This is a genomic window from Virgibacillus carmonensis (assembly GCF_057836705.1).
On the sequence record NZ_JBYQFJ010000012.1, the window covers coordinates 1 to 104533 of the forward strand.

At 37.9% G+C, this 104533-nt stretch carries 88 protein-coding genes; 20 read left to right on the forward strand and 68 right to left on the reverse strand.

Annotation, left to right across the window (positions count from 1 at the left end; translation table 11 throughout):
* Window positions 1–655: 655 nt before the first annotated feature.
* The gene (locus AC3G7N_RS11135) at window positions 656–1255 is read right to left on the reverse strand and encodes a pyroglutamyl-peptidase I (protein WP_489422226.1); all 600 of its coding nucleotides are present in this window, start codon (window positions 1253–1255) and stop codon (window positions 656–658) included.
* Between the two features lie 342 nt (window positions 1256–1597).
* Between AC3G7N_RS11135 and AC3G7N_RS11140 the strand changes: the two genes are divergently transcribed.
* Window positions 1598–1768, forward strand: coding sequence for a hypothetical protein (locus AC3G7N_RS11140; protein WP_489422227.1), 171 nt, complete (start codon window positions 1598–1600; stop codon window positions 1766–1768).
* Between the two features lie 216 nt (window positions 1769–1984).
* Here the strand turns inward: AC3G7N_RS11140 and sspO are convergent, their stop codons facing one another.
* From sspO to AC3G7N_RS11160, 4 genes are all read right to left on the reverse strand, one after another.
* A complete protein-coding gene (sspO, locus tag AC3G7N_RS11145; RefSeq protein WP_489422228.1) occupies window positions 1985–2140 on the reverse strand; it encodes a small acid-soluble spore protein SspO in 156 nt (51 codons plus the stop codon).
* A 112-nt stretch (window positions 2141–2252) separates the two neighbouring features.
* Entirely contained in the window at window positions 2253–2657 is a 405-nt protein-coding gene (locus AC3G7N_RS11150) for an acyl-CoA thioesterase (protein ID WP_489422229.1), read from the reverse strand.
* A 16-nt stretch (window positions 2658–2673) separates the two neighbouring features.
* Entirely contained in the window at window positions 2674–3846 is a 1173-nt protein-coding gene (locus AC3G7N_RS11155; protein ID WP_489422230.1) for an iron-containing alcohol dehydrogenase, read from the reverse strand.
* A gap of 123 nt (window positions 3847–3969) precedes the next feature.
* Window positions 3970–4935: a bile acid:sodium symporter family protein gene (locus tag AC3G7N_RS11160; RefSeq protein WP_489422231.1), complete on the reverse strand. Its 966-nt coding sequence runs from the start codon at window positions 4933–4935 to the stop codon at window positions 3970–3972.
* A gap of 300 nt (window positions 4936–5235) precedes the next feature.
* Here AC3G7N_RS11160 and AC3G7N_RS11165 point away from each other — a divergent pair, with 300 nt between their 5' ends.
* Together AC3G7N_RS11165 and AC3G7N_RS11170 are read left to right on the forward strand one after the other, a co-directional pair.
* Window positions 5236–6273, forward strand: coding sequence for a TIGR00341 family protein (locus AC3G7N_RS11165; protein ID WP_489422232.1), 1038 nt, complete (start codon window positions 5236–5238; stop codon window positions 6271–6273).
* Window positions 6274–6491: 218 nt separating this feature from the next.
* On the forward strand, window positions 6492–6992 hold the full coding sequence (locus tag AC3G7N_RS11170; RefSeq protein ID WP_489422309.1) for a GNAT family N-acetyltransferase: 501 nt from the start codon (window positions 6492–6494) through the stop codon (window positions 6990–6992).
* 153 nt (window positions 6993–7145) lie between these two features.
* Here the strand turns inward: AC3G7N_RS11170 and AC3G7N_RS11175 are convergent, their stop codons facing one another.
* Both AC3G7N_RS11175 and AC3G7N_RS11180 read right to left on the reverse strand, forming a co-directional pair.
* A complete protein-coding gene (locus AC3G7N_RS11175) occupies window positions 7146–7460 on the reverse strand; it encodes a glycine betaine ABC transporter substrate-binding protein (protein ID WP_489422233.1) in 315 nt (104 codons plus the stop codon).
* A 53-nt stretch (window positions 7461–7513) separates the two neighbouring features.
* Window positions 7514–9001 carry a DHA2 family efflux MFS transporter permease subunit gene (locus tag AC3G7N_RS11180; protein ID WP_489422310.1) on the reverse strand — a complete coding sequence of 496 codons (1488 nt, stop codon included), beginning with the start codon at window positions 8999–9001 and terminating at the stop codon, window positions 7514–7516.
* Window positions 9002–9206: 205 nt separating this feature from the next.
* On the opposite strand from AC3G7N_RS11180, the gene AC3G7N_RS11185 reads away from it, so the two are divergent.
* Window positions 9207–10070: a TetR/AcrR family transcriptional regulator gene (locus AC3G7N_RS11185; RefSeq protein ID WP_489422234.1), complete on the forward strand. Its 864-nt coding sequence runs from the start codon at window positions 9207–9209 to the stop codon at window positions 10068–10070.
* 74 nt (window positions 10071–10144) lie between these two features.
* Here AC3G7N_RS11185 and AC3G7N_RS11190 read toward each other — a convergent pair whose 3' ends face one another.
* On the reverse strand, window positions 10145–11380 hold the full coding sequence (locus tag AC3G7N_RS11190) for a S8 family peptidase (RefSeq protein ID WP_489422235.1): 1236 nt from the start codon (window positions 11378–11380) through the stop codon (window positions 10145–10147).
* Between the two features lie 434 nt (window positions 11381–11814).
* Here AC3G7N_RS11190 and AC3G7N_RS11195 point away from each other — a divergent pair, with 434 nt between their 5' ends.
* Together AC3G7N_RS11195 and AC3G7N_RS11200 are read left to right on the forward strand one after the other, a co-directional pair.
* Entirely contained in the window at window positions 11815–13035 is a 1221-nt protein-coding gene (locus AC3G7N_RS11195; RefSeq protein WP_489422236.1) for a tetratricopeptide repeat protein, read from the forward strand.
* A complete protein-coding gene (locus AC3G7N_RS11200; RefSeq protein ID WP_489422237.1) occupies window positions 13032–13172 on the forward strand; it encodes a hypothetical protein in 141 nt (46 codons plus the stop codon). Before AC3G7N_RS11195 ends, AC3G7N_RS11200 begins: the two co-directional genes overlap by 4 nt.
* Before the next feature lie 80 nt (window positions 13173–13252).
* Here the strand turns inward: AC3G7N_RS11200 and AC3G7N_RS11205 are convergent, their stop codons facing one another.
* The 5 genes from AC3G7N_RS11205 to AC3G7N_RS11225 form a co-directional block, all read right to left on the reverse strand.
* Complete coding sequence (locus AC3G7N_RS11205; protein ID WP_489422238.1) at window positions 13253–13735, reverse strand: GNAT family N-acetyltransferase; 483 nt, start codon at window positions 13733–13735, stop codon at window positions 13253–13255.
* Window positions 13736–13751: 16 nt separating this feature from the next.
* Entirely contained in the window at window positions 13752–14873 is a 1122-nt protein-coding gene (locus AC3G7N_RS11210; RefSeq protein ID WP_489422239.1) for an aminopeptidase, read from the reverse strand.
* Window positions 14874–15366: 493 nt separating this feature from the next.
* Entirely contained in the window at window positions 15367–17211 is a 1845-nt protein-coding gene (locus AC3G7N_RS11215) for a LysM peptidoglycan-binding domain-containing protein (RefSeq protein WP_489422240.1), read from the reverse strand.
* A 158-nt stretch (window positions 17212–17369) separates the two neighbouring features.
* The gene (locus AC3G7N_RS11220; protein WP_489422241.1) at window positions 17370–18812 is read right to left on the reverse strand and encodes an aldehyde dehydrogenase family protein; all 1443 of its coding nucleotides are present in this window, start codon (window positions 18810–18812) and stop codon (window positions 17370–17372) included.
* Between the two features lie 14 nt (window positions 18813–18826).
* The gene (locus AC3G7N_RS11225; protein WP_489422242.1) at window positions 18827–20458 is read right to left on the reverse strand and encodes an acetolactate synthase large subunit; all 1632 of its coding nucleotides are present in this window, start codon (window positions 20456–20458) and stop codon (window positions 18827–18829) included.
* 330 nt (window positions 20459–20788) lie between these two features.
* Here AC3G7N_RS11225 and AC3G7N_RS11230 point away from each other — a divergent pair, with 330 nt between their 5' ends.
* Window positions 20789–21022 (forward strand): SPOR domain-containing protein, encoded by a 234-nt coding sequence (locus AC3G7N_RS11230; RefSeq protein WP_489422243.1) that lies wholly within the window; start codon window positions 20789–20791, stop codon window positions 21020–21022.
* 184 nt (window positions 21023–21206) lie between these two features.
* On the opposite strand, the gene AC3G7N_RS11235 is transcribed toward AC3G7N_RS11230, so the two are convergent.
* The 7 genes from AC3G7N_RS11235 to AC3G7N_RS11265 all read right to left on the reverse strand — a co-directional run bounded on the left by AC3G7N_RS11235 (window position 21207) and on the right by AC3G7N_RS11265 (window position 31202).
* A complete protein-coding gene (locus AC3G7N_RS11235; protein WP_489422244.1) occupies window positions 21207–22253 on the reverse strand; it encodes a flavin-containing monooxygenase in 1047 nt (348 codons plus the stop codon).
* 164 nt (window positions 22254–22417) lie between these two features.
* Window positions 22418–23248: a nuclease-related domain-containing protein gene (locus tag AC3G7N_RS11240; RefSeq protein WP_489422245.1), complete on the reverse strand. Its 831-nt coding sequence runs from the start codon at window positions 23246–23248 to the stop codon at window positions 22418–22420.
* A 289-nt stretch (window positions 23249–23537) separates the two neighbouring features.
* On the reverse strand, window positions 23538–24563 hold the full coding sequence (locus AC3G7N_RS11245) for a LacI family DNA-binding transcriptional regulator (RefSeq protein WP_489422246.1): 1026 nt from the start codon (window positions 24561–24563) through the stop codon (window positions 23538–23540).
* Between the two features lie 146 nt (window positions 24564–24709).
* On the reverse strand, window positions 24710–27409 hold the full coding sequence (locus AC3G7N_RS11250; protein ID WP_489422311.1) for a pullulanase: 2700 nt from the start codon (window positions 27407–27409) through the stop codon (window positions 24710–24712).
* A 321-nt stretch (window positions 27410–27730) separates the two neighbouring features.
* The gene (locus tag AC3G7N_RS11255; protein WP_489422247.1) at window positions 27731–28429 is read right to left on the reverse strand and encodes a FadR/GntR family transcriptional regulator; all 699 of its coding nucleotides are present in this window, start codon (window positions 28427–28429) and stop codon (window positions 27731–27733) included.
* Window positions 28430–28537: 108 nt separating this feature from the next.
* Complete coding sequence (locus tag AC3G7N_RS11260) at window positions 28538–30094, reverse strand: Na+/H+ antiporter NhaC family protein (protein ID WP_489422248.1); 1557 nt, start codon at window positions 30092–30094, stop codon at window positions 28538–28540.
* A gap of 241 nt (window positions 30095–30335) precedes the next feature.
* On the reverse strand, window positions 30336–31202 hold the full coding sequence (locus AC3G7N_RS11265) for a fumarylacetoacetate hydrolase family protein (protein WP_489422249.1): 867 nt from the start codon (window positions 31200–31202) through the stop codon (window positions 30336–30338).
* Window positions 31203–31449: 247 nt separating this feature from the next.
* Here AC3G7N_RS11265 and AC3G7N_RS11270 point away from each other — a divergent pair, with 247 nt between their 5' ends.
* Window positions 31450–32136: an RraA family protein gene (locus AC3G7N_RS11270; protein WP_489422250.1), complete on the forward strand. Its 687-nt coding sequence runs from the start codon at window positions 31450–31452 to the stop codon at window positions 32134–32136.
* Between the two features lie 91 nt (window positions 32137–32227).
* Window positions 32228–33472: a site-2 protease family protein gene (locus AC3G7N_RS11275; RefSeq protein WP_489422251.1), complete on the forward strand. Its 1245-nt coding sequence runs from the start codon at window positions 32228–32230 to the stop codon at window positions 33470–33472.
* 140 nt (window positions 33473–33612) lie between these two features.
* On the opposite strand, the gene AC3G7N_RS11280 is transcribed toward AC3G7N_RS11275, so the two are convergent.
* The 9 genes from AC3G7N_RS11280 to AC3G7N_RS11320 all read right to left on the reverse strand — a co-directional run bounded on the left by AC3G7N_RS11280 (window position 33613) and on the right by AC3G7N_RS11320 (window position 40945).
* A complete protein-coding gene (locus AC3G7N_RS11280; protein WP_489422252.1) occupies window positions 33613–33885 on the reverse strand; it encodes a hypothetical protein in 273 nt (90 codons plus the stop codon).
* Window positions 33886–33900: 15 nt separating this feature from the next.
* Window positions 33901–34032 (reverse strand): hypothetical protein, encoded by a 132-nt coding sequence (locus AC3G7N_RS11285; protein WP_489422253.1) that lies wholly within the window; start codon window positions 34030–34032, stop codon window positions 33901–33903.
* Between the two features lie 150 nt (window positions 34033–34182).
* Complete coding sequence (locus AC3G7N_RS11290; protein WP_489422254.1) at window positions 34183–34893, reverse strand: IucA/IucC family C-terminal-domain containing protein; 711 nt, start codon at window positions 34891–34893, stop codon at window positions 34183–34185.
* Between the two features lie 13 nt (window positions 34894–34906).
* Window positions 34907–35944 (reverse strand): FecCD family ABC transporter permease, encoded by a 1038-nt coding sequence (locus AC3G7N_RS11295; RefSeq protein WP_489422255.1) that lies wholly within the window; start codon window positions 35942–35944, stop codon window positions 34907–34909.
* Entirely contained in the window at window positions 35941–36954 is a 1014-nt protein-coding gene (locus tag AC3G7N_RS11300) for a FecCD family ABC transporter permease (protein ID WP_489422256.1), read from the reverse strand. The genes AC3G7N_RS11295 and AC3G7N_RS11300 overlap by 4 nt, the downstream gene beginning before the upstream one ends.
* A 212-nt stretch (window positions 36955–37166) precedes the next feature.
* Window positions 37167–38195: an ABC transporter substrate-binding protein gene (locus AC3G7N_RS11305; protein WP_489422257.1), complete on the reverse strand. Its 1029-nt coding sequence runs from the start codon at window positions 38193–38195 to the stop codon at window positions 37167–37169.
* Window positions 38196–38633: 438 nt separating this feature from the next.
* Window positions 38634–39638, reverse strand: coding sequence for a helix-turn-helix domain-containing protein (locus AC3G7N_RS11310; RefSeq protein ID WP_489422312.1), 1005 nt, complete (start codon window positions 39636–39638; stop codon window positions 38634–38636).
* 361 nt (window positions 39639–39999) lie between these two features.
* Complete coding sequence (locus AC3G7N_RS11315) at window positions 40000–40497, reverse strand: metallophosphoesterase family protein (protein ID WP_489422258.1); 498 nt, start codon at window positions 40495–40497, stop codon at window positions 40000–40002.
* 40 nt (window positions 40498–40537) lie between these two features.
* Window positions 40538–40945 (reverse strand): hypothetical protein, encoded by a 408-nt coding sequence (locus AC3G7N_RS11320; RefSeq protein ID WP_489422259.1) that lies wholly within the window; start codon window positions 40943–40945, stop codon window positions 40538–40540.
* Between the two features lie 203 nt (window positions 40946–41148).
* Between AC3G7N_RS11320 and AC3G7N_RS11325 the strand changes: the two genes are divergently transcribed.
* Complete coding sequence (locus AC3G7N_RS11325; RefSeq protein ID WP_489422260.1) at window positions 41149–42024, forward strand: ATP-binding protein; 876 nt, start codon at window positions 41149–41151, stop codon at window positions 42022–42024.
* 159 nt (window positions 42025–42183) lie between these two features.
* A complete protein-coding gene (locus tag AC3G7N_RS11330) occupies window positions 42184–44103 on the forward strand; it encodes a vWA domain-containing protein (protein WP_489422261.1) in 1920 nt (639 codons plus the stop codon).
* Window positions 44104–44163: 60 nt separating this feature from the next.
* On the opposite strand, the gene AC3G7N_RS11335 is transcribed toward AC3G7N_RS11330, so the two are convergent.
* Complete coding sequence (locus tag AC3G7N_RS11335; protein WP_489422262.1) at window positions 44164–45672, reverse strand: flotillin family protein; 1509 nt, start codon at window positions 45670–45672, stop codon at window positions 44164–44166.
* A 244-nt stretch (window positions 45673–45916) separates the two neighbouring features.
* Between AC3G7N_RS11335 and AC3G7N_RS11340 the strand changes: the two genes are divergently transcribed.
* Window positions 45917–46102: a hypothetical protein gene (locus AC3G7N_RS11340; protein ID WP_489422263.1), complete on the forward strand. Its 186-nt coding sequence runs from the start codon at window positions 45917–45919 to the stop codon at window positions 46100–46102.
* A gap of 136 nt (window positions 46103–46238) precedes the next feature.
* The gene (locus AC3G7N_RS11345; protein ID WP_489422264.1) at window positions 46239–46424 is read left to right on the forward strand and encodes a hypothetical protein; all 186 of its coding nucleotides are present in this window, start codon (window positions 46239–46241) and stop codon (window positions 46422–46424) included.
* Between the two features lie 212 nt (window positions 46425–46636).
* Here AC3G7N_RS11345 and dapG read toward each other — a convergent pair whose 3' ends face one another.
* From dapG to AC3G7N_RS11380, 7 genes are read right to left on the reverse strand one after another with little or no spacing between them, the layout of a single operon-like run.
* Window positions 46637–47863: an aspartate kinase gene (dapG, locus tag AC3G7N_RS11350; RefSeq protein WP_489422265.1), complete on the reverse strand. Its 1227-nt coding sequence runs from the start codon at window positions 47861–47863 to the stop codon at window positions 46637–46639.
* A 51-nt stretch (window positions 47864–47914) separates the two neighbouring features.
* The gene (locus AC3G7N_RS11355; RefSeq protein ID WP_489422266.1) at window positions 47915–49720 is read right to left on the reverse strand and encodes an IucA/IucC family protein; all 1806 of its coding nucleotides are present in this window, start codon (window positions 49718–49720) and stop codon (window positions 47915–47917) included.
* A gap of 23 nt (window positions 49721–49743) precedes the next feature.
* The gene (locus AC3G7N_RS11360; protein WP_489422267.1) at window positions 49744–51036 is read right to left on the reverse strand and encodes a lysine N(6)-hydroxylase/L-ornithine N(5)-oxygenase family protein; all 1293 of its coding nucleotides are present in this window, start codon (window positions 51034–51036) and stop codon (window positions 49744–49746) included.
* Complete coding sequence (locus AC3G7N_RS11365) at window positions 51015–51617, reverse strand: GNAT family N-acetyltransferase (protein WP_489422268.1); 603 nt, start codon at window positions 51615–51617, stop codon at window positions 51015–51017. The genes AC3G7N_RS11360 and AC3G7N_RS11365 overlap by 22 nt, the downstream gene beginning before the upstream one ends.
* Entirely contained in the window at window positions 51610–53406 is a 1797-nt protein-coding gene (locus AC3G7N_RS11370; protein WP_489422269.1) for an IucA/IucC family protein, read from the reverse strand. The genes AC3G7N_RS11365 and AC3G7N_RS11370 overlap by 8 nt, the downstream gene beginning before the upstream one ends.
* On the reverse strand, window positions 53384–54904 hold the full coding sequence (locus AC3G7N_RS11375) for a pyridoxal phosphate-dependent decarboxylase family protein (RefSeq protein ID WP_489422270.1): 1521 nt from the start codon (window positions 54902–54904) through the stop codon (window positions 53384–53386). Before AC3G7N_RS11375 ends, AC3G7N_RS11370 begins: the two co-directional genes overlap by 23 nt.
* A 13-nt stretch (window positions 54905–54917) precedes the next feature.
* The gene (locus AC3G7N_RS11380) at window positions 54918–56282 is read right to left on the reverse strand and encodes an aspartate aminotransferase family protein (RefSeq protein ID WP_489422271.1); all 1365 of its coding nucleotides are present in this window, start codon (window positions 56280–56282) and stop codon (window positions 54918–54920) included.
* A 540-nt stretch (window positions 56283–56822) separates the two neighbouring features.
* On the opposite strand from AC3G7N_RS11380, the gene AC3G7N_RS11385 reads away from it, so the two are divergent.
* Entirely contained in the window at window positions 56823–57506 is a 684-nt protein-coding gene (locus AC3G7N_RS11385) for a peptidylprolyl isomerase (RefSeq protein WP_489422272.1), read from the forward strand.
* 107 nt (window positions 57507–57613) lie between these two features.
* Here the strand turns inward: AC3G7N_RS11385 and AC3G7N_RS11390 are convergent, their stop codons facing one another.
* From AC3G7N_RS11390 to AC3G7N_RS11430, 9 genes are all read right to left on the reverse strand, one after another.
* A complete protein-coding gene (locus AC3G7N_RS11390; protein WP_489422273.1) occupies window positions 57614–58747 on the reverse strand; it encodes a M24 family metallopeptidase in 1134 nt (377 codons plus the stop codon).
* A 28-nt stretch (window positions 58748–58775) separates the two neighbouring features.
* Window positions 58776–60155 carry a sodium:solute symporter family protein gene (locus AC3G7N_RS11395; protein WP_489422274.1) on the reverse strand — a complete coding sequence of 460 codons (1380 nt, stop codon included), beginning with the start codon at window positions 60153–60155 and terminating at the stop codon, window positions 58776–58778.
* 450 nt (window positions 60156–60605) lie between these two features.
* Complete coding sequence (locus tag AC3G7N_RS11400) at window positions 60606–62225, reverse strand: long-chain fatty acid--CoA ligase (RefSeq protein WP_489422275.1); 1620 nt, start codon at window positions 62223–62225, stop codon at window positions 60606–60608.
* 47 nt (window positions 62226–62272) lie between these two features.
* A complete protein-coding gene (locus tag AC3G7N_RS11405) occupies window positions 62273–63409 on the reverse strand; it encodes a CaiB/BaiF CoA transferase family protein (protein WP_489422276.1) in 1137 nt (378 codons plus the stop codon).
* 44 nt (window positions 63410–63453) lie between these two features.
* Window positions 63454–64605 (reverse strand): thiolase family protein, encoded by a 1152-nt coding sequence (locus AC3G7N_RS11410; RefSeq protein WP_489422277.1) that lies wholly within the window; start codon window positions 64603–64605, stop codon window positions 63454–63456.
* A gap of 46 nt (window positions 64606–64651) precedes the next feature.
* The gene (locus AC3G7N_RS11415) at window positions 64652–65056 is read right to left on the reverse strand and encodes a MaoC/PaaZ C-terminal domain-containing protein (RefSeq protein WP_489422278.1); all 405 of its coding nucleotides are present in this window, start codon (window positions 65054–65056) and stop codon (window positions 64652–64654) included.
* 444 nt (window positions 65057–65500) lie between these two features.
* Window positions 65501–66646, reverse strand: a complete 1146-nt coding sequence (locus tag AC3G7N_RS11420) for an acyl-CoA dehydrogenase family protein (RefSeq protein WP_489422279.1) — start codon at window positions 66644–66646, stop codon at window positions 65501–65503.
* Between the two features lie 20 nt (window positions 66647–66666).
* Window positions 66667–67434: a 3-hydroxyacyl-CoA dehydrogenase gene (locus tag AC3G7N_RS11425; RefSeq protein WP_489422280.1), complete on the reverse strand. Its 768-nt coding sequence runs from the start codon at window positions 67432–67434 to the stop codon at window positions 66667–66669.
* A gap of 23 nt (window positions 67435–67457) precedes the next feature.
* The gene (locus AC3G7N_RS11430; RefSeq protein WP_489422281.1) at window positions 67458–68048 is read right to left on the reverse strand and encodes a TetR/AcrR family transcriptional regulator; all 591 of its coding nucleotides are present in this window, start codon (window positions 68046–68048) and stop codon (window positions 67458–67460) included.
* 230 nt (window positions 68049–68278) lie between these two features.
* On the opposite strand from AC3G7N_RS11430, the gene AC3G7N_RS11435 reads away from it, so the two are divergent.
* A complete protein-coding gene (locus tag AC3G7N_RS11435) occupies window positions 68279–68467 on the forward strand; it encodes a vWA domain-containing protein (RefSeq protein WP_489422282.1) in 189 nt (62 codons plus the stop codon).
* 389 nt (window positions 68468–68856) lie between these two features.
* On the opposite strand, the gene nfsA is transcribed toward AC3G7N_RS11435, so the two are convergent.
* The 4 genes from nfsA to rraA form a co-directional block, all read right to left on the reverse strand.
* The gene (nfsA, locus tag AC3G7N_RS11440; RefSeq protein ID WP_489422283.1) at window positions 68857–69633 is read right to left on the reverse strand and encodes an oxygen-insensitive NADPH nitroreductase; all 777 of its coding nucleotides are present in this window, start codon (window positions 69631–69633) and stop codon (window positions 68857–68859) included.
* A 58-nt stretch (window positions 69634–69691) separates the two neighbouring features.
* Window positions 69692–71161: an aldehyde dehydrogenase gene (locus AC3G7N_RS11445; RefSeq protein WP_489422284.1), complete on the reverse strand. Its 1470-nt coding sequence runs from the start codon at window positions 71159–71161 to the stop codon at window positions 69692–69694.
* Between the two features lie 52 nt (window positions 71162–71213).
* Window positions 71214–72836, reverse strand: coding sequence for a thiamine pyrophosphate-binding protein (locus tag AC3G7N_RS11450; protein ID WP_489422285.1), 1623 nt, complete (start codon window positions 72834–72836; stop codon window positions 71214–71216).
* Window positions 72837–72979: 143 nt separating this feature from the next.
* Window positions 72980–73465 carry a ribonuclease E activity regulator RraA gene (gene rraA / locus AC3G7N_RS11455; RefSeq protein ID WP_489422286.1) on the reverse strand — a complete coding sequence of 162 codons (486 nt, stop codon included), beginning with the start codon at window positions 73463–73465 and terminating at the stop codon, window positions 72980–72982.
* 301 nt (window positions 73466–73766) lie between these two features.
* Here rraA and AC3G7N_RS11460 point away from each other — a divergent pair, with 301 nt between their 5' ends.
* Window positions 73767–74624, forward strand: a complete 858-nt coding sequence (locus AC3G7N_RS11460) for a LysR family transcriptional regulator (RefSeq protein WP_489422287.1) — start codon at window positions 73767–73769, stop codon at window positions 74622–74624.
* A 520-nt stretch (window positions 74625–75144) separates the two neighbouring features.
* Here AC3G7N_RS11460 and AC3G7N_RS11465 read toward each other — a convergent pair.
* From AC3G7N_RS11465 to tcuA, 12 genes are all read right to left on the reverse strand, one after another.
* Entirely contained in the window at window positions 75145–76314 is a 1170-nt protein-coding gene (locus tag AC3G7N_RS11465; protein ID WP_489422288.1) for an MFS transporter, read from the reverse strand.
* 25 nt (window positions 76315–76339) lie between these two features.
* Window positions 76340–77116 carry an enoyl-CoA hydratase/isomerase family protein gene (locus AC3G7N_RS11470; protein WP_489422289.1) on the reverse strand — a complete coding sequence of 259 codons (777 nt, stop codon included), beginning with the start codon at window positions 77114–77116 and terminating at the stop codon, window positions 76340–76342.
* Window positions 77117–77216: 100 nt separating this feature from the next.
* Window positions 77217–78374, reverse strand: coding sequence for an acyl-CoA dehydrogenase family protein (locus tag AC3G7N_RS11475; RefSeq protein ID WP_489422290.1), 1158 nt, complete (start codon window positions 78372–78374; stop codon window positions 77217–77219).
* Window positions 78375–78419: 45 nt separating this feature from the next.
* Window positions 78420–79280: a succinate--CoA ligase subunit alpha gene (sucD, locus tag AC3G7N_RS11480; protein ID WP_489422313.1), complete on the reverse strand. Its 861-nt coding sequence runs from the start codon at window positions 79278–79280 to the stop codon at window positions 78420–78422.
* The gene (locus AC3G7N_RS11485; RefSeq protein ID WP_489422291.1) at window positions 79270–80436 is read right to left on the reverse strand and encodes an ATP-grasp domain-containing protein; all 1167 of its coding nucleotides are present in this window, start codon (window positions 80434–80436) and stop codon (window positions 79270–79272) included. The genes sucD and AC3G7N_RS11485 overlap by 11 nt, the downstream gene beginning before the upstream one ends.
* A 60-nt stretch (window positions 80437–80496) precedes the next feature.
* A complete protein-coding gene (locus tag AC3G7N_RS11490; RefSeq protein ID WP_489422292.1) occupies window positions 80497–81300 on the reverse strand; it encodes an HpcH/HpaI aldolase family protein in 804 nt (267 codons plus the stop codon).
* A 137-nt stretch (window positions 81301–81437) separates the two neighbouring features.
* The gene (locus AC3G7N_RS11495; RefSeq protein WP_489422293.1) at window positions 81438–82493 is read right to left on the reverse strand and encodes an Ldh family oxidoreductase; all 1056 of its coding nucleotides are present in this window, start codon (window positions 82491–82493) and stop codon (window positions 81438–81440) included.
* A 67-nt stretch (window positions 82494–82560) separates the two neighbouring features.
* Window positions 82561–84045: a tripartite tricarboxylate transporter permease gene (locus AC3G7N_RS11500; RefSeq protein WP_489422294.1), complete on the reverse strand. Its 1485-nt coding sequence runs from the start codon at window positions 84043–84045 to the stop codon at window positions 82561–82563.
* A gap of 19 nt (window positions 84046–84064) precedes the next feature.
* Complete coding sequence (locus tag AC3G7N_RS11505) at window positions 84065–84511, reverse strand: tripartite tricarboxylate transporter TctB family protein (protein ID WP_489422295.1); 447 nt, start codon at window positions 84509–84511, stop codon at window positions 84065–84067.
* Window positions 84512–84592: 81 nt separating this feature from the next.
* A complete protein-coding gene (locus AC3G7N_RS11510; RefSeq protein WP_489422296.1) occupies window positions 84593–85588 on the reverse strand; it encodes a Bug family tripartite tricarboxylate transporter substrate binding protein in 996 nt (331 codons plus the stop codon).
* A 176-nt stretch (window positions 85589–85764) separates the two neighbouring features.
* Window positions 85765–86760: a 2-hydroxyacid dehydrogenase gene (locus AC3G7N_RS11515; RefSeq protein ID WP_489422297.1), complete on the reverse strand. Its 996-nt coding sequence runs from the start codon at window positions 86758–86760 to the stop codon at window positions 85765–85767.
* 201 nt (window positions 86761–86961) lie between these two features.
* Window positions 86962–88479: an FAD-dependent tricarballylate dehydrogenase TcuA gene (tcuA, locus tag AC3G7N_RS11520; RefSeq protein ID WP_489422298.1), complete on the reverse strand. Its 1518-nt coding sequence runs from the start codon at window positions 88477–88479 to the stop codon at window positions 86962–86964.
* 884 nt (window positions 88480–89363) lie between these two features.
* Between tcuA and AC3G7N_RS11525 the strand changes: the two genes are divergently transcribed.
* From AC3G7N_RS11525 to AC3G7N_RS11535, 3 genes are all read left to right on the forward strand, one after another.
* Window positions 89364–90116 carry a glycerophosphodiester phosphodiesterase gene (locus AC3G7N_RS11525; protein WP_489422299.1) on the forward strand — a complete coding sequence of 251 codons (753 nt, stop codon included), beginning with the start codon at window positions 89364–89366 and terminating at the stop codon, window positions 90114–90116.
* A gap of 333 nt (window positions 90117–90449) precedes the next feature.
* Entirely contained in the window at window positions 90450–91499 is a 1050-nt protein-coding gene (locus AC3G7N_RS11530) for a glycosyltransferase family 4 protein (protein WP_489422300.1), read from the forward strand.
* Window positions 91500–91594: 95 nt separating this feature from the next.
* Window positions 91595–92767, forward strand: a complete 1173-nt coding sequence (locus AC3G7N_RS11535; protein WP_489422301.1) for an acyltransferase — start codon at window positions 91595–91597, stop codon at window positions 92765–92767.
* A gap of 280 nt (window positions 92768–93047) precedes the next feature.
* Here the strand turns inward: AC3G7N_RS11535 and csaB are convergent, their stop codons facing one another.
* From csaB to AC3G7N_RS11560, 5 genes are all read right to left on the reverse strand, one after another.
* On the reverse strand, window positions 93048–94127 hold the full coding sequence (gene csaB / locus AC3G7N_RS11540; RefSeq protein ID WP_489422302.1) for a polysaccharide pyruvyl transferase CsaB: 1080 nt from the start codon (window positions 94125–94127) through the stop codon (window positions 93048–93050).
* Complete coding sequence (locus tag AC3G7N_RS11545; protein WP_489422303.1) at window positions 94127–96040, reverse strand: DUF5693 family protein; 1914 nt, start codon at window positions 96038–96040, stop codon at window positions 94127–94129. The genes csaB and AC3G7N_RS11545 overlap by 1 nt, the downstream gene beginning before the upstream one ends.
* A 30-nt stretch (window positions 96041–96070) precedes the next feature.
* A complete protein-coding gene (locus AC3G7N_RS11550; protein WP_489422304.1) occupies window positions 96071–97636 on the reverse strand; it encodes a putative polysaccharide biosynthesis protein in 1566 nt (521 codons plus the stop codon).
* Complete coding sequence (locus AC3G7N_RS11555) at window positions 97633–98364, reverse strand: WecB/TagA/CpsF family glycosyltransferase (protein ID WP_489422305.1); 732 nt, start codon at window positions 98362–98364, stop codon at window positions 97633–97635. Before AC3G7N_RS11555 ends, AC3G7N_RS11550 begins: the two co-directional genes overlap by 4 nt.
* A 317-nt stretch (window positions 98365–98681) precedes the next feature.
* Window positions 98682–102083, reverse strand: a complete 3402-nt coding sequence (locus tag AC3G7N_RS11560) for a phosphodiester glycosidase family protein (protein ID WP_489422306.1) — start codon at window positions 102081–102083, stop codon at window positions 98682–98684.
* 438 nt (window positions 102084–102521) lie between these two features.
* Here AC3G7N_RS11560 and AC3G7N_RS11565 point away from each other — a divergent pair, with 438 nt between their 5' ends.
* Window positions 102522–103571: an FUSC family protein gene (locus AC3G7N_RS11565; RefSeq protein ID WP_489422307.1), complete on the forward strand. Its 1050-nt coding sequence runs from the start codon at window positions 102522–102524 to the stop codon at window positions 103569–103571.
* 522 nt (window positions 103572–104093) lie between these two features.
* Here the strand turns inward: AC3G7N_RS11565 and AC3G7N_RS11570 are convergent.
* Window positions 104094–104402 carry a DUF3892 domain-containing protein gene (locus AC3G7N_RS11570; protein WP_489422308.1) on the reverse strand — a complete coding sequence of 103 codons (309 nt, stop codon included), beginning with the start codon at window positions 104400–104402 and terminating at the stop codon, window positions 104094–104096.
* Window positions 104403–104533: the final 131 nt, after the last annotated feature.

The following is a 104533-nucleotide window of genomic DNA, read 5'->3' on the forward strand; positions in this document are numbered from 1 at the left end:
GCTTTGTTTCGTTACTTACATACTTGGTTGTTTTGTTCAGTTTTCAAGGAGCAAATTTCAGTACGCTTTTCAAAAAAGCGACTTTACTAATATACCATATTACTATTGTTGATGTCAACAGAAAGTTTCTTGATTACTAGTGTTAATGTAAAAGGTAAGTTTCTCACTGTTTTTTCGACAACCTATTAACTATAACATTTCCCATACCGATTGTCTACTATAAAATTATATTTCTATAAATCTGGAAAACAACTTCTTTCTGTTTTCTCTTTCACTACCAGCGCTGGCAATCAGCACTGTTTTTTAGCAGCAAAAATAATATTACTACTTCTAAGACGTGAAGTCAATACTATTTATAAATTTATTGAATAAGCCGGTTATAGATTAGTCAGGTTAAGGATCTCTCGTACTATTCTATCCAGCTGAGTGAACCAAACGAAAAGGAGCAGACTGCGTATGAACAGCAGCTACTCGAAAATACAAGCTGTTCCTTCTATGTATTTCCCCCCTCTCACCTTTTACCAAACCTCAGAAAAGTAACATCAGTTCAATTGTATCTAGTAAACCTGGCAACTTGGCGGAATGGGTATGATGCGAATCAGAACTAACGGCTATCCTATACGGAAATGAGTTGAGACACTCGATCAAAGTTTTATCACACGCACTCGATGCAAGTTCGAACCGCCTTCATCAAATCATCATTGGACCAGCTAGGAATACCTTTATGTTTTAAAGCGAGTTCGTGTGAGGCTGGAATATGGATAAAACCTGATGGAACGAAGAGATTCTCTTTTTGGAAATGATATAAGCCGTGATACATAACATTATTACATAGGTACGTTCCAGCTGTATTTGATATCTTTGCTGGCAAGCCTGACTCCACTAATCTTCCCACCATTTTGTCTACCGGCAGCGTGGAGAATAAACCATCCTGTCCATCCTCAAAAATCGCTTCTCCGTTTGGCACATGACCTGTATTGTCTGATTCCCCATCATTACAGTTAATAGCAATCCTTTCGGGTGTGACTTTATAGCGACCACCCGCTAACCCTAAAGAAATCAAGGCATCTGGCTGCACACTCTTTATATCATCAAGCAGTTGCTTCCCACTTTTTGAAAAATCAACGGTTAATACCTTACTCACGATTTCATAACCGTTTAGCGTAGAACCATCTAATTCTTCTACTATTTTTGCTGTGGGATTCACTGGAAAATCTAAAAACGGTTCGAATCCTGTTAATAATAATTTTTTCAAGCCTCTCACCCTCTTTTAATTATTCTGCAGACAAACCTGAATAAATAGAGAAAACCCGATCTTAGCCCAGTAAGGGTTACCCTTCTATTAAAGAGCCTCTTAACTCAGGCTGAATAGTGCAGCTGGCACTACTCAAATTATATTATTTTACTACTTTCTACTATAGTATATCGAATTCTCATCATGTGTTAAACCGCTGACCCTATGTACAAAAAAGAATTCCGACATTTTTTGATTTAATTTCATAAAAATGAACAAGATAATAGGAGTGAGTTTAACTTCTAGCAATTACAAAGGGAAGGAAGTTAAGTTTCACCTATAAAAGTGTAGGAGGGTCTTTTAATGTCAGAGGAAAATAAGAATCGCAATAAAGATAAGGGCAAACAGAACAATAGGACCAGACATAATAAGCAAGCAGCAGATGTTGAATTTGCTAATGAAAATGAAAATAATAGCGAATTTCTTAATTTAGACAACAAACAAAATAAAAGAAACCGCGATCAAAACAAATAGTAGCTTAACCAACAGTGAAAAGGTTGTGCCAGAGATTGATTTGGGACAACCTTTTTCGCTGATGCGTTGCATATGTATCTGTTGAAGAAAGTACTCATTTGAACCATTACTGCCGGTCACCGCGATAGAAAATTAGCCATAACATACAAAATTGGAAACTTGTATGTTATAGCAATCATTATTTCTTATTCTACTTATTAGTAACTCGCATGCTTCTTACTGTCGTTTTTTTGTTTTTTTATTATTAAACTTTTCGGCTGGTGTTAGTGGTTCATTAGCAAATTCATGATCAAACTCTTTTGACAGGTTACCCCTTACAGCTTGTTCATCACTTACTCCACCATTTATTTTATTCTTCTTATTTTTGCTCATCTACAACACCTCCATAAGTTATTTTGTCTTAATCAGCATTCATTATCCGTATATTTAGGATTTACAATGCTTGAAAATTAAACCACTTCATGGATTAATCTCTTCATTCATCTTATTTATCTTCCCCTTGATAAAAATGGGATTCCAATTCCTTTCTGATCGAATTAGGAATTGGTTCAGACTTCTGATCCTTCAAATTAAAATTCACATATGTGACAGTCCCTTTTGCACATAGGCGCTCTTCCTGCCAAATTTCCTCATATAACTGTAAACTTGAATTCCCTAATTTTTTCACCCATGTGTAAAAAGATACATTAATTCCGAAATAAATCTGGCCAACGTAGTCAACATTCATATTTAGAATAATCATTTTCCAATTAGCAAACGAATGATCAGGGGTAAATAATGTAAATAGTTCATTCCGTGCTGCTTCAAACCAAACCGGAATAGTCGTATTGTTAATATGACCAACCCCATCCGTTTCCGAGACCCTCGGCACTATAATTGTCTTATACATTTCCTTCTCATCCTTACTACGAATTTTGCAATATGCCTTCATATGCATTTGTGTAAATCTGCTTTACAGCTTTTTCATCTAATGCCTTAGGACTTCTACTAAGTAGTCTTTTTTGTTTTATTCCGTTTTTAGTTAATACTTCTATGTCTGCTGACTGAATATTGTAGGCTCGTATTGTGGTTGGCAATCCAACATCATTAATTAAATCAAATAAACTCCTTACCACCAGTTGAGCAATTTCCCGATCAGTCTTCCCCTCTGTTGGTAATGAAAAAGCCTCAGCCACATTTTTCATTTTGTCGATACAAGCCATCCATATATGATCATAAACATATGGTAAGAGAACTGCATTCGATTCACCATGTGATAATTTGAATAATCCACCCAGAGGATAAGCCAGGCCATGCACACCTGCAACTCCAGCATTATAAAAGCTTAAACCAGCTATCAAGCTGCCGAGTGCCATTTGTTCTCTTGCATTTTTATCCTTACCATTCCACACGGCCGTTCGAATGTTTCCTACTATTCGTTTCATTGCATCAAGTGCAAGCGAATCGGTTAAATGTGTTGCATTCACGGATGTATAAGCCTCAATCGCATGTGTCAGTGCATCTATTCCACTGGCAGCTGTTACTTTGGGAGGTAAGGTATATGTTAAGGTAGGGTCGACGATAGCATAATCAGCGAGTAGGTATTCATGTGTAATAACGTCCTTTGTATTTTCGAGTGAAAACACTGCTATATCAGTAACTTCTGCACCAGTTCCAGCTGTTGTCGGGATTAATACCTTTGGTAACCCCTTATGTAAAAACTTATTTGTCCCACTCAAATTCAGGTAATCCTCTACTCTTCCGTCATTTCCAGCTAATACTGCAGCAGCCTTTGCCAGATCAAGTGCACTTCCACCACCTACTCCAATAACCAAATCCGGTTGTTTTTCTCGAACCGCGTCAACTACTTGATTCCCAATTTCTGCAGGCGGTTCCGGTACTACGTTGGTAACCAAGTCAACTGTCACATTGTATTTTTCTACTATTTCCAGAATAGGATCAATCACACCAAGTTTTTTCAGCATAGGATCTGTTAAGATAAAAATCTTTTTGACCGCTAAGTCATTCAAAATATCCGCTAACTTGGTAAGCGATCCTTCCCCATGATAAATCTTTTTTGGCGATACAAATTGATCCATACTACACAACTCCCTCATCAATTGATTTTTAACATCTGTAATGCTCTAATAATTATGTATTTTATCAGGCATCGGTTACCTGTTAACAGGAAAAAGCCACTCAAGTTGAGTAGCCCTTATTCGTTAAGCAGTTTTCTTCCCTTTATCTACTGGTGGTTCTGTATGCTCACTGTTTTTCCCCCACCAAGTTGCCAAAATTGGTCCAGAAATATTATGCCAAACACTAAATATAGCGCTTGGTACTGCGGCTATCGGCGAAAAGTAGGCAAGTGCTAATGTAGCCCCGAGACCTGAATTTTGCATTCCTACTTCAATCGAAACGGCTTTCTGATCATGAAAGTCTAATTTAAATAGTTTTGCGATTGCGAAACCAATAACAAGCCCCAGCACATTATGTAAAACAACAACAGCGAAAATTAATAGGCCTTCCTTGACAATATTGTCCGTATTAACCGCTACTACTGCAGATGCTACAGCCACAATTCCAATCACGGAAACAAGTGGTAATGCCGCAACACTTTTTTCTACTTGCTTAGGGAATAATAAACGAATTACAATCCCCAGAACAATCGGGACCAAAACAATTTGTACGATTGACAGGAACATACTTCCAACCGATACAGGTAACCACTTACTCGCCAAAAGCAAGGTTAATACCGGTGTTAGAATCGGCGCTAGCAATGTGGATACGGCAGTTACCGATACAGATAGCGCAGTGTTTCCTTTCGCTAAGAAAGTCATAACATTTGAGGCAGTACCACCAGGACAGCATCCTACTAAAATAACCCCCACCGCAATGGCTGCAGGCAGCTGAAAAACGGTTGCAAGTCCAAAAGCAAGCAACGGCATAATAGTAAACTGAGCTAACACGGTAATTAGTACACTTTTTGGCGCTTGAAAAACAGCTTTAAAATCACTTAAGGAGAGCGTAAGCCCCATTCCAAACATAATGACTCCAAGGAGAAGCGCTATGTGTGGCGCAATCCACGTAAAACCTCCAGGTAAAAAGAAACTTAAAACAGCAAATAAGATAACCCATAATGCAAATGTATTGCTAGCAAAATTACTGATTCTCCCCAACGTCTTCAATGTACACCCTCCTACTATAAATTCTTAATAATATACCACTTCAGAATCTATTTGTCTATGGTGTTTTCAGACTATTGCTTACAATTAAAATAATCTCCATAATTTATTCTTTTGCACCCAACCATAACTATTCTAGGTAGTTATACTTCGTTCATAACAGTCTGAAAAAGTTTAGAACTTAAATCTGTCTTTCCCTTTCATCTATGCAGATCGCAGCAGCCTTTTTCTTACACCACTAGTATGAACCATGTAGGTTTAGGTGAAAAATAGACTGTAAACAGGCGGATGGAGGTGAAATATATGCGGACACAGTTAATCGAGGTATATTCACCTCGAGAGCTTAACTACCTAGATGATTTGTTAAATGACTTTTCTCTTATTTCCTATTGGGTTTCGAATCAATCAGAAGATCAAATACTGGTTCGTATTTTGGTGGAAAAAGAGGATGCGGAAGCTATTCTGAGTTATTTAGAAAAGCTGTCGAAAAAAAACGACGACTTTCAGGCACTACTTTTTTCTATACAAGCACATGTCCCGAAATCGGATAAAACGGTTCAAAAAGATGAGGACAAAGGGGAAGATTTGGAGGTCCAACGAGCGAGCCAACAGGAATTATATAATGTAGTTGATTCCTCAAGTACAATCAACGCTAGTTTCACCTGGTTTACTTTTTTCGCTGCCATTGTAGCTGCCGTAGGTATAATTCAGGATAGCCCGGCAATCGTCATCGGAGCAAATGTCATCGATCCAGTCATCGGACCTATTTTAGGGACTTCTTTCGCATCCGTATTGGGGGATTATAAGCTTATCCGTAAATCCATCCTTACCTCCCTTTTAGGGCTTTTCATTCCTTTTTCAATTTCCATGGGATTCGGTTATCTATATCCTCTTCCTACTGACAGCGGTCAGTTTCTAGCACAAACCAATGTTCAAATTTTAACTATTATTGTGGCATTTGCTGCAGGAGGCGCTGGTGCGTTGTCGTTTGCTAAACGTTCTCAGGGAACAATTGTGGGTGTGATGGTTTCCCTGGCAGTATTGCCCCCGATTGTTGTCATGGGGATGATGGTCGGCGCTGCTCAGTGGCACGCGGTGATTATGCCTTTATTGTTATTATTAGTGAATATTAATGGCATTCTTTTATCAGCTATCCTGGTTTTTTGGATCAGTGGCATTAAACCAACGAATTGGCGCGATATCGATAATGCTAATGTTTCACGAACTTATTCCTTAGTATTTATCGGAGCAATAAGTCTAGTCCTTATTTCAGCAGTTATTTTCCTTCAGTTGGAACCGTCTTTCTTTGGCGACTTTTCATTTGATAAAGTTGACGGGTAAGGGCAGGGCCAGCAAAGGCAGATGCAGTTGCCTTCTTCTAGTTCCCTCCCTTCCCCAACTCACTAAGCAGATAAATACCAAAATACGAAAAGGTATAGGATAATTACTTTATAGATTTTATCGTATGGAAACTCCTGATAATCACCAACAACCAAGCAACAAAAAGGGAATTGTTTCACTTCATGAAGAAAAATAACCAAGCGAAAGTTGGTGATGAAATGAAAATACGCAATGCTTTAAAAGAAGAAATTCCACGCATTCGGGAACAAAGAATGAACGCGTATAGCGAGCATACAAAAGCTATCTCAGACGAGCATTGGCAAGCTCTCAAAAAGGCAATATCTTCAAATGCCGATATAGGTCAGGGCGTCGAACTAATTGTTGCTGAAATAGAAGGTAAGATAGTTGGCAGTGTTGCTTTGTTTCCACCAAACACAGATGCTTACGACGGATATGTTGATGAACTTGACTACCCTGAAATACGAGTGCTAGCTGTTGATCCGGAAGCAAGAGGTAATGGAATAGCATCTGCACTGATCGCTGAATGCATCCTCAGGTCAAAAGCTAAAGGATTTATATCTGTTGGCTTACATACGGGGAGTTTCATGAAAGACGCGATAAAGTTGTATGAAAGAACAGGATTTGAACGATTGCCACAGTACGACTTTGAACCTGCAAACGATGGTGTAATTGTGAAGGCGTTTCGGCTTTATATTTGATTACGCACAAGGGCTAGGTCAAAAAAATGACCTTGCCCTTTCTTACTGTTTTAAATTTCACAGTAAAGACCAAAGACCTTCTTTCAAGTCAAACTATCTATTTACCCAACCACTTATTGGACTATTCTGGATGTTCCTTCACCCAGGATTCAGCTAATTCTTCAGGGGTTTCCCTTCAGTACCAATGGCCATCAACCATTCCCCAACTTGATCTAGAGTCAGTTTCATAGTAGAAAACAACGTAAAAGCTGTCGGAGATTGTTTTTTCAAATCAAGTGCTACACCAATTTGGACATCATCCAGTTTCCAAACATTTTTAGGATCATCTAAAAATTTATTATCCATCCTCACGAACATTGGATGCGGACGCCAAGCATTAAAGGCAACCCCACCTTTATCATCGTTGATACTCTGGGCCTGAGCCAGCATCGCAGCAGTACTGCTATTTTTTATTTCAAAATCCTTCATGAGGGAAAACAAACGGGATATGCCAGCAAGGCACCTCCCGTTTGTTTTCAAGATTATAACCCTGAACTGTTTTTTAATGGTTCAACAATAACCTTTTCATCCAATTCTTCTTCATGGTGTGGCTTTACCCTTTTTATAAAAAATGCAAGGATAAGTGCAACAAGCGCAATCAATGTTGAAACGAAAAAAGTGAAATTAATACCGTGCAACATCGCTTCATTCATAATCTGTTCTGTTGCAGGTTGCACAGTTGATTGCCCTGCACCAGCGTCCACAGTTCCCATTCCATCAGTGATTAAGTCCTTTGCTTTTGCCTCAGTTCGGTTGTTCATGATGGTAATCAGCAATGCGGTACCAATTGCACCTGATACCTGCTGCAACGTATTATTCATCGCTGTTCCGTGTGGGTTATTTTTCGCCGGTAGCTGATTCAATCCATTTGTCATCACCGGCATCATTACCATTGCCATCCCAAACATACGAAATGTATACAGCAGCACAAGAGTAGAATAAGCTGTATCCATACCAATTTCGCTAAAGCAGTAGGATGTAATTACTGTAATAGTCAACCCAGTCACAGCAAGTGTTCTCGCTCCGTACTTATCAAAAATCCTACCTGTAATTGGCGACATAATCCCCATTACAATTGCACCCGGAAGCATCAACAAGCCTGAATCAATCGGAGATATCCCACGAATCGTTTGTACATAGATTGGCATCAAGATCATCGCTGAAAACATCGCAACAGCAATAACCATTGAAATTGCTGAAGACAATGCGAACATTGGATATTTGTAGATTCGAAATTCAAGCATTGGGTCATCCATTCTAAGCTGACGGAGTACAAAGGTGATTAAAGCAAGTGCACCAACAATAATCGTAACGTACACATGCGGACTACCCCACCCCTTTTCTCCAGCAGAACTAAAGCCATAAAGCAAACCACCGAATCCAATACTTGATAAAATAAGGGAAATGATATCAAGCTTGATTGCACGTTGTGGTGTCACGTCTTTTAACTTAAAGATGGAGATAGCCAACGTTAATAGTGCGATTGGAAGCACAATATAGAACAACATTCTCCAGCTATAATGTTCAATCACCCATCCAGAAAGCGTTGGTCCAATGGCTGGAGCTGTAATCATGACAAGTCCAAATGTTCCCATTGCCGCCCCTCTTTTTTCGACTGGAAAAGCGGTAAGCATCACATTCATTAATAACGGCATCATAATCGCGGATCCTGATGCTTGAATCATGCGAGCTGTGAGCAGTACACTAAATGCTGGAGCAATACTAGCCAGAAATGTCCCTAAGGTAAACAATGACATGGCAGTAATAAATAACTTTTTATCTGAGAATCGTTGAATAAAAAATGCGCTCGCTGGTATTAAAATTCCGTTAATCAGCATATAACCTGTCGAGAGCCATTGGACGGAAGTGGCATTTACATTAAACTCCTCCATAATGGAAGGAAGTGCAACATTTAATAATGTCTCATTTAAAATGGCAACAAATGCTCCAATAAATAAAATGGCAATCATGCCAATAGGCGATTTGTCTTTAGTTGAATTGGTTTCCAACACTTTTAATCAGTCCTTCTTCCCATGTAAAATAAAATACTTTTATAGTTTATACCGATAGTCTATTAAATGCAATACGAAAATTTAATTTGAATGATAGTTATTGAAATGAAAGGGTTTTATGTCTAAAATAAAAATAGACCACTATTACAAAAAGGGTGATAAAATGAATGCAAAGAGAAAACAAATAATTGATGCTGCACACCAACTTTTTATCGATAAAGGATTCGCAATGACGTCGATTCAGGATGTGTTAGATAAGGCAGGGGTAGCAAAAGGCACGTTTTACAATTATTTCAATTCGAAAAATGAGTGCCTGCGGGCAATTTTAGAGTCTGTATCAGAAGAGGTAGATCAAAAACGCAGAGAAATTGCCATCGGTAAAGAAAATACTAATGATGAAGTCTTTGTTGAGCAAATCGCTGTACGAATGAATATGAATCGACAGCACCATTTGTTGGTGGTTTTTGAAACAGTGTCCTTTTCCGATGATGTTGAATTAAAGTCCTTTATGAAGGCACAACATCGCACCGAACTGCAATGGATTACTAAAAGACTCGGCGACATATACCCGCCTGCAGCAAGACCTTTCACATTAGATCACGCAGTAATTTTTGTCGGAACTGTTCATCACATGATGCAAGTATGGATGTTAGGATCAACGAAAGAAATTGCGACAGAGAAAATCATCCGGTATGCTCTTACCCGCGTTAAATCTATGGTTGACGAACAGGTGAAAAACGGGGAAGCCTTTTTACCGAAAAATTGGCTTGACCTTACTAGTGATAATGCCACAATAGACCTGGATAAGGTAATTGTGCAGTTAGAGGAGCTTAGTAGTAAACTTGAAGAGAAAGGCGTTTCAAAACAAAATGACATTGTTCAGTTCTTACTCTCTGAACTACAAGAAACTAACCCGCGTACCTTCTTACTGGAAAGTGTACTAATGTCATTTGAATATGCCTTTGAACAATCTGAGCTCGAACATGAAGCTAGACACATTGCTAAAATGACGTGGGAAATTATTTAGCTGAATGGGCTTTTAAAGATAAAAAAATCCTACTGGAATGTCCAGTAGGATTTCTGATGACTATCAAATAGAGATTAGTTTACAGTCGGGAATCCAAAGCCAGATGCGTAGTCATCACCGATAGCTGAACCAGATCCACCTAAGATATCATTGGTTGTCGCCCGGTTTTGAATCTCAGAGCGTATTTGTGCTGCTGAGTAGCTTGGGTTTTCTGCCCATATTTTTGCTGCCAATCCTGAAACGTGAGGAGTGGCCATGGACGTACCGCTAATCGTATGGTAGGTTCCGTCGTTCCAAGTTGATTCAATAGCACGACCTGGAGCAGAAACTTCTACATCAAGTTCTCCAATAACGTAATCACCATCTGTGTTTGGATTACCGCGAGAAGAGAAGTCCGCTATACGATAAGTTCCATTTTCCTGTACATCTTCAAGGGCAGCAACTGCAACAGCGTCAGTAAGTGCTCCAGGGTATCCAATTGTATTAGCAGATGGACCAGCGTTTCCTGCTGCTGCCACCACTAGAACATCATGGTCGTAAGCATACGTTACAGCGTCTGTAATAAGAGGAGACTCTGAACTAGCTCCTAATGACATGGAAATAACTGTGTTTACATTTAAACGAGTTGCTTCGTCTGCAGCGTGACGAATCGCTGCTGCAATATCATCCGAATAACCGGAACCACGGCGATTCAGCACTTTATAAGACCATAATTTTGATTCAGGTGCTACACCGTAGATACCAGAACCCGAACCTCCATCTGCAAGAACGGTTCCGGAAACATGTGTACCATGCCCGTTATCATCTTCACAGGAGTTTGTAATGAGATTTGCCTTTCTTTGACTAAAGTCTTTGCATTGCTCGATGTTGTTTGTCAAATCCGAGTGATTAATTACACCAGTATCAAGTACGGCTACTTTAACTCCACTTCCTCCAGAAGTAGTAGTAATTGAATCGTTTTGATACATAGCCTCCATACCCCATGGGGTTTGGTCATTAGGTTGGACTGTGCTAGTAGATCCAGGCTTGGCGTCCAAGGAGACCTTTTCAACGAGGTCTACTTTTAAATTTTTATTTTTTTGAAGTGCATGGAACTGTGCAGTTGTGACATCTGTCGTAAACCCTTGCTGATTGAAATCCCAGCGAACACCATAATTCTTTTTGGCATTAACCTTCGCATGTTCATTGATAGAAGTAATCAACACACGTAATCTGTCTGATTTCTCAGCTGCATCTGCCGGTGAGTTAAAAGAAGATCCAATAAGAATAAAAACCAACAAAATAATTCCTACTAACTTCAAGCTTTTCATCTGCAAAATCCTCCCTATTATTTTTTCTACTAAATAGCAGAAATGAAAATTCAGAATGTAAGATTTATTTGAATTTTCTATATCAATCCTATCATACTATTAATTACTCTAGTATTGAGAAAATCAGAGATGACAAGTAGCTTAATAGGTTGTTTTTTGTCTAGTTTTTTCAACGAGTACGGAAGTAGTAGGCCCTTTTATCTATTTATTAGTTTTCTAAAAAGTATTAATATATAGATAATATCATTGCTTACTTATATTTTAGTTGCTTTTTACACTATACTATTATTGATAAAGGCATATCCATTACATAATTACAAGATTTTCATAGGTCTTTTCAATACAAAAAAAGGGGTATTGTATTGGATATAGTAGAGAGCTATCCCGAAATTGAGTATGGAAAACTAATTTCTCACTACAGAATTAAAATCGGAATGAAACAACATGAACTTGCATCAGGGATTTGTTCCATTCCCTATTTAAGCAAATTAGAAAACAGCAAACTCGATCATGCCAACAATGAAACAGTAATCTTATTAATGAAACGATTACAGCTGGATGTAAACCTATTGGAGAAAGATAGATTTGAAACAAAAAAACGATTAGAAGATTGGTTCAAACTTATCAAATTCAAAAATACCAAAAAAGCGAAGGAAACTTATATACATCTCAAAGCATATTTCTCGGGAGAAGTCCTGGTTATGACGGCAAAATACTGGTTTGAATTAGTTGAAATTAGATATCTCATCTTACTAAATGAATTGGATCAAGCACGTGAACTTGTTACGAAAATTAGTAAATATGAGAAAAATTTAACTGCAGAGCAAGCAGGTTATTTCTTATACTTTAAAGGTATACTTCTGTGTGTAGAACACAAGCATAGTACTGGTTTAGTCCTGCTGAGTCAGGCTGAGACAACGTTTATAGAATTAAAAATTTTAAATGAGGAGTTATTGTATCATTTAGCCCTTACGCATAGTTATGTAAACAATATAACGCTAGCCATTTATTATGGGGAAAAAGCTTTGGTGTTATTTAATCAAATGGCCTATTATCCTCGAAGTATTGATTGCCAGTTAATACTGGCAATTAATTACACAAGGGTACAAAAGTTTCAAAAAGCTAATAAATATTATACCAATCTATTAGAAATTTCAAAGTCATCCGGGGACTCCGTGCTAACTGGGAAAGTGCTTAATAACCTCGGATATTTATATTCTCGGGCAGGAGATAGTAATCAATCAATAGACTACTACCTAGATAGTTTAAACTATAAACAACCTACAGAAACAAATTATGGGAACACTATTTATGGCCTGGTAGAATGTTACCTTAGCAAAAACGATCGTAGTAATGCTAAGAAGATAATAAAAGAAGGACTGTCAAAGATTCATCCAGAAGATAGAACGAACAAAGTAAAGCTCACCATTAAAAATTTAGAAATTGAAAAAAGTGCAGCACTTAAAGAATATCTAGAAAATGAAGTCCTTCCTTTCTTTAAGGCTAAAGGGGATTATTTGAATTTATGTGAAGCTTACGAGAAACTGGCTAACATTCATGCTGGGACCTTTCAATATAAGAAATCCAGCTACTATTATTCCTTAGCTATTCACTATCTTAAGAAAGGTAATAAAGAGAAAGGGGGGAAAACATGATGAAGAAAACAGTAAACGTATTAGCGATTTCAACACTTTTATTTGGAAGCTATCTTTTTCTAGAAGATTCAAACGATAGTACCTTTTATGCATCGCCTGAAGTTCAAGTTTATGGCGAAGATCACCCGGAATATTAAGTATAAGAGGCAGACTGAGTTTAATAAGGGTTTTTATGAAGATAGCGCGATTTTAAAATTAAATCGCGCTATCTTTATTCTTATAATGTTAGTTTCATCGTCCAGGATGTACCTGAAACACCGCACTTCCTAAACCCAAGTTTATTGTATAGTCTAACAGCACCAGAATTGCTGGGGTCCACGCTAAGGGATAATGAAGGATAATTATCATCCACGGCTTGTTGAATTATCTTTTCCATTAGGTTAGTAGCTACTCCAGCCCCTCTTGAGGCTTGAATCACAGCTAGTCCTAATTCAGGAGTATGATTGTCCACATACCCATAGCCTTTATTTTGTTCAGTGAACAGTCTATACCATACTGCGCCCACCGGGTTGTTTTTTTCATTAAAAGCTATTAATGCTCTATCTGTTTTCCTTCCCCATTCTTCACTGTATTTCTTAATATGAGGGAGATTTAGAAGTTCCATTTTGCTTGGTTTGTTTACTGGAATATGGATCGATTCATACATCATATCCGTTAAAAAAGGATAATCATTTTCCACAGCTTTATTTATTATAATCACCGAAACACCTCATCTTTTATTCAAAAAGGATTTTCTCTGGGTTTAAAACTTCTAATTTGGGATTTACGAAACGCCCATCTTTTCGTATTAATTGACCATCAAAATAAATTTCTCCCCCACCATATTCTGGGCGTTGTATATTTACCAAATCCCAATGAATAGCTGATTCATTCCCATTATCCGCCTCGTCAAAGCAGCTTCCTAAAGCAAGGTGAAAGCTACCATCAATTTTTTCATCAAATAACGTATTGTTCATTGGATCTTTAACTTTTGGATTAAAGGCTAACGCAAATTCACCAAGAAAACTAGCTCCCACATCAGTATTAAGTATTTCATTAAGTTTTTCCGAATGATTGGCCGTTGCCTTAATTACTTTCCCCTTGGCAAAAGTCAGTGATATATTTTCAAACGTCAAACCATTAAATGTTGAAGGTGTATTAAATGTGATCGTTCCATTTACCGAATTTCTTACAGGTGCTGTGTATATTTCACCATCGGGGATATTGTCTGTACCATCCCCCTTGATTACTCCCATGTTTTCTATGGAGAAGGATAAATCTATTTGCGGACCCTTAATTTCTACCAGATTCGTTTTTTTCATATAGTCCTTCAAAGGTTCCATTGCTTCAGAAAGTTTCTTGTAATCTACTGTGCAGATGTCAAAATAAAAATCTTCAAAAGCCTCTGTACTCATGCGAGCCTCTTGTGCCATTGATGCATTAGGAAAACGCGTGGTCATCCACTTTTTCTGATAGATTGCTTCAGACTGTAATCTACCATATGTTTTTGCATAAAGCTCCATTTTCCCACCTGGTATATCAGATGTTTCCGAGGTATTAACTGGACTTCTCAGGTTAATATAGCCATCCATTCTTGCTAAGCGTTCTACTTCCAATTCGGCTAACAGTTTAAACTGTTCTTCTGTACCACCAAGTATTAGCTGCCTTGTAACCGTGGCATCTCTCAAATCGGTATGGGCAAATCCACCAGCTTTATAAATTTCTTTGACGATTTCCCTTACAACACCAAGTTCAATTTCTGTATTCGTTTGGATCAGCACGTGTTCATTCGGTTGCACCTTTATTGAATGGTTTACCACTAATTCTGCTAGCCTTTGTATCCTTGGGTCCTTCATCATTAAACACCCCCTAAAATTTACTATCAGCTATTGTCCCTCCATTGTATAGAAATCATTGCTGCGGGTCATTGCTAATCTTTCAAAAAAGTCGCGATTCTCTACTTATAATTGTAACAATGCTTGGGCATCATCTGTTTTAGAAAACCGTATATGTATTTCCTTCCATTCGTCATAAGGTGCTCCTTTCTTCCTCTTCCATAGTGGAAGAAATTATCATGCCACCAATTTTCTAATTACATCGATTATAGTAATAGATCCGTATTGCTATTACTATCGTTAATTAATATGAAAAAGTGGCATGATTCCTTCGATAGTAACCCATTTACTACTAAATCTGAATCGGGTTTTACATTTTTCATCATCTCTACATATGCTTTTCTGCCGTGAGATAGATAAAAAGTTAAATCGTTTCGTACGTTGTTAACAGGTTCATCAGAATAATCAGTGTTTACATGGAAATTTAAGTCTACTATTAAATGGAAAGGTTAACCACCTATATTCCATTTGAATCCGATCTTAAGCGAGTCAAAAAACGAAGGGTCGAGCTTATCTCATTTATATGGCCCTGGTCCGCCCATAAGATAAAATAGTTATACGTAGATCCCTCTATTGCAATTGGTTTTGGATACTTGACGATTAAAGCCGCTTGCCCTCTCATCTCTGGTGGCTGGTCTGCTGATGGAAAAATAAAGCATGCTCCTTGTTCTCGGATTTGTGTTTGTACAATACGAGGTTCGGATCCGTATGGCAATAGTGGATGGAATGCCTCGTTTTGGCAAACTACATGAATCGTTTCCTCTGAGGAAATCGCTGAAATTTGGAAGAAGCCATCTGGGCCTTCATATCTTTGATCCGTTACCTTTTGCCAATGTGACGGGTAATCAAATTGAACGTTATAGACGGGATCGGTATAGGTTTTCTTTGAAAAAGAAATTGGTTTAGGGGACCATTGCAGAGCTGTAATAGAATCACCTTCGATTAGCTGAATCGGAACAGGGTGTAATATGTCAATTAACCACATTTCGCTAGCTGTTCCCTGATTATCACAGCCTGAAAGATAAGCAATTTTCCTACCATCTGAAGACCATGTAATAGGAGTTGCAAAGCAATCCGAAATAGCCTTGGTACGGTCGTTTTCTCCGTGCCGACCTGTTAGATTAACGAATGAAAAATAACCGACATCTTCAAAAGCAGTGGCACTGTATGCAATTTTCGTTGAATCCGGCGACCATACCGGGAAATAATTTTTCGCAAGCGGGCCTCCCCTCACTTCAAATACGATACCTGTTGAAATCTCTATGGTATAAATAATCGAGATACTAGCGCCGGGAGTTGTATACAGTACGTAAGATCCATCAGGGGAAAGACGAACATGGTTGAACGCTCCGCCCGTATTTTGGGTGATTTGACGTTTGCCAGATCCATCGGCTTGCATGTAGAAAAGCTGGCTAACCCCTGATGAATCAGGAGCTTGAAAAAGCAGTTCTGTACCGCTTGGAAACCATTGTACGTCTGTTGCACCGGGCTCGCTAAAACGATTCCCTTGGTGTGTAGTTAAATTGTATAAGATAATATCATTCTGTTTCGTATAAGCTAATTTTTGGCTATCTGGTGACCAATCTAAATAAATACCTAAGCCATCGGTAAATTGGTCTATACGAGCAATTAAACCTGCAGCTAACTCAACAACAAACAGAATGCCATTTTTTCCAACAAAAGCCATCCGTTGACTGTCCGGCGACCAAAATGGAGCCGAAAAAGATTCACCTAAGTCGGTTGTAATTTGGTTATTCATCCCTGTACTGGGATCATATACCCATACATCATAGCCTCCTCCACGATTCGAAGTATAAGCTATCAATCCGAGGTCCCCGGTAGGAGCATACGGAATGATCAATTTATTTCCCGGGAAAATAGTAGTAGAAGGAAGCTGGTTTACTTGCCTGATTAGCTCTGGGTTGCTGTTACCTCTTGTTACTACATTGAATTGCCTTGCAATCTGAAACAATGTGTCTCCGGGCTGTACAACGTAATAAGGAACACCAGGTGGGACGTTCAACAGTTGTCCGACTTGTATGATATAAGGTGGCTCAAGCTCATTTGCTTCGATAATAACCGATGGCGGTACACCAAAAAAGTGAGCAATTTTAAATACCGAATCCCCAGGGTTGACACGAACAACATCAACACCTGGAGGAATGGAAAGCTGCTGTCCGACATAAATCGTATAAGGTGAATTCAAATTGTTAGCGGCGATAAGGGAATCTAGCGGAAGTCCCCATCGTCTTGCAATTTGATACAACGTATCCCCGGGACGGACTGTGTAAAAATTTTGCATTATAACCCCTCCAAAACAGCTAATTGATCGCTGAAAATACTACCAATACTCTAGACTATCGATGTTATAACCGAAAAATGCATGTCTCCTATACAAAATAAAAAAGCTATCTCGTGGTTGTGAGATAACTTCTTTTTGAAAAATGGGCAAGACGCACCTTATACGTCTTTGTTTTCCAACTTCACTCCAATAAATTTCATTTCTGTCATATCTTCTATGGCGTATTTCACGCCTTCTTTTCCTATACCGCTCTGCTTGACACCGCCGTACGGATGGTTGTCTTGCCTGTAAGTGGATATCTCGTTAATCCAGACCCCACCCATTTCTAATTTTTCTGCAACACGCAATGCCCGGTCAATATCCTTTGTAAAGACACCAGCTTGAAGGCCATAGATGGAATCGTTTGAATAGCCAACCACCTCATCTTCTGTATCAAAAGGGATGACAGATACGATGGGTGCGAAAACTTCTTCTGCTATTACTTTCATGTTTTCATCCACATTTGTCATGATTGTAGGGGATAAGACAGTACCATTTCGTTCTCCACCTGTTTCAATTTTTGCGCCTTTTTCTACGGCATCATCAATCCATTGCTTCGCCCGTTTGGAAGCTTCCTCGTTGATCATTGGCCCGATATTAGTCTTTTCGTCCAATGGATCACCTATGTTTAACGCTTCTGTTTGTTTAATATAATTCTCAAGAAATGTATCATAAATATCTTTCTGTACATAAACGCGTTGGGCTGAGATACAGACTTGTCCAGAAAATGCGAACGCACCTTTAACTAATGCTTTAGCCGCATAGTCAATGTTTGCATCGTTAAACAAAATGTTTGGTGAGTTTGATCCCAGTTCAAGCGTTACTTTTTTGAAGCCGGCTGTTTCAACAATACTCTTGCCTACAGCTAGGCTTCCTGTAAAACTAATTTTATGAACCTTTGCATGGGTAACAAGAGGCTCGCCAACTTCTTTGCCAGTTCCAATAAGTAGATTGATGACGCCATCAGGCAGTCCCGCTTCTTGAAATAATTGGATGAGTTTAAACGCTGTTATGGGAGTTTTTTCCGCTGGTTTAAATACCACCGTATTTCCAGCTGCCAAGGCAGGTGCTAGTTTATGCAGCGATAAGTTTAGTGGGAAATTGAATGGCGTAATGGCTCCAACTACACCTAAAGGGATTCGTTTCACTAACCCTAGTCGATTTTCTCCCCCAATTGCAGCATCCATTGGAATAACTTCACCAGTAATATTCTTTGCAAGCTCTGCTGCGAAACGAAGCACCTGAACAGATCGCTCCACCTCGCCACGACTACCTGTTATTGGCTTTCCAGCTTCTTTACAAATAGTTAACGCAAAATCTTCCTTTTTTTCTTCCAATAAATCTGCCGTCTTTTGTAAAATAGCCGCTCGCTTGTGTGCAGGCATGATCTTCATGGTAGAATGAAAAATTTTGAAACATGAATCTACAGCATCATCAAGATCTTTTTTTGTGGCCAGTTTCAGCTCTGCAACTTTCTCCTGATTATATGGATTAACGACCTTCATGGACTGCCTCGTTTCTTCCTTTCGCTCTTTACCATCTATAATCGATCCAATCTGCATTTTTCTACCTCCTTTTAGCATTCGATGTTATCTAGCTTTTCCGTTAGCTTCATATTCTCGCTGTAATCAACTGGACAATCAATTAGTACAGGTTTGTTCAAATTAATCGCCCATTCTAAGATGGATGTTAAATCCTCCGTTTTTTCAACCTTCTTAGCTTCAAATCCATACGATTTTGCCAGTTGCACAAAGTCCGGATTTCCAAATTTAATATGAGTGGACCTCTTAAAGGCCTTCATTTGATGCCATTCAATTAATCCATATCCTTCATCTCTCCATAATAAAATAACAATCGGTAGGTTTAGACGCATTGCCGTCTCTAGTTCTGCACTTGTCATCTGGAAAGCTCCATCGCCACATACTGCAACCACATTCTTTTCTGGGTACACCATTTTGGCTGCAATTGCGCCGGGAACAGCTACCCCCATGGATGCCAGGCCATTCGAGATCAAGCAAGTATTTGGTTGATAGCAATGAAACATTCTGCCGACCCACATCTTATGTGCACCGACATCGGACAGAACTATACTTTCTTCGTCCAGAACCGATCGTAAATCAGAAATGATCTTTTGTGGCTTAACAGGGAAACTTGTATCCTGCTTAAACGCTTCCAGTTCATCCAAAGCTTGCTTGCGAACAGATTGAATCCAATCAATGCTTCTATCTTTTTTGGATATGATCTGCTTCAATTTCTTTAAATTTTCTTTGATGTCACCAACCACATTTAATGTCACAGGATAATGAGAATCCGTTTCCGCTTCCTGTGTGTCAATGTGTAAAATAGGAGTCTTAGCTTCAGGGTTCCAATTTATTGGTGGGTATTCTGCGATATCAAAGCCAATTGCAATAATCAGGTCAGCCTCATTAAACCCGCATGTGATATAGTCTTTTCCACCCATGCCTGCCGTTAACATGCTGCGATCATCTGTCCAAGAAAGTGCTCCTTTACCCATGAATGTATGGACGACAGGAATACTTGTCTCCTGTACGAAAGAGCGAAAATGTTCCGCAGCATGATCGCGTGTAATTCCATTACCTGCTAGAATGAGCGGTTGTTTGGCTTGATCAATTAGCTTCACAGCTTGCTCTACAACAGGGTCATCAGCCTCTGACATCGTATGGTTTATAATAGGAAGCGGCGATCCTTCTACTTCCATTCCCGCAACGTCCTCGGGTAGATCAATGTGCGTGGCACCAGGTTTATCCTGTGTGGCAACTTGAAACGCTTTCCGAACAACCTCTGGAACAATCTCACCTTTCTTAACCTGGGCATTCCACTTGGTTACTGGTTTGTAAATATCAACAAGGTCATAGTACTGATGCGAAATTTTGTGTTGACGCTCAAGTCCCGCTTGTCCAGTGATCGCCACAATCGGACTTAGATCCATGTTTGCGTTTGCGACACCGGTTAACAGGTTCGTTGCACCAGGTCCAAGCGTCGCTACGCATACACCTGGTTTTCCTGTTAATCTTCCATACGTCCCAGCCATAAAGGCCGCACCGGTTTCATGTCTTGTTACTATAAAATTAATACTCGAGTCATGAAGCGCGTCCATGACATCAATATTCTCTTCACCAGGAACACCAAAGATATATTCAACTCCTTCGTTTTCCAAGCATTTGACGAGTAATTCTGCTACTTTCATATACAACATCCTTCACAAAGTAAGTAATAGATGTATTTTTAGTATAAAGTGCTAATTTTATTTACTTTTTTTATAGATGCCTTAAAAAGTACTATTTAAAAGAGATACGGATCACCATGACTAACTTTTACTTTGTCATATTAATCCCACCTATTTTAATACTGTTTTTTTCTATTTAAAATAAAAAAGCACATATTGATGGACTACTTCACTACCTCCTACCATGTTTTAATAGATTCTTTAATCAATTTACAAAAAGTCGTGTTCTACGACCATTCCTTTGCTTAACCGTTGAATATACTACTTATAAACAAGTTAGGGAGGATCTTTATGGGGAAGTATAAAATTGTTGTTCAAACAACTAATAAGAAGAGAAGTGCCCAACAACAGTATAACTTAGTAAGAAGAAATAAAATGAATGCCGACATTAAGACTTACACAACAGATAGCGGGGAAGTCTATAGTGTAGAAGTCGGGCCATATTCAGAGAGGAAGCAGGTTCTTCAAGATGTTGATAAAATTAAAGGCCTTGGGATAACAAATGCCTTTATTACAAGTGCATAAGTAGCCTTATACATTTAAAATGTAACATCCTCATTATTAATATAGAATCAAAAATATACAAAAAAAATTTAGTAAGTTAGTAAAAAAGCATTCTTCCAGTATTAGTAGAAGATTGCTTTTCTATTACTGCTTCTTATCTTGAAGGAATTCTACTTTCTGCTATTTCGATTTCCAAACATGGGTTTCAGTCAGTATTATTTAACTGTTTATATAAACGCTTTGCATCATAGTCTATTCCATTTAATTGCGCAGAGCCTACTCTGGAAAGCCATGGTAATCCCAAAAAGTAAATGCCCTTCACTGGACTTTTTCCTTTATAATGGATTGGTATTTTTTGGTTATCAACGACACCAGGGATATCCGCCCAGCTATAATCAAATTGAAATCCTGTTGCCCAAATAATAGTGTCTACCTTTATTTTTGTTCCATCTTTAAAGGTAGCTTCCTGATCCTGAAAGAAAACTGTTCGTTCTTTTACGTGTACCAGCTTGTCTTCAATTTGTTTTTTCAACTCCACGCCTATTACGGGTTCAGTTTTCTGTAAATATTTTGCTAACTTTGAATCAACCGACACCTTGGAAAGAAAAGATGTATCAAGCCACCAGAATATACTGCGTCCCAATAGTTGCTTAGGGATAAACACAATATCATGTCCCGTAGAGATGTAAACGTTTCGTCTCTGTGATAATTCTGTTGCAATTTGGGCACCAGAATTACCACCACCAATCACTAACACATTTCCAGGAGAAAGTTGTGAGGGACTCTGATAATCCGAGGAGTGGAGTTGATCTACGCTTGCTGAGAGTTTCCCTTGTATTTTTGGAATAAAAGGCTTTTGAAAAGGTCCAGTTGCAATTATAATCTTATTTGCTACCCATTCTTCCTTCGATGTTACAGCCTTAAATTGGTCGTCCATTTTTTCTAGCCTCTCCACTTTGGTATCTAAGCTGACAGGGATAGAATAGTGGGTTGAATACATTTCTAAATAATTAGCTAGTTCATCTTTAGAAGGAAAACCTTTCGGATCACCGGACATGGGTAAATTCGGTAATGCACTGTATCTTCTTGGACTGAATAAAACGAGAGAATCATAGCGATTTCTCCATACGTCACCAATTCTTGTGGACGAATCAATCAATTCAAAGGTCAGATTTGTTTGTTTTAGATAATACCCCATCGCCAGTCCTGCCTGACCAGCTCCAATAACAAGAACGTCAACATATTTATTCAAATTCTTCCCCCCTTGGCAACATCTCTTAGTTTTGATAGAACCCGGAAACTTTCACACCATACCAGGCCTCAGGTAAAAAACACCATACAAAGTGCCTAGAAAATCCGTGATATTAAGCCGTTCCGTATAAAACTCTTTACTACCCATAGTACTTGGTCAAACTTTCACCTTACACTTTGCTTTGTTACAGGATTTTGATGTGTATAACAAAATATCTTACCTTCAAATCTATTAGTAGAACGACAAAAAGCTGCTACTTTTTCTGATACAGGTTGATTACATTTTGCACATCGTTCCTGCAACTTCTTTTCTACATTATCTTTTTTGGTGTTAATTCCTTTATTATGTTCTTCCCGAAGTTGACCGTCCGTAATATTAGCATCTTGAATAGCCTGATAAATGCATGAGATTTCTTCAGCTTGAATGAGTGGTGCGTTGTTTATTAATTTAAGTACAGAAATCTTTCTATTAATAAATTCTGATAACTCCACATCGTATACAATTAAATCATCGGAGTTAATTCTTCGTAATTCCACATCAATTTTAAACGTACACCGCTTTGTAAAAGAAACCATGGAAATAAAGTTATTATGAAATTTCTCATCTAGCAGAAATTGAAGTGCCTTAATGTGCCCATAATTTTGGATAAAAGGATTTAGCATTTTGAATTTACCATTTATAGACCATTGCTTTCTATCTTTTCCACCGTATATCGTTCCCTGGTAATTTTTTGTCTCAATGACAAAAATTCCATAATGAGTAACTACAACATGATCGATTTGTGAGTAACCAGTAATAGATTTTGGATTTTTTATCATGACATCTGATAAGTATTTATATTCCTTTGGAAACTGATCCAGTTGAATGTTGATTTTGTATTCTCCAATTTCACCTTTTCTAACAGCAACGTGCTGCCTACCTTTCTCTTTTGTCTGCTTTGTCTCTTTCTCATTAACTTGATTACTTTTGCTTTTCTTAAATAAATTAAATAGCATTAAATCTTCCTCATCGATAATTTGTTATGTACTATGTATATCGGCTTCCAAGTTGTAATTTGAATATTTCATACTTCGCAACATAAATATCCAATTGGCTTGTTAAATCTGTTTTCACTATTTCGATTCCACGCCCGATTATTTTGTAAGGGATTCCCCTTTAAAAGTCAGAACTTAGTAGCACACCATAAACTGCTTCGCTGGCTCATAGAGTGATTGTTTTTATGTTGACAATTAATATTTGTAGTTCTTTCGATTTCATTTTTTTCTTATTTTCACTTCTAAAGTCCTAGATAAAGGTGGTACTATCCCCTTCAATTAAATGGACAGGAAGTGATATTCTGCGGTCCTCTAAAGGCATTTGCTTATTTTTAATTTGATCAAACAGTAGCTTAACGGCCGTGACACCCTTCACCCCTACCTCCTGCTTGACCGTCGTAAGTTTTGGGATCATGTAACTAGAAAAGTAAACACCATCAAACCCGGTCACCGAATAATCACGCGGAATCTGAAAGCCTCTTTCGTTCAACCTTTTATATAAACCTAAGGCAGTGATATCTGAAAACGTAACAACGGCTGTCACCTCAGAACCTTTATCAATTATACGATCCAATGCAATATAACCACCATTCGCTGAGGTATCCGTCTCTAAGAGAAGCGATTCGTCATAACAATCGTACTGCTCCAGAGCCTCCTGATAGCCTGTCCACCGGAAATGATTGACGGAATTCGGCGTCAGAGCGCCGGACACTAACGCGATTCGTCTGTGTCCTAACTCAAGAAGGTGCTTACCAGCGAGGTATCCACCCTTCTTATCATCACTACAAACCTGATACAGATGTGGATCCTTAAGGTAACTATCGATATAAACAGTTGGAATATCGATTTCCCCCACTATTTTTACTAACGGAGATTCCTCGTGCGTTCCTACCATAATCAGGCCATCCAGGTTCCTTTGCGTAATAAAGGTGGAGAGCTCTTCCGGGGATTCGATGCCTTTTAACACGACTGCAAATTCATATTCACTAGCTTCCGATTCGATACCCGAAATGAGCTCCCAGTAAAAAGGATTATCCTGGAGCTTCCTTTCTGGTTTAGTAACGGAAATAACGACACCAAATAAGTAAGACTTTTTCGTTCGTAAATTTTTCGCTGCCAAATTTCCTTGATAATGGAATTGACTGATGATTGCTCGGACACGTTCCGCTGTCTTTTCGGAAACTCGCCCCTTCTGATTGATAACATTGGATACAGTAGCAATGGATACATTCGCTTTTTCAGCAATGAATTTTATAGTAATATTTGTTGGTAGCACGCTTTAAAACCTCCGGAATCGAACTTTATAAAATAACTCTTTTCCAATAAATAGTAGCATACATGGAGAATGTTCGGGGCCAATTTCAAATTCATTAGCCAATAAAAACACCCCTTCTGGATTTCAGAGGGGTGTCCTGTACATGTCTAGTTCTTCACTTTGATCACCACGGTAGTTAATGGTTCAATGGTAATACTGTCTTTCCCCAATTCGAAACCTGAAGGAACTTTTACTTTCTTCGTTCCTGATTCATCATCATCTACTAGAACTTTCTCTTTCGTTAGATTCTCCTCCAGGGATAATGTCCGCTGCTCACTATCAGCATTGACGAATACATAATAGGTGCCTGTCTTATCCGTGGATACATTCTTATAGCCGATGACAAGGTCAGAAGCTTGAATTTCTGGTGATCCAATCAGACTTACATTGGCATTCACCAGTTCTTGTGTTCCTAGACGAAACGCATTGGTCGATTTTCTTAACGCAATCAACCCTTTCGTATACTCCATCGTTTCTTTATGAATCCCTTCCTCGGTCACTTTGTCCCATTCGAACATGTTGATTGCATCGGAAGAATCATATGAGTCATGGATGAAATAAGGATGTTCGAACGGTTCCCCATTCTCATCCACCATATACGTAAATTTCGCTTTTGGCACACCATCCGCTTTCCATTGCTTCGTTCTTCCATACTCTTGTCCCGCATGAAGGAAAGAGATTCCTTGACTTGTCAGAATCATGGAATTCCCCAGTCGGATCCGCTGTTGAATTTCTTTTTCATGATCAGCTGGATCTTTCTTAATCGACTGAGCAATTACATCATGCAATGGCAAATTATCATGGGCTGCGATATATTGAACGATGTCACCCGGGTCATCTTCCGTCACATTACTTGGCTGGGCCTTAATATTATTGAAAATCTTGCTGATATCTCTGGCACCACCTGTGATGAATCTTGGCTCACCTTCACTGCCGAAGCCCGATTTCAATTCATTTCTGATTTCATCGGAAAAGACAGCAGCTCCGTTCGTCTCGTTCATCCAGTCTTGGTCGGCAGGAGTTACTTCGTTTTCTGCACTCCCATCTCCGACAAACGTCCGCCAGCCTTCCCCGAGTATCAAAATATCCGGATTGAGCTCTTTAGCTTCATCATAAGCTTTCTGCACACTTTGCGCATCGAGGTCTCCCATCAAATCAAAACGGAAACCGTCGACTTTGAATTCATCGACCCAATACTTGACTGAATCAACCATCAGTTTTCTAGACATATCGTGTGTTGTCCCTACTTTTCCGCCACCGTAACCGGTTTTCGTATTGCCTTCTTCATCCATGAAGTGATAATACCCTGGGACAAGATCCTCAAGTACACTGACTTTCGCCGTATGATTATAGACGACATCCAGGATGACACCCAATTTCCGTTTATGGATTTCTTTGATCAATTGTTTAAATTCTGCGATACGGGCTTCTGGATCTTGTGGTCGTTCAGAATACATTCCTGTTAATGAAAAATAACTGTGTGGATCGTAACCCCAGTTATAATTATTGTCTTGAGAAGAATACTTAAGCTCCCGAACATCATTGTTGAGCTCATTTCCGAAATAGTATTTCATGACAGGCATCAACTGAATATGGGTAACGCCAAGTTCCTTCACATAATCGAGTTTTTCACCAAAAGCCTGGAAAGTTCCGAATTGGGATTCAAGCTCTGGTCCAATCTTCGGATCAGAGGTAATATCTCTCACGTGTGCCTCCCAAATTACGGCATCCTCTCTCTTTTTGAAGCCTTTAATTTTGGCATAATCAAGCTTCGGACCGATAGAGGAAGGATCGACAATTGCCGCTTTGCCTACGGTATCCGCATCATCATCGCTTGAATAGGCCATGGATTTGGCATACGGATCAAGTGCTATATTTGTCTCACCGTAAGCCTTGATTTGATACTGATAGAAATATCCCTTCAACTGTTGAACATCTGTATTTTGTGCATCAAGCGTGACTTTCCACACGCCTTGTTTCCCTTTTGTCATAGGAATATCCTTTTTTACTACTTCATACTGATCGTTTTTATCATAGAGAATGACAGAAAGCTCTGTCGCGGTAGGTGACCACAACTTCAATGTAGCTGATCCATCCTTATTCAATGTCGCTCCAAGATCGTCCCCATCATAAGCGAAGGTCTTGTCCATCAATTCCCAGGCTAGTTGAGCTGGTGTTTCCTTGCCGTTATATACTACCGAATATGCTTTCGTTAGATCGAGCGCCTCCGAAGTGGTAAGTTCAACGACTTGACCATCGCCCTTCATCTTTTTAACAGGGACACGCTCTCCACCGGATTTCTTGACTGTGAAGTCTTCTGTCGTCAAATCCTTCTTCACATGGCTCATCCGGACGTTGATTTGATGATCACTGACAATTTCAGCATGCGTTATTTCCGTAACGATATCTGGTTGTTCTACGTACACATCTTCCTGCCCTTGGACCAACCAGAATTCTCTTTCGCCGGAACTTGGAAAACCTCTGTCTTCCGGTGTATCCTTGATATCCCCTTTATGGACGATAAAGTTGAGCCCATTTTCGATATCCACTACCGGAATATCCACGTAAACACCCCATTCGGACTTCTGGTCAAACGTTACAGGGTCTGACCAATCAACTACAAAGTCAATAGCAGGGCTTTGTTCATCCTGATTCCAGAGGTGCAACCCCCACCCTTTGTACTCTCCATCAAGACGTTTGTAATGAACTCTTACATGACCATCAGGAATTGTTGAATCGGTCACTTCTTCCGCTTGGCTCGTTAATCCCCCTGGAAACGACAGGGGAGGAAAAATACTCATAAACATAAGGATGACCAGACTGGTGCCTGTAGCGGTAAAACGTATTATTTTGTTCAAATTTTCTCCTCCTTATAATTAAAACCTGAAAAACAACTCTGCTTCACAAAACCTCCTTTATATGATTAAACGTTTAATCAAAGTGTTCAAAAAAATAGAAAGCACTTTAAATAAAACGCTTTCATCTGTTCTTCTATAAATGTAACACAATTAAGTATATTCGAATTGTCTTACTAGATAATTTTTTAAAAGGGTTCTATTTACCTAATCATTTTGACTTACAAATCCAGCCTCTTATTACTCTATACAACTGCTTCTTTCGATTATCTGTTAATCAGTTTGTTTTTTTTGTAAATATCCATAAACATTGTTAATGTGTTCAACCATGAGGGTACTTGCTTTTTCAGCATGTCCTTGTTTCATCGCATGAAGGATTTCCTTGTGAAAATTCAGTGAGTCATTCATTATTCCCGGAACAGTCGCTGCTTGTTCTTGAGCATGTTCAATTAAATTATCAATTGATTTATATAGATGATACATAACAAGGTTTTTGGAGGATTGGGCTATTGTCTCATGGAACTTTATATTTGCAGATACATATGCTTCCTGATCATTTACGTCAATCGCTAATTTCATGTGTTCAATTGTTTCCCCCATTGTAGCGAAGTCTTCCTGCGTTGCTTTATTAGTTGCTAAATACGTTAATTCTCTTTCAATGAATCTCCGGGTTTCAAAAATGTCTTCCCATTCCGCTGAAGAAAAATAGAGTTGAAACATTAAGGAATCAGTAAAGAATTTATGATGGTTACCCGATACCGCTGTTCCTTTTTGCGACTTTTCAAGTAAACCCTGAGACTCCAGAACCTTTAAAGCTTCCCGCAAAGAAGTTCGCCCTACCCCAAACATGTTCATGAGTTTTCTTTCTGGAGGGAGTTTGTCACCTTTTTTTAACTCGCCTTGTAAGATTAGTCCTTTGATCTGATTCACGATACTATCGGTAACATTTAAGCGTTTAACAGGTTCTATCATTCATTTTCACCTTTTCCTATAAGATTATTAGAATATGGTAAACTAACAAATTTTCCCCTCCATAGGAAGATGGGAGGGGAAAAGGAAGAGTATAACGTGTAATTTTGCTTATTTAGCAATTCCCTCTGCTTCAGATAAGGTATCCGTTTTATCTGGCCGCCTCTTCATAATATAGGCTCCAATTCCAACTGTGAGTAGTGCTACAACAAGTCCAATTAATACATTTTCCGTGAATCCGAGAACAATGAAACCCGCTATCGAAGAAATGCTGGATAGCAGTGCATATGGAAGCTGTGTCATCATATGATCTACAGGATGTACGGAACTTCCGATAGAGGCGAGTATCGTTGTGTCAGATAATGGCGAGCTATGTTCACCAAAAACAGTTCCAGCTAAGATTGCACCAATAACTGGTATTAAGAAGGAAATGTCTATTGCTGCAACAATTTCAGCACCTATTGGTATCATTAAACCAGCCGTTCCGAGTGTACTTCCCATTGAGTAAGACATAAACGCCGCTACAATAAAGAAGATAACTGGCAACCATGCAATTGCCATATTGCCTTCAATCAAAGAAGCTAAATATTCTCCTACCCCTAGTAAAGAAATGATTTGGGCTGTTACTAGTGCTAAAAATAGTATCGTCACACTTGGTAAAGTTGTTTTAATACCAGCCAGTATAGAAGAAGTTAAATGATTTCCTGATGTTTTTTTCATAACTAATCTTGTTATCGAAACAATATTGGCTAGCAGTCCACCATAAACAAGAGCTAAAATAATATCTGTATTTTTAAGGAGATCCATTCCTGTTACTGTTCCTTCCGTGCTAGAGATACCGATCCATATGGAAAAAATAACAGTTACTGTAATGAGCGTAAACACTGGCAACAGTAAATCAATCATCTTGCCATCATCTCTTGTCGGTAACTCACTGTCATTTTCTCCGGGTATTTTTCCTCTGGAGGTATCAACCAATACGCCTTCTTCTATTGCACGTTTTTCATCTCTGCGCATCTGACCGACATTAATGCCAAAATATGCAACAATGAACACGAGTACGACAGTGGTGATCGTATAATAGTTTGCTGGAATGGTTAATAAGAATGCTTCAAGTGCTTGATATTCGGTAATTCCATTAGAAGTTAAAACCCCACCAATGATAGAAGTAATAAAGGCTGCAAGTGCTGAAACTGGTATCAACAGAGCGATTGGCGCTGATGTCGAGTGAACCAAATAAGAAAGCTTTGAATGTGAAACACGGTGCTTGTCTGTCAGGGATCTCATTACGGTTCCGCGAAATAAGCAACTAAACGCATCATCAAACCAGGTGAAGAAACCAAGTAACATGGTTGCCATCTGGGACTGCACCCTCGTTTTTGCTTTTTTTACTCCCCACTCCGAGAAAGCATAAATGCCACCTGAAAGATAAAGTAAGGATGATAAAATCCCAATTAATATAACAAAGAGCAAGACTTTACCGTCCCCGAGAATTACGGCAGTCATCAGGTCAAAAATATTACCTACACTATCAAAAATATTCCATTGATTATACAGTAGTGCTCCTAAAAGAATGCCTACACCTAATGATAAGAATAGCCTTTTTGTTATTATAATCAACGCAATTGTCAGCACCGGCGGTATAAGTGAAAAAATTGTACCTTCCATTGATAAACCTCCTATTATTCTATAGATAGTTCAACTTGCATGTCTTCCTGTGAAAACAATGCCAGCACTAGTTACAGAAGTTTATTTCTCAATGTACGACTTTTTTCAATTTGAAAGCGCTTGCATTTTTTTAAAACTGCCACATTAAGGATCATCCGAGAACGGTGCTTTTTACCAGGTCAGCAAAGTTCTCTAAAACGGTATAGCGTTACACGAATGATCCGAAAATGGATAAGTTTTGTTAACGTACAGCAAGGCGATTAACTAATCGACCTAACCCCCCTACCTCACAAACAATTTCATCGCCTTCCTGGAGCCAATTTTTTTGTTCCATTCCGACAATGACACCCTCTGGGGTCCCCGTAAAAATTACATCTCCAGGTTCTAATGTCATGATTTGCGACAAATCACTAATCAGTTCAGCAACAGGGAAAATCATTTTACTCGTATTCGAGTTCTGACGTAACTCCCCATTTACCCAACATTTCAAATCCAAGTCTTGCGGATTCGGTACTTCGTCAGCTGTAACAAGATACGGGCCGAGTGGTGCAAATTTATCAATCGCTTTACCAAACATCCACTGACTGTTTCGGAATTGAAGGTCACGCGCAGATAAATCGTTCCCTGTAGCGTACCCAAACACATAGTCCAGTGCTTCCGCTTGCGTCACATTACTCGCTTGTTTGCCGATAACAACGACCAATTCCACTTCGTAATCTACCTGTTCGGTAACTACGGGCGGCACGATATCCTCATTATGGGCCGCGAGACTATTACAGAACTTTGGAAAATAGATCGGATCTTCTGGAACAGGTAGCTTGGCCTCTGCAACATGTGCACGATAGTTCGCTCCAGAACATAGAATCTTGCTCGGCTGTTGCACCGCTGGGGCATACTGAACGCTAGATTCTTCAATCGTTTCATTAGCCTCTGAAAGTACTTGATGAAGTTGATCCAATCCTCGTGATCCTGCTGCAATGACCTTCCCAATCGAATCGGGGGCAGGTAATCCTGCCTTTGCTGCAGATGCGCGAACATCAACTATGCCTTTTTCTGTTTTAACGCCTAATCTCACACCATCAGAAGAATTAAAGGAAATAAGTTTCATTTGTATCCACCTTCCTGGAAATTATTTTAAATCAAACCTTCTTGTACACCGAAACTTCAGAAGCAGAGGTTATTTTTACACATTCCACCTCCATTTCAATTAATATATTTTTTACTGATCATCTTGTCACGATGTTGTATGGTCTTACCACAATACTATTCATGGATTGTCTAAATAGAATAATGAAATGAAATAAGCATATACATAACCCTAAAATATCCTATATTTGTAAAGGAGAACTGATAATTTGATTAACCTGGGATTTAGAATTTTACCAGTACATACTCGCCCAGATAAAAGTATTGTTGAAAAATTTCGGAGTATTCCCACTCCCCATATCAGTGACAATCTGAATCGATTAAACGCGGGTCACGCTGACCTGCGTCCTTATCACAAAGAAGGAAAACTGGTGGGAACTGCGATAACAGTAAAAACACGACCAGGGGACAACCTAATGGTGCATAAAGCCATCGACCTTTCCATGCCGGGAGACGTAATTGTTGTAGATGCGGGTGGGGAAATGACAAATGCCATCGTTGGTGAAATCATGATGTCTTTGGCGAAACAAAAAGGGATCACTGGATTTATAATTGATGGTGCGATAAGGGATACACGTGCATTTAGTAAGGACACATTTCCTGTATATGCAAGAGGTGTAACCCATCGTGGTCCATACAAAGACGGGCCAGGTGAAATTAACGTACCAGTCTCAATAGGTGGAATGTTAGTTAATGCTGGTGACATTGTTGTTGGAGACGAAGATGGATTAGCCGTCGTTCCTGCTGAGTATGCTGAAGAAATTCTTAGGCTTGGACAAACACAACAAAATCAAGAACAAAAGATCCTGCAATCGATTGATGAGGGAAAAATTGATCGAAGTTGGGTAGATGACGTTCTAAAGGAAAAAGGATGTGAATTTGTAGATCTAGATTAAAGATCGTACTACATTTCCCCTTCCCTACCTTTTACTTTGAAGCTAAAAAAATCAACTAGTAGCGTTACCTGACTAGAAGATGGATAGTTTTGTGTTAAAATTATTGTATTGGTTAACGAAACAATTGATTGGAGAGTATTTGATGGTAACAACTGCTAAACAAAAAACAACGAAAAGTTATTGGGGATGGCTCGCTGTAATTGGCGTCTTTTTACTAACCAAAGCCAAATGGCTGTTAGTCATACTAAAATTAGGAAAGTTTGCCACTTTAGCTTCGATGTTTATATCGCTATGGGCATATGCTGTATTTTACGGGTGGAAATTTGCTATCGCACTCGTTTACTTGATATTCATTCACGAAATGGGGCACCTTGTTGCAGCTAAAATGAAAAAAATCCCAACCAGTCCCGCTATTCTCATTCCATTTTTAGGGGCAGCAATTGGAATTGATCCTAAAAAAATAGATAATGCTAAAACAGAATTTTTTGTAGCCTATGGCGGTCCTTTAGCTGGCTTATTCTCGATAGTACCAGCAATTGCTCTATATGCGATAACAGGTGATCCCTATTGGGTTCTAGTTATTCAACTAGGTGCCCTTATTAACTTATTTAACCTATTTCCTGTATCTCCACTTGATGGTGGACGGATAGTTAGTGTTTTGTCCCCGAACATATGGTTAGTCGGGCTATTAATTTTGATTCCGATTCTTTTTATCTCGCCAGACCCGATACTAATTTTAATAGTTATTTTTGGTCTAGTAACTTGGTGGAAACAATTCAAAAAGCATGCAGACATAGCAATCATGAAGCATGAGGGAAATGTTTTAACAGAAATAAATAAAGACTTTCAATCTTTTATCCAGAATTATTCAGGCGGGTCAAATGACAGTAATCATCCCGAACGTCATCTCACGGCAAATCATTTTGCTTCCTTATTTGTCAAAATAAAAGAACGAAAAGAGTCGATCAATCGTTACCTACTAGATAACTCAGGCTTCAACCTTCCGATTTTACAAGAAAAGAAACGCTTAGAAATCAAAAAAAATAAAGCAGAGAAAGAAGTATTGAGCAGTATTTTAAATGAAATGAATATTAGGGAAGATACATTAGAAGTAGATGTTGATGTTCATTTTGATTCAATTACAGCAAAGATTTACAATAAAAATGAAAATAGACTTTTGGCGATTAGAAAAGAAATAAACCGGATTAAAACCTATTATCAAACTTCCATACGGACAAAAGTTAAATCGCTAATCCTTTATTTATTATTAGCTATATTACTTGCTGCAATCCTTGTTTACGCGATGAATATATTAGAGTCAAATCCGTTATTATAAGCAGAAATGCGTATCTACTAATTGTAGATACGCATTTTTTCAGATAGTATCGAATTAAAATTTCAAACGAATTCAAACCATGTATCCAGCAACTTCTAGTTTCTAACTTTGAGGAAATCGTATTTTATAAGAATAAATGGTTATCTCTTTTTTAATGCACTCCAAAGATCTTTGACAGGCATTTCGCTCATTTCGTCAAGCATTTTATCCAATTTGCTCTTTCTCTTTAGCGAACCAGTAAGCGATATTATTATTTCCTGTTCTCTATCGATTAAGATTGAATCTACTTTTAACACATTTAATAAAAGTGCGGTAATCACAGCAATTTGTTGAGAAGAAAGGTTATAGTTTTTAAATAATTCATCCAATGAATCGTCAGAATGATTTTGATTATCTCTCTGGTTGCTATTCATGCGTTTCACCGCCCATTAAATTATGACTTCTGGAAAACCATTTCCCTCACCGTTACCTTCTTGGTCACTGCCTGATCCCAAAACAAAGCTTATAAATACAATAGTTATAACTATCAAAAGGACGTCATGTTGTAACCCATCGCTCATTACAATCACCTCAATGTATATGCGTTTTATATTAGTATAGGTTAAACACTGCATATGTGTGATTTATTTTTACAGCAACCATGAGCATAAAAGAGGCTGTTGCTTTTATTTCGAACTTTTAGGCGTTAGTAAAAGAATGGCTGCTAATCCTTATTTCAGTTTAATCGGACAATTATTACAATATCCTATCCCTTCAGCATCTTCTTCTAATTTACAATATAAGCAGCATGTTTTCCGACCAGGATGTAATTGCAGTTCTTCCCCTATTTTCAAATATGGCCTTATAGGATTTTCCCTTAACTCAAACACATCACCAGGTGCATTTTTCAAGAAATTAAAATCATTGTGTAACCGTTTAATTTGAACCTGATTCAGTTCCTTGGCCAGCATTTTCCTGTAGATGGAATTAATTCGAACAGCTACATTCTCCCAAAGTATTGTAGATGGAACACGGGACGATATCTTCAGAACGTCTAAAACTGGTGTAATATGGGAAGAGAAAAGACCACGCAACACATCTTTATTCCATTGATTTCTTGCGGTATTCTTTACTTCATGCCATTCACACATTTCTGCTTTAATATACAATTTACGGTCATTACTTAATGTGCAGGCTTCGACTGGCAAATGCAGAACGCTGTTGAATTTAATCATCGTAAATAAAGTTGATGACACAGCTAAAAAAGCATATCGTTTAGCAAGCATTGACGCCGTTACTGATACATTCGGTGCTTTTATCTCATTCATTTGTTCCTGTAAATAGGATATACATTTTTCTCTATTCAATAAATCGGTTATCGCAATCCCCTCAGAAAAGTTGGAATCTATATGTATATCAAAGGTTTTCAATTGATTTATCATTTTCAACACCCCATCACATATTGCGATTTCTGTATAATAAATAAATGAAAAATGGAGCACCTATACCAGAGACAAAAACACCTGCAGGGAGATCTAGAGGTAAAAAGGCTGTTCTGGCAACAACATCTGCCAAAATAACGATTATGCCACCTACTAGCGCTGACACTGGTACTAAACTGCCAAATGACTGTCCAACAAGTTTCTTGGCAATATGAGGTGCAATTAATCCTATAAATCCAATTCCACCAGCAAATGCTACAGCAGATCCTGCCAAGGCAACACTTACAAAAAGCAAAGCAAATCGATTTAACTGAACCCTCGACCCCAAGCCTGTAGCCACTTGATCTCCCAGTTCCTGTACATTTACTGACCGGGTGAAAAATAGGCAAAGTGGAACAAAAATTAGAACCCATGGCAGCATCGACAACACATTATCCCAACTTGCTCCATAAACACTTCCTGTTAACCAGATATACGCTTTACTTGTGGAGTAGGTGGGATTTAAAACAATCATCATGGTCACAAGTGCCCCCATTCCTGCTTCAATCCCAATACCAATAAGTACAATTCGAATCGGTGTAACACCTTTTTTCCATGCTAGAAGGTAAATGATCAAAGAAACTATTCCAGCACCTAAGATGGCGGCAAATGGAAGCCACTTAATACTGATTGCTGAAAAGAAGGTAATAAAAGCCACGGCAGCAACTGAAGCTCCACCGGTTATCCCAATTATATCGGGGGAAGCTAACGGGTTCCGGATGATTCCTTGTAAAATGAGACCTGAAACACCTAATGCAATGCCGACCAGTAAAGAGAGCAGCAATCTTGGAAGCCTAAGCGTGTCAATTACAAAGGCGTGCTCCCCATTTCCAATCCCGAGTAAATGTTGAACAACTTCTGCTGGGTTGATTATCGAACTCCCAATGGATAGCCCCATAATAAATACAATAAATAATAGACAAACTAATACGAAAGATACCATAAGGGATTTTTTTTCAATCAAAAAAGAAATCGAGCCAGACCGGTTTCGTACAGCAATATATTTCTTCATTCTTTGTCAAACCCCCTGCGTGCAATATAAATAAAGAATGGTACGCCCATTAAAGCAGTCATGACACCAATCGGCATTTCTTCAGGCATAATGACAAACCTTGCCGCTACATCAGCGAGCAATAACAAGCTCGAACCAAATAGTGCACAATAAGGGATTACCCACCGATAATCGAAACCCACAAGAGAGCGAACAATATGGGGAACGATTAAACCAATAAAGCCAATGGATCCACCAACAGCTACAGAACCGCCTGCTAATATAACGATTACAATTCCCATTACAACTTTAAGCCATACGATTCGCTGACCCAAACCCTTTGCCACTTCTTCGCCAGATATCAAAATATTTATTGGATAACCCAAAAACAATGATACGATACCTGCACCTATCATGTACGGCAGTATCGGCATAAGCATATCCATGCTTCTCCCTGATACGGATCCGGCAAGCCAAAATAAGATCCCTTCCAGACTTTGTTCATTCAGTACTAACAATCCTTGCGTAAACGAACTAAAAAAAGCTGTGATGGCAGCTCCTGCTAGTACAATTTTTATTGGAGTTAAACCATTTCTCCCCATCGAACCTAGAATAAAAACCATTATAGCTGCAACCCCTGCCCCTAAAAACGCAAACCACATAAAATGAGTCATGGATTGAACGGAAAGAAAAACGGATGCAAATACAACAAAAAATAGAGCACCGGAATTAACTCCGAAAATACCTGGGGATGCTAGTGGGTTTCTTGTTAACGCCTGCATGAGTGCACCAGCAATTGCAAGAGCTGTTCCTATTACTGTAGCGATGACAGCTCTTGAAATTCGTGTAGTAGTAATAACGATATGTTCCGTTGAAGATTCATCAAAATGGACAAAAGCCTCGATTGCAGTCCCAATCGAGGTCGGTGTCTGTCCCAACACAATACTGGCGATAAAAGAAAAAGTAAAAATAAAAACACCAATTACAAAACCAACGATTTTAAGTGATGTATTTGAAAATAAATGTGTCATTCTCTCACACTTTCAGTATTTTATATGTTAAGAAAAGCGCAAGTGCCTTGGTCAGCCCCGACAAGTTTAAGACGAATCTCTTAGTGATGGTTTTTATCACAAAGAGATTTGACTTAAAACCTCGAGGGGCTAGGCGCTGGAGCTAGACAGATAAACGCCAAAACTTATACTCCTTGTCTAAGAAAAAAGGGAATTGAAACCCTTTTTGTTGTTTACTCTTTTTCTAAACCAAAATGCTTATAGATCTGATCTAACATATTGTTGGCAGCAATATAACCGCCGCCCATATTCCATGCAACATCATCGACCATATAGGCACGATCATTTTTAACAGCATCTAGATTTTTCCATAACGGGTGATTCGTCCATTCTTGATAATTCTTTTCTATTGCTTCAGCACTAGTATCATCAGAATTAAAAATAAAGAATACATCCGCATTCATGGATGGAATACTTTCCTTACTTGTTAATTTGAGTACCACATTACCTTTTTCCGCTTCTTTTTGTTGTGATTCCGGTCGTACAAACCCAAGTTCTTTTAATATGCCTCCAGCGAAACCAGTTATATAAATACGCGCATGATCTGCTCTGAAGTTAAGAACCGATACTTCTATCGGCCATTTATCGCCCAATTTAGCAGGGATTTTTTCTTTAAAATCTGCTACTCGTTTATCCCAATCAGAACGAAGCTGGTCTGCTTTTCCCTCTTTGTTCATTGCTTTTCCCATCAATTCAGCCGTCCCTTTAAAATCAAAAACTGTCTCGTGTACAACGGTTGGTGCAATTTTAGACAATTTTTCATAAACCTTTTCATGACGAATTTTAGAAGCAATAATCAAATCCGGTTTAAGCTTTGAAATTTCCTCCAGATTTGGCTGCGTTTCTAAACCAACATGCTGAACACCTTCCAAGTCATCCCTTAGATATTTATACATTGGTTGTTCAACCCATGAGTCAACAACCCCTACTGGCGTAACCCCTAAGGCAATTGCAACATCAGTTGCCCCTTGGTATAAGGTAACAACCCGTTTTGGTGTTCCTTTAACTGTTGTTGTACCCATCGCATGTTTTATTTCACGAACGTTATCTGATTCCGAACCTTGCTCCGTTCCCTCGCTATCACCAGATTGCTCTTCCGTTTTCTGATTCCCGCATCCCGCCAAAATAAGAACAAAAGATGCAATGATTGCGAGAAAATAATATGTATATTTCTTTCCTGCTGAAAACGTAACTCTAGACATACAATACCTCCACTGTGAAAATTTAATTTGATAACGATAATCATTATCATTTATGAATTATATACTAATACACCTCTGAAATCAATAGCTAAATGGAGTACTGTTACGTTTTCATTTTGTACGCTAACCGAATTTTAACCGAAAAAAAGTCGATTTCCTGTAGTTAAGGAACCGACTTTTTTAGGTGGCTTATTCAACTGAAGTGCCCGTTTCCAGCAGAAACGCACTCATTAATAAAACAAAGATAGTCAACTATTTTTTCTTTCGTTTAGAGCCACCGTAAATTCCAAGGAAAATAACGAAGATTGCGATCAATATAGATAAACTCATGGCTCTTTGACATCTCCTTCGATAAACAAGTACTGATACTTTTTACGAATCAATCGTCCTTACCCTCGAACTAAAGCGTTTTTGAGTGTGGTTACTGTCTAAGAAAAGTTATTTAGAGATTATATCCTGAATCAAGTTTTGGTCGATAAAGGGCATGATTGGAATAATTTCATTCATTCCCTTTTTAGAAATGGCATCTAAGGCAAGTTCATTTAGAAGCTCTTTCTTCATAAATGGGGCTATGGATACAATTGATTGAATCCCGTTTAATTCATAACTTTTTTTAACACATACACTTAATACATCTCCACTTATAGAATGCGCCATAGATGATAAAGCAGCCAAACCGTTTGACTCAAATTCCTTCCTAGCACCCTCATCAATGACCTCTTGACTGATAAACGGTGCTATAGATGTTAGACCATCCAAACCATTTACGTCAAGCTCCTTCCTAGCACTTTCGTTAATGACTGCTTTGCTGATAAACGGTGCCATGGTCATTAAGCCTTCTAAACCATTTGAATCAAGTTCCTTCTCAGCACTTTCATCAATGATCGCTTGACTGATAAACGGTGCCACAGATGTTAAGGCATTCAAACCATTTAACTCAAATTCCTTTTTTGCACACGAATCAAGAATTTCTTGGCTTATATACGGTGCTATGCTCGACAATCCTTTTAGACCGCTTACCTCAATTTTTTTCTTTACTAATGTATCAATCAAATCCTGACTAATGTATGGTGCTATTAATGATATGTCTTTTGTAGAAATCTCCCCTTGTATATTTTGATAAACCATGTCTGCTTGGTCTAAAGTAAGAATGGGCGCCACATTTATAAATTCTTCCTTGTCGATTGGCTTTGATTCCACTAGTGGCTCATTTTTCACTAGACTTTTTACTAATTGTGTCCCTTTACTTTTGTTTAAAATGTCGTCAATACTGACATGAAATATCCTTGCAAGTTCAGGGAGTTTAGAGATGTCTGGCATTGTTTCACCACGCTCCCAGTTACTAATAGCTTGAAAGCTAACCCCTAGACGATCTGCCAACACCATCTGTGTAATTTTATTTTCCTTTCTTAACTGCGCTATTTGTTTCCCTACTTTTTTCATATCGAACAAAACGCTCACCTCTTTTATTAGTATAATGTAAGTGTAGCTTTTCCATGTAGGTATTCCTATCAAGTATTACTTGAGTTTACGAATTAACTAATTCAAGTATAAGTTGAGTTGTTGCTGTACGGTTGATCGGACTTATTATGTAGGGGAAGAGGTAAACTAGATCACCAGCAATGGCGATTTAGTTTACCTTTTGCTGTAATACTACCTTACTTACGTCTAAAGCAATAACCTTTGTAGTGAACCTACCTCTCTATCCCTCGTTGTCGCAACTTTTTCAATTCTCTACTCTTGTTCTAGCAGAAAACGTATACCAATTATTGCAATCCCACAAATTACATATTATTTTTACTTTTCATGTTTTATCCCTAAAAAAACTAATCTCCGCCCTAACACCCTCACCAATCTCAAGAATCCCATACGAATAATACGGCAGCTTCCGCTTTTCGGTTGGAGATCCCGGGTTCATTAACAGTACATTTTTAAAATACCGTATCAGCGGAATGTGTGAGTGGCCAAAAATGATGACGTCCACTTCTTGTTCCTCAAACGCTTCTAATGCTCGTTTTTCCGTTGTCTTTTTCTTGCCATGTCCATGAACAATTCCTATTTTGTGCCCATTTGCCTCCACGATTTGCTGCAAAGGAAATTGTTCTTTTATCTCATCTGAATCGACATTTCCATAGACTCCTTTTACATCTGCGTAATGTGACAGTGATCTGTATACCCCCATCGACTTCCAATCACCGGCGTGAATAATAAGGTCAGCCGTTTTACATGACTCCACAAGACTAGCCGGGAGTTCCCTGCCTTTATCCGATAGATGGGTGTCTGCTGTTACAACGACTCTCACCTGCACCGCTCCCTTTCATCGTCCAATCATACCCTACTACTTAACTACTTTCATCCCTTCTACTTAGAATATCCTTGATCATTTCGATATGAAACGCTGCCCATGCCTTTTCTTTAAAATGAAAAATGACACTGATAGTTAGAAGAAAAAGGTATAGAAAAATAAAAATCATCCAAAGCAAACCACCATATTTAAATAAAACGTCTCGAATTTCGTCTGAAATTAAAAATAATAGCCAGGGAATTGACGTGACAAAGATAGGAATAATGCCCATCCCGTTTCGTTCTTTAATCATTCGATAATGGACTAATTGGAGAGTTTTGCTGTCAAGGGATTCATAGAAGGATTTGATTTCAGCTGTCTCTTTAAGCTCTTTGTTGGACTGAATATTTTTTTGTCCTTTTAATGTGAGAAATAACTTATGTGCATCTCCACGAAAAGAAAACATGCCGTCCCTCCTTTTGATTTATCATACAATTGTTTACTTCATATAGGAGATACATACATCAATCAAAGGACTGTTCGAGTTCAAAATGTTTTTTTATGGTCATTAGCACAGAGACATAATTCATCACTCCAGCCTTTACCCAAACCACAAATTTTGTCATCTCCCCAAATAAAGTTTAAAATGACCTTGAAAGGGGTTTATCTATGCACACTACTTACAATCTACCGGAAAATATAATCGAAATTTTAAATACAAACCAGCGAGAAAACGATGACACATTTCAAGAGTTAATCCGACAAGGCGGCTATCTTCCTCCTCATATAGATTTATTAATCGATGCGATTTCAGCACTTAGCATGGGGAAAAACATTTTACTCAAAGGTCCTACAGGGGCTGGTAAGACTAAGTTCGCTGAAACACTATCTAATTTGTTCAATCAACCAATGTTTAGTGTCAATTGCTCGGTGGATTTGGATGCGGAAAGCTTACTGGGTTTTAAGACGTTAGCATATGAAGCAGAAAAACAACAGATTGAATTTGTACCAGGGCCCGTGACAAGTGCCATGAATGATGGAACTTTTCTCTATATTGATGAAATAAATATGGCCAAGCCAGAAACGTTACCACTCATTAACGGCGTACTTGACTACCGAAGAACGATCACCAACCCATTTACAAACGAAATCGTTACGGCAAAAGATGGTTTTAATGTTATTGCCGCGATCAACGAAGGTTATGTTGGTACAGTCCCATTGAATGAGGCATTAAAAAACCGTTTTATTGTCATTGATGTTCCGTATATTGAAGGCGAACAATTAAAGGAATTGATCCAGTCGAATACACGGTTAACAAACAAAACAACAATCGATTTATTTGTTACTTTGTCCACTGACCTCATCCGTGCTGTTTCTCAAGGAAAACTATCCGAAGACGCGGCATCCATTCGCGCGTTGCTTGACGCGTGTGATCTGAGTGTTATCATTCCGCCGAAACGGGCAATTCTACGATCAATCGTAGACAAACTGGATGAAGAACGAGAAAGAGAATTTGTGCAAAACTTAGCAGACACCCTGTTTTAAATCGAAAAGCGGAGCGGGCTTGGTAAAGACGCAAGCATAGTCAAAAGACCGTAGAGCACATGCTCTTAGTTCTTGGAGTGTCTATTGACTATGCTTGCGAGTCTCTCGCCCACCAGCTAGACGGGAAAGGCTACAGCTATAAAGAAAGGAGGATGCTGGATGAAATATAACCGCTGGGATGATTCCAAGGTAGATACAAATCTTTTTCTGCAATTACAGGACTTAGCGACTATATTGTCGGATATGCCGGATTTAAAATTCGAATACACCTATGGGTCATTTATTGATCTCATTGATGAAAAGGTGACAGGCAGTCATTTTTGGGATGTGGTGGATGAAGCGATTAAGGAACCCGGGTATAAAACGGATGTGTTTTTGCGTACGATTGGAACATTGTATTATTCCCATCTCCCCTCTATGAAAGCCTATTTGGAAAAGACAAACGAATCAGCCATACCAAAATTTGCTGCTCAACTCATTACCTTACTGGAAGATCTGCGCCTGGAAGAAATCATCGTACATGATAGACCAGGTACAAAAAAAGACTTTGCTGTTCGGAGAAAGTACCTAAAGCACTATTTTGAAACCCGATTAGCTTCGAACGTGACAAGAAGTTATCCACTTGATGAATTGTTTTGTCTCATCTATCTGTTACTACAGTCAGATCAGCCAGATCCTACCTTTTCGAGAGTGAATGAGCACCAGCTTATCCATCTGGAAGGATTAAAACCGCTCCTTTATGCCTCTTTTGAAGCGAGGAGCACGAGGGACATGACTAAGATTGCCGAGCAAATCGTGTTTCAATTAGAGGAACATTATAGAGACATGTTAAATAACTATTTTACATTCCCAATTTCACACATAGAAAGTTATGCCATGAACACATTATTCGATGAATTAACCAGGACAGATGATCTGGCAAACGATGACAAAGAAGACGTGGATCAAGAGAATAACGAGTATATGGATGAACAATTATCCTCGTGGCACCGGGAAAATCAAAACAGTGACAGAAAGCAAACCTTTTTGCAGTTTGAGTTAGAGGTTGGCACGAAAACAAACATCATGGGTGGCGGAACCAGAGAAACCGAAGATGCTGATCAAGCCATGGGAACCATTCAAGGAGCTTCAGGACAAAGTGAGAAAAATGACTATTCGGAAGCCGATTCGTTGGAGAAACAAGGGACAACACAGGGAAAACAAACAACCGAGCCTATCTATGGCGAGGAAAATAAAGATGCAGTCGCGATCACAAAGAAAGCTACGTCAGCATCAAAAGAAAATGAACGGGCTTACCAAAACGCTGTCAGTTCGATTGAAACCCACAAACGAAAGCTTGCATCCACAATTGAAAAAGTATTGGAACACAAAAAGAATGACCCGCGGCGAGATTTAATCATTGGTCGGTTATCAAAAAAATTGCTGCCCGTTATTATGGACGAAAACCCAAGGGTATTTTACAAGAAAAACCTGGAATCAAACAACATCGATGCCGTTTTCACCTTACTTGTAGACTGTTCTGCTTCGATGCATAATAAAATGGATGAAACAAAACGAGGGATTGTTCTGTTCCATGAAGTGTTAAATCAGCTTAAAATCCCCCACTCCATCGTCGGTTTTTGGGAGGATGCAAATGATGTGCGGGACAACTATCAACCAAATTATTTTCACGTCATCCACTCCCACACGGATTCTCTTTATCAAAACGCGGGAGCCAAAATCATGCAGCTTGAGCCTGAAGAAGACAACCGGGATGGCTTTAGCATACGGGTCATGACAAAGGAGTTAGCAGCCAGAAGGGAAAAACACAAATTCCTGCTCGTATTTTCAGACGGAGAACCGGCTGCTATGAATTATGATCAAAATGGCATTATCGATACAAACGTTGCTGTAACGGAAGCGCGCAAAAAAGGCATCGATGTCATTGGGATGTTTTTAGCAGATGGAGAGATCGACGAAAGAGAAGATCTTACGATGAAAAATATTTATGGGAAAGAACGCTTAATGATTCCAAGTGTTGATGAGCTACCTGAGCACTTCGCACCGCTTTTGAAAAAGTTGTTGTTGCGGACGATTTAGCTATAAAAAACTAACATCATTACTCGATGTTAGTTTTTTATATCACCTATAGGATATGGGCTATTCTATATTTTCTTGATTGTTTTCCGTTTTCGTTTCATTGTTGTCTGCTCCGGAATTTGAGTGATTAGGTTCCTCATCTTTATTAGGAGAAAAAGAATTAGCAATGGATCCTAATTCACCTTTTAAGTTACTTTTGCCTGATAAATTACGAATTACTTCATTTAAATCGAGGCCAGTCATTTGAGATAAACTATCCTGGAGACTAGCCATCATACCAGTGACACTTCCAGGTAAATTATTTATTCCGTTACCATTTCCACCGTCAAGGATACGAATAGATTCTACATTTCCTAAAGGTTCGGATACTGCTTTAGCGAATTCAGGTAACATATTGATTAACATTTCGGTCATCATTACTTCTTTATGTTTATTTAATGCTTCTGCACGCTTCTCAATTGCCTCAACCTCAGCTAAACTTTTTGTCTTAATAACTTCGGCTTCTGCATGACCTGCTTTTGTTTTGGATTCAGCTTCCGCATCAGCATTACGTACTTTTTCATAGTAATCAGCATCAGCTTTAGCTCTCCGAACTTTGACTTCTTCTTGCTCTAGTTTTACATTACGCTCACGTTCTAATTGCTTCAAACGTAGTTCTTCTTCTTTTTTTTGACTAACAATTTTCAAACGTTCGTTTTCTACTTCAATCTCACGTTCTGCTTTTTCTAATGCATAAGCTGCTTCTGTTTTCGCTCTTGCTTTCTCTGTTTCTTCCTTAAAAACAGCATCCTTAATTTCTTTCTCTTTCCGTGATTCTGCAATGGAAGTCTCTCTTTCATACTCTTCTCTTTGCGTTTCTTCGTTCATTTGAGCCACGTGCACTTTCGTTTCACGCGTATTAGTTGCTTCTGCAATTTCAGCTTCTTTTTGGACTTCAGCTGTTCTCGGACGTCCTAAATTGGTTAAATAATCGCTTCCTTCGACGTCTTTTAAATCCGTCAGCCCAAGACTTGTAATTTTGAAACCCATAGCATCAAGCTGGTTCTGTGCAATTTCGCGCACTTGCCCGTTGAAACTTTCTCGATCATTGTTTATTTGTTCTACTGTCATTTTCGATAGTATAGCACGTAAATTAGACCCCAATACTTCCGAAATATCGGATTCCAGATCTGCTTGATCTCTGCCTAAAAACTGCTCCGCATACTTTGCAGTGCCATCTAGAGAATCGGCTACTTTAATCATGGCAACAGCCTCGCCAACAATAGGAACTCCCTGTTTGGTATAAACAGTTGGTGTTATTATCTTTAATTGAAAAGATGTTAAAGAAACTGGCGTGTGTGTTTGAAACATCCTTAAACGATGCCCTCCACCACGAATTACTTTCATATACCTTCCCTCATCATCCTGAAACACATTGGTATCCTTATTAGGATCGCCTAATTTCGGTCCAGTAATGATCAAAGCCACGTTAGATGGAACGGTCTTATATTTAATTTTCATATAAATGAACCAACCCACTCCACTAAAAACAACCAAAACTACTAACGCAATTAAATAAATAAATGCCACAAAATCTCTCCTTTTTTGATTATCGCATATCAATCCATATTTATGATTATGTATTTGGATTCATACACGTCAAATTTTATTAGAAAATTTTCCCCAACACTCTTCATTATATATGTATTGTTACGATTTTAAAATATCTTATGAAAAAATAATTAATTTAGTCTAATATCAGAACTTGGTAAAAGCTACTTCGGATACTCCTCTTAGCTTTTATCCCTAAAAATACAGCCTTACTTCTTTCATCATGAGCAATATACCTACACAGGAACCATTGGAAGATTATTATAAAATTTGTCGAAAGAATAAAGTAGATTCTATTGGAGATGTAAAAGTAATTCGTTACAAAGATTTATTAGAATATGCGGTTACTAAATTCGGCGTCGAATTTGTCGAAGAGGTAAAAGCTGATATCCAGTTCCATGAAGAATGAGATGAACGTGAGAAATCGCTTAGAATTACGGATAAATTGATCATTCAATGTCAGGAATTAGCACCTGCGATGATTATCTTATTCGCTCCTCCATACTATCCCGCAGTTAATTCTACGGGGAACGATCTAGTTAAACTTGTACGAATTTCGTAACGAAAAAGCTACTGAAAAATACGATCTATCTATCAAGCGAATTCGTTATTTTAATGGTCTATGTGATTTAAGTTATGTAAACTACTCTGGTTCCACTGAAGGCTGGGCAGCATTTGAAGAGATACCTGCGATTTTAGAGGATATGGTTCATTTGATTAATAAACAGTAGAGTGAAGTTAAAGAAGTAAGTAATGTTCTAGTATTTCCTTGAATGTCCGTAACCCTAATCGTCAGATCAAGGGCTACGGATATGCTAAAGTTTCCTGTAACCTTTATTAAATTAAGACTATAGCTACTTCTACGCTCCAACTTGATTCCATAATATGGAGTTACCATAGCTGTTAGTACATTGCCAAAATTCATAGATCAACATCTTTTCTTTCAATGATAATTTATTTCTTTTTCTATCGTTTCACTTAAATGAAAAACATCATGTAACGCATTAACTGCATCTGATACATCCTTCTCATGAATTAACGCCCAAATTGTTGTATGGCTATCAGCAGATTGCAGGATTTGAATTCCTTTTTCAGTAAGTGTTTGTACTATTTTTGAACCAATGCCAATAATCCCTCTCATTCCTCCAACCACTGATACTTTTGCGCAATTTTCCATCACTTGTGGGTGAAACCCCAATCTTATTATATGATTTACTGCAGATTGTGTATAAACCCTAGGAATTGTTAAAAATAGTTCAGTAGGGGAGATATTAATAAAATCAACTAACATATCTGCTTCTGCCATTACCTTCAAAAACTCTGAATGGAGACGGTGCATTTTCTCTCGATGTTTAATTTTGATTTGGGTTAAAGCGGGCATATGAACAATACCAGTAATCAGTCGATCAGGTATTTCCTTTATTTTTGAATTTGTCACCAATGTACCACTCTTTTTTGAATAAGTAGAGCGCACATGTAATGGTATATTTGCTTGCATAACAATTTCAACCGCTCTTGGATGAATCACTTTTGCTCCTTGATATGCCAAATTACAAGTTTCCGAATAGGATAGAATTTTTAATTGCCTTGCAGATTTGACCATTCTTGGATCGGCTGTCTTGATTCCGTTAACATCTGTAAAGATTTCAACTTTTTCGGCATTGAGTGCAACTCCAAGCTCTGCAGCAGTGGTGTCACTTCCTCCTCTACCGATCGTTGTAATCTCCCCCGCAGATGTTTGACCCTGAAAACCTGCAACCACAACGACATCATAGTTATTTATTTCATTTAATAAGCGAGCGGTATTTATACTTTTAATTTTTGCCTGGGTAAATTCAGATGATGTGATAATTCCCGCTTGTGCACCTGTAAGTGCAATGGATTTAATATGATTATTTTGTAACGCATTAGATAATTTCACACTAGCAATTGTTTCGCCACATGACATCAACAGATCCATTTCGCGTTTATCATTACATGCATTGGAATTATTTACAAGACTTAGTAACGTATCTGTAGCATAAGGATCAGGCTTACGTCCTAATGCCGAAACAACAACTACTACCTTATACTTACCTTCAATCGCATTTTTAATATGAGAAATCACCTTAGAAATGCTAGCTTGTGATTGTAATGAAGTACCTCCAAATTTCTGAATTAAAATTGTCATTTTCACACCTCTATTATACAACCATTTATTTTTATTAACCTTCTCTCCCTCTTAAATTTTCGTTCGAGCTACTACTTCATGAAGGGCGTTAGCAACTTTTCCATGTTCGCTTGCATGCGGACGATCGTCTCCATCATCATATCCATAATCAAACATGCGATTTCGGTTAAGTGTAAGCTTCGTAAATGCCGGGCGCAACAAATCAAACAGCTCAAATCGTTCTTGTAATTGCGGGAATTTTTCTTGATAGGATAGAATCTCCTCACGGACAATACTCCAAAAGCGATGTTCGGAAAATTGTTCGTTTTCTTGCAAGATGTTACTTACATAACGGAAATGACAAATGAACAATCCGGTGAAAATAAACTGTGTTAACCCTTCAGGGGGCTCACAGCGCAAAACCTCTTTCATTTCAGAAGATAGCCCAGCCAGTTCCAGCAGTGGCTGGTCACTAATATTTACGTCGTCTACAAAATCCTTCATAATAATACGTTCGGGTATGTAATCTCTTAGGATCAGAACTGTATTTTGGCCGTGCGGTGAAAAGACTGTACCATATTGATATAAGCAATGAAGCAATGGAGGTAGAATGGCGTTCGTCAATTTATGGACCCATTGCTCCACTGTCAGTCCTGATTTTTCAATGAGCTTTGATACAAACGGGTTGCCTTCATGATCCACATACAGCAGCGCCCCTAGTGTGATGGCATGTTCCCCTTCCTGAAGCTTCTTATAAATACTTTCTCTCCATACGACACCAAGCATTTCCAAATATTGATATGGAGCGCCTTTTAATTGATGAAATGTGCGGTGGTTGACATTCATCGTCGCTACCTCACCTAATAGCCCAAGACGACATTCTTCTTTTAAAAATGAATCGTTTTCAAGTATGTTTTTCATAAATGCTGTTACTTCAGGCGCGATAACTGTTCTCTCACTTGGAAGCCCTCTATGTACAAGCGTATTTAAGATGCTCATTGGCAGCTTGACATGATAGTTATCTTTATTGGTGACATTAACAAATGTGCGAATCGATTGCTGTGGGAGGTAATCGTCCTCTCCTTCACCTAATGGGATAATCTCTTTTTTAGCAATTTCTGCAGCAAACATAGAGACAATCATGTTGTTCCATTGCCATTCATGAATTGGCATGAAGTAGTAATCCGATTCCGTTACTCCTAAATCCTTAAGCCTTTTTCCAAACCGTTCACATCTCTCTTGCCCTAGTTCTTGTGTAATTACATCTTCATAAGCTAAACTGTCAATGGAATGAAATGTGCCGATGTTTTGGTGGACGGCGATCCAGGATAAGTTCACCTTTTTTTGTTGTTCGGGTGCATATTCCAGGTAATCATCATATCCAAATCCGATCCTGCCTTTATTATAGGTAATCCACGGATGTCCCGTCATTTCTCCCTCCAGCTCTGCATAATCCAGTTCAGTTAATTGATCAGAGGATTTGGCTTTTTCCTGCAAATGGGTATCTGCTACAAGTGTATGTAAATACTCCTTCACTAAGTTGCCTGCTGTTGAACTGGTCATCTTTCCTTCTTCTTGAATGCTTAATAAAAGAGCGAGAGATAACGGCATATCTGTTTCTTCTACTACTATAACTTCAATGCTCCCAAGGGAAACTTGAAAACTGTCGAATAAACGAGGTTTCGCTTCAAATTGGTACACCGTTCCTTTTTTGTCACACCATTCATAAAACTGAACGCCTTCTTTTTCCTTTAGCAATGTCGGCGTAATAATTTCTTCGTACATAAACTCTTGAAGCATTTTCGCCAAAAGTTTCCGATCTGCTTCCTTCCAAGCTTTTTCAGATAACATAGTTAAAGGTGTTTCACTAATTTTCATAATGGTCCACTCCCTATCCCTTTTTACAGTCCAAATTGTTGAAATACATTGTTTTCATATGTTTGATATATTTCTTTTCCTGCCAATTGGTTAATAATTGTCGCGTTTCGGAACGCACCAAGCCCCAAATCAGGCGCGCCGACACCGTGTGTATGAAGCTCCCCGTTTTGTATAAATAAATGATTATGACCATTATTATTCAATTTCAATTTGTAATCTTCTTGAATAACAAGCTGACCTGCCTCATCCCATTCCAACATGGACTTTAACCCATTGAAGCACTCGGGAATAAATGTACGATAACCTGTTGCAAGAATGACTACCTCACTTTCCATTTGCTTGTTTTTTTCTTGTTCGTACTGATACATTGATAAATGATAGTGACCATCCCCTTTTTCAATGGACTCAAGCTCGGTCAATGCCTGCAAATGAACGTTCGTCGTTTCGCCTCCAACTGTTTGCTCATACAATAAATCATAAATGTCGGCAATTGTATCAAAGCTAATTCCTTTGTACAGTAATGCCTGTTTGTCAAGGATCGTATTTTTCTTTTCTTCCGGCAGTTTATAAAAGTAGCGGGTATAATCTGGTGAAAAATGTTCCAGCCCAAGCTTCGAATATTCCATCGGAAAAAACCCTTTTGATCTTGTGTACCAGGACAATTTGTAATCATGACTTTGTTGTTTGGACAATAGATCATGGAAGATTTCAGCTGCACTCTGCCCTGAGCCTACGACCGTAACCGAATTTGCTTTTAGCATATTCTCCCGCTTGTTTCTATACTGAGAAGAATGAAATACCTGATCACCAAGCGCCGAATGAAACTTTTCTGGAACGTTTGGCCTTGTTCCCACTCCTACTACCACATGTTTGGCATAATACGTTTTTTGCTCCTTTGTTCTAGATGAAAAAACAGTAACGCAAAAATGTCCCTCCTCTGTTTGCTCGATGTTCTTCACTTCGCACGCAAACTGAAGCTGTGGAAGTTGTTCCGTTATCCATTGACAATAATGATTGTACTCTCTTCGTGGAATATGAAATTTCTCAAGAAAGTAGAAATGATAAAGCCGCTTTTGCTCATGCAAATAGTTCATAAAGCTGAAAGGGCTTGTCGGATCCACCATTGTTACCGCATCTGCCATAAAAGGTACTTGCAGTGTCGTTCCTTCTAGCATCATCCCTGGATGCCATTCAAAGCGTGTCTTTTGATCAAAAAACAAAGAACGACATTCTGTTTTTTCAAGCAATGCTGCTAAACCGAGATTAAAAGGACCGATTCCTACTCCGATGACGTCTAAAATTTGTTTATTTGCCAATCTGTCCACCTCTTTTCAAACACTTTCCGTTCACATGCCATCAGTAATCCTGTTTTGTCAGACAATTCAATCTCCTTGACAGGCTGAAAACCACATTTTTTGAACACATGAATCATTTTTTCATTTCGTATATCAGGTTCTGCTATGATTTTTCGTGTTTTAGTTACCTGAAATTTTTTTTGCAAAATAGTCATCAATAATGGATATATGTGGCCTTTTCCTAAAAACTTTTTTGGCCCAATCAACAAGTGAATCCCTTGATCATACTCATCAAAAGCATAATAATTACCGATACTATCGTCCTTCACCCAATAGGACTCCCAATAACTCATAGGTACCCCATCAAGTTCACCGATCAAGAGTGTTTGATGGTCATCTTGCAAATTATTAGTTACATGTACTATATAATTTTCCATTGAAATAGTTAAATTCCAATAGGGAACCACATGCTTTTCCTGCATCCATAAATACAGTCGCCTTAAATCGTTTGTCATACTCACATGGCGAAAGGAAATTGTCTTTTTAATGACCGAATCATACCGTTCAAAGGGATACTTCTGTTGACCAGGGGTTTTAACCATGCCGTTCACCTGCCATCATCAGTGGGTTTGTAAGTTGACCATACACCGACTGTGTCTCCATAGATCCCACAAGTTCATCCATATCGTGTACTCTCGTTAACAAATTAGCTTTGCAAGGCAGCTTTGCTTCATATAATAAAGAATCTAATAAGTTTGTATGATCCCCTAACCGTTTCTTAAAGTCTGCCAGCTCCTCTTTCATCATTACTAGTAATCGATGTTCATCGATTAGCCGATTGACCCCGAATGCATTAATTAAACCGAACAAGTGATTGAAAAAGACATAGTATCGGAATCGATCCTCTGCAATGGAGTCGGCACATATCGTGTCACTTTTTTCATTTAAGGTTGGAACGAGCTGCTTTAAAGCGTTAGCCTTCGATTCCATAAAATAATAACCTTGATTATCGCGGTAATAAAAAGTAGAAGGATACCCTTGTTCATCAAGTTTTATAATGGAATTTTGCTGATGGGCTTCAAGGGCTATTCCATAAGTAGCATACAACCAATAAAGCGGACGCAAACTTACTTTTAAATAGCGTGCAAACCATTGTTCACTTGCGTCGGCGATTGAAATGTTTTCTTTGTCTGCTATTTCATAAATGATGTTAGCTAAATGGGAAGCTTCTCCGGTTATATGGTCTTGACAAAGCGCCGCAAGCAACGTCGTTCGTGAATCGTTCCCTTCTTGAAACGAATTTTCACGTATGACCACTTCAAATCCGGTTTCTTCCATGTCAAGCTTCAACGTAATATAAGCTGGATCTTCGATAATGCGGAATGAAGGATGCGTTTCTTTTAGCTTTTCGTTAAGCTCTCCGTGAAGCAAACGGCTCACTTCCACCCCGCGGTTAAGCTCTTTTCGCATATTGATGCGTAGTGAATTAGTAATTTTCACAGGGATTGAAAATTTGTACATGAAGCTAGCCTCTGGATGGTATACAGTCCGTACTGAAGAGGTTGGGTAAAATTTTCTTCCATGTGGACCTAGATAATCGAGTTTACCTAATTGAATCAGGTTTCCCACATCTTCCCGTCCTAACAGCTTTCGTGCTTGCAGCGGATGAACAGGGATGAGCGAAAAACAATTTCCTACGCAATATTTATCTTTAAACGATTGTGAAACGAAAGGGTCTTTCTTTAATTCTTCTTTTATAAGCACGGAAGCATTATGAGACAAAATAGAATCTTCCTCGACGATATCACTTTCAGCCCGGAAGTAATGAAGCTGGAAAGCTCCTTTTCGTTCGGGTGCAAAAATATGCTCTTCATCTTCATCAATTCCCTGACGACTTTTCGGTGTCGGATGTACTTGGTGTCCGATTAACAGCGATTGCTCTGATTGAAGAAACGTTTTTTCCGTTTGATAGCATTCTTCCAGATTATCGCTTCGCTCTGAAATAATTCCTTTCATATTCTGATAGCTTAAGATCGTCCGAAGCATCAGTTCATCCGTTTGAACAGGTTTATTGGATGTGAGTGAAAACTCTTTTTGCATGAAAGCAAGTAGTGTAATGTAATCAAGCTCTTTTGCTTCATCATTCTTTACTTGATAATACATAACTGGTGCAAAAAGATGACGATCTGTCACGGATTTATATCGAACCGGAAAGTAAAATGTAACCGACTGCCGCTCAAATGAAATAACCAATACTTGCTTGATACTTTCGCCCTCCAATGGAACAGAGACTTCCTGAGCAAACTTCCACTGCCCTTCCCCTGTTTCCCTTACATAACAATTGATCAAATTTTGCATGGTAAGATGATTAGTGATAAACGGAATATTCATACCGAATCTCTCCTTGCTCTTTTTCTATTTTTTCACCAGCTTGTTTCATTCGCTGTATATGGGCTAGCATATTGCTACTCGTATTGAGAGGATTGAGCATAGTAAATTTCAAGTATACTTTTCCGTCTTGCTTCGTTTTTGCCATGATCAGCTCGCCGTTTTGATAGAAGGCACGCTGAAGCCCAAGGTTGATTTCATCTACATACGTCTGGTCTTCCCGATGGTTTGAGGGCAAGTAGCGGAATAAGACAACATTGATTTCCGGCTCATTTAACACCTCAAAAGAAAGATCGCCCTTTAACAGCAATGCCGTTTCTTTGGCCAGATTAACGGTATAATCGACCATTTCTCCAAACAAATCGGTTCCCATCAATTTAAAAGTCATTAACAGCTTTAAAGCATCAAACCGTTTTGTTGTTTGAACACTTTTTTCCACGAGATTGATAATACCTCCTGCCTGGTCTTCTTCGCTATTCAAGTAATCTGCATGGTAAGTAATTTGCTGAAAATCCTTCTTATGTTTCACGAAAAAAGCCCCGCAGCTGATAGATTGATAGTAAAGCTTATGGAAATCAATTGTAATAGAATCAGCTAAGCGTAAATCAGTGACAAGATGACAATATTGATGAGAAAATAATAGCGCTCCTCCATAGGCGGCATCAACGTGAAGCCACATTTGTTCTTCATTCGCAAGCTTAGCTATCTCAACGATGGAATCTACACTCCCAAAATCTGTCGTTCCTGCTGTTGCCACTACCATAAATGGAAGAAGCCCTTGCTCCCTTAGCTGTTTAATCTTTTCCTTTGCATCGTTTAGACAAAGTTGTTGGTTGTCATTTACCGCCACTTTTACTACGGCATTCATACCTAGCCCAAGCTGCGCTGCCGATTGCTGGACCGTAAAATGAGCGTGTTCCGAGCAAAGAATCCGTAATTTACTTGCTTCAAATGGCAAGCCCTTTTTGTGAACATTAATCGAGAAATACGTTTGACAAGCTTTATTGCGAGCGAGCAATAAAGCCATATAATTGGACTGCGTTCCCCCGCTTGTAAAGACACCATCTGCATCATGAGGATAGCCGATCTGTTTCGTGAAAAAGTTAATTAATTCTGCTTCAACGTATGTAGCAGCAGGGCTTTGATCCCATGAATCCATCGATTGATTGAGTGCATTGATGATGACTTCAGCCGCAAGTGACGGAAGTATAGGCGGGCAATGAAGGTGCGCCATTGCAGAAGGGTGAGAGACCCATAACGAATTTCTCACTATTCCATTTTGGATTTCCTCCATCACATCATCAATTTTCTGCCCTGTAGACGGGATCGTGAGCATCTCTTTCACTGTTGATTCAATTTCGTGACGAGAAGCTCCTGAAAAAGAGTGAGTTGTTCTCGTTGTTTGATCAGTAATTAACGCAACAGCTTTATCCATTAGTGTACGGTACATATTTTTGCTTTCATTAGAATGAAGAAACCATTGGGTAAAGTTCGTTCTCATTTCCATCACCTTCTTATCGCAATCCAAATTGAGCTTCGGCACTTGTAATCGCTTCACTGAAGCGCTGCAATACCTCATCAATTTGCCCTTTTGAAATAATTAATGGGGGCAACAGGCGAATCACGGTATCAAAACGGCCTCCAACTTCCAAAATTAATCCACGGCTAAAGCATTCTTGTTGAATTCTTTCAGCAAGTTCAGCGTACGCCGGATAACTTCCAATTTCGTTTGGCTGCTTCATAGGATTAATAATTTCGACACCAATCATAAGTCCTCTGCCTCTTACATCTCCAATTGAAGACATTTCTTTTTGAATAGATTTCAACTGTTCTGCTAAATAAGTCCCCATCTCATGTGCATACTCCGGCAGATGGTTTTCATTTACAAAACGTAAAGTTGCTTGACCGGTAGCCATCGCCATTTGATTTCCTCTAAATGTTCCAATATGTGTTCCTGGTTCCCATTTATCAAGACTACGATCGTAAACTACAACGGATAGTGGAAGACTTCCACCTATTGCTTTTGAAAGCACGAGGACATCCGGCTCGATTCCAGCATGCTCGAATGCAAACATTTTACCTGTTCGCCCGATGCCTGTTTGCACTTCGTCGATGATCAGTGGAATGCCTCGTTCTTTTGTAATACGGCGAAGCTCTTTTAGCCATTTAATTGGAGCAGGAACGGAACCTCCTTCACCTTGTACAATTTCTACGATTATACCGGCCGGCTTGACAATACCACTTTCTGGATTGTCCAATAAATTTTCAATGTATGTACTGCTAATGCGATGTCCATCTTTTCCCACACCGAACGGGCAGCGGTATTCATATGGATACGGAAGGAAATGAGTATCCGGTACTAGTGCGTGAATATTCTTCTTTGGTCCTACCGTCCCGCTAATACTCAATGTTCCGTGCGTGGAACCGTGATAACCCCCTTGAAAGGAAAGAATAGCTCTGTTGCCAGTTGCCGTTTTCACTAGTTTCAAGGCTGCTTCTACTGCATCACCACCTGTTGGCCCACAAAAATGAATTTTGGCTTTTTCTGCAAATGAATGTGGTAAAGAAGCGAATACCTCATCTATAAATGCTTCTTTTACTGGTGTCGTCAAATCAAGTGTATGTAAAGGCAAGTATGACTGCATGACGTTTTCAATCGCTTCCCGGACGACAGTGTGATTGTGGCCTAATGCCAGTGTTCCAGCTCCCGCTAAACAATCCATATATTGCTTTCCATCCATGTCTGTTACGTAAATACCTTCTGCTCTTTTAATTGCAAGTGGAAATCTCCTTGGATAGGATCTTGCGTTTGATTCTCTTTTTTCTTGCATGGATAACAATGTTTCATTTTCTGAACAAGTTCGAACGGTTGATTCCATAATTCAACACTCCTTTACTAATAATCATTACGCTTTATTTAACTTTTAATCCTCACTATAACGTTTAATTGATAGTGAGTTTCATTAGCAATTACACTTATCACCTTAAATGATAATGATTATCAATGTCAATTATAAATGAGGGAAATAAGTAAATTTACCCAAAGAAAAATTCCCTATGAGCATATATACCACTATCACTAAACCACCCCTACAACCTCCCTCCTCTCGTCCAATTAACAATAAAAAACATAAATCCCTTCCAACACATGAGAAAACGATTCGACTGCATTGTACTTGCGAACGATACAAACAAACCCATTTATAAACTACTCTATAGAAGTATTTGAATGGTCAAAGAGAAGTGAATGGATAGACGGATTATAAACAAGTTAGACATGTAAATAGTCACCCTAATGCAAGTCATAAGGAATCTTCTTTGTAATAATGCCGTTTGATTAATAATGCCTATTCCAATAGTTCCTGTATGCATGAGATGCTATACTATACCTATTCAAAAATTTTACAGGAGGGTTTGGGATGAAGATATTAGCCAGATATAAAGGACTTTTATTAATTGTTAGTACCGTGTTATTCGCCATTATACTTACAGGTTGTGGGGCGCAGTCAAATAATGAGGCAGAGGAGCAGAAACCTGAGAATCAGACTAAACAAAATAGCGAGCAAGATAAGAATTCTGCGCAAGAAAATCCAATGGTCACCATTACAATGGAAAATGATGACAAGATTAAGATTGAATTGTATCCGGATACTGCCCCAAACACCGTCAATAACTTTATTTATTTAGTCGAAAAAGGGTTTTATGATGGATTAACTTTCCACCGCGTTATACCTGACTTCATGATTCAAGGTGGCGACCCTGATGGGAATGGTACAGGCGGACCTGGATATGCGATTAAAGGTGAATTTAGTTCAAATGGTTTTACAAATGACTTAAAACATGAACGAGGTGTTATTTCAATGGCCCGTTCTAAAGAAGCTGATTCAGCGGGATCGCAGTTTTTTATCATGGTAAATAAATCTCCTAATCTTGATGGAGACTATGCTGCATTTGGAAAAGTAGTGGAAGGAATGGATGCAGTTGATGCAATCGTTTCTGTAGAACGAAATGCTGCTGATAAACCGGAAGAAGAACAACGAATGAAGACTGTAAAAGTAGACACTAATGGACATGACTACCCTGATCCAGAGGTTATAAAATAATAATTGGGAAAGGACAGGGTTCAAACTTTCCCTTTGTCCCTAAGACAAGCGCCTGTCTTCGATGCTATTTACAATAGCATTCGAGGGCAGGCGCTACATACATTCTGTTAAAATATTAAGTTCTCTAATTCCCTAGGATATTCCGTGATTAACTGTGTACCTTCATCGGTCAGGACAACCGTATCGGAGTGTCGGAATCCACCAATTTCAGGAATATAAATAGCGGGTTCTACACAGAAAACCATTCCTTCTTGTAACGTAAGATCATTGTCAAAACGTAAGGAAGGTTCCTCATGTAACCCAATTCCTATCCCATGTCCCGTTCTATGGATACTATGTTCCTCTACCCCTGCCTTTTTAAATACTTGACGAGCTGCTTCATTTACCTCTTTGGCAGTTATGCCGACTTTTATTACGTCCAATGCTGCCAATTGAGCCTCAAAAGCCAATTTGAATGAATCTATTTGCTTTGGAGTGGGTTTTCCGATAAAAAAAGTCCTTTCGCACTCGGCTCTATAACCGTTTAATCCCACTTGTCTACTATGAATGATAATATCATTTTCTCCCACTTTTCTCGTATTAGAAAAAACGTGGGGCATGTTAGTACGCGTAAGTCCAGATGGGGACATAGCAAAAAAATCAACGGTAGAATTTGGATATTTTTTTGCTATTTCCGTAAATAAAGCTTGATTACCATATTGATCTATTTCCATTTCAGTTGAGCCTGCTTTTGCATTTTTAAGTGAATGTTCAAGAGCCAAAGAAACTAATCTGCCCGACTCTTTAATTAAATCAATCTCTTCTTGATCTTTAATGTACCTCATCTCAGCAATTTGACGATCAAGGTTCACTAGATTCAATCCAGATTCTTTCAAAATGTTTCCTAACTTAACTGGAAGGGAGGAGAATTCAACCCCAACCCTAGAACCAGGAGGGTATTCTGATATCAAAGCCTTCAAATGTTCAATGTGGGACTTTCCAGCATCACCTTTTATAAATGTTTCATGGTAAATATATAAGTTGTCGGCATTGGATTTTTCTCTTGCATGACTTTCTTCTAATGACGGAATAATTAAACTACTATCTATTGCATTAATACCAAGTACAATAGGTCTTGAGTACGTAATCGCTTTTAATCCACTGAAATAATATTGGTTTTCAAAGTTTATTACAATAGTTAAATCAATCTGTCCCTCTTGCATAATTTCACGTAACTTTTCTACACGTTTATTCGTGTTCATTATTAATCCGCCTCTCTATCTATCATAATTATTTTTTGGAAGTTATTAAAGTAACAATTATTAGGGCCAAAATTGCTACAGGAATTGATATCAAGGAGCTATGAATTCCAAAGGGATTATTTGAGAACTCCCACACTAATGTTACGACAATCCCGGAAATCATGGAGGAAATACCGGCTTGTTTTGTAACTCTTTTCCATAGAAATACTCCTAAAAGTGCTGGGGTGATTCCAGCTCCGTAAACTGTATACGAATACATTTGGATTGATAAGATTGTAGGAAAAAAGGCTGTTAAGACAAAAGCAATTATTCCTAGCAAAGGAATTAATATTCTTGTGAAAATTAATTTTTGTCTATCAGTCGCAGATGGCTTTACGTATTTTCCGTAAATATCATAAGTTACATTTGTTGCAGCGGATAATAAGTAGGAATTACCTGTGGTCACTATGAAAGCAGTTACCGCAGAAATCAACAATCCTCCTACAACAGTAGGTACTATTAAAGTAGTTGCTATTAAAGCCATACCCGGATCGATGTTAGGAAACATAGAACGAGCAGCGTAAGCTAAAATAGCTACAGCTGGTGTGGCTATAATTAAACCAACAATCCAACCAATGGTTCCAGATTTGGTTGATTTATCACTATTAGAAGATGAAATCCGCTGATACATATTCTGATCTCCTAATAACAAAAATAATACGGGAACATAAAACCCTAAAAGCTGTATAGGAGTGAGATTTCCCAACAATTTTGTATGTTCAGTTGGTACATTTGAAGCAATTTGATCGAATCCCCCACTGGCAGATAAAACAATTGGAACAGCTATGATTAACCCTATTAACATTAAAAAAGCACTAAATGCATCGGTTGGTGCTACAGACATTAAGCCTCCAATTGTTGCTAGAAAAATAATAAGGATTGCACCGATAATCGTTCCTAGTTCCACTGATACGCCTGTAGTTACATGTAAGATAAAACCAATTCCCTTAAACTGATAAGAAACTATTCCTACATAAGCAAGAATGATAATAATTGCGGATGATACTCTAGCAGCGGGACCGTATTTGATTTCCAGTATTTCCGAAACAGTATATTTTCCGTAATTCCGGATCTTCGAGGAAATTATATAAAGTACACCTATTCCTATTAAGCTTGGAATTATATACCATACAGCTGGCCATAACCCATGAGAAAAAGCTAATGAGTTTGGTCCACCAGTTACCGTACCACTACCTACCCACGTTGCTAAAAGCGTACCCATTAATACAACTGGTCCTAATGATTTTCCCGCAAGTATAAAATCGTCACTTGTTGTAACTTTTTTTGAGTAAAAAACTCCAAGAATTACTATGAATACTCCATAACCAATTACATACCAAAGTAAATTGATGTTACTGATTACTTCCATATAGAGCACTCCTCTCAAATGATTTTTAATCTACCATAAAAAACTTGAACTTTAACAATAAATTAGCCTGACACTATACTTTGTAATCTGCTTAAGCTATTTTCAAAAGTTATCTTTTTCCATGTACCACCTCGTATATGTTAGTGTTAGTAAACTTTTAATCCGTTACTCCATACTTGATTTCTAATTATTAAAAATCTATATGTTGCATCTATCAGAAATATACCTTGAATCACAATAAACTAGCATGACATTGGAAGATAGGATAGATATAGTTACCATCTTTGATAGGTCGTGCCAGTTTGGTGAGACACTATGAAAACTATGCGATAACCAGGATAATAGTAAAGAACCAAACTAAATGTATTCACAAAGAAGCGTTTTCTAACTAAAAAAAGTGCCTGATCCTCGAAACTAGTTTGAATAGTTTCGAGGGTCAGGCACTAAATGTCACGATTGCATAGACATATATTCCTTTACTTTTTCTCTTAATGCAGTTTTAAGAAATTTACCGACTGACGTTTTTGGTATCTCGTCCATAAAAAGAACATCATCTGGTAACCACCATTTAGCAAATTGCGGTTCCAGAAAACGCATAATATCGTCTTTGGAAACAGTATCATGGTGGCCATCTTTCAATACGACACATGCGATAGGTCGCTCCTGCCATTTAGGATGAGGAACAGAGACAACCGCTGCTTCAAAAACAGATTCGTGTGCCATTAAAGCATTTTCTAAATCCACCGAAGATATCCATTCTCCACCACTTTTAATCAAGTCTTTTGTTCGATCAACAATTTTAACGAATCCTTCTTCATCAACCGTTACTACATCTCCCGTATAAAGCCATCCGTCACGAAATGCTTCTTTACTCCGTTCATCTTTGTAGTACTCATCCGCAATCCAAGGTCCTCGAATAAGAAGCTCACCCATATCCTTCCCATCTTGTTTTGCTTCACCGTTTTCATTTATTACTTTAATTTCAATTCCAGGTACAACCATACCTTGCTTGGAGCGAAATTCCAGTTTTTCTTCTTCAGGAAGATCAGCTTGATAACTTTTTAATCTAGAAATGATGACAAGTGGAGTCGTTTCTGTCATGCCATATGCGTGAACAAATGGAATACCGTATTTTGTTTCAAAGGTTCTTATCATTCCCATTGGTGCTGCTGCTCCACCACAAAGAACGGCGCGCAAACTGTCCGTATGATAATGTTTCCTCTCAAGTTCGTTTAATAATCCTAACCAAATGGTTGGAACTCCCGCTGTAATCGTCACTTTTTCTGATTCAATTAACCCAGCAAGTATTTGCGGTGTTGGATAAGGTCCAGGTAAAACTTGTGTCGACCCTGACCAGGTTGCAGCGAAAGGCATTCCCCAAGCATTCGCATGAAACATCGGTACAACAGGCATGCAAACGTCTGATTCAGAAATTGCTGTCGTATCAGCTAGGCTTGATGCCATACTATGCAGTACTAGACCGCGGTGGGAATAAACAACACCTTTTGGTTTACCAGTCGTGCCCGACGTATAACACATTCCAGCAGGATCTTCTTCAGCAATTTCACTTGAAAATGTATACGTTTCATCTGCCTGATCAATCAGACTTTCATAGGAATAAAACTGTTTAAGAGACGAATCGGGTAAAGTATTCTCATCCGTCATCACAATAAATGCTTCTACTGTTTTCAACTCATCCTTAATATTTTCAAGCAATGGAAGCAAGTCACTGTCAACAAGTAAAACCTTATCTTCAGCGTGGTTAATAATATAGCTAAGATGTTCTTCTGATAAACGAATATTAATCGTATGCAAAACGGCGCCCATTGAAGGAATAGCAAAATATGCCTCCAGATGCCTGTGATGATTCCATGCAAACGTTCCTACTCTGTCACCTTTTTTGACACCAAGCGCCTCAAGTGCACTTGAAAGTGATCGTGTCCGCGCCCCCATTTCTTTATAGGTGAATCGCTGTGTCCCTCCCAACGTACGGGAGATGATTTCTTTCTTCGGAAAATATTTTTCAGCTCGCTCTACCAGAGAAACTAAGGTTAATGGTGTATTCATCATTATAAATTACCCCTTTTCTTTTTTAACGAACTTAGTCTTAAAGAAATCTACTTAAAAATTCCCATCTCCTCCAAAAATTCCGCTGTATGTTCACCTAGTTTCGGGGCATGGGAACGAATATCGCCTGGCGTTTCCGATAGTTTGATTGAATGGCCAATATGTTTTGTTTCACCTAATGTTGCGTGTTTCACTGTCTGGATCATTCCACGCGCGATAACTTGCGGATCTTCTATCATTTCCTCAAAGGATAATACTGGAGATACACAGGCTTCGAAACTTGAAAAAATAGGGAGCCATTCTGCTGCCGTTTTTTTCGATATAATCGTTTGTATTTCATACTTTAACCGATGTTGTTCCTGTAATGACGCTTCTAAAAGTGGGATAAAGTCACTTCTTTCGATCGCAAGACAAAATGCTTTCCAGAACTTTGGCTCAAGGGCGCCGACAGAAAGAAAGCGAGAATCTTTTGTTTCATAAACCGCATAAGCAGCCAGACCTCCCGCTAACAGTTGCTCACCACGATTTGATACCGTATGATGAGATAAATAGTTAGGAAGAACTGTTTGCAACCAGGAAATAACCCCATCCAGCATCGAAATATCGACGAATTGCCCTTTTCCAGACTTTTCTCTTTCCAGAAGTGCTAACAAAATACCCACTGCAGCTGGGAGTGCACCTCCCCCTATGTCTGCTATTTGGGTAGCAGGAATAACTGGTTTTCCCCCTTTTTCCCCCATTAAATTGAGCAATCCTGCATAACTCAAATAATTAATATCATGACCAGGTTTGTTTGCATATGGACCGGTTTGCCCGTAACCCGTTATCGCACAATAAACAAGCTCAGGATTTACTTGTTTCAATTTCTCGTAATCTAGTCCGAGCCGTTCCATCACACCTGGACGAAATGATTCAACCACAACATCCGCTTTTTCAACCATTTCCAGAAAATCTGCTTTCCCTTCTTCTGACTTTAAATTTAAACAGATACTCTGTTTATTACGGTTGAGCGAATGAAACAATACACTGTCATCACCGAGCTTTGGTTCATAATGTCTGGCATAGTCCCCTACTTTAGGATCTTCCACTTTAATAACCTCTGCCCCAAAATCTGCCAGTAACATGGTGCAGTACGGTCCCGGTAATAGTCGCGTTAAATCCAGCACACGTGTGTTTGTTAACGGCAATACAGACCCACCTTTCTATTACCCCCCACTAGATTCATAGAAAATTAATCCAATCTTTCGATGATGGTCGCATTCGCCATCCCATGTCCCTCGCACATCGTCTGGAGCCCGTAGCGTCCGCCCGTCCGTTCAAGCTCATGCAGGAGGGTTACCATTAGTCGCCCACCACTTGCTCCAAGCGGATGACCAAGTGCAATTGCACCGCCGTTTGGATTTAGTTTTTTCGGATCAGCCCCAGTTTCATGCAGCCAAGCCAATGGAACAGACGCAAACGCCTCATTCACTTCAAAAATGTCAATATCCGCTATTGAGAGCCCTGCTTTTTTCAACACTTTTCTCGTTGCAGGTATGGGTCCTGTCAGCATCAGTGTAGGATCGGATCCAACAACAGAGCGAGCAAGAACACGAAACCTTGGCTTTAATCCTAATTCTTCAGCTTTTTCGCGTGACATCAACAGAATCGCTACGGCACCATCACTGATTTGACTTGCATTGCCAGCTGTTACACTTCCATTTTCTCTGAATGCGGCTTTAAGACCACCGAGTTTCTCAAGGCTCGTATTTTCTCTTGGCCCCTCATCCTGGTTAACGGTTGTTTTTGTTCCATCTGAAAGTGTCACCTCTAGTGGCATGATTTCCTTTTCGAAATGTCCTGCTTTTTGAGCCGCAACTGCTTTCGTATGGCTGTCCAATGAAAATTCATCCATTTTCGCACGACTGAAGCCCCATTTATCCGCAATTCGATCAGCAGATAAACCTTGATTAATGATTTCGTATGTTGACGTCAACGCTTCACTTAGCCCAACACCTTGCATATTCGATCCCATTGGCACACGAGACATGTTCTCAATTCCACCCGCAACAACTACATCCATATCCCCACTAATAATGGCCTGGGAAGCAAAATGCACAGCTTGTTGACTGGAACCACATTGACGGTCAATCGTTGTCCCTGGAACTTTCACTGGATAACCTGCTATCAATGCTGCCTGTCTCGCAATATCAAAAGCCTGCTCCCCCACCTGGGAGACACAGCCAAATATGACGTCTTCTACTAATTCGGCTGAGACCCCAGCTCTTTTTAACACTTCTTCCAAAGGCATCGCGCCAAGCTCCTCGGCCCGAGTTCCACTTAAATACCCATTCCGTTTACCCACAGGGGTCCTTACCGCTTCGACAATTACAGCTTCACGCATATCTATCTCCCTTTCTATCAATCAAGTTAAGCCCTCTTATAATCATTCATACTACAATATATACATTTGTACTACACGTTAATACTTCTTCTTCTTTTTGATTCTTAACCATAACTTCAATTGTTAACAAACCTCTTTTTCCATCTGAGCCTTTCTTCTTCTCCACTACCATAAATCGGCCTGATAGTTGATCATTCGGTCGAACTGGCTTCTTCCATCTAATTTTGTCTGCTCCAATACCACCAAGACAATCCGCCCCAAGAACATCCATTTTAATCCATTCTGCCCAGACAACAGCTAGTGTGTGGAATCCAGACGCAATCAATGAATGATAGGGACCTTCTTCAGCAGCACGTTCATCAATATGAAAATATTGTGGATCATATTTCGTTCCAAACTTTAGAAAACTTGGCTTATCGCCAAGCTTTAATGGCGAAAGCCTTAGTTGCACTTATACTGATATCCATTAAAATTATACTTTTTTTATCAGTGCAACGATATCTTCCTTTGTTACAGTAACTGCTTTTGTAATAAATTCCTGACCAATAGAAAACGCATCAAATTTCAATCTAATCGCCTCGATCCATTTATTATAAGGGTCTTATAATAAAGATTGTTGTTTTTGCCACATAATCAATAAACTACGACATTGCGGCAACGTTGTTTCCGCTTCGGGCAGTCGCTTTCCGCGGGAAAAGCGAAGACGATGAGACCCCACAGTGAGCGTTCTTTGCTATGTCTAGCTGCGGCTCCTAGCGCCTCCGCTTTTCGGAAGAGCGAGGAGGCTCAGCTCTAAGGTGCGCGTAGTGTATTTCCGGAGCGGTATGTTATGACACAATTTTTCGTAAGAATTAATTAGCATCAAAACTTACGAAAACAGCCTTTATTAAAGAACTTATAGCCCCATATTTTTCGCAATGATCACTTTCATGATTTCGTTTGAGCCTGCATAAATCGATGAGACCGCTGCATCACGATACCTTCTCGCAATCTCATACTCTTCCATATAGCCATAGCCTCCATGCAGTTGCATACATTCAGCTGCCACTTTTTTTGCTAGATCAGTCGTCCACCATTTCGCCATCGAAACTTCTGTCACGACATCTTTACCTGCCACATGGTCGCCAACTAGACGATCGACAAATGTCCTGCCGATTTGAAATTCAGTTTTCAATTCCGCAAGTTTAAACTGTGTATTTTGAAACTGACTGATTGGTTTGCTAAATGCTTTTCGTTGTTTCACATAATCTATTGTCAGATCCAGCATTCTTTCCGTTCCTGCTATACTTTGAATTGCCACCATTAATCGTTCCTGCTGCAGGTTCTCCATCAGGTAATAAAAACCTTTCCCCTCTTTGCCCAATAAATTCGCTGCAGGAACACGCACATCCTCGAATATCAATTCACATGTATCACTAGCATGCTGACCGACTTTTCGTAACTTTTCACCTTTTGTAAATCCCGGTGTATCCGCTTCAACAACCAGAAGGCTAATCCCCTTATGTGCCGGCTTTACCTGGGTATCTGTTTTACAAACAACGACAACTAAATCAGCGGAATAACCATTTGTAATAAAGGTTTTTTCCCCATTTATCAGATAGTCATCGCCATCTTTCACTGCAGTTGTTTGAATAGCTGCTAGATCTGATCCTGCTCCTGGTTCTGTCATTGCAATCGCAGAAATCAGATCTCCGCTGATTGCTCCGGGGAGCCAAGCCTCTTTCTGGGATTCCGTACCGATGGATGCAATATACGGCATAACAATGTCATTGTGAAGGCCGAGTCCAACCATCGCTGTACCTAGCCGCTCAAATTCTTCATTGATCACAACAGAGTAACCAAAGTCAGCCTGAACCGCACCATATTTTTCATCAGCCCAAGGGCAAAGGAAGCCTTGCTCACCAGCCTTTTTCCAAAAAGATCGAGGAACCTGTTGGTCAATTTCCCATTGATCAAAGTAGGGATATGCTTCCTTTTCCAAAAACTTCCGTAATGAACGACGAAAAATAGCATGTTCTTCACGCAAATACAATCTTTCCATATAAAATCTCCTCTCATTGTTTACCTTGGTTGCATTCTAATTGCACCATCAAGTCGAATAGTTTCCCCGTTTAACATTGGATTTTCGATAATGCTTTGGGTCAACCGGGCATATTCAGACGGATAACCTAACCGTTTTGGAAACGGTGTCATTTCTCCAAGCGCTAGTTTTGTCTGATCTGGTAAGCCTGCAAATAATGGCGTTTCAAATAGTCCTGGGGCAATCGTCATCACCCTAATTCCAAGTGCAGAAAGATCTCGTGCAATCGGCAATGTCATACCAACGATTCCACCTTTTGATGCACTATAAGCAACCTGACCAATTTGTCCCTCAAATGCAGCAACGGAAGCCGTATTAATAATGACACCGCGCTCATTATTTTCATTAGGTTCATTTTCAGCCATTTTTTCTGCAGTGAGACGGATCACATTAAATGTACCAATTAAATTAACCTGAATAACCTTTGAAAAAGAAGAAAGATCATGTTTCCCCTTCTTACCGAAAGTTTTTTCAGCTATGCCAATGCCTGCACAATTGATGAGAGCATGAATGTTACCAAACAGTTCAACAACTTTGTCCAATGCTGCTTGAACGCTTGATTCATCTGTTACATCTGTTTGAATAAACTGTACGCTTTCGCCTAGATCTTTTGCTAGTTTTATTCCCTTTTCTTCTGCCAGATCCAAAATGATAGCCTTACCACCCTTTGAAATTACTTCTCTAACCGTAGCTTCACCTAATCCAGATGCTCCCCCTGTAACGACCGCAACATTGTCTTCAATTTTCATTATGCTCTCCTCCATACATCGTTTTACTTCTTGATAAGGATGTGTAACAGATAGTCAGAAATGGATTCGGCAATCTCTGTTTTATCTTTTTTTCCACTTTCCGAATACCACTGAGTAACCCAGTTCATGGCACCTAATATAATATTTCTCACTATTTTCACATCCACTGAACCAAATACATTCTCCTTTATCCCTTCCAAGATCAACTGATCAAAAGATTTTCCATAATCATCCCTCAGCCGTAGAATTTCCCCCTTCTGCTTTGTGGAAAAAAATTGTTCCAGCTTTACCATCATTTCAAAACCACTTCGTTCACAAAGTAGATATTCGATATGACCAATCATAGCCATTCGCAACTTTTCAGTCACCAGCAAATCCTGACAAAGAATAGCTTCTACATTTTCAATACTTCGTCCCAGGAGCATTACTTGACTCTGATACAACAAATCCTGTTTATCTTTAAAATAATAATAAACAGACCCTTTTGTCATCAAAAGCTTGGATGCAATCTCTTCTATCGTGGTGCCATGGTATCCTTTTTCCGATAAAACACGAACCGCTGTCCTCAAGATATCTTCTTTTTTCTTAGCTGTTTTCCTTTCTCGTAAGGACATTACTGCTCACTTCTTTCTCTATGTAACCTATATTAAACTTAGTTATTATTCTAACTATTCATTTTTTAACTGTCAAGTCAGTTTTCTGAAATTTATAATAAATAATAAGGGGCTGTGGTCGCTTAAAACTAAAGATCCTACACAGACTGCCTTTATCAAAACGCGGTAGCCAAAATCCTGTAGCTTAAGCCACAGGAAAATAACTGAAATGGGGCTTTAGCATACGTGTTATGACAAAGGAGTTAGCAGCCAGAGGAAAACAGCACAAATTCCTTCTCGTACTTTCAGACGGCGATCCGGTTGTTATGAATTATGGCCAAAATGGCATTAGCGAGATGAATACCGCTGTATTGGCGGCACAAAAAAAGGTCGTTGGGATGTTTTTAGCAGATGGAGAGAGCGAAGAAAGATCAGATTAAATAATAAAAATATATGGGATGGAACGCTTAATGAATTCAAGTCTTGCCAAACTGCTTGAGCATTTCATGGCGCTTTGTAGAAATTACTTCGGATGATTTTTTTCTCGCTGTACCCACAGTTAAATCGGCTATTTCAGGAGGCAATCGGAGAAGTGTCTGTGACGGCGGGTGAGATAGTTTCTTCACGACAAAACTATTCATTTTACCTTACAATTGACATGCTTGATTAAATATAAGTGCCTGGCGCCCGAGAGTTGTCCTGGGTACCAGGCTAAAAATAAATTAATTTTTTTTATTATAAACCTTAAGTTAATTTTAACCATTCACTCACTAATTTTTTATTCATATTAAATTCAACCAACTTATTAATTCTTATTCCTTATAAAATACTATTCTAAAGGAAATCCTTTTGTATTTAGAAACGACTTCATATCTAGTCTTCTTGGGTGTTTTCGTTTATTTATCATAACATCAGACCAAGTCATCCCAGTACGTTTTCCACTTTTTCTATTCGTATAATGTTCTTTCATTAATTGATCATATTTTTCGATAGCTCCATATGTTTCGTTGAATTTTGGATATTCATTTTCGAAAAAGATTGCGTCAACTGGTAGTCGAGGTTTCTTATCGGGTCTTTCACTTTTATAAGGATATCCTATACACATACCAAATACTGGATACGTACGGTAAGGAAGATTTAATAATTTAGTGACTTCTACCGGGTTATTCCTTATTCCTCCTGTAAAAACAATTCCATATCCCAAAGACTCAGCCGAAATTGCTGAAGTTTGTGCAGCTAATGCAGCATCTACCGTCGCAACAATAAACATTTCTGTGCTATCTAATGACTCCTCCATATTTTCATTGGACCGTTTAGCTATCATGTCCATCCTATGAAGATCAGCGCAAAAAATAAAGAAATGAGAACTGTTCACTACCTGCTGCTGATTACCAGCATATTCCGAAAGTTTCTTTCTTTTATTAGGTGAAGTAACATTTATAATTGAATATGCTTGTCCATGGCTTGAGGAAGATGCTGCCTGTGTAGCCGATATAATTTTTCTTATATCCTCATTTGGTACTTTACTATCTGAAAATTTTCTAATTGATCGATGATTTTCTATAATTGATAATAAATCTAAATTTTTATAGTTAGCAAATTCCATACAACACCTCCAGAAAAATATCGACTAGGTTATTTTCTAGTAATTAAATGATGGACTTTTAAGTTTGCATTGAAAAGGGATTACGATTATCGTCTGATAGGTTAATCATTACGTTTTTTATATGAGTATATTCGTATAGAGTATGCCAGCTTCTCTCTCTCCCATAACCACTTTGCTTAGTGCCGCCAAAGGGTGTACCAACAGCCGAAGTACGATACGTGTTTACCCAAACATTCCCAGCCTCGATTTGTTGTGCGGTTCGATGAGCTTTCTTAATATCTCTTGTCCAAATTCCAGCTGCTAGACCATATGCTGAATCATTAGCTAGTTCAATCGCTTCACCTACAGTGTCGAAAGGTATTATTGTTAAAACAGGTCCGAAAACTTCTTCACGGGCAATAGTTAATTTAGGATCTTCTGTATAAAAAATAGTCGGTTTAATAAAATAACCTTCAAGTTCCATACCATCAGGAGCACCACCGCCGCTGAGAAGTTCTGCTCCTTCTTTTTTAGCTAGATCAATCATCGAGATAATTTTATCGTATTGTACACTGTTTGCAACAGGACCCATTTGAGTTAAAGGGTTTAATGGATCACCCAACTTAATTTTCTCAGTTTTTTCTACTAACACTTTTTTGGCTTTCTCTAGAATGGGGCGTTGAACAAGTAATCTTGAACCAGCAATACAGGTTTGACCCGAAGCACCAAAGACACCTGCTATAGCTCCAGTAATAGCTTCCTCAATATCCGCATCTTCAAAAATAATATTAGGTGATTTCCCACCAAGTTCAAGAGTGACTGGTATTAACTTTTCACTAACTGCTCTAGAAATAATCTTTGCAGTTTGAGTACCACCTGTGAAGCTAACTTTTCCAACTAATGGGTGACGAATAAGCGTATCTCCAGTTTTTCCGTCTCCTGTGACTATATTAACCACACCTGGAGGAAATCCAGCTTTTTCTATTAACTTAGCAAATTCAAGGGTCGAGGCACTTGCATGCTCTGATGGCTTTACTACAACAGCGTTTCCCGTCGCTAATGCTGGAGCTAGTTTATTAGCTAGTAAAGGTAATGGAGAGTTCCAAGCTGTTATGAGAGCAATTACGCCTATGGGCTCCATACTAGTATAGTCAAGTAGTTCTTTGTTATCTAGGGGGATCATATCCCCTAATAGCTTATCAGCATAACCTGCAAAATAACGATAATTCCTTGCGGTGAATAATACTTGACTTTTTGTTTCTGTTATAATTTTTCCATTATCTTTTGATTCAATCGCAGCTAAATGATCAACATTTTCTTCGATAAGATCTGCTAAACGATGAAGAAGCGTAGCTCTTTCAAGGCCATTTGTTTGTTTCCATTGTTTAAACGCTTTAAATGCGACTTCAACAGAATCAAGAATTTCATCATCTGAAAAAAGAGGTATTTGAGCCCATTCCTTCTGATTAACTGGATTGTATGAAGGTAAGAAACGTTTACTTAAACTCGTTTTCCATTCTCCTCCTATAAATGCTTTATATGTTTTCATATGCGCCTCCATTTCTAACTTTACATTTCTCTGTTGTATTTCTATTTATCTATTAAAGATCACGTATTGCTTTAAACTGAGCATGATAAGAATCAGCATCGATTTTGGCTTCAATTATATTAGGCATTTGATTTCTTGATGCCAGCGCTTCTTTAATCGCAATTCTTAGTTCATCCTCTGTTTTTGCAGTCCAACCATTTGCCCCAAAGCTTTCGGCGAAAGTTACATAATTAGGTGGCCTAAACCCATTACCTGAAGTTTTCTCGTAACCCTTACTTTTTTGTTTTACATCCATCAAGCTTAACCGTTGGTCAGAGAAGATTATATTAATAATTGGCCACTTGTTTTGAACCGCTGTAGCAATATCAGGAAGTCTCATCATAAAACCACCATCCCCTGTAAGAGAAGCGACTGTTTTATTTGGGAAAAGATGTTGAAGTGCCATCGCAGATGGAAGAGCAAACCCCATTGTAGCTAACCCGTTTGACATAAAAAAACTTCTAGGATAAACCGAATTCCATAATTGTGTCACTAATAATTTACTTGCACCTACGTCACATGTCATTAAAGTATCTGGAGGGAGCGACTCCTGAGAAATCTCTATAACTCGATTAGCAGATAGCCCATCGGTTTTAAAACTAAGTTTCTCAATAACCTGCTTTTTATAATCTGCTACCTCTTCTTTTGTCCAGTGGCTGTTACTTTCTGTTAGAGAATGATGGATTGCTTCAAGCCCGTTTTCAAGACTTCCTATTACCTCTATTTCCGAATGATACATTTCCTCATTGTTAGGTACTTCGCTAATTGAAACTATTTTTTGTGGATATATCCATTTTTTAGGCAATAATTCAACAGGATCAAGACCAACTGCAATAATTAAGTCACACTTTTCAAAAATGGAAGCTTCCAATTTTCCACCCATAAAAAGTCCAAACGAAAGTTCGTGCTCATCGGAAACTGCGCCTTTTGCCTTCCCTGTTTTTAAAATAGGTATGTTCCACTTAGACACCAAATTTTCGAGAAGAGAATATTGATTACCTGCTCCAAAATTAACACCTAATCCCGCGATAATTATCGGGTATTCCGCCTGTTCTATTTCCTTTGCTGCCCTTGCAACATATTTCTTATCTGGGGTTAATTGATAAGAATTTATCGAAGCAGCCTGGATATCCTGATTTATTTCTTTGTTCACAATGTCATTTGGTACGTCAAAATGGACCGGCCCATAATTAGGTGTTGTTGCTACCTTAAAACCTCTATTTAACATAGAGTTCCAATTAGTTACTGATAGAGAGGTAGATAGTTTTGTAAGTGGTTTAAACGAATCAGTGTGAGAAATCTTTTGACGCAAAGCGTAGTCAACATTTTCATTTCCATATCTATCCGTCAAAGCAATTAGTGGTGCTCTATCTAACAAAGAATATGCAAGTCCTGGACTTAGAGACAAAGCCCCAGGTCCAAGGTCAGCGACACATACACCCGGTACTCCTTTGATTTCTCCAACTACACTTGCCATAATAGCAGCTGTAGTTTCATGCTGTGTTAGGATGAAATTCAATCCATTTTCATCCATATTACAAAGCAAATCACTTGATGTTCCACCACCAGGGATACCAAATACAGTTTCTACCCCAGAAGCTTTCAATTTTTGGACAACAGCTTCTCCTAGTTTCATAATAAATCCTCCTATTTTCCTCTTAAACCTGGACTTTTTCTAATAAACTTTTTTGTTACTTAATTAATATAACAGTCAAAAATAAGCGCTTACATATACGCTTGTTCCAATTTATTATGAATCTGTATGGTATTAATTTCTTATTAAAACTTACGAGTTGAAACGACGACACCATCACTATCAGCATATACATAGTTACCTGGAGTCCAGTTTATTCCTCCGAAATATAAAATAACATCTTTTTCCCCGGCATTCTTTTTATTGGCTTTGTGGCGACTAGGGCAAGGGTGAGTTCCTAATGCCAATACACCCATGTCTAATTTTGAAATACCTTCAACATCACGAATATATCCATTTATAATAATTCCATTTATACCTCGATCAGCGGCTATTCCAGCTTTTCTGTCTCCCATCCAAGCACATGGAAGTCTTAATACCCCATCTAAAACGATAACTGAACCTGGTTCAGCAGTCTCAATTGCTTCCATAAAGCAAGCATTATTATTTTCTGAAATTTTAACAGTGGTAACTGGTCCTGAAAAATTCTTTTTGCCACCATATGATTTAAACTTTGCTTCTGAAACATTTAAATCACTAAAATATTCATCACATAGATCTGCAGTTTTCATATAAATTTCTCCTTTTTAATAAAACCAAATTAAAAAATGTGCAAAACCAATTCAAAATAATTTCTAGTAATATACTAATGAACCTTTGCTTGAATCTAGAATACTAATTTGTAACTGAAATTAATTGGTACAAAAATACTAGAAATTAATTCTAATTAGTTGTACTATTATGATAAGTTAGTTATCCAAGTTTTAGAAATACTTATATGTTATCGTCTATAATAACTACTTTTTATAATAGTCCTTTTACAATCAAAAGTTACGAAAAAAATAGAGGAATAAATAGGACTGAGGTGAGATAATGGACGAGAAGGATTGGCATATGCTGAAGGCGCTCTATGAAGAAAGTAGTATTACTAAGGCATCAGAAGTACTTTACGTCTCACAACCTGCTTTAACAAAACGGATCAAGCAAATTGAAAATGATTTTAAAGTGAAAATCATTTCTAGAAGTAGTAAAGGAATTCGTTTTACTTTAGAAGGGGAATATTTAGTTAACTTTTCAATAGAAATGTTAAATTACATGCAAAAAACAAGAGACACTTTGATCAATATGGCTAGTAATACTGTGGAAGGCACCTTGAGATTAGGAGTATCAATTAATTTCGCTTATAATCATTTACCTCTCATTATAAAGCAGTTTTCAAAACGCTTCCCTAAAGTAAAGACACACATTACAACTGGCTACAGCTCAGAGATTATTAAAATGTTTCAAGCAGAGAAGATACAAGTAGCAATTGTCAGAGGTGATTTTCAATGGAATGGACCTAAAAGACATATAATGTCTGAAAATATTTGTCTCGTTTCCAAAGAAAAAATTGATGTAAAACTTTTACCTGATTTACCACGTATCGACTATAAAACAGACCCTTTATTAAAACGGCAATTAGATGACTGGTGGAAAGCTAAGTATACAAATCCCCCATTAATTGCTATGGAAGTAGATAATAGCCAAACATGCGTTGGAATGATATCACAAGGCTTAGGTTATGCAATCTTGCCAAGATTTAGTTTAGGAGATAATAAGGACCTGTATATAGAAAATTTAATTAAAAAAGACCGTAAGCTATTAAACCGAGACACTTGGATAATACACCATGAAAAAGATATAGAGTTATCTACTGTAAGAAAGTTTGTAGAATTTATGGAGAATATTTAAATCATAACTTTGAAATGATAGGATAGATAAAGAAAAATTTTATTATGTCCAATTTCTCAAAGGAAAATTTAAATTACTAGTCATTGGCTCTACTAATTTTATTTACCCATTAAAATAAGGCGTTTCATAGTCAATTTCATCTTATCTTTGAAACGGCTTATTTGGGTGCCTAATGTTCCTACGCAAAAAGGTGTTACCTCCAAGTCTTCTCTATCTGTAACACAGGGAAGACTCCCAGCGTTTGATATGCTACAAATATAGCTTGTCAGCTTCTAAGAATATAGATGAACCCTCACATCGTTAAATTACTTCAACGGTTGATCAACAGGAGATTTACAATGATGTAACCAATGAGCACAGACCGGGTTATCTGATAAACAGAACTATGTAGCGACGAACTTCCATTACTGTTCTATCATATATGTCGAATTTATTCCTATAATGAAAAATCTAATAAAACGCTTAATGATAATCTTAATACCAATTTGAATTCTGATTATTTTAGTTTAGGACTTCTCCATTACCTTAGAGTAGAGTCATTTATATTCGATTGTTTATCCTTTTTATTTAATCCCATCGAAAAAAAGGCACCGAACCCTAATAATAGTGCTTCAATAGTAAATATTGCACCGAACCCTGTTAAACTGCTAATTCCTGCAAAGATTATCGGGGATATTACTTGGGATAATCTATTACCTGCTAACCTCAATCCTAAAATTTCGCCAGTATGATTTTTCGGGGCAAACTTGTATGATAAAATAATTGTTAGTGGTTGCGCCATACCTAAACCAGCCCCAAGTATTATTGCCATAACAATAACCAATATAATATAATCGAAAAAAGGAATGAAACAATAAGCTACAGATCCTATTAACATAAAAACGGAAAGAATTTTAACCCTTCCAAACCTATTAGTTACTATTGGCAAAGTTAATCTTGCAACAACACTTGCCATTGATTGAAACATTAAAATTAAACCAATTTGTGACGGGCTAAAGCCCAAGGAACTTGCGTACAAGGGATAATAAACATAAAACAAATCTAAGGCGGCTAAATTTATCATACTTACAAAAATGATTCGTTTTAAACCCTTAATGGATAACAATTCTTTCGTTTCTAAATTCTGTATATCCCTTTTGACATTCTTATCCCTTTTTTGATAAATTAATAGCCCTAATATGAGTGAAACAATTGAAACAAATGATAGAATTAGATATGACTCTTTAAACCCTATGTGCTCAGTTATATATCCTCCAACAAGTGGACCAATCATTGTTCCAATTGACGCAAATAAACTAAAAGTCCCTATTGCTTTGTCCTGCTTCAAAACAGAAACTGAACGCGCTACTCCATTTTGAATTGATACAAGCGCCAAAAACTGAGAACCACCAAGTAAAAATAACGCTATATACAGCACAAATAGTTTAGGGAGTAGGTAAGGGAGCGTTAATGCAATAGCTATCCCTATAGAACCTATTATTAAAGGTATTTTCTCCCCAAATTTATCAATAAATCTTCCAGTGATGATAGCAATAAATAAGGGCATTATGGAGTAAAAGGCAGTAATTACACCAATCTCCATCATAGAAGCCCCCATTCGTTCTGCAAATAGTGAGGTCATTGGTCTCGCCGCAGAAACCGGGATTAAAATAAATATAATCGAAAATAAAAACAGGAAGTAATTTTTCATTTTCAAAACCTCTCAATTTGAACTATCATTCACCATACCAAGTAGGTTTTCTTTTCTCTAAAAAAGCTTTTGCTCCTTCATTTAGATCCCTACTTTTAAAATTAATTACTCTTAAAGTATTTAAGTAATCTATCGCTTTTTCATTATCTAACAAGTATGTCTCATTAAAAGCTATTAACCCCATTTTCACTGCAACCGGACTTCTTTCAGCCAATAGCTTTGAAAAAGAAATTACGTCTTTCATAAGCTTCTCATGAGGGACAATATAATTAACAACACCTAGTTCCAGAGCTTCTTGTGCTTCAAAAACCTTTCCAGTTAAGCTTAATTCTATAGTTTTACGTTCTCCTACAACTTTTCTAACTAAAGGGAGGATAACCATTGGAAATAAACCAATATTGATTTCCGTTAAACCAAATCTTGCTTTTTCAGAAGCAAATACAACATGACAAAGACATGCAAGTCCGAATCCTCCCGCCAAAGCATAGCCATTAACTGCACCAATAATTGGTTTGGTGAAATTTGCACCTAAACGAAATAATTCTCCGGTGGTTGATTTACCCTTTTGGTACACAGTCATACTGGACTGGTCTATATTCTCAGTAAATTCCTTTATATCTGCACCAGCACAAAAAGACTTACCACTACCTGTTAATACTATTACTCTAATATCTGGATCATTTTCTGCATCCCTAAGAGCATAGACAAGTTCACGACACAGCTCCTCACTTAATGGATTATTCCTTTTTGGGTCATTTAAGGTTATTATTAATATATGTTCTTCTTTCTCTATTTGAATCATCGAAAACATAGCACCTCCTATTATTTGCATTCTTGATTCTTAGACAGTCGAAAAGATTGGTAACCTACTACCAAGAATAGTTTTAGTTTATTACTATAAATTAATAAATTCTATTTGATTTTAGTAGTTGTTTAGCAATTAGGTTTTTCTGAATTTGCGATGTACCACCACCTATCGCTCCAAACCTTGCCCCTCTGACCATTCTTTCAACAGGATATTCTTTCGTATACCCATAACCCCCATGAAGCTGTAAAGCTTGATTAGTTACTCGAATGGCCATCTCATTTGTAAACAATTTGGCAGTTGAGGCTTCTAATTTATCTGGAAAATCTTTTCCCGCATTTAGTGCTGCACGATATAAAAGTGCTTTACTAGCTTCTATCTCTGTATACATATCTGCAAGCATCCACTGAATACCTTGAAAATCAACAATTTTTTTACCAAATTGTTCTCTTTCCTTTGTATAACTTAAGGCTTCATTAAATGCACCTTCAGCCAAACCTAATGTAATTGCAGGGTTTAAACACCTCTGCGTATTGAAGGCAGTCATTAATTTTTTAAATCCATCCTGTCTCACCAATAGGTTTTCAATAGGAACCTCACAATTTTCAAATACAACTTCCCAGAGGTATTCACCACCCATTGTTTTAAAACTTTGTTTAACATTTAATCCAGGTGTGTCTTTTTCAACAATTAAACAGCCGATTCCTTTATGTCCTGCTTCACCTTCAAATCGAGTAAATAAAATGAAAACATCTGCAACATCTGCTCTACTAATCATCGTTTTAACACCATTAACAATATACTTCCCTTTGCCTAAAATAGCATTTGTTTTCATACTAGCAGCATCTGAACCCACATCTGGTTCTGTAATACAAATCGCTAAAATTTTATCTCCTTTTGCAATACCAGGTAAATATTTCTTCTTTTGATTTTCTGTTCCATAAGCCACAATTGCCTTACTCTGGACCCCAATTTCACCTAAAACTGCCATTGCAGTGATATAACAACCTTTTGCAATTTCTTCTAGTATTAAAACTGCATCCATCACAGTACCATCCGACCCTCCATACTCTTCGGGAATAGAAATACCAAGTATGCCCAAGTCACCTAAAACTTTCATATTTTCAAATGGAAAATCACCAGTTTCCGTTAATTCTGCTGCCTTTTGCTTAAATTTATTCTCTGTTAATTCCCTAACTGTTTTGATAAGCATTTCTTGTTCGTCAGTAAAAGAAACCGTCGTAGTACCTGTCATTTAATTACCTCCTAAAAGTTGAATATCTTTTTCTATGAGTTTTGATCATGTTAGTTTTTTAATTAGATTGGTAACATCGAAAATAGAATTTGCTATATAAACTCCGTTTTGTGTTAAGACATTCACTTTTTCATTGTAACCCCCCTGGCTATTGGATATTAAAGCACCTGCATGCCCCATCGGTACATTCTTAGGAGCAAACCTACCAGCAATAAACCCAATGACAGGTTTACTGATATTTTCTTTAATGTATTCCGCAGCTTCTTCTTCCTCATTTCCTCCAATCTCTCCAATCATCACAATACTACTCGTTTCATTATCACGTTCAAACATTTCTAGTGCATTCAAGAAGCTGAACCCTTTTATAGAATCACCACCAATTCCAACAATGGTAGACTGACCAATTCCATCTTGCTTCATCTGGTAACAGACTTCATATGTTAAAGTACCGCTTTTTCCTACCACACCAACATTACCGGGTAATCCGACAGAATCCGGAATAAATCCAACTTTTGCTCTACCTGGTGTGTAAATTCCTGGTGAACATGGTCCAATTAGAGTGGAATTTGATTTTATTAACCTTTTTTGTAGGCTTAACATTTCGTGTACAGGGATCCCTTCAGTTACACAAACAATTAGCCCAATATCTGCCTCAATACTTTCCCTAATTGCGTTTATCGCATACTTAGGAGGTGCGTAAATAAGAGATAAATCAATAGCTTGATTGTCCATTGCTTGCTTTACTGTATCGTATATAGGCCATTCATTTATTTGTGTACCTCCCTTTTTCGGGACGACACCTGCAACTATCTTGGTATTGTTTTCAGTCATATTTAATGCATGTCTTGTTGCTATTTGACCAGTTAACCCTTGTATTAATACTTTCGTTTCCTGATTAATTAACACACTCAATTAGACTTTCACCCCCTGCGCATTTTTCAATCGCTTTCTTAAGTGAACTTGTTACAAATAACCCTCTCTTTTCCAGAATTTCTTTTGCCTTCTCATAGTTGTTACCTTCTAAACGAATAATCCATTCAACCTTGTTTTCGAAATACACTTGATCTTTAGCTTTAATAAGTAATTCTGCAAATTCTGCCAAGTCTGTTATTCCCGCAAATATACTTACAAAAATATAGTTTAAATTATCAAATTTTTTAAATTCCTCTAATAATATGACCAATCGTGTTGCATCTCCTTTTAATTGGCCTGATCTAACATCAGCAAAATTTATAGGATTAACATTTCTACTTTTCATTTCATCTACAATAGCCATCGATAGACCTGCCCCCGTTGAAAGCAATCCTACATCACCATCCGGGTCTAGCACGACCATGTCGAAACCATACTTTATTTTTAACCAAGATTGCTGATAAGCTTCCGGCGCAGCTAATATAGCTTGTTTGGCATCCTCTTGAATAGTTAATGCATTATCGTCAACATATAAATGAACATCTAAAACTTTTAACTCATCTTTCTTTGTCCATACAAGAGGGTTTATCTCTAGTAACATACAATCGTATTTTAAAAACGAAAGGTATAATTTTTTTAGTAGACTTACGATCGGGGTCCAACGTTCTTTTGGAATGTTGGAACGAGACAATATTTCTACAAGTTTAAATTCTTCTATACCATACTCTATTGAGATACTATATCTAAATAGACTTTTCCCCTCTTTATTTTCTTCTACATCAACACCACCTGCTGAACTAAAAAGAAGCATAATTTCTTTACTATTAGTGTCAAGTGTAAAACTAAGATAATATTCGGTATCAAAAGGTATATGTTCTTCACATAATACAGAATCTACTTTGTTACCTTTGACAAATGTACCCATTTTACTCTTATACCACTTTTCAACCTCTTCCAAAGTATTTGCAACATAAATACCACCTAATTTTCCTCTGCCCCCTATTAAAGTTTGTATTTTCATAACTAGTGGGAAACCAATTTCATTTATTGCTTTAGGTATATTTTCAGCTTCTTTTAATAATAATGATTTTGGTATTTGTAATCCTTCATTTTTTAGAATTGATTTTGCTTTGTACTCAAACAACCTCATAAATCTTATTACCTCCTTCTAAAGGTTCGGGCAATACTAATTGGTATTTTTGATAATCTCTTAAGTCAGAATTTTATTGTTTACTGTAGAAACAATATCTTCAAATGCTTTTCTAATTAAAGTAAGATCATGTCCGAAGGAAATAACTTTCGCACCTTTCAATACCCATTCCTGGACATCATCCGAAAAGTTTGTACTTGTTGGATCAAGTTGTGGGGAAATAGCCAAGCCCTTTTCTGTTGCTAAATCGAAAATCTTTTCTTCGGCTTCTAATACCAAAGGATGGTTTTTTTGGCCTGCCACTCCTAGTGCATTTGATAGATCCCCTCGACCACTTAATACCATGTCAATTCCTGGTACACTCAATATTGCTTCCAAATTCTCAATAGCCTCTAAGCTTTCAATTTGGATAGCCACCATCACTTCTTCATTTGACCATTCTTTAAATACACTTCCACCGACAGTACCATAGCCCGACTTTCTTGGAGATGAGAACATTCCTCGGTTTCCAATTGGTGAAAATTTCGCTGCATCTACGGCAGATTTTGCATCTTTTGCATTGTTAATATCAGGAATAATAACCCCCATTATGCCACTCTCTAAAACACTTGATATTTTTTGCTCATTAAGCTCCAATCTCATAAAAGGTGCTATCCCTTGACACTCTGCAGCACGAACCATATTCTCTATCGTAACCATATCCAAGGGAGCATGTGCCCAGTCTATGCGAACCCAATCCAAACCAGCTAAACCAGCAATCTCTATAATTGTTGGTGAAGGTGTTGCTATATACATGCCGAAAGAAGTTTTACCTGCACGCAACGCTTCCTTTACGGGATTTTTTTTATCAAATTCAAATACCATAAATAATACCTCCATTAAGTTTTTACTATTTTTGCAGAGATACTTTCCTACAATTTACTGGATGAAAATTCAACAATCTTTATTCTCTCACCAGGTAAAATTAGAAATATAACAAACAAAGAAAACCATCTCACCACTTAGCTCTCCACATATAATGGTAGTGATAAATTGTTATCTTTACATAAATCTTCCATTACCCTGATAACTCTATCTGGCATTTCTATACTACCTTCCTTTTGATTCAATTTCTTTTTCCACTCAAATTCACCAGGCAAGAAAATATCATGATTTTCATCAATCTTTGGAACAGACTTTACCATATCGATTAATCCATCAGTTCTCTTTTTAAAGTCTTCCAAACTCATAAAAGCCTCTATATCTAAAGAAATTAACAAATGACCATTATTCCTCTTTCCATCTTCATCAATAAGAGGGTTTTGATTGCCAAATTTAGCACCTGAAAGAACACCCGTTAGAATATCAATCATTAAAGTTATGCCATAACCTTTATGTTCTCCTATAGGTAAAATAAGTCCTTCCAACGCTTCTTTAGCATTTGTAGTTGGTTTACCTTCCTTATCTAGTGCCCATCCTATAGGAAGTGGTTCACCAGATAATGCTTTGAGTCGAATCTTTCCTCTAGCTACACTATTTGCCATATCTAAGGTAATGGGATGACCTAAGTTTGTGTTCACAGAAATGGACCATGGATTATTACCTAATACTGCTTTTTTTCCTCCAGTTGGTGCTATTGCGGGTGAAGCATTTGTCATAACTATTCCAATTTGATTATTTGTTGCAGCCATTTCAGAATAGTAAGCAGCAGTTCCAAAATGATTACTACCACTTACACTAACAACTCCTACTCCCTGTTCGTGGCTAGTTTTTATTGCTTCTTGCATCCCATAATAACTAATTACACTTCCTAGACCACCATCACCATAAATTAAGCGGATATTGTTTCCTTTTTCTTCTTTTTCTATATTTGGATTTGGATTAATGTTTCCCCGTTTAATTTGCTTTAGATAAGTTGGCAGTCTATAGAATCCATGTGTGTGAATTCCTTTCTGATCCGCATCTATTAAACTTAATAATAAAATCTCAGCATGTTCTTCTGGAACACCTAAATCTGTTAGAAGTGATTTCCCAAGAGATTTATAGCCGTCAATATTTAACAAATATTTCTTTTCCATACTATAATCTTCCTCCCTCTATAACTAGTTGTTGTTATTCTCTATTTTCCATTACTTTTCGTTTATCCTAAATAGACTTACTTTCTCTTTGTTTTCTACTGGAAGCAATCATGGCGATAATTAATACAACCATAATACCTATAATAATTAGGCTATATTGTCTTGTGAAAAACACAGTTACATCTCCACCCGAAAGACTAATAGTACGGCGAAAGCTAGTCTCTATAATCGGACCTAATATAAAAGCCAAAATAAGGGATGGTAAAGAAAAATCAAGTTTCTTTAAAAAATAAGCAGCAAATCCGGCTATTATTGCGATCCAAACATCAAATATATTCATATATGATGCGTAAACCCCAATTAAAGCAATAAAAAGAATAATTGGAGTTAATATATAATTAGGCATTGTCAACATTCTAGCCCATAATGATGTTGTGTATTTACCCATAAAATACATGGCGATAGTTGCGGCAAGAAATCCCCAAAAAATCCCGTAAATAAGGTTTGGATCTGACTCAAACACCTTAGGGCCCGGCTGAATACCTTGTATTAAAAAGGCACCTAAAATAACTGCAGTTGAAGGTGAACCAGGAATCCCCAAAGTTAAGAGTGGTACAAGGGCTCCCCCAACCGCTCCGTTATTCGCAGCTTCTGGTGCAGCAATACCATTTGGTTCTCCTTTCCCAAATTGCTGTGAGTTCTTTGATGATCGTTTTGCTTCTGTATAAGAAAACCAAGAAGCAGGACCAGCACCAAGACCTGGTAGAACCCCAACAAAAGAACCAATAAACGAACCCTTAATAGTGCTCTTAAAAATATATTTAAATTCTTTCCAAGTAATATTTGTTTTTAAATTTTTGTTTTCAGTTACATAACGCTTACGTAATTCCCCAAGCATAAACAACACTTCTGAGACTGCAAACATACCAATAAGAAGCGCCACCATTGAAATTCCTTCTAGTAATGTTAAACTTCCAAACGTAAACCTTGCTGCACCAGTGAACCCGTCCAAACCTATCATTCCTAGCAATAAGCCTAGAAGAACAGAAATCACACTTTTTGGTAAATCCTTACTACTTAGACCTGCAACAAGAAGAAGACCAAGTGTCCCTAGCAAGAAAAATTCAGGATCTCCGAATTTAATAGCTATTTCAGATAAAGGAATTGTTAGTGACATTAAAACTATTGCACCTATAACCCCACCGATTGCTGAGGCAGTTATAGAGTATCCTAATGCTTTTCCAGGCGTACCTTTTCTTGCGAGAGGAAGCCCATCTAGTAATGTTGCAGTTGCTGCCGGAGTACCAGGAACACCTAGTACAATTGAAGAAATTGATCCTCCATATTCAGCTGCCTGGTACACTGCAACAAGCAACAAGATAGCCGGTAACGGCTCTAATGTATAGGTAAAAGGAAGAATTAACGCAATACCTACTGTTGCACCTAGCCCAGGTAGAGCTCCTATTAAGAGACCATATAATGTGCCAATCGTAATAGCGAATAATGCTTCCCATGTTAAAAGAGCGGAAAAATCAATTCCAAATAACTCCATATAATCCCCCCTATTTTGGTTAAAATATAACGCCCAATAATCTATAAAATACTAGATAGGTGAACAAAACTACGGTTAAAGATAATCCTAAGGCTCTGAATAATTTTCTTCTCAACTTTTTGTCATCACTATATATATAAAATAAAGTGGTTAACAGAATAAAAGATAACAAATAAAAATAACCTATTATTTGCCAGAATGCTAGAAATATTACTATTGCTATCATGGTATAAATGACATAACGAAAATTTACCAATTCTACCTTTTCATCCTTTTTTTTCTTTGTTGTAAAGAAACTAACTACACTAGTAATAATGAGTAGAACTGAAACAACCCTTGGGAAGGTAGCAGGGCTAATCGGTTGGTTCGCTTGAAGTGTTGCTAGTTCACTTGAGGAGAAAATAAATAGCAACGCTAACCCAATAAAGGCAACTAATGATATATAAGTGGCTATTTTATAGCTCAATTTAAACCCTCCACTCTTAAATTTTAAAACTAATGTCTAAGGAGAAAACTTTTATATTCCCCTTAGACATTAGAAAAATGTTTATTTAAACTTCTCAAATAACTCTTTACCATCTTCATAATACGTATTAAATATTTTTTCAAACTCTTCGCCTGACCTGAAATAGATATCTTGGTTAGTCTTCTCTGCATATTCTTTAAACTCATCGGTTTCAGACACTTTCTTCAAAACCTCAGTAATTTTTTCTATTGCTTCAGGTGGAGTACCAGGCTTAACGAAATAACCCCTCCAAATCAACTCATCATCAATTCTCTTTAAACCCATCTCCTTGAAAGTAGGTACATCTGGGTGTTCAGGAATACGTTCAGTACTGCTTACACCAAGCAATCTGAGTTTTCCGGCTTCTACTTGCTGCTGAACAACTTCTCCTGATGAGCCAATGGCGTCACCGTTTCCTCCAAGAATTCTTGTCAATGCTTCAGCACCACCATCATAAGCAACATAATTAAGATCAATTCCACTTCCATCCATAATCTTCAATACAAATACATGATTTGTTCCATTTGTTTGTGAGGAAACAACATCTAGCTCACCAGGATTCTCTTTTGCGTAAGCAACAAACTCTTCATACGTTTTAAAGGGACTATCCGTAGGTACTGCTAAAACTTGATAATTTGATACCATTGATGCAATTGGTTTAATGTCTTTAGGTGTGAAAGGAATTTCCCCAGATGCCATCGTTAGTGGTAACGTGGAAGAGTGATTTAAAATTGTATAGCCATCAGCTTCTTGGTTCGCTACATGGTTAAGAGCAATCGATCCACTTCCACCCGCTTTATTTTCAACAACTACTTTTTGCCCGAAAAATTCTTCCGATATCTTTGCAACTTCTCTAGTCATAATATCTCCTGATCCTCCAGCAGAGAAAGGTACAACCATGTTAATAGTTTTATTTGGGTAGTCGGATTCGGATGAATCTCCACTTGCAACCTCACTTTCATTTGAGTTACATGCCATAAGCACAGCTGTTAATAATATAAAAATTAATATTGAAAACAATGATTGTTTATTTTTCAATTAAAACACTCCTTTAATTAATTTTTAAGAACTTCCTTTTTTCTACAGAAATTAAAAAGTAAAAACGACTAATAAAACATAGCAACGAGGAAACAAATAAACATTGCAAACGATTACAATAACTTGAACATAAATATTAAAATCTATCAGTTTATTAAACCTATAACAAGTGGTAACTAAGTAAGTGCCTCTTTTAATTCTTTTAAGTTAACAACTGAATTTTTATTAGCTACTGCTCCTGTATTTATAACACTATTTATATTTTCAAATGCCTTTTGCATTACAGCTTCCATTGCTTCATTTGTTCCACCGCCAATATGTGGTGTTAGGATAACGTTAGGTAAATTGAGGAGTTTGTGTTCTCGAGTAATTGGCTCCAATTCGAATACATCGAGACCTGCGCCAGTGAGATGACCTGACTTTAGTACTTCGTAAAGCCCTTTCTCATCGATAACACCTCCACGGCATGTATTTATTAGTACGGCTGTTTTTTTCATTTTCCTTAGACGCTCTTCATTCATTAAATGATAAGTGTGATCATTTAACGGTACATGTAAAGAAACAACATCCGATACCTGAATAAGTTGTTCAAGATCCATATACTTCACACCTAACTGCTTTTCTTCTTTTGGCGAAAGTCGATGTATATCATAATAGAATACTTCGCAGTCATACCCCCTTAGAATTCTTTTCACTTCGCGACCAATATTCCCAAATCCAATTAATCCTATCTTTTTATACGATAATTCATAGGATTGATCTCTTAAACCGGTTTTAAGCCACTTTCCTTCATTGACTATCTTATTATGAGCAGTGACTAGATGCTTGAAAATAGACGCCATCAAAACAACGGTATGTTCAGCTACTGAAGTGGAATTTAATCCAACCGTATTAGCAACTGGTATATTCCTTTTTGTTGCTCCTTCAATATCTATATTATTAACGCCTGCACCTAGTTTTTGAATGAAAATACATTTTTTTGCTTCTTTAAGCCAGATTCCAGAAACACCTTTTGTAAACGTTACCAAAATATTTGACGTAGAGATATGACTTTCTCGATCAGTATCATCTTCACAGAAAATCACTTCAGAACCCTCTGTTAAATATTTTTCACTTAATTCTTTCATTCTTTCTGAGATTTTATCCATTATGAGTACTTTACTGTTTTCCATCAAAGTTCCCCCCCCTTATTAAGATAAAGTTTAAAACATAATTCATAAAATCGGTCGATCATGTACGATAATTACTTTACAAACTAACTGTAAATGCTATCCTACTAAAACTTTACAATAGTTGTACAAATTTTTGAAATATTTTTCTCTTATAACTAACAATAACTAATTTTTATGGAGAAAAGATCTAGACAGTAGCTTCTAATTTCTAATAAGATTTATATCCTGCTTAACATATTTAGCAGCTGATATACCTGCTTGTCTTCCGAATACCGCGCCAGACATTAGACCAGAACCCCCAGGGTAATTGTCATAAAAGATACCCCCAACCATTTCACCAGCAGCAAAAAGTCCCTTTAAATGTTTATTCTCTTTAGTTAACACATGACTTTCTGCATTGACACGAAGTCCTCCAAATGCAAAGGTTATTCCACAAGTGATAGGGTATGCATAGAATGGGCCTTTTTCCAACTTCAATGCCCAGTTTGTTTTAGGGGGAGTTATTCCTTTTGTTCCCTTACCATCTTTTTCAGTTGGATTGTAGACACCTTCCTGCACAGCTTCGTTGTACTCTACTATTGTCTTCAAAAATGTGTTTCTATCAACCGGTAACTTTTCTATCAATTCATCCATTCTATCAGCTTGATAACATGTTGCTTCTTCAAGATTATATTCTTTTCTTAACATTGTTCTTACTTGCTCATCAAAGATTTGATATGCAACTTGTCCTGGTTGTTTCAAGATTTCTCTACCATACTTTGCATAGGTATAATTTCGAAAATCTGCGCCTTCATCAACAAATCTTTTACCGTCTTTATTTAACATAATCCCTAATGGATAAGAGTGTTTTTTAAAAATATCACCAGGTTTTTTAAAATCACCTACTTTAGGTGCAAGATAATCTGTCCCAATTGAATGGCAACCTGACCATTGTCCATAAGTTTGAGCTCCTACTTCCAATGCCATTGAAATCCCATCACCAGTATTAAACTCTGTTCCCCTCACAATAGCTTTTGACCATTCCTCACCCAAATTCTTTTTTCTCATTTCTTTGTTTGCTTCAAAACTACCGCAGGCTAGAATTATGCTACTAGTAGATACTTCAATTTCTTTCCCTTTTTGTTCTACAATTACAGCGTTAATTTTTTTATTTTTTTTATTTAATTTTGTTGCTCTAGATTCATACCAAATATCAATTCCTAAATCTTTAGCCCGATTGTTTAGTGCTTTAATCAAACCTATACCTTTATTATGAGTTTTAACTGGGAGCCCACCCCAAAATTGTCTTTTGCCATCTTTTTCAAAAGACTGATTATCATAAATCAATTCAAAGGTAACTCCTTGATCTCTCATCCAGGCTATTGTGGAGTAAGACTCCGTCACTACCTTTTTTGCTAACTCAGAATTACTCTTATTATTCGTTACTCTCATTAAGTCAGCGTAGTAATCTTCCTCTCCATACTCAGGCATTACAATCTTTGATGCCTCTTGATCAGTGATCGTGGGTATAACGTCTCTTATATCACCGAGCCCATTGTAAGCAAATCGAATACCTCCATCTGTAAAGAATGAATTACCTCCTCTTTTATGGAAAGGACCTTTCTCTAAAACTAATACACTAATTCCTTGTTCTCGTGCTGAAATAGCAGCGCATAGTGCTGCATTACCAGCACCAACAACAACCAAGTCATATCGATTCGCGTGAATTTCATGGGTCATTATATTTCTCCTTTCTTTTGTCTAAATCTCTTTAACAACATGTTAATTTCGTAAAGTTGTATACTAGCAGCAGTATTTAATAGGTTGTTTAAAAATTGATGATTTTGGTAGTGCCTTTTCATTCCTTTACTGGAAACCACGGTGGTAAAATTCTATTTGATCAGTATCAAGTAAATCACCAGTATACTCCTATATTTCTTAATCTCCTTTCATCTGTGGAGTGAAAAATCGCAAAATATAACCTTGTTTCTTTTTTTATTATATATTAGTCTGAATTATTGGGAAAATACAATTACGTTATTATGAATAATAACATATGGTTATAACACCCATCGTTAGATTTACATCCATCATCAAAGGTAAGCCGAAAGTGCAGATTCACTTCTCTTAAATATTCATGAGAAAGTAACTGCCAGCAGCTTTGAACATAAAATTAATATGGAGATTATTATAGGATTTGCAGCCTAAAAAATTGAGCTATTAAAGGCTTACACAAAAATTTTTACATAGGGTTGCCAAGTTATGGAAAATCGTTAGATTAGCTATTTCAGGAGATATTGGAGAAATTTGGAACGGACAGCGTATTATAAAATTACTATAAATATCTGCTTCCAGACATAAAAAACTCTGGAAAGATACTTCCCCTCCAGAGTTTCTACAAGAACAAGCATTTATTTCGCCTTATTCACATACTGACGCTTATAACAGCATACCTGCTCAAATCGCTTCCGGCTCTTTTGAAGTGGCTTGTCACTAATGCTAAGTGTCTTTTTACACAAAGTTTACCTCTTATTAATACTCAGTTAATAAAACGAAACTATACTAAAGATGAACAGATGACTAACTGAAAAAAATAAATAGTGAAATTAGGAGGAATGTTAAAAATGCTTAATTTTGCACACAGGGGTTCCCTTACAGAAGCCCCTGAAAATACGTTACCCGCAATGGAAAAGTCTGTCCAACATAATGTGAAAGGAATAGAGTTAGATGTTCAACTTACGAAAGATAATCGTTTAATCGTAGTTCATGATCATTGCCTTTCACGGTATAATAAAAATGCATTAGGGTTTATTAAGGATTACACACTTGAAAAAATCAAAAAAATAGACGTAGGATCTTCTTTTTCAAAAAAATATGAAGGTGTCACTCTAGCTACACTAGAGGAAGTTCTACAAATGCTACCACAAGATATAGTATTAAATATTGAGATTAAGAATAGCCCAATTGTTTATGAAGGAATTGAAGATATTCTTATAGATTGTTTGCAACAATATAATCGTCTAGACAATGTTTTAATTTCTTCCTTTGATCACGCAGCATTAAAAAAAGTGCATAATAGAGAACCAAATTTGAAACTGGGATTACTTTTGAATCATAAATTCCCTAAACCATGGATATACGCTAAAAACTGCGGCATGACTATCACTAGCATTCACCCGTATGTAAAACATACAAATAGAAAACTAGTTGATGAGTCCCATAAATTAGGGTATAAAGTTTATCCTTACACTGTCAACAAAGTTAAAACATATAACCGTTTAATGAACATCGGAGTTGATGGTGTCTTTTCAAACAACCCCGAAATATTCGCGCAAGCTATTAGTAGCAATCAGAAAAAGTCAGTCAAGATTAGTTAATAAGATTGCAAACTGCACGTGAGAGATATCATGCTTGCTTCTATATTTAATATAGATGGATAGTCACTTTAACTTCAGCTGCAGCTGAAGTTTTCTTTGTAAACCATTATTCGGTTTCGTTCCTTTTTCCGTTTTTTATAATATTCGACTTTTGTAAATTATTAGTAATAAGGTTGAAGGTTCTTTTAAATTAATTATAATTAGGTAGAACACGTTAAGAGGATTATTTCAAAAAATAATAGAATGAAATATATATAATAACTCTCTTCTATAAGGCTTGGTTAATATACATATGGATGCGATTTTAAATGTGATTTTAGCGGGAGGATTGAAATGGAATACGTAGCACTAGTAGTTTGTTTTGTTGTTTCGATAATAATAACACCATTTGTAAGAAATCTAGCAATTACGATTGATGCTGTAGATCAACCAAATGATAGAAAGGTTCATACGAATGTAATGCCAAGATTAGGTGGCTTAGCTATTATTTTCAGCTCTTTGTTAGGTATATTTTTTTTCTTGCCAGACACTTTAGTGGCCTTGCCGATTTTAGCGGGCGCCACCATCATAACATGTATAGGCGTGTTAGATGACTTGATCGGATTAACAGCAAAATTCAAGCTTTCTGGACAACTATTAGCCGCAGTTGTTACCGTTATCGGTGGGGTTCAAATTGAATTTATCACTCTACCATTTGGTGATAAAATAGAATTCGGGTATCTTGCTATCCCGTTAACAATTATTTGGATTGTAGGAATTACTAATGCTATTAATCTAATTGATGGATTAGATGGTCTCGCAGCAGGAGTATCCTCCATTGCGTTAATAACAATCTCAGGAATGGCTATTTCAATGGGAAGTATGTTTATCGCAACGATAGGATTGGTTGTATTAGGTAGTACATTAGGATTTCTTTTTTATAACTTTCACCCCGCAAAGATTTTCATGGGTGATACAGGAGCACTGTTTTTAGGATATATGATTAGTGTATTAGCTGTTATGGGGTTATTTAAAAATGTAGCCTTATTTTCACTTATTGTCCCTCTTCTTATTCTAGCTGTTCCAATACTGGATACAATCTTTGCTGTTATTCGTCGTATTTTACTACGAAAACCACTAGCCGTGGCAGATAAATTACACTTACATCATTGTTTACTAAAATTGGGATTCACCCACAGCCAGACAGTTATTTCAATTTATGCGATGAGCGGTTTCTTCAGTATTGCCGCGGTTATCTTAACCCGCACAACCTTATGGGGATCTACATTTATTATTGTTACTTTACTTATAACAATCGAGTTAATAGTTGAAGTCACCGGATTAATTGGAGAAAATTATCGTCCAGTTCTACGCTTTATGCAAGGGACTAAATCTAAAAAATAAAGTGGAAAAGACCCACCTTCATTGACGTAAGGTAGGTCTTTTCCACTTTTACTCATCCACTAAAAATAATACTAGTATAAAAGACTGGAGATAGTATGGATAAAAGTATTAAAAATAAAAGTTTAGACGAAATTCAATTAGCACGTGCGTTTGCTATTCTTGCTGTATTAATCGTTCATTCCACATCAAGCGGTGTGACCAGTATACCAACAGATTCGTTTTTATTTCCGATATATAATTTTCTCAACATTGCTGGCAAACTAGGTACACCTGCATTTATTATGTTGAGCAGTTTTGTATTATTTTACAATTATTATCCACGAGTAACAAATTGGACGTTAATGAAAAAGTTCTATATGAAACGTTTACAGTTTATATTAATTCCATATATTTTATTCTCTATCATTTATTTTGCTATAAAATGGTATATTTATTATGACTATCCCAGTCTATCAGTTGCATTGAATAAGTTTTTGACCTTATTGGCTTTGGGAAAAGCACATCCCCATCTTTACTTTGTTTTTATTAGTGTGCAGTTATATATACTTTTTCCCTTCCTGTTGATTATGTTTAAGAAATTGCCTTTCTTAAGAAAGAATGCGATTTGGATAGGGATACTGCTTCAGTGGATATGGGTTATTCTGAACAAAAACTATTTTCATATTACACTGAAAGGATCCATTTCATTATCGTATTTATCCTTTTATTTCGTTGGGGCATTCCTGGGTATTTATTACGTTGAAATTAGAAAGAAAATGAAGAACCAACCTTATAAGGACAAATTAATACTACCCCTATTTATTGGTTATGGCGCTTTGGTAATCTTATATGCAGGTTTTATGTATCTTATAAGAATAAATGTGTATTCGGAAGTAGCAGTTCAGCTTCCACAAATAGTAACCAGTTATCTTGCTGAGTTCACTTGGGCGAATTATGCTTTGTTCGCAGGATTGGTAATATTTTATCTTGCACATGTAGCAAATAAAAAATTCAGCGATAAGACAAAAACGTTGTTCATGGAGATAGGTGCTGCTTCCTTTGGTATATATCTTATTCATCCATTATTTTTAATGCTATTCAGGGGAATCCTTTCTTCAGGTAGCCCGGTACTTTATCATAGCTGGCAAGTAATAACATTTATTCTAATTGGTACCTTAAGTTGGTTAGTCGTTAGAATCACTTATTATTGGATGCCACATTACTGGATTATTTTCGGTAAACTTCCTGATCGGCAAAAATTAAATAACGTGAAAAAAAAGAGACCATAAAAAACAGGTCACTGAAAAAGTGGTGGATTTTAAAAATTCAATTGTTCAACTTAACTTTGCATCTCGAATATACGTAGTCTCCTGCGGGAAGCAAGAGATCGGCGAGACCCCGCAGGACGGCAGTCCGAGGAGGCTTGACACTCACCCGCGGAAAGCGTAGTATATTCGAAGATGCGATGGTAGATCCATATATTTTGTCTATATTTAACTTTTTCAGTGGCCTCATAAAAAATGGTCTCTTTTTTGAGTTAAGTTAACCTACACTCAAAGTAGAAGTCTATTAGCTCTTTGAAAACAACTCTAAAGCTAACTTTGGAGTTCCCATTGCTTCTCTTTGATATTGTTTCGCTTTGTTTTTAAGTAATTCACGTTGTACGATCTCATTTATGAAAATACGATTAACCTTGTCAAGAATTAATCCTCCATCCCAATCATCATTAACTACATGACAGGCTACTGGCTGTTCAAAAATAGATGCAAAAGCATCAATTTTAGGATCATACGATATAGCGACGAATGGGACATTGTTAACAGCAGCAAAAATAAGAGAATGTAGTCGCATTCCAATTAATAATTTTGATTGACCAATTATAGACATTTTCTCTTCAGTAGATAAATCACCAGGAGTTATAATGCTTTTTTGATTCATTAAATCCGTAATATCCTTGGATGCAACCTCATCTTGTTTTCCATGCATAGGGACAAGGACAATAATGTTACCATTTAGAGCTAATTGATCCAAAGAATAAGCAATCTTCTTTTTAAATTCCGTTTTAGTTGGCCAATCCCTGACACTTACAGTTATAAAAGGCTCATTTATCTGTTGGTCTTTCATCCATTTGCTATCAAATGTACTCCCATTAAGACCTAATACCGGATCAGGAACAACAGTGATAGAATTCTTAACACCGATTTTTTCCAAAAGAGCTTTTGAATCCCCATCGCGGACAGTAATAGTACCAACGCTATTTAATGTATTTCTGACCAACCGTTTACTAAGACCCTTTTTTATAGGTCCCATTCCTTGTGAATAGATGAATACAGGTTTTTTGTACCATTTAGCGATTTTCATTATGCCAGTATAGTACGGAATGGATTTGATCCCAGTTTCATCCTGTAAAAGACTCCCACCTCCACTTATAAGGCCATCTGCTTCTTTTATCACATGTGTGATTTCTCTTATGTTCCATCTATTTACCGCGTCAACGTGATAGGTTTCTTTCGTTGACGCAGGGTTGTTTGAAAGTATGGTAATCTTTAATTCTGGATTTAATTCTCTCAGCGCCTGAATAATAGAGAGTAATATTGCTTCGTCTCCCACATTCCCAAAGCCGTAATAACCAGATAATACAACGTGCATCAGGACCACCTCGTTTTAATATATTTAGGAATGTACAGGAGACAGACTTTAACTAAATAAATGAGAAATAGACCAATGATATAACCTATTACGATACTATAGGCTGTTCGTAATAAAGAAATATATAACGGGATGTGGAAATGTGTGAATGTGTTCATGATTGATAAAAATCCTATTATTCCAGGGATGAGTAAGAATCTCCCCCACTTTTTACTAATGCCCATTGTATAAAGAGCCACCATATAAATAGGAAAACCAATCAAAAATTCTTTTGTCCTTGGTCTTACATATAATGCTTCTAATTTATGACGTATCAGTAATTCCAGTTCACTGACTGACCCCGTATTACCTGTCCGGTTAATATAATAAAAGGCAACAAATCCAATGAAAATGATGACTATGATGTGCCAATACTTCACTGGGGACCTTAAGATATTAATTGCCCTTTCAGCATTCATAGGATCGTATCGTTTACTTAACACTAAATAAAATAGTAAAAACAAAATGGGAGCGATGTAAACTAACTTAACCCCCCTGAATAATTCACTCCCTGTAATAAATGCATTTCCATTCAATAGACTCAATACGATGGCAATACCAACAAAACTTATTCCGATGGCTTTTGCATATCGACTTGTAATCCCCCTGATATTGGTGGTCCCATCACTAGAGGAGATGATGGCATAAATCGGCGTAATAACGGCAATTACCAATGCAAAAGCTTTTAAAAACAATAGATTTTGTAAAAGGAAATAAGATGCTGCCAGTAAAAACATGAATACAACTGAAGCTATTCTTATCTTTTTTTTATTCATAACCTCTGCTGCTATAAAAGTGAATAAGATACCTGCTAAAAGTGCGACAGCTTTAATCCAGTCAGGTGCGTATAGTTGCTTGAAAGGTTCTGGTGTACCAAGAGTGAATTGGCTAGGCATTTCTTCATTTACTGTTTCTATAAAAGCAGAAGCGCTTTCCAAGCTTTCCACTGCTTCGCCTTTTGGTAAGTGAAAAAAAATAGTCCGTATGTTACGTTCTTTTACAGCTCTGACTGCTCGATCAACACTCTCCTTGAAAGGTTCGTTACCAAGAGTTAAACTATGGAGTCTAATGATATCGTAATTCAATTCCCTAGCAACTGTCTGGATAGCTTTTTGGTTAACAAATTCTATTGTATAAAAACCATAGCCAGCTTCGTTGAGTTGTTTAGTCCATTTTTCAACCTTTTGAAGGTTCGGATACCCGATTACTTCTTGACCTGAAAACAAAAGATTAGAAACATCCTCATCTTTCAAATCAATCAACCTTTTAATTGTACGTTCGTTAATCGCACTATTTGTTACCTCACCATCTGTCGTTTCGTTCGTTACATTCTCAACCCTTAACATATAGTTAAGATTATGTTGTTTTACTTGTTTGATAGTTTTCTTATCGTATCCAATGTTAGATTTACGCAACGTGCCATCTTCATCAGGAATAAAATATAGGGATTGATCGTTACTCGTTACCTTAATTGGATCAAAGTTCTCATTTATTTTATCAACGTAATACGGATCTTTCGGTATTGTCATATAAAATCCATTTTGTTTCTGTTTGTAATCATCTTTTTGCTTACTAAAGATCAAGATTTTTTCCAGTTCTTCTTGACCATATATAGTGATTATTTCTTGCTTTTCCAACGTGTCTAATGTGATGGGGCTTATACTTACTGTATGTAACCCAGACTCTTTCAAAGAAAAAAGTGCTTGATTTATCGTTATAGCGCTATCTGCTGTTATACTAACTATTTCCTGATAAGGGGCGACTAGTTCATATGTGTTATTTTTAACCTCTGTCTGCCATCTGTCATATAATCCTGGTAGAGAGATGAGTACTAATAAAACAATAATAATCCAAAGCCATTGGCGCTTAATCAATATTATTTCATTCCCTTCTAAACACTTCTTTTATAAAAGTTTATTCATCAATTTCCCAACATAAGGCAGATTTCTGATTGAATTGTTATCTATTACCTTCATTAAATATAGTTGTATAAAATAGAATCCACTTCCGAAGAGAATTGCTATGATCACATAAGACATTGCTTGGATTCTTGTCCAATGCTCCAAACTTAAGAACAAAGTTGGAATTCCGATAAACGCGCCCATTGTAAATGAAGCGAAAATCATCTTGAATGTCTCGACATTGGCAATTTTAAATGACAACTGTTTAAAAATATAAAAGCTGTTTATAGCAAACAAGATGACATAAACAAATAATGTCGAAAATGCTGCGCCATTTAATCCGAATAGCTGTATGAAATAAATGTTCGAAAAAGTCTTTAACACAACGCCAACTATAATTATAATTGCTGCCCGATTAGCTAAATTCATTCCTTGTAAAATCCCTGTACCTAATATAGTCAACGAGGTAAACACTGAACTAAAACCTAAAATTGCAAGTGTTGAGCTACCTTCTAAATTTGTAAATAATGCCAGATTTAGTGGTAATGTCAAGGCTAGAAGACCCGTCGCAGCTGGCCAGGAAGTAAGATGCGTTACCCTATACGTCTTTTCGATAACTTCACGTGTCTTGCTGTAATTTTTCGCTGTTAGTCTAGTTGTAATCAATGGAATTAAAGGAAGAACGATAGAGGTAGCAAGTACAGTTGCAATTTGTACCAAAGAAAGACCGCGTCCATATATTCCATATAAATAATTAATAGTACTTGTTTCAATCCCTGCAGTCTTCAATCCATAAGAGATGGTGAAAGAATCAACGAAATTCAATAATGCCATTGTAATTGTGCCAATAGCTATAGGAATGGACACTTTTAATATTGTTTTACTCCAGTTAGTAAATGTCTGGTAAGAATACTTTTCAACTGATGGTAACTTTATATGAGATCGATTATATTTTATTCGTAGATAAAGAAGAGAAACAATTGCCCCAACAACTGAACCAGCCATGACACCTCCAGCTACAATTTCATTGGAGAAGTCTTTACTTACTAAATAATAGGCAACGAATAGAATGAATCCGACCCTGACAAATTGTTCGATTACTTGCGAAATTGCGGTAGGTCTCATATCTTCAAAGCCTTGGAAGAAGCCTCGATAAACAGCCATGTATGGAGCGACTAATAAAGTTCCACCCACAACTATAAGAGCAATCCGCGTTCCCGGCCCTCCCAATGCAGCAGCCATTGATGAGGAAAAACTGTATAGTAACGAAAAACTTATAACACCGAATAAAATAGCTAAAATGCTTGCTGTTATATATATATCCCTGATAGTTGTACGGTCGTTTTTTGACCTGGATTCTGCGATAAGCTTAGAAATAGCAATAGGTATACCTGCCACAGACAAAATTAAAGCTACCATATAAACAGGATACACAAGACTGAATATACCAAGTACTTCATCCCCGGCAATGTTCTGTAGTGGGATACGGAATATACTTCCTAATAGCTTTGAAAGCAAAGTGGCAACAGATAAAATTAATGTACTTTTTACAAATGTTGACTTACTCATAAAGATCCCTTTACTTTCTGTTTGATAATGTGAATGGAAAAACGCGGGAGTGCTAATGCGCGCTTCCACCTACTAGGTTGATTTGCTATACGATATAACCACTCTAAGTTTAATTTCCGCCAAAAAGTTGGCGCCCGTTGCACCGTTCCAGCAATCACATCAAAACTTCCACCAACACCAATGAATACGCCTTGTTTAAATGTTGACTGGTTTTCAGAAATCCATTTTTCCTGTCGTGGAACTCCTAATGCCACAAAGGTAAGATCAGGCTTTAAATTTGATATATTTTTTGCAATATCATTGTGTTTCCAATCAAAAAAACCATCATGAAAACCGACAATTTCCACACCAGGATAGTCATTTGCAATGTTATCTCTAGCCTTCTGTACAATTTCTTTTTGACCACCAAGCAAAAAAACTTTATATTGTTTTTCGTTGGCTATTTCTAATAACTGCATCATCGTATCGTACCCTGTTACGCGCCCTGGCAAGGGATCATTAAGCAGTTGAGCCGCCTTAACTATACCGATTCCGTCAGCTGTTATATAAGTAGCGTCATGAACAAGCTTCATAAAATTTATATCTTCATGGGCTTTCATTACAACTTCAGGATTTGCAGTTATAACAAATGTCTTTTCATTTAACCGGATATGTTTATCCAGTAATGAAATGAAAGACTTTTGATCTATATGTAAAAACGGAACACCCATAATAGTTACTTGTTTCATAAGGTAATTTAACTCCTTTAAAATCAAACATCAACACAGTTAATGATATAATAAACACTAGGAAGTAACAATCCATTCTGTGTTAATTTTCTGTAAATTTAATGTAAATCCCGTTAACTATCGAGAATTAATAATAGAATTCTTAACAACTTTAATAAATCAACAGCAGAAATTTTGTAGTACACGTTCTTCAATGGAGACAACTATTATTTATAGCAAATGATTGAAGTGAAAAGATAAAGGCACATCAAAAAAACAAGCTGTCGGGAGATTTTCCCGACAGCTTGTACCGGTTTACCGGCTCCTTTTTTTAATCGTTATTGAATGATGATTGTCTGGTCTGCCTCCACATTATTGGCGGAAACGATCAGCGAGATCTCATCAGCAGTAAGGGCTGTTACTTCTTTGGTTGATGTATTGAAAACTGCTGCATACTTCCCTGATTTTTTAGCGCGTTCGAGTTCACTTCCCTTACCGATAAAGACATTATCGCTTCCATCCCATGTGACAGATGCCGGATAGCGAAGTGGAAAGTCTAAATTGCCGGACTGATGACCTGTCGCGCCAACCGTCACCGTTTGACCAATATTGATTGCTTCTGGTGCGTTAAGTGTAATCGACTCTACTATCGGCCGGACCTCTGCTTCGATCCATTCCTGGCCGTAGACACTGCTGTTCTTTGAACCACGCTCCGGACCATGTGCTTTGTCAGGTACAGGTGTCGGATCAACTCCAAAAAGCGTCCAGGCATAAAATCCGCCTGCATCAGGTGGTCCATATGGGGATTTTCCGCTAGAGCCGACAACCATATACGGCACACCCTCTACGCGATCAATATTAACTGTATGAGCATGACCACTGATATAGATGGCACCTTTTCCATCCGAATCCTGGCGGAATTCAGTGAGCCATTTCTCGACCAAGTCAGCTTCTTTACGATCCTGGAGCTGACTGTTGTCAGTTGGCAGTGGATCCCTCGTCGGATGATGGCCGAAAACAACAACATTGTTGATGCCAGGATCTGACTTCGCTTCCTGCAATGTTTCTTTCAGTTCAATCAATTGATCGAAATCACTTGTCCTGAAACTGCCTGTTGACGAATCAAGCAGAATAAACCGTGTTCCCTCATGGTCAAAGCTGTAACGATTTTCCCCAAACGCTTCCATGAAGTTATCCAGTGTTCCTGGCCCAGCAATTTCATGGTTTCCCGGAATGTAATAAATCGGTATTTCATTCCCAACTTCTTCTTCCAATACTTGTTTGGCATACTCAAAATCTTCAGCCCATCCCGAATCAACAAGATCACCATTTATAACCAGAAAATCAGGATTCTCCTGGACAATTTGACGAAGTGATTCACGAGCCATTTTCGCTGCACGGCTGTTAGGTGAATCTGCTGTAAACTGACTGTCAGCAAGAACAGCAAATTTCCAGCGGTCCTCGCTTATCGTATCATTTTGAATGACTAATGAATCCGGCTTAACCGCTTCCACTTCAGGCATCTCGACAGATGGTGGAACCTCGACTGTCAGATCATCAACTATCAGCTGTCCGGTATATAGTTCATCGCCATTTGTTTCAACCGGGTAGATACGCCATAATTTCACCGGATATTGAATCCCCTCCGGTAACGTTGTTTCAATGTATTTCCAGCCTGTCCAGTCCACTTCATCCGCTAAATTCAGTGTATATCTGGTTCCGGAATCATCTTCAATAACGGCGCGCAGCCAGGCTCCGTTACCATCACCGTTTACCCATAAACCAATTTTTTGGACCTCTCCAGGAAGCTCGAGCAGCGGTGAGGCCTGCAGGTAAGCGGCACGCGTTGCTGTCGTTTTCGTAAAGTCATAGTTCAACTGAAGGCCGTTTCCATTCCTACCTTCAGAAAGTTCCAGCGAAGCCCCGACACTGAATGGATAGCCGGTAGAAGTCCATCCCGACATGTTTTCAAAATTGGACACCACTTCTTTTGACAGGCCGATTGTCGCAGGAACTTGTATGTCATGATCCAGCACCTGGATGGTAATTATAGTCGCCGCCCCGTCCTGTTTTGGCTGTACGGTAAAACTTCCATCCTGATTTTCTTCAATTGAAATAACCGAGTCATCATAGTCTAATTTGATATCCCGTGGCTCAATTGGAGCAGAATACCCGTGTTTATCGTAACCAGTCACGGAAAAAGTGCTCTTACTGCCCATTTCAAGCACGAGATGTGATGTTGTCGCCTCAATCCGGTTCAACTCACCAAGCACAGTCAGTGGTATTGTTCCTTTTTTAGATTTAATTTCTGCCTGTGCTACAGCAGTTCCAGATTTTTCCGCGTAAAAAGTGCCATTCTCCTCAAAAGAGCCGACCTTAGCCGGTATGGCCTGCCAGGAAATGCCGTCGACGTCCACCGGCGAATAATTTTCATCGTGACCTAGCCCGACAAACGTTCTGCTTAGTTCGGGAAAAACACGGTCACTGTTTTCAGCGTCCATTAACGTTTCAACTGAAAAGCCTGCCAGATCACCACTTCCCGCTTCTGCAAAAATACCAATCCCATTAGGTACTTTCCGCTCTTCCCCGTCAGACGGTGCATTGACCACTTCGGCATCTTCCTTGCCCACTTTCCGAGCCACCATTGTGGTAGAACCTCCGCCATCAATATTTAAAGCTGAATAGACGCCATGTTCCTTCATAAATTCTGCCAGTTCTTTATAGGTCATTCCACGGCTGTCCACTTGACGGCCATCAATTGCCGCGAGGATCATCGTTTTTCCATCCTCAGAGAATCCGACAGACGTCCGCGGTGCAGTCGTACTGTCATCCAGCCCGACAGGAACTTGTCCATTTTCAACCAGAATGACATTCCCGCCGACCGCAAAATCCATCAGCGAATCCCCATCGACTGCCGGTTTGTAATCAACCGTGACATCATCACCAACTGAAAGTTCTCTTAATCTATCAGCACCTTGTTCACGACCTACAAGCACCATTGTATTTTTCTCCATTTCACCTTTCCCAGCACCCTCAGCAACAGCTGTAACCTTGCCATTATGGACAGTCACTTCATACACATCTTTCCCGCTTGTTGAACGCTGTGCTTCCCCCCAGACAGAGGTGTATAGACCAATTCCGTTTACTGGAATGGCATATTGGTTAAGTGCTGCCAGCGGGTATTCACCGGTTGGTAATGTTACGTTGCCTGCCAGAAAAATATCTGTGATTCTTCCTACACCCTGCTCATCAACTCCAGCTGTCAATGTGTGCGAACCTTGTGGGCTTTTTAATAGCGTACCGCCTTTAATGGCTGTTCCGAGCGGTGCATCTGTACGATTAATATCAAAAAAGTCCCCGTTCACACCGCCGATAGCACCAGCTGACTCGACCATTTCAGACACTGGCATCGCATCAGAGATTTTACCTGGAAAAAGCAGATCCGTTGAACTTTGATCATTTGCTAGATCCACTGTCAAGATTTCTCCATTTATCCAGCCGCGGGCATCAAAACGTTCGAACGTTGTCAGTTCGATTCCCGGACCTATCGTTGTGGTCTCTTCCTTAGAAACAATTGTTTCCCCATCCGAACCGACAGTTATCTCAGGCTCTGTACGATCAGATGATGATCGTACATCAGGTACAGGACTGGACACCGTATCTGCATGTACAGCAGGAACGATTGATACCAAAACTATGATAAAAACCAGTAAACTTCGTATCCACCATTTTTGATTCATTACAATTCCCCTCCCATAATTAAATAACTTACCTGTCGTAACGAAAACCCTCCCTCCTCTTTATTCACTAAATACGCTATCAAAGGAATATGAAGTGAATATAAATTTTTTGTAATAGTTTATAAGATTCTGTTGAAATCGCTTTCAATAAAGCTAGCAAGTGAGGATTGAATTCCTAAAAAAAATTCTATTAATGACAGATAATCTTGTTAATAGATTAACTATACCTGAATATTCTAAAAACATGAATAGTTATTAGTACTCAAAAAAATACTAGTGCCATATTACCGTTAGATTGCCAATATATTAATAGAATGTAAAAAAGTCTTTCCACTTTCATTTAAGGTCTCTACATGAAATTTCCGCATATGAATAACTATATAAGCCCTCCTGAGCGATAGGATGACTATTTTATTCTAGAATATAGAGGTGCAAAACATGGAATTTAATATCGGGCCACGCATGGTAAAAACTGGCCTTGCTGTTGCATTGACGTTACTTATTACAGGTATGCTTGAACTCGAACTGGAAATTGTGGCGGCCATTGCTGCTGTTTTGGCTATGCAGCCTTCCGTTATGCGGTCATATAATTATATAAAAGAGGTCGTTATCACAAATGGTGTTGGCCTTCTTCTTGCCATGCTAGGTATTTTTCTACTTGGAAATCATCCGCTCTCTGTTGGGATGGTTGTTATCATTTCCATTGCGATTAGCATCAAGCTTGGCCTGCACAAAACGATAAGCCTGACGGTTCTGACGATCATCACCCTGATGTTGGGCAACGATGACGGGTTAAGCCTTATCTACGTAATCAATCGATTATCTTTGGTTACCATTGGGGTGTTTTCTGCCTTTATTATTAACATGACCGTTTATCCCCCAGATCATCAGAAAAACCTGTTTAACATGATCAAAAAAGCCAGCGACAAAATGAACTTTCTGTTGCGCGTGTTACCAAAGGAAACGATGAGCATTCCGCAGATGAAACAAGAGGACAGGGAAGTAGAGAAATTAATCAACGAGGCACAGGATTATTATGAAATCATATCGGATGAGAGAAGTCGTATTTTCATTAAAAACCGAAGAAGCTTTTACAGGAACATAATCATTTACAAGCATATGATCCGGGTGCTTAGTAAAAAGCAAACATTGATTCGGCAGTTAGAGAAAAACATCAAGGAAATCGAGGCCATTCCAGGTGATAAATCTTACTTAATAAAAAAACTTGTAAAAGAAATAAACAGCTACAGTGAAAATATATTGCTAGTATATGAGAACAAAATCATTCTTAATATGGATCTTCAGAAGGAAACAAAAGCAGCGATGCAAGTAACCATCAATACGCTCATCGAGGAATTACAGGGTGCGGAACTCTATAAATGGAATTTTGTCTTCCCGATTGCAAACAGTATCATTGAACTTTTTTTCGAGCTGGATAAGCTGGAAAGATTTGTACGAATCAAAAAATTAAAAGGGAAAAACGATTAATAATTAAGCCCAGAACCTCGAAAGGAATCTGGGCTTGCTTACGACTTGAGAACAATCACATTTCTAATTAACTCAACTCTTGCAGACTGAAATAAGTAGGCGCTCCCTGATGCAGTTGAATAAGTCCTCAATCCATTGTTGTAGTTGACACAAAATATATAAAATACTACTTAACATTCCGCTCCAGAAATTCACTACGCTTTCCCGCAGGAGTCTTCGTGTATTTCTTCCGCTAACGTGGCGTTTAATTGGAGTGGAGGGAAGTCGACTTCTGCTTAGAAAAGCAACAGCTGAAGATCCCAGAGGAAGTGGTTTGTGCTTCCGAGGAAGCTGAAGCGTTGGCCTAAGGTGCGCAATTAAACTTGCCTCAGTGTCGCATTTTGTATCAGTTAGGACAAAGTAAATAGTAACAAATTTACAAAAATACATATTTGTAATTCGTATCAAGTACCATAGTTCAAGTGCTACAAGTACTACAGTGTATTGAATGCATCTTGATTATCATGTGCGAAGGTTGAGTAATTAAAAACTGTCAAGATTATCCAAGTTGTTTTCTTTTATACCATCCGGCTCACTGCGGATAATATCCCTGCCATACTTATGGAATACATCTACATGAGCAAGCTTTCCTGCTTTTGCCTCATCCAGGGCCGTCAGGTAGTCCAGTTCTCTTCCGCTTGCTGTTTTAAAAGCAATGATATCACCATCATCCTTTTTACGGACTGCAACTATTTGTTCCTGGCCTGGTTCTGCTTCAGGTTGATGTTGAGCTGGATCTTCGCCTTGATGCTTGTAATCATTATATATTTTTTCAAAATCATTCGTATCCACAAAAAACACCTCCCAAACTTATGCTTAGTATGCTCGGGGGATGTTGGTGTTATGCCAGGAATTAATCCATGATCAAACAGTTAAGAAAAGCGCAAGCGCCCGTTAATTGCCGTATGCCCTGGAAGGCTCCG

Coding starts and splice junctions, on each gene's coding strand:
- AC3G7N_RS11155 (WP_489422230.1), bottom strand. CDS start 3,846: ATGGATCAATTTGTATCGCCAAAAAAGATTTATCATGGGGAAGGATCG.
- AC3G7N_RS11300 (WP_489422256.1), bottom strand. CDS start 36,954: ATGACACATTTATTTTCAAATACATCACTTAAAATCGTTGGTTTTGTA.
- AC3G7N_RS11470 (WP_489422289.1), bottom strand. CDS start 77,116: ATGATTCAAATAGAGAAAGAAGAACATATATTAATAATAACCTTAAAT.
- AC3G7N_RS11255 (WP_489422247.1), bottom strand. CDS start 28,429: ATGATAGAACCTGTTAAACGCTTAAATGTTACCGATAGTATCGTGAAT.
- AC3G7N_RS11365 (WP_489422268.1), bottom strand. CDS start 51,617: ATGGTTAAAACCCCTGGTCAACAGAAGTATCCCTTTGAACGGTATGAT.
- AC3G7N_RS11375 (WP_489422270.1), bottom strand. CDS start 54,904: ATGAGAACGAACTTTACCCAATGGTTTCTTCATTCTAATGAAAGCAAA.
- AC3G7N_RS11195 (WP_489422236.1), top strand. CDS start 11,815: ATGAAACAACATGAACTTGCATCAGGGATTTGTTCCATTCCCTATTTA.
- AC3G7N_RS11355 (WP_489422266.1), bottom strand. CDS start 49,720: ATGAAAATTAGTGAAACACCTTTAACTATGTTATCTGAAAAAGCTTGG.
- AC3G7N_RS11550 (WP_489422304.1), bottom strand. CDS start 97,636: ATGAGTAAGTCAACATTTGTAAAAAGTACATTAATTTTATCTGTTGCC.
- AC3G7N_RS11170 (WP_489422309.1), top strand. CDS start 6,492: ATGAAAATACGCAATGCTTTAAAAGAAGAAATTCCACGCATTCGGGAA.
- AC3G7N_RS11325 (WP_489422260.1), top strand. CDS start 41,149: ATGCACACTACTTACAATCTACCGGAAAATATAATCGAAATTTTAAAT.
- AC3G7N_RS11285 (WP_489422253.1), bottom strand. CDS start 34,032: ATGAGCGATGGGTTACAACATGACGTCCTTTTGATAGTTATAACTATT.
- AC3G7N_RS11535 (WP_489422301.1), top strand. CDS start 91,595: ATGGATAAAAGTATTAAAAATAAAAGTTTAGACGAAATTCAATTAGCA.
- AC3G7N_RS11525 (WP_489422299.1), top strand. CDS start 89,364: ATGCTTAATTTTGCACACAGGGGTTCCCTTACAGAAGCCCCTGAAAAT.
- AC3G7N_RS11530 (WP_489422300.1), top strand. CDS start 90,450: ATGGAATACGTAGCACTAGTAGTTTGTTTTGTTGTTTCGATAATAATA.
- AC3G7N_RS11250 (WP_489422311.1), bottom strand. CDS start 27,409: ATGTTTATGAGTATTTTTCCTCCCCTGTCGTTTCCAGGGGGATTAACG.
- AC3G7N_RS11390 (WP_489422273.1), bottom strand. CDS start 58,747: ATGAACACGAATAAACGTGTAGAAAAGTTACGTGAAATTATGCAAGAG.
- AC3G7N_RS11450 (WP_489422285.1), bottom strand. CDS start 72,836: ATGAAACTAGGAGAAGCTGTTGTCCAAAAATTGAAAGCTTCTGGGGTA.
- AC3G7N_RS11370 (WP_489422269.1), bottom strand. CDS start 53,406: ATGAATATTCCGTTTATCACTAATCATCTTACCATGCAAAATTTGATC.
- AC3G7N_RS11230 (WP_489422243.1), top strand. CDS start 20,789: ATGGGGAAGTATAAAATTGTTGTTCAAACAACTAATAAGAAGAGAAGT.
- csaB (WP_489422302.1), bottom strand. CDS start 94,127: ATGCACGTTGTATTATCTGGTTATTACGGCTTTGGGAATGTGGGAGAC.
- nfsA (WP_489422283.1), bottom strand. CDS start 69,633: ATGGAATTTGCTAACTATAAAAATTTAGATTTATTATCAATTATAGAA.
- AC3G7N_RS11185 (WP_489422234.1), top strand. CDS start 9,207: ATGAATGCAAAGAGAAAACAAATAATTGATGCTGCACACCAACTTTTT.
- AC3G7N_RS11420 (WP_489422279.1), bottom strand. CDS start 66,646: ATGGAAAGATTGTATTTGCGTGAAGAACATGCTATTTTTCGTCGTTCA.
- rraA (WP_489422286.1), bottom strand. CDS start 73,465: ATGAAAACTGCAGATCTATGTGATGAATATTTTAGTGATTTAAATGTT.
- AC3G7N_RS11175 (WP_489422233.1), bottom strand. CDS start 7,460: ATGAAGGATTTTGAAATAAAAAATAGCAGTACTGCTGCGATGCTGGCT.
- AC3G7N_RS11490 (WP_489422292.1), bottom strand. CDS start 81,300: ATGGTATTTGAATTTGATAAAAAAAATCCCGTAAAGGAAGCGTTGCGT.
- AC3G7N_RS11430 (WP_489422281.1), bottom strand. CDS start 68,048: ATGTCCTTACGAGAAAGGAAAACAGCTAAGAAAAAAGAAGATATCTTG.
- AC3G7N_RS11465 (WP_489422288.1), bottom strand. CDS start 76,314: ATGAAAAATTACTTCCTGTTTTTATTTTCGATTATATTTATTTTAATC.
- AC3G7N_RS11280 (WP_489422252.1), bottom strand. CDS start 33,885: ATGAATAGCAACCAGAGAGATAATCAAAATCATTCTGACGATTCATTG.
- AC3G7N_RS11140 (WP_489422227.1), top strand. CDS start 1,598: ATGTCAGAGGAAAATAAGAATCGCAATAAAGATAAGGGCAAACAGAAC.
- AC3G7N_RS11495 (WP_489422293.1), bottom strand. CDS start 82,493: ATGGAAAAGAAATATTTGTTAAATATTGACGGCTATAAATCTCTTGGG.
- AC3G7N_RS11435 (WP_489422282.1), top strand. CDS start 68,279: ATGACAAAGGAGTTAGCAGCCAGAGGAAAACAGCACAAATTCCTTCTC.
- AC3G7N_RS11295 (WP_489422255.1), bottom strand. CDS start 35,944: ATGAAGAAATATATTGCTGTACGAAACCGGTCTGGCTCGATTTCTTTT.
- AC3G7N_RS11475 (WP_489422290.1), bottom strand. CDS start 78,374: ATGACAGGTACTACGACGGTTTCTTTTACTGACGAACAAGAAATGCTT.
- AC3G7N_RS11340 (WP_489422263.1), top strand. CDS start 45,917: ATGAGCAATATACCTACACAGGAACCATTGGAAGATTATTATAAAATT.
- AC3G7N_RS11500 (WP_489422294.1), bottom strand. CDS start 84,045: ATGGAGTTATTTGGAATTGATTTTTCCGCTCTTTTAACATGGGAAGCA.
- AC3G7N_RS11225 (WP_489422242.1), bottom strand. CDS start 20,458: ATGAAAGTAGCAGAATTACTCGTCAAATGCTTGGAAAACGAAGGAGTT.
- AC3G7N_RS11410 (WP_489422277.1), bottom strand. CDS start 64,605: ATGCGTGAAGCTGTAATTGTCGAAGCGGTAAGGACCCCTGTGGGTAAA.
- AC3G7N_RS11310 (WP_489422312.1), bottom strand. CDS start 39,638: ATGAAAAAAGTAGGGAAACAAATAGCGCAGTTAAGAAAGGAAAATAAA.
- AC3G7N_RS11260 (WP_489422248.1), bottom strand. CDS start 30,094: ATGGAAGGTACAATTTTTTCACTTATACCGCCGGTGCTGACAATTGCG.
- AC3G7N_RS11515 (WP_489422297.1), bottom strand. CDS start 86,760: ATGGAAAACAGTAAAGTACTCATAATGGATAAAATCTCAGAAAGAATG.
- AC3G7N_RS11200 (WP_489422237.1), top strand. CDS start 13,032: ATGATGAAGAAAACAGTAAACGTATTAGCGATTTCAACACTTTTATTT.
- AC3G7N_RS11400 (WP_489422275.1), bottom strand. CDS start 62,225: ATGATGAATACACCATTAACCTTAGTTTCTCTGGTAGAGCGAGCTGAA.
- AC3G7N_RS11165 (WP_489422232.1), top strand. CDS start 5,236: ATGCGGACACAGTTAATCGAGGTATATTCACCTCGAGAGCTTAACTAC.
- AC3G7N_RS11220 (WP_489422241.1), bottom strand. CDS start 18,812: ATGCAGATTGGATCGATTATAGATGGTAAAGAGCGAAAGGAAGAAACG.
- AC3G7N_RS11555 (WP_489422305.1), bottom strand. CDS start 98,364: ATGAAACAAGTAACTATTATGGGTGTTCCGTTTTTACATATAGATCAA.
- AC3G7N_RS11485 (WP_489422291.1), bottom strand. CDS start 80,436: ATGAGGTTGTTTGAGTACAAAGCAAAATCAATTCTAAAAAATGAAGGA.
- AC3G7N_RS11425 (WP_489422280.1), bottom strand. CDS start 67,434: ATGAAAATTGAAGACAATGTTGCGGTCGTTACAGGGGGAGCATCTGGA.
- sspO (WP_489422228.1), bottom strand. CDS start 2,140: ATGAGCAAAAATAAGAAGAATAAAATAAATGGTGGAGTAAGTGATGAA.
- AC3G7N_RS11180 (WP_489422310.1), bottom strand. CDS start 9,001: ATGATTGCCATTTTATTTATTGGAGCATTTGTTGCCATTTTAAATGAG.
- AC3G7N_RS11380 (WP_489422271.1), bottom strand. CDS start 56,282: ATGGAATCAACCGTTCGAACTTGTTCAGAAAATGAAACATTGTTATCC.
- AC3G7N_RS11190 (WP_489422235.1), bottom strand. CDS start 11,380: ATGAAAAGCTTGAAGTTAGTAGGAATTATTTTGTTGGTTTTTATTCTT.
- AC3G7N_RS11290 (WP_489422254.1), bottom strand. CDS start 34,893: ATGATAAATCAATTGAAAACCTTTGATATACATATAGATTCCAACTTT.
- AC3G7N_RS11385 (WP_489422272.1), top strand. CDS start 56,823: ATGAAGATATTAGCCAGATATAAAGGACTTTTATTAATTGTTAGTACC.
- dapG (WP_489422265.1), bottom strand. CDS start 47,863: ATGACAATTTTAATTCAGAAATTTGGAGGTACTTCATTACAATCACAA.
- AC3G7N_RS11330 (WP_489422261.1), top strand. CDS start 42,184: ATGAAATATAACCGCTGGGATGATTCCAAGGTAGATACAAATCTTTTT.
- AC3G7N_RS11395 (WP_489422274.1), bottom strand. CDS start 60,155: ATGGAAGTAATCAGTAACATCAATTTACTTTGGTATGTAATTGGTTAT.
- AC3G7N_RS11150 (WP_489422229.1), bottom strand. CDS start 2,657: ATGTATAAGACAATTATAGTGCCGAGGGTCTCGGAAACGGATGGGGTT.
- AC3G7N_RS11560 (WP_489422306.1), bottom strand. CDS start 102,083: ATGAATCAAAAATGGTGGATACGAAGTTTACTGGTTTTTATCATAGTT.
- tcuA (WP_489422298.1), bottom strand. CDS start 88,479: ATGACCCATGAAATTCACGCGAATCGATATGACTTGGTTGTTGTTGGT.
- AC3G7N_RS11240 (WP_489422245.1), bottom strand. CDS start 23,248: ATGCTATTTAATTTATTTAAGAAAAGCAAAAGTAATCAAGTTAATGAG.
- AC3G7N_RS11210 (WP_489422239.1), bottom strand. CDS start 14,873: ATGATGAAGGACCCAAGGATACAAAGGCTAGCAGAATTAGTGGTAAAC.
- AC3G7N_RS11265 (WP_489422249.1), bottom strand. CDS start 31,202: ATGAAACTTATTTCCTTTAATTCTTCTGATGGTGTGAGATTAGGCGTT.
- AC3G7N_RS11305 (WP_489422257.1), bottom strand. CDS start 38,195: ATGTCTAGAGTTACGTTTTCAGCAGGAAAGAAATATACATATTATTTT.
- AC3G7N_RS11215 (WP_489422240.1), bottom strand. CDS start 17,211: ATGCAAAATTTTTACACAGTCCGTCCCGGGGATACGTTGTATCAAATT.
- AC3G7N_RS11460 (WP_489422287.1), top strand. CDS start 73,767: ATGGACGAGAAGGATTGGCATATGCTGAAGGCGCTCTATGAAGAAAGT.
- AC3G7N_RS11565 (WP_489422307.1), top strand. CDS start 102,522: ATGGAATTTAATATCGGGCCACGCATGGTAAAAACTGGCCTTGCTGTT.
- AC3G7N_RS11445 (WP_489422284.1), bottom strand. CDS start 71,161: ATGAAAACATATAAAGCATTTATAGGAGGAGAATGGAAAACGAGTTTA.
- AC3G7N_RS11320 (WP_489422259.1), bottom strand. CDS start 40,945: ATGTTTTCTTTTCGTGGAGATGCACATAAGTTATTTCTCACATTAAAA.